The 113,255-nt window shown below is 56.3% G+C and carries 110 protein-coding genes, 2 tRNA genes, 1 other RNA gene and 1 pseudogene (1 of these 114 running past the window's edge); 53 read left to right on the forward strand and 61 right to left on the reverse strand.

The window, feature by feature from the left end:
• Window positions 1–461, forward strand: a 461-nt coding sequence (locus CKF42_RS03455) for a zinc-binding dehydrogenase (protein ID WP_146239914.1), incomplete at its 5' end; no start/stop codon positions are given.
• A gap of 214 nt (window positions 462–675) precedes the next feature.
• Complete coding sequence (locus tag CKF42_RS21205; RefSeq protein ID WP_009089769.1) at window positions 676–813, forward strand: hypothetical protein; 138 nt, start codon at window positions 676–678, stop codon at window positions 811–813.
• 79 nt (window positions 814–892) lie between these two features.
• Here CKF42_RS21205 and CKF42_RS03460 read toward each other — a convergent pair whose 3' ends face one another.
• The 8 genes from CKF42_RS03460 to betI form a co-directional block, all read right to left on the reverse strand.
• A complete protein-coding gene (locus tag CKF42_RS03460; protein WP_009089771.1) occupies window positions 893–1,078 on the reverse strand; it encodes a hypothetical protein in 186 nt (61 codons plus the stop codon).
• A 109-nt stretch (window positions 1,079–1,187) separates the two neighbouring features.
• Window positions 1,188–1,448: a hypothetical protein gene (locus tag CKF42_RS03465; protein WP_009089772.1), complete on the reverse strand. Its 261-nt coding sequence runs from the start codon at window positions 1,446–1,448 to the stop codon at window positions 1,188–1,190.
• 147 nt (window positions 1,449–1,595) lie between these two features.
• Window positions 1,596–2,738, reverse strand: coding sequence for an acyltransferase (locus CKF42_RS03470; RefSeq protein ID WP_111207552.1), 1,143 nt, complete (start codon window positions 2,736–2,738; stop codon window positions 1,596–1,598).
• Window positions 2,739–2,937: 199 nt separating this feature from the next.
• The gene (gene mdtI / locus CKF42_RS03475; protein ID WP_111207553.1) at window positions 2,938–3,267 is read right to left on the reverse strand and encodes a multidrug/spermidine efflux SMR transporter subunit MdtI; all 330 of its coding nucleotides are present in this window, start codon (window positions 3,265–3,267) and stop codon (window positions 2,938–2,940) included.
• The gene (gene mdtJ, locus CKF42_RS03480) at window positions 3,254–3,604 is read right to left on the reverse strand and encodes a multidrug/spermidine efflux SMR transporter subunit MdtJ (RefSeq protein WP_111207554.1); all 351 of its coding nucleotides are present in this window, start codon (window positions 3,602–3,604) and stop codon (window positions 3,254–3,256) included. Before mdtJ ends, mdtI begins: the two co-directional genes overlap by 14 nt.
• A 426-nt stretch (window positions 3,605–4,030) precedes the next feature.
• Window positions 4,031–5,713 carry a choline dehydrogenase gene (gene betA / locus CKF42_RS03485; RefSeq protein WP_111207555.1) on the reverse strand — a complete coding sequence of 561 codons (1,683 nt, stop codon included), beginning with the start codon at window positions 5,711–5,713 and terminating at the stop codon, window positions 4,031–4,033.
• A 26-nt stretch (window positions 5,714–5,739) separates the two neighbouring features.
• Complete coding sequence (gene betB / locus CKF42_RS03490) at window positions 5,740–7,212, reverse strand: betaine-aldehyde dehydrogenase (protein ID WP_009089781.1); 1,473 nt, start codon at window positions 7,210–7,212, stop codon at window positions 5,740–5,742.
• A gap of 14 nt (window positions 7,213–7,226) precedes the next feature.
• Entirely contained in the window at window positions 7,227–7,820 is a 594-nt protein-coding gene (gene betI, locus CKF42_RS03495; RefSeq protein WP_009089782.1) for a transcriptional regulator BetI, read from the reverse strand.
• 261 nt (window positions 7,821–8,081) lie between these two features.
• On the opposite strand from betI, the gene CKF42_RS03500 reads away from it, so the two are divergent.
• The 4 genes from CKF42_RS03500 to CKF42_RS03515 all read left to right on the forward strand — a co-directional run bounded on the left by CKF42_RS03500 (window position 8,082) and on the right by CKF42_RS03515 (window position 12,693).
• Complete coding sequence (locus tag CKF42_RS03500) at window positions 8,082–10,112, forward strand: choline transporter (protein WP_111207556.1); 2,031 nt, start codon at window positions 8,082–8,084, stop codon at window positions 10,110–10,112.
• Window positions 10,113–10,246: 134 nt separating this feature from the next.
• Entirely contained in the window at window positions 10,247–11,596 is a 1,350-nt protein-coding gene (locus CKF42_RS03505; protein ID WP_111207557.1) for an MFS transporter, read from the forward strand.
• A gap of 126 nt (window positions 11,597–11,722) precedes the next feature.
• Entirely contained in the window at window positions 11,723–11,935 is a 213-nt protein-coding gene (locus CKF42_RS03510) for a DUF1272 domain-containing protein (protein WP_111207558.1), read from the forward strand.
• A gap of 110 nt (window positions 11,936–12,045) precedes the next feature.
• Window positions 12,046–12,693 (forward strand): metallophosphoesterase, encoded by a 648-nt coding sequence (locus tag CKF42_RS03515; protein ID WP_111207559.1) that lies wholly within the window; start codon window positions 12,046–12,048, stop codon window positions 12,691–12,693.
• A gap of 2 nt (window positions 12,694–12,695) precedes the next feature.
• On the opposite strand, the gene rsmF is transcribed toward CKF42_RS03515, so the two are convergent.
• The 3 genes from rsmF to yebS form a co-directional block, all read right to left on the reverse strand.
• Window positions 12,696–14,129: a 16S rRNA (cytosine(1407)-C(5))-methyltransferase RsmF gene (rsmF, locus tag CKF42_RS03520; RefSeq protein WP_111207560.1), complete on the reverse strand. Its 1,434-nt coding sequence runs from the start codon at window positions 14,127–14,129 to the stop codon at window positions 12,696–12,698.
• A 303-nt stretch (window positions 14,130–14,432) separates the two neighbouring features.
• Entirely contained in the window at window positions 14,433–17,066 is a 2,634-nt protein-coding gene (locus CKF42_RS03525; protein ID WP_009089795.1) for a PqiB family protein, read from the reverse strand.
• Window positions 17,035–18,279 carry a membrane integrity lipid transport subunit YebS gene (gene yebS, locus CKF42_RS03530; RefSeq protein ID WP_009089797.1) on the reverse strand — a complete coding sequence of 415 codons (1,245 nt, stop codon included), beginning with the start codon at window positions 18,277–18,279 and terminating at the stop codon, window positions 17,035–17,037. The genes CKF42_RS03525 and yebS overlap by 32 nt, the downstream gene beginning before the upstream one ends.
• 214 nt (window positions 18,280–18,493) lie before the next feature.
• Between yebS and CKF42_RS03535 the strand changes: the two genes are divergently transcribed.
• From CKF42_RS03535 to htpX, 4 genes are all read left to right on the forward strand, one after another.
• Entirely contained in the window at window positions 18,494–18,994 is a 501-nt protein-coding gene (locus CKF42_RS03535) for a GAF domain-containing protein (protein WP_009089799.1), read from the forward strand.
• 96 nt (window positions 18,995–19,090) lie between these two features.
• Complete coding sequence (gene proQ / locus CKF42_RS03540; RefSeq protein WP_009089801.1) at window positions 19,091–19,792, forward strand: RNA chaperone ProQ; 702 nt, start codon at window positions 19,091–19,093, stop codon at window positions 19,790–19,792.
• Between the two features lie 19 nt (window positions 19,793–19,811).
• The gene (gene prc, locus CKF42_RS03545) at window positions 19,812–21,851 is read left to right on the forward strand and encodes a carboxy terminal-processing peptidase (protein ID WP_009089803.1); all 2,040 of its coding nucleotides are present in this window, start codon (window positions 19,812–19,814) and stop codon (window positions 21,849–21,851) included.
• Window positions 21,852–22,095: 244 nt separating this feature from the next.
• Window positions 22,096–22,980 carry a protease HtpX gene (gene htpX, locus CKF42_RS03550; protein WP_111207561.1) on the forward strand — a complete coding sequence of 295 codons (885 nt, stop codon included), beginning with the start codon at window positions 22,096–22,098 and terminating at the stop codon, window positions 22,978–22,980.
• A gap of 53 nt (window positions 22,981–23,033) precedes the next feature.
• Here the strand turns inward: htpX and CKF42_RS03555 are convergent, their stop codons facing one another.
• The gene (locus tag CKF42_RS03555; protein WP_058957305.1) at window positions 23,034–24,404 is read right to left on the reverse strand and encodes an MFS transporter; all 1,371 of its coding nucleotides are present in this window, start codon (window positions 24,402–24,404) and stop codon (window positions 23,034–23,036) included.
• Between the two features lie 183 nt (window positions 24,405–24,587).
• On the opposite strand from CKF42_RS03555, the gene kdgR reads away from it, so the two are divergent.
• A complete protein-coding gene (kdgR, locus tag CKF42_RS03560) occupies window positions 24,588–25,379 on the forward strand; it encodes a DNA-binding transcriptional regulator KdgR (protein WP_111207562.1) in 792 nt (263 codons plus the stop codon).
• 30 nt (window positions 25,380–25,409) lie between these two features.
• Here kdgR and CKF42_RS03565 read toward each other — a convergent pair whose 3' ends face one another.
• Window positions 25,410–25,646, reverse strand: a complete 237-nt coding sequence (locus CKF42_RS03565) for a YobH family protein (protein ID WP_009089809.1) — start codon at window positions 25,644–25,646, stop codon at window positions 25,410–25,412.
• A gap of 212 nt (window positions 25,647–25,858) precedes the next feature.
• Between CKF42_RS03565 and CKF42_RS03570 the strand changes: the two genes are divergently transcribed.
• From CKF42_RS03570 to rlmA, 4 genes are all read left to right on the forward strand, one after another.
• Entirely contained in the window at window positions 25,859–26,131 is a 273-nt protein-coding gene (locus tag CKF42_RS03570) for a YebO family protein (protein ID WP_111207563.1), read from the forward strand.
• A gap of 18 nt (window positions 26,132–26,149) precedes the next feature.
• Window positions 26,150–27,160 carry an MBL fold metallo-hydrolase gene (locus CKF42_RS03575; RefSeq protein ID WP_111207564.1) on the forward strand — a complete coding sequence of 337 codons (1,011 nt, stop codon included), beginning with the start codon at window positions 26,150–26,152 and terminating at the stop codon, window positions 27,158–27,160.
• A gap of 643 nt (window positions 27,161–27,803) precedes the next feature.
• Window positions 27,804–28,013, forward strand: a complete 210-nt coding sequence (gene cspE, locus CKF42_RS03585; protein WP_003852684.1) for a transcription antiterminator/RNA stability regulator CspE — start codon at window positions 27,804–27,806, stop codon at window positions 28,011–28,013.
• A gap of 137 nt (window positions 28,014–28,150) precedes the next feature.
• Window positions 28,151–28,960 carry a 23S rRNA (guanine(745)-N(1))-methyltransferase gene (rlmA, locus tag CKF42_RS03590; protein ID WP_111207565.1) on the forward strand — a complete coding sequence of 270 codons (810 nt, stop codon included), beginning with the start codon at window positions 28,151–28,153 and terminating at the stop codon, window positions 28,958–28,960.
• Here the strand turns inward: rlmA and CKF42_RS03595 are convergent.
• The 4 genes from CKF42_RS03595 to manX form a co-directional block, all read right to left on the reverse strand.
• A complete protein-coding gene (locus tag CKF42_RS03595; protein ID WP_009089817.1) occupies window positions 28,957–29,415 on the reverse strand; it encodes a DUF986 family protein in 459 nt (152 codons plus the stop codon). The genes rlmA and CKF42_RS03595 overlap by 4 nt on opposite strands.
• A 92-nt stretch (window positions 29,416–29,507) precedes the next feature.
• Complete coding sequence (locus CKF42_RS03600; RefSeq protein ID WP_009089819.1) at window positions 29,508–30,353, reverse strand: PTS mannose transporter subunit IID; 846 nt, start codon at window positions 30,351–30,353, stop codon at window positions 29,508–29,510.
• 15 nt (window positions 30,354–30,368) lie between these two features.
• Complete coding sequence (locus CKF42_RS03605) at window positions 30,369–31,169, reverse strand: PTS mannose/fructose/sorbose transporter subunit IIC (RefSeq protein WP_009089820.1); 801 nt, start codon at window positions 31,167–31,169, stop codon at window positions 30,369–30,371.
• Between the two features lie 66 nt (window positions 31,170–31,235).
• The gene (gene manX / locus CKF42_RS03610) at window positions 31,236–32,198 is read right to left on the reverse strand and encodes a PTS mannose transporter subunit IIAB (RefSeq protein WP_111207566.1); all 963 of its coding nucleotides are present in this window, start codon (window positions 32,196–32,198) and stop codon (window positions 31,236–31,238) included.
• A gap of 504 nt (window positions 32,199–32,702) precedes the next feature.
• On the opposite strand from manX, the gene CKF42_RS03615 reads away from it, so the two are divergent.
• Window positions 32,703–34,283, forward strand: coding sequence for a TerC family protein (locus CKF42_RS03615; RefSeq protein WP_046101951.1), 1,581 nt, complete (start codon window positions 32,703–32,705; stop codon window positions 34,281–34,283).
• Between the two features lie 130 nt (window positions 34,284–34,413).
• On the opposite strand, the gene CKF42_RS03620 is transcribed toward CKF42_RS03615, so the two are convergent.
• The 4 genes from CKF42_RS03620 to pabB all read right to left on the reverse strand — a co-directional run bounded on the left by CKF42_RS03620 (window position 34,414) and on the right by pabB (window position 39,685).
• Window positions 34,414–35,982, reverse strand: a complete 1,569-nt coding sequence (locus tag CKF42_RS03620; RefSeq protein ID WP_058957301.1) for an EAL domain-containing protein — start codon at window positions 35,980–35,982, stop codon at window positions 34,414–34,416.
• A gap of 224 nt (window positions 35,983–36,206) precedes the next feature.
• Window positions 36,207–37,571, reverse strand: a complete 1,365-nt coding sequence (locus CKF42_RS03625) for an L-serine ammonia-lyase (RefSeq protein ID WP_046101949.1) — start codon at window positions 37,569–37,571, stop codon at window positions 36,207–36,209.
• A 187-nt stretch (window positions 37,572–37,758) separates the two neighbouring features.
• A complete protein-coding gene (locus CKF42_RS03630; protein WP_058957300.1) occupies window positions 37,759–38,322 on the reverse strand; it encodes a CoA pyrophosphatase in 564 nt (187 codons plus the stop codon).
• Entirely contained in the window at window positions 38,306–39,685 is a 1,380-nt protein-coding gene (gene pabB, locus CKF42_RS03635; protein WP_046101947.1) for an aminodeoxychorismate synthase component 1, read from the reverse strand. Before pabB ends, CKF42_RS03630 begins: the two co-directional genes overlap by 17 nt.
• 110 nt (window positions 39,686–39,795) lie before the next feature.
• Here pabB and CKF42_RS03640 point away from each other — a divergent pair, with 110 nt between their 5' ends.
• Window positions 39,796–39,990 carry a YoaH family protein gene (locus CKF42_RS03640; protein WP_009089830.1) on the forward strand — a complete coding sequence of 65 codons (195 nt, stop codon included), beginning with the start codon at window positions 39,796–39,798 and terminating at the stop codon, window positions 39,988–39,990.
• A gap of 12 nt (window positions 39,991–40,002) precedes the next feature.
• Here CKF42_RS03640 and CKF42_RS03645 read toward each other — a convergent pair whose 3' ends face one another.
• A complete protein-coding gene (locus tag CKF42_RS03645; protein WP_009089831.1) occupies window positions 40,003–40,347 on the reverse strand; it encodes a RidA family protein in 345 nt (114 codons plus the stop codon).
• Between the two features lie 61 nt (window positions 40,348–40,408).
• The gene (locus CKF42_RS03650; RefSeq protein WP_009089833.1) at window positions 40,409–40,768 is read right to left on the reverse strand and encodes a hypothetical protein; all 360 of its coding nucleotides are present in this window, start codon (window positions 40,766–40,768) and stop codon (window positions 40,409–40,411) included.
• 317 nt (window positions 40,769–41,085) lie between these two features.
• Here CKF42_RS03650 and CKF42_RS21210 point away from each other — a divergent pair, with 317 nt between their 5' ends.
• From CKF42_RS21210 to rnd, 6 genes are all read left to right on the forward strand, one after another.
• Window positions 41,086–41,253: a hypothetical protein gene (locus CKF42_RS21210; RefSeq protein ID WP_009089835.1), complete on the forward strand. Its 168-nt coding sequence runs from the start codon at window positions 41,086–41,088 to the stop codon at window positions 41,251–41,253.
• A gap of 651 nt (window positions 41,254–41,904) precedes the next feature.
• Window positions 41,905–43,821: an ATP-dependent DNA helicase gene (locus CKF42_RS03655; protein WP_111207567.1), complete on the forward strand. Its 1,917-nt coding sequence runs from the start codon at window positions 41,905–41,907 to the stop codon at window positions 43,819–43,821.
• 44 nt (window positions 43,822–43,865) lie between these two features.
• The gene (gene tsaB / locus CKF42_RS03660; RefSeq protein WP_111207568.1) at window positions 43,866–44,564 is read left to right on the forward strand and encodes a tRNA (adenosine(37)-N6)-threonylcarbamoyltransferase complex dimerization subunit type 1 TsaB; all 699 of its coding nucleotides are present in this window, start codon (window positions 43,866–43,868) and stop codon (window positions 44,562–44,564) included.
• 60 nt (window positions 44,565–44,624) lie between these two features.
• Window positions 44,625–45,221, forward strand: a complete 597-nt coding sequence (locus tag CKF42_RS03665) for a Slp family lipoprotein (protein ID WP_033736224.1) — start codon at window positions 44,625–44,627, stop codon at window positions 45,219–45,221.
• A 205-nt stretch (window positions 45,222–45,426) separates the two neighbouring features.
• Window positions 45,427–47,103, forward strand: coding sequence for a long-chain-fatty-acid--CoA ligase FadD (fadD, locus tag CKF42_RS03670; protein WP_140028620.1), 1,677 nt, complete (start codon window positions 45,427–45,429; stop codon window positions 47,101–47,103).
• A 98-nt stretch (window positions 47,104–47,201) separates the two neighbouring features.
• Window positions 47,202–48,323: a ribonuclease D gene (gene rnd, locus CKF42_RS03675; protein WP_058957296.1), complete on the forward strand. Its 1,122-nt coding sequence runs from the start codon at window positions 47,202–47,204 to the stop codon at window positions 48,321–48,323.
• A 53-nt stretch (window positions 48,324–48,376) separates the two neighbouring features.
• Here the strand turns inward: rnd and minE are convergent, their stop codons facing one another.
• From minE to minC, 3 genes are read right to left on the reverse strand one after another with little or no spacing between them, the layout of a single operon-like run.
• Entirely contained in the window at window positions 48,377–48,646 is a 270-nt protein-coding gene (gene minE / locus CKF42_RS03680) for a cell division topological specificity factor MinE (protein WP_009089844.1), read from the reverse strand.
• A 3-nt stretch (window positions 48,647–48,649) separates the two neighbouring features.
• Window positions 48,650–49,462, reverse strand: a complete 813-nt coding sequence (gene minD, locus CKF42_RS03685) for a septum site-determining protein MinD (RefSeq protein ID WP_046101942.1) — start codon at window positions 49,460–49,462, stop codon at window positions 48,650–48,652.
• 33 nt (window positions 49,463–49,495) lie between these two features.
• The gene (gene minC, locus CKF42_RS03690; RefSeq protein ID WP_058957295.1) at window positions 49,496–50,203 is read right to left on the reverse strand and encodes a septum site-determining protein MinC; all 708 of its coding nucleotides are present in this window, start codon (window positions 50,201–50,203) and stop codon (window positions 49,496–49,498) included.
• Between the two features lie 155 nt (window positions 50,204–50,358).
• On the opposite strand from minC, the gene CKF42_RS03695 reads away from it, so the two are divergent.
• The 3 genes from CKF42_RS03695 to CKF42_RS03705 all read left to right on the forward strand — a co-directional run bounded on the left by CKF42_RS03695 (window position 50,359) and on the right by CKF42_RS03705 (window position 52,120).
• A complete protein-coding gene (locus tag CKF42_RS03695) occupies window positions 50,359–50,634 on the forward strand; it encodes a YcgL domain-containing protein (protein ID WP_009089851.1) in 276 nt (91 codons plus the stop codon).
• A gap of 315 nt (window positions 50,635–50,949) precedes the next feature.
• A complete protein-coding gene (locus CKF42_RS03700) occupies window positions 50,950–51,609 on the forward strand; it encodes a fumarylacetoacetate hydrolase family protein (protein WP_058957294.1) in 660 nt (219 codons plus the stop codon).
• Between the two features lie 64 nt (window positions 51,610–51,673).
• Window positions 51,674–52,120: a YcgN family cysteine cluster protein gene (locus CKF42_RS03705; RefSeq protein WP_111207569.1), complete on the forward strand. Its 447-nt coding sequence runs from the start codon at window positions 51,674–51,676 to the stop codon at window positions 52,118–52,120.
• Window positions 52,121–52,176: 56 nt separating this feature from the next.
• Here CKF42_RS03705 and dsbB read toward each other — a convergent pair whose 3' ends face one another.
• A complete protein-coding gene (gene dsbB / locus CKF42_RS03710) occupies window positions 52,177–52,707 on the reverse strand; it encodes a disulfide bond formation protein DsbB (RefSeq protein ID WP_009089859.1) in 531 nt (176 codons plus the stop codon).
• A 330-nt stretch (window positions 52,708–53,037) separates the two neighbouring features.
• On the opposite strand from dsbB, the gene fadR reads away from it, so the two are divergent.
• Window positions 53,038–53,757 carry a fatty acid metabolism transcriptional regulator FadR gene (fadR, locus tag CKF42_RS03715; protein ID WP_009089861.1) on the forward strand — a complete coding sequence of 240 codons (720 nt, stop codon included), beginning with the start codon at window positions 53,038–53,040 and terminating at the stop codon, window positions 53,755–53,757.
• Between the two features lie 34 nt (window positions 53,758–53,791).
• Here fadR and CKF42_RS03720 read toward each other — a convergent pair whose 3' ends face one another.
• On the reverse strand, window positions 53,792–55,327 hold the full coding sequence (locus CKF42_RS03720) for a SpoVR family protein (RefSeq protein ID WP_009089862.1): 1,536 nt from the start codon (window positions 55,325–55,327) through the stop codon (window positions 53,792–53,794).
• 504 nt (window positions 55,328–55,831) lie between these two features.
• Here CKF42_RS03720 and CKF42_RS03725 point away from each other — a divergent pair.
• Both CKF42_RS03725 and dadX read left to right on the forward strand, forming a co-directional pair.
• On the forward strand, window positions 55,832–57,133 hold the full coding sequence (locus CKF42_RS03725) for a D-amino acid dehydrogenase (protein WP_009089864.1): 1,302 nt from the start codon (window positions 55,832–55,834) through the stop codon (window positions 57,131–57,133).
• Window positions 57,134–57,152: 19 nt separating this feature from the next.
• Window positions 57,153–58,223 carry a catabolic alanine racemase DadX gene (dadX, locus tag CKF42_RS03730; RefSeq protein ID WP_111207570.1) on the forward strand — a complete coding sequence of 357 codons (1,071 nt, stop codon included), beginning with the start codon at window positions 57,153–57,155 and terminating at the stop codon, window positions 58,221–58,223.
• Here dadX and CKF42_RS03735 read toward each other — a convergent pair.
• From CKF42_RS03735 to yeaG, 6 genes are all read right to left on the reverse strand, one after another.
• Window positions 58,216–59,409: a multidrug effflux MFS transporter gene (locus tag CKF42_RS03735; RefSeq protein ID WP_111207571.1), complete on the reverse strand. Its 1,194-nt coding sequence runs from the start codon at window positions 59,407–59,409 to the stop codon at window positions 58,216–58,218. The two genes, dadX and CKF42_RS03735, sit on opposite strands and share 8 nt — an antisense overlap.
• Window positions 59,410–59,536: 127 nt before the next feature.
• Window positions 59,537–61,003: an undecaprenyl-phosphate galactose phosphotransferase WbaP gene (gene wbaP, locus CKF42_RS03740; RefSeq protein WP_033736229.1), complete on the reverse strand. Its 1,467-nt coding sequence runs from the start codon at window positions 61,001–61,003 to the stop codon at window positions 59,537–59,539.
• Window positions 61,004–61,379: 376 nt separating this feature from the next.
• The gene (locus tag CKF42_RS03745; RefSeq protein ID WP_009089872.1) at window positions 61,380–61,613 is read right to left on the reverse strand and encodes a DUF1480 family protein; all 234 of its coding nucleotides are present in this window, start codon (window positions 61,611–61,613) and stop codon (window positions 61,380–61,382) included.
• Between the two features lie 78 nt (window positions 61,614–61,691).
• Window positions 61,692–63,419 carry a potassium/proton antiporter gene (locus tag CKF42_RS03750; protein ID WP_009089874.1) on the reverse strand — a complete coding sequence of 576 codons (1,728 nt, stop codon included), beginning with the start codon at window positions 63,417–63,419 and terminating at the stop codon, window positions 61,692–61,694.
• Between the two features lie 278 nt (window positions 63,420–63,697).
• Window positions 63,698–64,975: a YeaH/YhbH family protein gene (locus tag CKF42_RS03755; protein WP_111207572.1), complete on the reverse strand. Its 1,278-nt coding sequence runs from the start codon at window positions 64,973–64,975 to the stop codon at window positions 63,698–63,700.
• A gap of 88 nt (window positions 64,976–65,063) precedes the next feature.
• Window positions 65,064–66,998 (reverse strand): protein kinase YeaG, encoded by a 1,935-nt coding sequence (gene yeaG, locus CKF42_RS03760; RefSeq protein ID WP_009089877.1) that lies wholly within the window; start codon window positions 66,996–66,998, stop codon window positions 65,064–65,066.
• 420 nt (window positions 66,999–67,418) lie between these two features.
• Here yeaG and CKF42_RS03765 point away from each other — a divergent pair, with 420 nt between their 5' ends.
• Entirely contained in the window at window positions 67,419–68,168 is a 750-nt protein-coding gene (locus tag CKF42_RS03765) for a MipA/OmpV family protein (RefSeq protein ID WP_009089879.1), read from the forward strand.
• 72 nt (window positions 68,169–68,240) lie between these two features.
• Window positions 68,241–69,092, forward strand: a complete 852-nt coding sequence (locus CKF42_RS03770; protein ID WP_111207573.1) for an aldo/keto reductase — start codon at window positions 68,241–68,243, stop codon at window positions 69,090–69,092.
• On the opposite strand, the gene CKF42_RS03775 is transcribed toward CKF42_RS03770, so the two are convergent.
• Window positions 69,089–69,988, reverse strand: coding sequence for a D-hexose-6-phosphate mutarotase (locus CKF42_RS03775; RefSeq protein ID WP_046101934.1), 900 nt, complete (start codon window positions 69,986–69,988; stop codon window positions 69,089–69,091). The two genes, CKF42_RS03770 and CKF42_RS03775, sit on opposite strands and share 4 nt — an antisense overlap.
• A gap of 74 nt (window positions 69,989–70,062) precedes the next feature.
• Window positions 70,063–71,061: a glyceraldehyde-3-phosphate dehydrogenase gene (gapA, locus tag CKF42_RS03780; RefSeq protein WP_046101933.1), complete on the reverse strand. Its 999-nt coding sequence runs from the start codon at window positions 71,059–71,061 to the stop codon at window positions 70,063–70,065.
• Window positions 71,062–71,402: 341 nt separating this feature from the next.
• Here gapA and msrB point away from each other — a divergent pair, with 341 nt between their 5' ends.
• Together msrB and CKF42_RS03790 are read left to right on the forward strand one after the other, a co-directional pair.
• Window positions 71,403–71,813: a peptide-methionine (R)-S-oxide reductase MsrB gene (gene msrB / locus CKF42_RS03785; RefSeq protein ID WP_046101932.1), complete on the forward strand. Its 411-nt coding sequence runs from the start codon at window positions 71,403–71,405 to the stop codon at window positions 71,811–71,813.
• A 5-nt stretch (window positions 71,814–71,818) separates the two neighbouring features.
• Entirely contained in the window at window positions 71,819–72,100 is a 282-nt protein-coding gene (locus tag CKF42_RS03790; protein ID WP_009089887.1) for a YeaC family protein, read from the forward strand.
• 28 nt (window positions 72,101–72,128) lie between these two features.
• Here the strand turns inward: CKF42_RS03790 and pncA are convergent, their stop codons facing one another.
• From pncA to sppA, 3 genes are all read right to left on the reverse strand, one after another.
• Window positions 72,129–72,737, reverse strand: coding sequence for a bifunctional nicotinamidase/pyrazinamidase (gene pncA / locus CKF42_RS03795; RefSeq protein WP_058957288.1), 609 nt, complete (start codon window positions 72,735–72,737; stop codon window positions 72,129–72,131).
• Between the two features lie 17 nt (window positions 72,738–72,754).
• Complete coding sequence (ansA, locus tag CKF42_RS03800) at window positions 72,755–73,768, reverse strand: asparaginase (protein ID WP_111207574.1); 1,014 nt, start codon at window positions 73,766–73,768, stop codon at window positions 72,755–72,757.
• A gap of 85 nt (window positions 73,769–73,853) precedes the next feature.
• Entirely contained in the window at window positions 73,854–75,716 is a 1,863-nt protein-coding gene (gene sppA, locus CKF42_RS03805) for a signal peptide peptidase SppA (RefSeq protein WP_058957287.1), read from the reverse strand.
• A 173-nt stretch (window positions 75,717–75,889) separates the two neighbouring features.
• Between sppA and CKF42_RS03810 the strand changes: the two genes are divergently transcribed.
• From CKF42_RS03810 to CKF42_RS03820, 3 genes are all read left to right on the forward strand, one after another.
• Window positions 75,890–76,441: an NAD(P)H nitroreductase gene (locus CKF42_RS03810; protein WP_058957286.1), complete on the forward strand. Its 552-nt coding sequence runs from the start codon at window positions 75,890–75,892 to the stop codon at window positions 76,439–76,441.
• A gap of 188 nt (window positions 76,442–76,629) precedes the next feature.
• Window positions 76,630–78,546: a DNA topoisomerase III gene (locus CKF42_RS03815; RefSeq protein WP_111207575.1), complete on the forward strand. Its 1,917-nt coding sequence runs from the start codon at window positions 76,630–76,632 to the stop codon at window positions 78,544–78,546.
• On the forward strand, window positions 78,543–78,851 hold the full coding sequence (locus tag CKF42_RS03820) for a YnjH family protein (RefSeq protein WP_009089895.1): 309 nt from the start codon (window positions 78,543–78,545) through the stop codon (window positions 78,849–78,851). The genes CKF42_RS03815 and CKF42_RS03820 overlap by 4 nt, the downstream gene beginning before the upstream one ends.
• A gap of 33 nt (window positions 78,852–78,884) precedes the next feature.
• Here the strand turns inward: CKF42_RS03820 and xthA are convergent, their stop codons facing one another.
• The 6 genes from xthA to CKF42_RS03850 all read right to left on the reverse strand — a co-directional run bounded on the left by xthA (window position 78,885) and on the right by CKF42_RS03850 (window position 81,760).
• The gene (gene xthA / locus CKF42_RS03825) at window positions 78,885–79,691 is read right to left on the reverse strand and encodes an exodeoxyribonuclease III (protein ID WP_058957284.1); all 807 of its coding nucleotides are present in this window, start codon (window positions 79,689–79,691) and stop codon (window positions 78,885–78,887) included.
• A 188-nt stretch (window positions 79,692–79,879) separates the two neighbouring features.
• Window positions 79,880–80,007, reverse strand: a non-coding RNA gene (locus CKF42_RS03830) — RtT sRNA.
• A 41-nt stretch (window positions 80,008–80,048) separates the two neighbouring features.
• Window positions 80,049–80,133 (reverse strand) — tRNA-Tyr (locus tag CKF42_RS03835).
• A 37-nt stretch (window positions 80,134–80,170) separates the two neighbouring features.
• Window positions 80,171–80,255 (reverse strand) — tRNA-Tyr (locus CKF42_RS03840).
• Between the two features lie 144 nt (window positions 80,256–80,399).
• On the reverse strand, window positions 80,400–81,248 hold the full coding sequence (gene purU / locus CKF42_RS03845) for a formyltetrahydrofolate deformylase (protein ID WP_009089897.1): 849 nt from the start codon (window positions 81,246–81,248) through the stop codon (window positions 80,400–80,402).
• Window positions 81,249–81,304: 56 nt separating this feature from the next.
• Window positions 81,305–81,760 (reverse strand): YchJ family protein, encoded by a 456-nt coding sequence (locus tag CKF42_RS03850; protein WP_072215524.1) that lies wholly within the window; start codon window positions 81,758–81,760, stop codon window positions 81,305–81,307.
• Between the two features lie 96 nt (window positions 81,761–81,856).
• On the opposite strand from CKF42_RS03850, the gene rssA reads away from it, so the two are divergent.
• The 5 genes from rssA to CKF42_RS03875 all read left to right on the forward strand — a co-directional run bounded on the left by rssA (window position 81,857) and on the right by CKF42_RS03875 (window position 87,364).
• A complete protein-coding gene (rssA, locus tag CKF42_RS03855; RefSeq protein WP_009089899.1) occupies window positions 81,857–82,762 on the forward strand; it encodes a patatin-like phospholipase RssA in 906 nt (301 codons plus the stop codon).
• Window positions 82,763–82,860: 98 nt separating this feature from the next.
• Window positions 82,861–83,877 (forward strand): two-component system response regulator RssB, encoded by a 1,017-nt coding sequence (gene rssB, locus CKF42_RS03860; RefSeq protein ID WP_009089900.1) that lies wholly within the window; start codon window positions 82,861–82,863, stop codon window positions 83,875–83,877.
• Window positions 83,878–84,070: 193 nt separating this feature from the next.
• Window positions 84,071–84,979, forward strand: coding sequence for a UTP--glucose-1-phosphate uridylyltransferase GalU (galU, locus tag CKF42_RS03865; RefSeq protein ID WP_009089901.1), 909 nt, complete (start codon window positions 84,071–84,073; stop codon window positions 84,977–84,979).
• A 22-nt stretch (window positions 84,980–85,001) separates the two neighbouring features.
• On the forward strand, window positions 85,002–86,342 hold the full coding sequence (locus CKF42_RS03870) for a UDP-glucose/GDP-mannose dehydrogenase family protein (protein ID WP_046101926.1): 1,341 nt from the start codon (window positions 85,002–85,004) through the stop codon (window positions 86,340–86,342).
• A 14-nt stretch (window positions 86,343–86,356) separates the two neighbouring features.
• Window positions 86,357–87,364: an NAD-dependent epimerase gene (locus CKF42_RS03875; RefSeq protein WP_009089903.1), complete on the forward strand. Its 1,008-nt coding sequence runs from the start codon at window positions 86,357–86,359 to the stop codon at window positions 87,362–87,364.
• A gap of 75 nt (window positions 87,365–87,439) precedes the next feature.
• Here CKF42_RS03875 and hns read toward each other — a convergent pair whose 3' ends face one another.
• Window positions 87,440–87,847 (reverse strand): histone-like nucleoid-structuring protein H-NS, encoded by a 408-nt coding sequence (gene hns / locus CKF42_RS03880; protein ID WP_058958169.1) that lies wholly within the window; start codon window positions 87,845–87,847, stop codon window positions 87,440–87,442.
• Window positions 87,848–88,256: 409 nt separating this feature from the next.
• Between hns and tdk the strand changes: the two genes are divergently transcribed.
• A complete protein-coding gene (gene tdk, locus CKF42_RS03885) occupies window positions 88,257–88,877 on the forward strand; it encodes a thymidine kinase (protein ID WP_111207576.1) in 621 nt (206 codons plus the stop codon).
• A gap of 66 nt (window positions 88,878–88,943) precedes the next feature.
• On the opposite strand, the gene adhE is transcribed toward tdk, so the two are convergent.
• On the reverse strand, window positions 88,944–91,631 hold the full coding sequence (adhE, locus tag CKF42_RS03890; protein WP_058958170.1) for a bifunctional acetaldehyde-CoA/alcohol dehydrogenase: 2,688 nt from the start codon (window positions 91,629–91,631) through the stop codon (window positions 88,944–88,946).
• Between the two features lie 461 nt (window positions 91,632–92,092).
• On the opposite strand from adhE, the gene CKF42_RS03895 reads away from it, so the two are divergent.
• The 7 genes from CKF42_RS03895 to oppF all read left to right on the forward strand — a co-directional run bounded on the left by CKF42_RS03895 (window position 92,093) and on the right by oppF (window position 100,697).
• Window positions 92,093–92,740 (forward strand): YchE family NAAT transporter, encoded by a 648-nt coding sequence (locus CKF42_RS03895; protein WP_009089907.1) that lies wholly within the window; start codon window positions 92,093–92,095, stop codon window positions 92,738–92,740.
• Window positions 92,741–93,322: 582 nt separating this feature from the next.
• A complete protein-coding gene (locus tag CKF42_RS03900) occupies window positions 93,323–94,945 on the forward strand; it encodes an ABC transporter substrate-binding protein (protein ID WP_058958171.1) in 1,623 nt (540 codons plus the stop codon).
• 151 nt (window positions 94,946–95,096) lie between these two features.
• Complete coding sequence (oppA, locus tag CKF42_RS03905; protein ID WP_111207577.1) at window positions 95,097–96,737, forward strand: oligopeptide ABC transporter substrate-binding protein OppA; 1,641 nt, start codon at window positions 95,097–95,099, stop codon at window positions 96,735–96,737.
• A 93-nt stretch (window positions 96,738–96,830) separates the two neighbouring features.
• Window positions 96,831–97,751, forward strand: coding sequence for an oligopeptide ABC transporter permease OppB (oppB, locus tag CKF42_RS03910; RefSeq protein WP_009089910.1), 921 nt, complete (start codon window positions 96,831–96,833; stop codon window positions 97,749–97,751).
• A 14-nt stretch (window positions 97,752–97,765) separates the two neighbouring features.
• The gene (gene oppC, locus CKF42_RS03915) at window positions 97,766–98,674 is read left to right on the forward strand and encodes an oligopeptide ABC transporter permease OppC (protein WP_046101922.1); all 909 of its coding nucleotides are present in this window, start codon (window positions 97,766–97,768) and stop codon (window positions 98,672–98,674) included.
• Window positions 98,675–98,685: 11 nt separating this feature from the next.
• Entirely contained in the window at window positions 98,686–99,699 is a 1,014-nt protein-coding gene (locus CKF42_RS03920) for an ABC transporter ATP-binding protein (RefSeq protein ID WP_009089912.1), read from the forward strand.
• Window positions 99,696–100,697, forward strand: coding sequence for a murein tripeptide/oligopeptide ABC transporter ATP binding protein OppF (oppF, locus tag CKF42_RS03925; RefSeq protein WP_009089913.1), 1,002 nt, complete (start codon window positions 99,696–99,698; stop codon window positions 100,695–100,697). The genes CKF42_RS03920 and oppF overlap by 4 nt, the downstream gene beginning before the upstream one ends.
• A gap of 84 nt (window positions 100,698–100,781) precedes the next feature.
• Here the strand turns inward: oppF and CKF42_RS03930 are convergent, their stop codons facing one another.
• Both CKF42_RS03930 and cls read right to left on the reverse strand, forming a co-directional pair.
• Window positions 100,782–101,105: an HI1450 family dsDNA-mimic protein gene (locus CKF42_RS03930; RefSeq protein ID WP_111207578.1), complete on the reverse strand. Its 324-nt coding sequence runs from the start codon at window positions 101,103–101,105 to the stop codon at window positions 100,782–100,784.
• A gap of 45 nt (window positions 101,106–101,150) precedes the next feature.
• Window positions 101,151–102,611, reverse strand: a complete 1,461-nt coding sequence (cls, locus tag CKF42_RS03935; RefSeq protein WP_009089916.1) for a cardiolipin synthase — start codon at window positions 102,609–102,611, stop codon at window positions 101,151–101,153.
• Window positions 102,612–102,769: 158 nt separating this feature from the next.
• Here cls and CKF42_RS21040 point away from each other — a divergent pair, with 158 nt between their 5' ends.
• Complete coding sequence (locus tag CKF42_RS21040; RefSeq protein ID WP_128084052.1) at window positions 102,770–102,943, forward strand: YciY family protein; 174 nt, start codon at window positions 102,770–102,772, stop codon at window positions 102,941–102,943.
• A 78-nt stretch (window positions 102,944–103,021) separates the two neighbouring features.
• Here CKF42_RS21040 and CKF42_RS03940 read toward each other — a convergent pair whose 3' ends face one another.
• The gene (locus CKF42_RS03940; RefSeq protein WP_009089920.1) at window positions 103,022–103,339 is read right to left on the reverse strand and encodes a hypothetical protein; all 318 of its coding nucleotides are present in this window, start codon (window positions 103,337–103,339) and stop codon (window positions 103,022–103,024) included.
• A 344-nt stretch (window positions 103,340–103,683) separates the two neighbouring features.
• On the opposite strand from CKF42_RS03940, the gene ycgZ reads away from it, so the two are divergent.
• A complete protein-coding gene (gene ycgZ / locus CKF42_RS03945; protein ID WP_111207579.1) occupies window positions 103,684–103,926 on the forward strand; it encodes a regulatory protein YcgZ in 243 nt (80 codons plus the stop codon).
• A gap of 85 nt (window positions 103,927–104,011) precedes the next feature.
• On the opposite strand, the gene CKF42_RS03950 is transcribed toward ycgZ, so the two are convergent.
• Together CKF42_RS03950 and CKF42_RS03955 are read right to left on the reverse strand one after the other, a co-directional pair.
• Complete coding sequence (locus CKF42_RS03950) at window positions 104,012–104,197, reverse strand: hypothetical protein (RefSeq protein WP_058958173.1); 186 nt, start codon at window positions 104,195–104,197, stop codon at window positions 104,012–104,014.
• 71 nt (window positions 104,198–104,268) lie between these two features.
• Complete coding sequence (locus CKF42_RS03955) at window positions 104,269–104,565, reverse strand: YciI family protein (protein WP_009089924.1); 297 nt, start codon at window positions 104,563–104,565, stop codon at window positions 104,269–104,271.
• Between the two features lie 195 nt (window positions 104,566–104,760).
• Here CKF42_RS03955 and tonB point away from each other — a divergent pair, with 195 nt between their 5' ends.
• Window positions 104,761–105,522, forward strand: a complete 762-nt coding sequence (gene tonB, locus CKF42_RS03960; protein ID WP_111207580.1) for a TonB system transport protein TonB — start codon at window positions 104,761–104,763, stop codon at window positions 105,520–105,522.
• Window positions 105,523–105,557: 35 nt separating this feature from the next.
• Here tonB and yciA read toward each other — a convergent pair whose 3' ends face one another.
• The 4 genes from yciA to CKF42_RS03980 are packed head-to-tail and all read right to left on the reverse strand — an operon-like array spanning window position 105,558 to window position 107,809.
• Window positions 105,558–105,980 (reverse strand): acyl-CoA thioester hydrolase YciA, encoded by a 423-nt coding sequence (gene yciA / locus CKF42_RS03965; RefSeq protein ID WP_111207581.1) that lies wholly within the window; start codon window positions 105,978–105,980, stop codon window positions 105,558–105,560.
• Between the two features lie 59 nt (window positions 105,981–106,039).
• Complete coding sequence (locus CKF42_RS03970) at window positions 106,040–106,579, reverse strand: septation protein A (RefSeq protein ID WP_046101919.1); 540 nt, start codon at window positions 106,577–106,579, stop codon at window positions 106,040–106,042.
• Window positions 106,580–106,630: 51 nt separating this feature from the next.
• Window positions 106,631–107,365: a YciC family protein gene (locus tag CKF42_RS03975; RefSeq protein WP_009089932.1), complete on the reverse strand. Its 735-nt coding sequence runs from the start codon at window positions 107,363–107,365 to the stop codon at window positions 106,631–106,633.
• 27 nt (window positions 107,366–107,392) lie between these two features.
• Window positions 107,393–107,809: a YkgJ family cysteine cluster protein gene (locus tag CKF42_RS03980; protein WP_009089933.1), complete on the reverse strand. Its 417-nt coding sequence runs from the start codon at window positions 107,807–107,809 to the stop codon at window positions 107,393–107,395.
• Window positions 107,810–108,063: 254 nt separating this feature from the next.
• On the opposite strand from CKF42_RS03980, the gene ompW reads away from it, so the two are divergent.
• Complete coding sequence (gene ompW, locus CKF42_RS03985; protein WP_009089935.1) at window positions 108,064–108,696, forward strand: outer membrane protein OmpW; 633 nt, start codon at window positions 108,064–108,066, stop codon at window positions 108,694–108,696.
• 48 nt (window positions 108,697–108,744) lie between these two features.
• On the opposite strand, the gene CKF42_RS03990 is transcribed toward ompW, so the two are convergent.
• From CKF42_RS03990 to trpD, 5 genes and pseudogenes are all read right to left on the reverse strand, one after another.
• Complete coding sequence (locus tag CKF42_RS03990; RefSeq protein WP_009089937.1) at window positions 108,745–109,059, reverse strand: BON domain-containing protein; 315 nt, start codon at window positions 109,057–109,059, stop codon at window positions 108,745–108,747.
• A gap of 149 nt (window positions 109,060–109,208) precedes the next feature.
• Window positions 109,209–110,012, reverse strand: a complete 804-nt coding sequence (trpA, locus tag CKF42_RS03995) for a tryptophan synthase subunit alpha (RefSeq protein ID WP_111207582.1) — start codon at window positions 110,010–110,012, stop codon at window positions 109,209–109,211.
• Window positions 110,012–111,202, reverse strand: coding sequence for a tryptophan synthase subunit beta (trpB, locus tag CKF42_RS04000; protein ID WP_046101917.1), 1,191 nt, complete (start codon window positions 111,200–111,202; stop codon window positions 110,012–110,014). The genes trpA and trpB overlap by 1 nt, the downstream gene beginning before the upstream one ends.
• Before the next feature lie 46 nt (window positions 111,203–111,248).
• Window positions 111,249–112,610, reverse strand: a complete 1,362-nt coding sequence (trpCF, locus tag CKF42_RS04005; protein WP_111207583.1) for a bifunctional indole-3-glycerol-phosphate synthase TrpC/phosphoribosylanthranilate isomerase TrpF — start codon at window positions 112,608–112,610, stop codon at window positions 111,249–111,251.
• 2 nt (window positions 112,611–112,612) lie between these two features.
• Window positions 112,613–113,255, reverse strand: a pseudogene (gene trpD, locus CKF42_RS21310) (bifunctional anthranilate synthase glutamate amidotransferase component TrpG/anthranilate phosphoribosyltransferase TrpD); it runs 952 nt beyond the window's last position.

The raw sequence follows: 113,255 nt of genomic DNA on the forward strand, positions 1-113,255 counted from the left end.
CCAAAGTGATCGCCATTGATGTGAGCGACGGCCAGCTGGCGCTGGCAAAAGAGATGGGTGCCGACCTGGTGGTGAACTCCGCCAGTGAAGACGCGACGCGCTTTATTCAGGAAAAAACCGGCGGGGCGCACGCGGCCGTCGTGACCGCCGTGGCCAAAGCCGCCTTTAACTCGGCGGTAGATGCGGTCAGAGCCGGGGGACGGGTGGTGGCAGTCGGACTTCCGCCGGAAGCGATGAGCCTGAATATCCCGCGTCTGGTACTCGATGGCATTCAGGTGGTGGGATCGCTGGTCGGCACCCGCAACGATCTGGCGGAAGCCTTCCAGTTTGCGGCGGAAGGAAAAGTGGTGCCTAAGGTCACCAAAAGGAAGATTGGCGAGGTGAATGACATCTTCGATGAGATGATTCACGGCAAAATTCGCGGCAGGATGGTGATCGACTTCACCGGTCACTCTGCCTGATCAGACGCACCTGACCTGATGCTGAAGCCCGCCCTGAGCGGGCTTTTTTGTGACTGAAGTGTTAAATGCCACGGGTTATGCAGTTACCGCCTGGGTTAAAACATTAATAAGCACTGCTTTATGTTTCATGATGTTTTTTTGGCTTGCACTTTACCGGTAACATTATAGTTTAAGAGGTGATGTCGGATTACACACAACTGAAGGAGGGTTATTTATGGCGAAACATCATCTGCTCAAATCCATTGAAATTGCAGCCATTGTGCTGTTTGTCCTGATACTGGCGTATCTGGCGATCACCGGGATTTTGTCCTCAACAGGTATGGACCACGCCTGGCCTTACCCCACTAAGTAACTGAATGCGGCACCAGGGAAAATCATCAATATTATAAACAGATAACCCCCAGCCCACACCTGTGAGGCGGAATACCGGGTTACACCAGACTGACCGAAAGCAGCGTGAGCTCTTCCGTGTCCAGTGACAGACTTTTTTTCGTTTCGAACATAAATTGTTCCAGCGCCTCTTCCACATCATCCCCTTCGATAAAGGCGTGGGTGGTGACGTGATGTTCACCTTCCGGCTTAATGACGTAAGACACAAACCACTTTTTCTTCTGCATGATGCTTCTCCTTCTGATGCTATAACGCGTTGAGAGCGGGCAATCGGTCGCGTGCCATCCGGCATGGCGAACAGCGTGCTGCCGCGCTTGTCAGGGCTGATGACAGGGTTTAATCCAGCGGTGCGGGATGGAGCAGGTCGATCACATCATCGATCTCGTTACTGGCCGCATGACGATCGAGGGCGACAGCGTAGTAGCGTCCTTTACAGTAGTGCCGGGTCACCGCAACGCGGTGGCCGGTATCGCTGTCCGCTTCGCCGCCGGTGGCGGTCTGCAGATGAGGCGGGATCACCAGCTCACTTTCAAGTTGATCGGCTTCAATGATTAACGCGCCACCGTCGCTGGACAACAGCAGATGCTGAATGCGCATAGATTTTCCTCTCCGTCGGATTGCTGACCGGGAAAGTGTAGTTCACTCCGGCAGGTGTGCAGGACGTAAGACGTGGTTCCCTGCTGGTCACGACATCGCAGGCCATAAAAAAGCCCCGCGAACGGGGCTTCTGAATCCATCTGTCACTCAGTTGGTCTGGTCAGCCAGCTTCGGGGCCAGAACGCGTTTACCCATGCGGATGCCGGGCTTCTCAACATATTTGTAGAGCAGCGACGCCAGCGCATAGGTCACCGGGATGGCGGACACGCAGACAATCAGAAAACGCGTCAGATCGCTTTTGAATTCGATATCCGTGTGATTCAGCAGCAGCGCGATCAATGGAATGACAATCAGCAGGTGCAGCAGGTAGACCGAGAACGAGACGTCGCCCAGCCAGGTGCTGAGACGGTTGTTCAGCAGCTTACGCGGCAGAGCAATCAGCTGCGCCATCCGGCTGCCCTGCGGATACTGCCAGAGAATGGCTGTCATACCGACAATCATCAGTGCTTCCATAATCACCTGCAGCTTGATGAAACCCAGACCCATTGCCACGCTGGCAACCGGTCCCAGCAGCGCAAAGGCGACGTAAAGCAGCGATTTGCGGCGGATGGCTTCTGCCAGCAGCATGCCTGACAGAAACATATTCAGCTTAATCAGGATCATCGAAGGCATCTCAAACGCCTCATAATAATCGGCCAGCAGATAGCGTCCGGCGCAGCAGAGCACCATGATAGCGATCAGGGAGGCGGCATAGCCAAACCGCATCGTCACCAGCATGATGAACGGGAACAGCAGATAGAACTGCATCTCCAGTCCGATGCTCCAGTCAGGCAGTACGGTGTTAAAGCCGTACTCGGGCAGCATGCCGAACAGGAAACTGAAGTGGGTCAGCACATTTGCCAGCGACTGGTCGGTGTAACGTGACGACTCGGTTGCCGTGCCGGAGTAGAAATGCGCGATGGTGTCACGCATCTCGCCAAACCACGGCCCGTAAATCAGGGCGATGATTAACAGCAGATAGTAGAGCGGCGCAATGCGGAAAAAGCGGCGGATCCAGAACTTTTTGATCGTTGCGGCGCTTTGCCATGGCTCTTTCTGCTGTCGCTCGACATAGTTTTTCGCCATCAGGTAGCCCGAAAGCAGAATAAACAGATCGACACCGATGCCAGGGGATGAAATCAGTGTGATATGGCAGTGAATCAGCAGGCTGATATGACCTACCAGTACCCAGAGAGAGGCGATGCCGCGTAATCCCTCAAGCTCAGTTGACCAACCTCGTGTTGCAGACATAACTCTTCCTCGTTTTTATCCGACCTTCGGCGCTCACTAAGCCTCAAGGCAACAGATATGTAAACGGCCCTTTACAAAAGTAAGAGGAATCTGAAGAAGAGAATGCTGAAAAAATCAACTTGAAAAGGGTAAAAACGCACAGAAAGTTAAGGGCGCGCAGCCGCACACCCTTAACCATTATTACAGCCCGGAACCTCTGTCAGGCCAGTTTTAACAGGAGCATACCGGTCAGCAGCAGGCTCAGGCCAGCCCAGCCTTTGCGGTTAAGCCGCTGACCAAACAGTACCCAGCCCGCCGCGACGGTGGCGATAATGCCAAAGCCACCCCAGACCGCATAGGCTATCGACAGGTCGATCCCTTTCACCGCCTGGGCAAGCGCGTTGAACGCGAGCAGCACACAGCAGAGTGAAAGCAGCCCGAATAGACGTTTTTTGAATCCATCAGAATATTTAAGGAATATATTGGCGGCAATCTCCAGCAGGATAGCGAGTGCCAGCCAGGCCGCATGGACAAAATCAGCGATGACCATGGTTAACCTCCGCTGATGATTCGGTGCCGGTTTTGATCAGGATGATCCCGACAATCAGTGTCATCAGACCGCCGATCTTCAGCGGTGACAGCGACTCGCCAAACAGCTGCACGCTGAACAGCGTAATCAGCAGGATGCCGATACCTTCCCACAGGGCATAAGCCACGCCCAGGGCGATATGTTTGATGGCGAAACTCAGCAGAATATAAGAACAGGCAATCATAGCCAGCATCATCAGGTAGCCATACTGGCTGCCGCTGAGGCTGGACCATTTCATAAACAGCGTACCGATTATTTCAGTCACGATAGCAAGTGATAATAAAACCCAGGCGTACATGGGGATCTCCAGCAACGAATTAATGACGACCTGCCACGCGTGATTGCGTGCAGACTCAGAACCATATCGAAGCGGAAGGGGACTACAGGGCGTTACGCCAGTGCTTATCAGCGACGTTCCGGGCGGAAAGGAAAGCAGGGGAAATCAGGGAATAAAACACAAAAAGTTTGCGCATAAAGTTTACAACGCATCCACATTGTTGCTTCTCATCAGTGGACGGAAAGTGCCTCCGGTTATCTACACGCAGGATTTATAGCATCCGGCATATCTTGAAATCAACAGCAGATGCTGCTTTGTTTGATTTTGATTAAGGTTTGATGATTTGCAGATGCAGGTTAACGGAAAACAATGTTTGGCATGGGATGGGGGCTTAAAAAAGCCGGGCAATAAGATGCCCGGCGAGATTTGAAGTGACGCTGTCACGATTTAGTCACTGCGCTGTGGGGTGGTGCGCACAGGCGCCTCTCCGGCCACGTAGTAGGCCGCGGTGCTGCGCGGCAGCGGCTCACGTCCACGGATCTTATCGGCAATCTTCTCACCGATCATAATGGTGGTGGCATTCAGGTTACCGGTTATGATCAGCGGCATGATGGATGCATCCACAACGCGTAATCCCTGCAGGCCATGCACCCGTCCTTCGCCATCGACGACCGCCATCGGGTCGTTGCCCATTTTACAGGTGCCGCACGGATGATAAGCGGTTTCGCCGTGATTACGCACGAACTCGTCCAGCTCCTCATCCGTCTGACATTCAATGCCCGGGCTGATTTCGCGGCCGCGATACTTATCCAGCGCGGGCTGGTTGATGATCTCGCGGGTGATGCGAATCGCATCGCGGAATTCGTGCCAGTCCTGCTCATGCGACATGTAGTTAAACAGAATCGCCGGATGGCGGCGCGGATCGCGTGATTTCAGGCGCACATGACCGCGGCTGGGCGAACGCATCGAACCGACGTGATACTGGAAGCCGTGGGCATCAACGGCGTTGGAACCGTTGTAGTTAATCGCCACCGGCAGGAAGTGATACTGAATGTTCGGCCAGCTGAACTCTTCACGGCTGCGGATAAAGCCACCGGCTTCAAACTGGTTACTGGCGCCGACACCGGTGCCATTGAACATCCATTCTGCGCCGATTTTAGGCTGATTCCACCACTTCAGCGCCGGATAGAGTGAAACCGGTTCTTTACACTCATACTGCAGATACATCTCAAGATGGTCCTGCAGGTTTTCACCCACGCCTGGCAGGTCGTGAACCAGCGGAATATCAAACTGCTTCAGCAGTTCGGGCGAACCGACGCCAGAGCGTTGCAGGATCTGCGGCGAGGCGATAGCCCCGGCACAGAGCAGCACTTCACGGCGTGCGGTCGCTTTGTTCAGGGTGTTGCTGTCGCCCTGCAGAAACTCCACGCCCACCGCACGCTTACCGTCAAACAGGATACGGTCGGTGGTGGCATGCGTAATGATCTTCAGGTTGGCGCGGCCTTTAGCCTGATCGAGATAGCCGCGCGCGGTGCTGGAGCGGCGTCCCTGCGGCGTCACGGTGCGGTCCATCGGGCCAAATCCTTCCTGCTGATAGCCATTGAGGTCATCCGTGCGCGGATAGCCCGCCTGCACGCCCGCCTCAATCATCGCTTCAAACAGCACGTTGTTGCCCGCTTTTGGCGTTGCGACGCAGACCGGGCCGTCACCGCCGTGGAAATCGTTCGGGCCGATATCGCGGGTCTCCGCCTTGCGGTAGTAGGGCAGGCAGTCCAGATAACTCCAGTCCTCTAACCCCGGCGCGCTGGCCCAGTTATCGAGGTCCATGGCGTTACCACGGATGTAACACATCCCGTTGATCAGCGACGAGCCGCCCAGGCCTTTACCACGGCCACACTCCATGCGGCGATTGTTCATGTAAGGCTCAGGTTCCGTTTCATAGGCCCAGTTGTAGCGTTTGCCCTGTAACGGATAGGCGAGGGCGGCAGGCATCTGGGTGCGGAAATCAAAACGATAATCCGGGCCGCCCGCTTCCAGCAGCAGGACGCTGACGTTGCTCTCTTCGGTCAGACGGGTAGCCAGAACGTTTCCTGCGGATCCAGCGCCGATAATAATGTAATCAAATTCCATTCATCGTTCCTCAGGTTAAAGGGTGATTAAAAGACTGACTGAAAACGCGTCAGCTCAACCTGCACTGACTTCACCTGGGTGTAACTCTGTAAGGTCATCAGGCCATTTTCACGGCCAATACCGGAGTGCTTGTAGCCTCCGACCGGCATCTCTGCGGCCGATTCACCCCAGGTATTGATCCAGCAGATGCCGGCTTCAATCTGGTGGATGACGCGGTGCGCACGGTTGAGATCCTGCGTCACCACTCCGGCAGCCAGGCCATATTCGGTGTCATTGGCGCGGCGGATCACTTCCTCTTCGCTGTCATAGCTCAGGATCGACATCACCGGTCCGAAGATCTCTTCACGCACAATCTTCATCTCATCACGGCAGTCGGTGAAGACGGTGGGAGCCACCCAGGCCCCCTGATCGAAGTCGCCGCCGGTCAGGCGTTTGCCGCCGCACAGCACGCGTGCGCCTTCAGCGATGCCCGATTCGATGTAACGCATCACGTTGTCGCGATGAGTGAAGCTGACCAGCGGACCAAAATTGGTGGCCGGGTCGCGCAGATCGCCAGCCCTGATGCGGGCAACGCGCTCGCTGATTTTTTCCTCGAAAGCCGCTTTCAGCGACGCGGGGACAAAGACGCGGGTGCCGTTGGTGCAGACCTGACCGGAGCTGTAGAAATTCGCCATCATGGCGATGTCGGCGGCCAGATCGAGGTCGGCATCATCAAAGACGATCAGCGGAGATTTACCGCCCAGCTCCATGGTGACCTCTTTCAGAGTTGATCCTGCGGCATTGGCCATCACCTTTTTGCCGCTGACGACGCCACCGGTAAAGGAGACTTTGTCGATACCCGGATGTTCGGTCAGCAGCTGGCCGGTGACCGCGCCGAGGCCTGGCAGCACGTTGAAGACCCCATCCGGCAGGCCCGCTTCGCTGTAGATTTCCGCCAGTTTCAGGGCGGTGAGCGGGGTCACTTCACTCGGTTTGAAAATCATCGCGTTACCCGCGGCCAGTGCAGGCGCGGATTTCCACAGGGCGATCTGAATCGGGTAGTTCCAGGCGCCAATCCCGGCCACCACGCCCAGTGGTTCGCGGCGGGTGTAGACAAAAGAGGTGTCGCGCAGGGGGATCTGCTGGCCTTCGATGGCGGGGATCAGCCCGGCGTAATATTCCAGTACGTCTGCACCGGTGACGATATCGACAGCGGAGGTTTCGCTGTAAGGTTTACCGGTGTCGAGCATCTCCAGCTCTGCCAGCTCATCGTTACGCTGACGCAGAATATCGACGGCGCGGCGCAGAATGCGCGAACGCTCCATCGCGGTCATCGCGGCCCAGACCTTCTGGCCTTTTCTGGCGGCAGCAACGGCGCGATCGACATCTTCCTGGCCGGCGGCATGAACCTCTGCCAGTACGTCGCCGTTGACCGGATTGATCGTCTGGAAGGTTTCGCCAGACGCTGCGGCCACATAAGCGCCATCAATGTAGAGTTTCTGCTCGTTGAATCGGGACATGTTTTCTCCTTCCGTTATTCGTGCTCGCCAGCCAGTTGCTGACGGATGAACTGGGTGGTCAGTGTGCGGGCGATGACCGGGTCAAAAGGCTTACCGCTCAGCGCTGCGCGCAGCCACAGACCATCTATCAGGGCGGCCAGGCCATGCGCGGCAAGACGCGCTTTTTCCAGCGGAAGCTGACGCCGGAACTCCACCGCCAGGGTGGAGTAGAGCCGCCGGCTGCTGACCCGCTCCAGGCGGTTGAGCTGGGGCTGATGCATGCTGCTTGACCAGAAGTCGAGCCAGGCTTTCATCGCGGCGCTGTGCACCTGGGTTTCATCAAAATTCCCGTCAACGATGGCACACAGTCGCTGTTCAGCCGGGGCATCGGCCAGCGGCCGTAACCGCGTCAGAACCGCTTCGCGCAGCTGCCGCGTCACATCACGCATCGTGGCTTCCAGCAGGCCGTTCTTATCTTTGAAGTAGTGACTGATGATGCCGGTCGAGACCCCCGCGCGCCGGGCGATCTGGGCGATGGTGGCATCATTGATTCCAACTTCGTTAATCGTACTCAGGGTCGCATCGATCAGTTGCCGACGTCGTATCGGCTGCATCCCTACTTTTGGCATAGCTCCGCTCCGGCTCCGCCCTCAAATTGAACCCCTATTTAAACTTTTTTTGATTGCACGTTCAATATAAAAAGAAACTTTGTTAGTGTAGTGTTCTTTAAATGTAGCGTAAGCGAAACGGCAATGAGTGCTAAGCTCACTGTCAGCCGTTACGCTTAAACAGGAAGTAACAGAACGATAGGAGGCCGCACGGCCTGAACACCCCGTGAGCGGCAAATGTTATCCATTGCGTATTTTCAGGATATTAACCAGAGGTAATCGATGAATAATCCACCTGCCGGTGAAAAAGACAGACTCAATCCCGTTGTATTTTATACCTCTGCCGGATTGATTCTGACGTTTTCACTTGTGACGATTCTCTACAGTGAACTGGCCGCGAGCTGGATCCTCAAGGCGGTTAACTGGGTCTCCGCCACCTTCGGCTGGTACTACATGCTGGCTGCCACGCTCTACATTGTCTTTGTGCTCTACATGGCCTGTTCGCGCTTTGGCTCGATCAAGCTGGGGCCGGAGCACGCCAAACCGGAATTCAGCATCCTCAGCTGGTCCGCCATGCTGTTTGCCGCCGGGATCGGGATCGACCTGATGTTCTTCTCGGTGGCTGAACCGGTGACGCAATATATGCAGCCGCCGGAAGGGGCGGGGCAGACGCTGGAGGCGGCCCGTCAGGCGATGGTCTGGACGCTGTTTCACTATGGCCTGACCGGCTGGTCAATGTATGCGCTGATGGGCATTGCGCTGGGCTACTTCAGCTATCGCTATAACCTGCCGCTGACCATCCGCTCCGCGCTCTATCCCATCTTCGGCAAACGCATCAATGGCCCGATTGGTCACACCGTCGATATCGCCGCAGTAGTGGGTACGATCTTCGGTATTGCGACCACGCTCGGCATCGGGGTGGTGCAGCTTAACTATGGCCTGAAGGTGCTGTTTGATATCCCGGAAGGACTGACCGCGCAGACCGCGCTGATCATCCTCTCGGTGGTGATCGCCACCATTTCGGTAACCTCCGGCGTGGACAAAGGTATCCGTATCCTCTCCGAGCTCAACGTGGTGATGGCGCTGGGGCTGATCCTCTTCGTGCTGTTCTTCGGCAACACCGAATTTCTGCTGAATGCGCTGGTGCTGAACGTAGGGGACTACATCAACCGCTTCATGGGCATGACGCTCAACACCTTTGCGTTTGATCGTCCGACGCAATGGATGAACAGCTGGACGCTCTTCTTCTGGGCATGGTGGGTGGCATGGTCGCCTTTTGTCGGCCTCTTCCTGGCGCGTATTTCACGCGGTCGTACCATCCGCGAGTTCGTGCTCGGCACCCTGATCATTCCCTTCACCTTTACGCTGCTGTGGCTGTCGGTGTTTGGTAACGCCGCGCTCTATCAGATTATTCATGGCAATGCGGGATTCGCTCAGGAGGTGATGAATCATGCGGAGCGCGGCTTCTACAGCCTGCTGGCGCAGTATCCGGCCTTTAAACTCAGCGCCTCTGTCGCGACGATCACCGGTATGCTCTTCTACGTCACCTCTGCGGACTCCGGATCGCTGGTGCTGGGGAACTTCACCTCACGTCTCAAAGACATCAACAGCGATGCGCCCAACTGGCTGCGTATCTTCTGGTCGGTAGCGATCGGGGTTCTGACACTGAGTATGCTGATGGCGAACGGCATCTCGGCCCTGCAGAACACCACGGTGATCATGGGTCTGCCGTTCAGCTTTGTGATCTTCTTTGTGATGGCGGGGCTCTATAAATCGCTGAAGATTGAAGATCACCGTCGCGCCAGCGCCACGCGTGACACCGCGCCCTACCTGGCTCACGCCACCGATCGCCGCACCTGGAAAAAGCGCCTGTCGCGGCTGATGAACTATCCGGGATCACGTTATACCCAGCAGATGATGGAGAAAACCATCTATCCGGCGATGGAAGAGGTCGCGAAAGAGCTGGAGCTGCGGGATGGCCGGGTGTCGCTGGAGAGCGTCGCGCCGGATGAGGCCAACCCGATCGGCTATCTGGATCTGCGTGTGCATCTGGGCGAAGAGCAGGACTTCATCTATCAGGTCTGGCCGCAGCAGTACTCGATTCCGGGCTTTACCTATCGCGCCCGCAGCGGTAAATCGACCTACTACCGGCTGGAAACCTTCCTGATGGAGGGCAGCCAGGGTAACGACCTGATGGACTACAGCAAGGAGCAGGTGATCATCGACATTCTGGATCAGTACGAGCGGCACCTGAACTTCATCCATCTCAACCGTGAGGCACCGGGCAGCAATATCAGTTTCCCGAGCGCCTGATGCCAGGCCCGTCCGCACACTGCGGGCGGGCTTTTTTTTGCCGTCAGCGGCAGGCAATGCCACGCCGGACGCGCATATCGACTATCTTTAGGGCTTAACTGGCCTGATGCCTGAAGGTGTAGACAGGGAGTCATATGGGAAAAATATTCAGTACGTTTCTGCCGCTCTACACCACCACGCTGCTGATGCTGCTGGGCTCCGGTCTGCTGACCACCTATGTTTCACTCCGGCTGGCGAGCGAGCAGGTGAACGGTGCACTTATCGGTGCCATCATCGCGGCAAACTATATTGGTCTGGTGATTGGAGGCAAAGTCGGGCACAACCTGATCGCCCGCGTCGGCCATATCCGCGCCTATGTCGCCTGTGCCGGGATCATTACCGCCTCGGTGATTGGCCACGGGCTGACCGACTTTATTCCGCTGTGGGTGTTTCTGCGTCTGATCATCGGGCTCTGCATGATGTGCCAGTACATGGTGCTGGAGAGCTGGCTCAACGACCAGGCGGAATCCTCTCAGCGCGGCATGATCTTCGGCTTGTATATGGTCGCGACCTATCTGGGGCTGAGCGGCGGTCAGGTGGTGCTGAGCCTGCAGAGTGGCTTTGGCGTGAGTACGCTGCTGATCGTGGCGCTATGCTTCGCACTCTGTCTGGTGCCGATTGCGCTGACCACCCGTACCCATGTCAGGCCTATGACCCCCGCGCCGATGGAGCTGGGCTACTTTATCCGCACCATTCCCAAACTGCTCGGCACCACGCTGGTAACCGGCATGGTGATCGGGGCGTTTTACGGGCTGGCGCCGGTTTACGGTAGCAGCAAAGGCTTCACCACCAGTCAGACCGGCTACTTTATGAGCCTGACGATTTTTGCCGGTCTGGTTTCACAGTTCCCGCTGAGCTGGCTTTCCGACCGCTACGACCGTCAGCGGCTGTTATTTATCATCGCGCTGCTGTTTGCCGTCTCCTGCGTGCCGCTGATTATGCTGCCGCATCTTACCTTTCACTGGATGATAGGCATCGCCTTTGTGGCCAGTATGATGCAGTTCGCGCTCTATCCGCTGCAGGTTGCGCTGGCGAACGATCAGGTTGCCCCCGAGCGACGGGTGTCGTTAACCGCCTGTCTGCTGATGGCGTTTGGGATTGGTGCCAGTATCGGGCCGCTGGTGGTAGGGGCGCTGATGCAGCCGCTGGGCAGCAATATGCTCTATCTCTTCTTTGCCGTCTGCGCGCTGGTAACGGGCGGGCTGAGCTATGTGCGAACGCCACGTCCGCTGCCGACAACCGAAGTGCCGCTGCCGCATGTGGTAATGCCTGATAGCCTGGCAACCTCACCGCTGGGTGCGGCCCTGAACCCGACGCTGGAAGAGGAGGTGATCCAGGCGTCAATGGGCGGTCAGGAGCCGGAAGAGGAGAGCGATGAATCTGAAGAGCAGCCAGAAGCCGGGAAAGAGCCGGACCATCGCGCCACGGATAAGACGCAGCCCTAGCGCCGGGCCACGGTCTGCACCCTTGAGGCAGAATGTCCCGATCTGACCCCACTTTGTCTCTCCGCTGACTCGACAGCCGGGCCGCCACGCGCGAAGCTGACGCATCATCCTGACAGGAGTGCCGCCATGCCTGAACTTCGCCCCCGCTGTGAACGCTGTGACTGTGACCTGCCGCCATCTTCCCTGGCGGCACGGATCTGCTCATTTGAATGCACCTTCTGCGCGGAATGTGCCGAACACCTGCAACATCGTTGCCCCAACTGCGGCGGAGAGATGGTGCGCCGCCCGGTGCGTCCGGCGGAGAAGCTGGAGGCGTATCCGGCGAAAACGCGCCCCTGATCTGCCGCGGGGCCTGCCCGCTTTCCCACTGCGCTGCCGTTGCTTGTGTCGGTGCAGAGGCGGATCTGGCTATACTGTGCAGAGGCTTTAGCGACGCAGGCGGAGGATCAATGTCTTACCAGTTTCTGGAGGGGTCAGCGTGGCGGCATATCTGGGTCGTGGGCGATCTGCACGGCTGCCGCGCTGAACTGGATGCGCGGTTACAGCAGCATCAGTTTGATCCGCAGCAGGACCTGTTGATTGCCGTGGGTGACCTCATCGATCGCGGGCCCGACAGCCTGGGGTGCCTGGCGCTGCTGAAGCAGCCCTGGTTTCGCAGCGTGAAGGGCAACCATGAGGAGATGGCCCTTTCAGCGTTACAGGGTCACGAAAAGCAGCGCTGGCAGATGAACGGCGGCGGCTGGTTCTGGCGGCTGCGCGGCAGTGCTATCATTTCGGCGCGTCACGCGCTGCTGCGCTGTCGCGATCTGCCGCTGATCGTGCATTTACAGCTGGGTGCGCGCACCGTGGTGATTGCCCATGCGGATTACCCCGCCGCGGAGTACGCCCTGGATAAACCGCTGGACTGGGAGCAGGTGGTCTGGAGCCGTCAGCGGCTGGAGGGGCTTCAGTCCGGCGCAGAAAGCGGCATCCGCGGGGCAGATGCCTTTTATTTTGGTCATACACCGCTGAAGGAGCCGCTGACGGTGGCCAACCTGCACTATATCGACACCGGTGCGGTGTTTGGCCATCATCTGACGATGGTTCAGCTGCAGTAATTTCAGCGGAACAGACGCCCGTCCCGCACCAGCTCGCGGGGGTAGCTGTTCTTGATACGGCTGCCGACTTTCTTTGCCAGCCCCAGCGGCTGCTGCTGATAAGTGACAATCATCTCATTACCGGCGGGTTCGCTTTCCGGATAGATATCCCGCCCGCGATACCACTCTTCTGCCTCGGCTGCCGTCAGTTCGAAGGCGTGCTTCGCATCCGGTTGCGCCAGCGCGATGACCGCCTCATGCTGCCAGCGATAGCCTTTCGCGAAGGTTTCAGCCAGCTTCAGGCCAATTCTTGAGAAACGCACTCTGCCCAGCAGCGGGGTGACGGCCTCCGGGAACAGCCAGATCTCTTTATCACGCTGCCACAGCACCAGCGAATCGTCCCAGCGGAGTGAGACGGCGGCGGCGGCCTGAATGATGTCGCTCTCCAGCTTGCGGCTGACGTGCGAGAAGGGCAGCTTGCCGACTTTATAGTCCGGTGCAGGCAGCGGGTCGACCGACGCAGTTTTGCGCAACCGGGCCACAAAAAAGCCTTCGCTGTCGAACATCTGCGGGAAAACGTGCAGATAGCCCTCTGGCGTAGCGGCCAGCTCCGCCCCCGCAAACAGTTCGTTGAGCGGCAGGATCTCCACGGCGTCGGGGTAACGCTGCAGCAGCCAGGCGATGACCTGCTGATTCTCAATCTGATTCAGGGTGCAGGTCGAGTAGACCAGCGTGCCGCCCGGTTTAAGGGCATGGAAGGCGCTGTCGAGCAGGTCGCGCTGGGTGGCGGCAATCTCTTCTGTACTGGCCAGCGACCAGTTTCTCAGGGCATCGGGATCTTTCCGCATCACCCCTTCGCCTGAGCAGGGGGCGTCAAGCAGGATGGCGTCAAACTGTTCCGGCAGCGCAGGACCGAAAACCCGGGCGTCGAAATGTGTCAGCGCACTGTTGGTGACGCCGCAGCGGGTAATATTGGCGTGCAGGACTTTCACCCGGCTGGAGGAGAACTCATTGGCCAGAATGATACCCTGATTGCCCATCCTGGCCGCAATCTGGGTGGTTTTTGAACCCGGTGCCGCCGCCATATCCATCACGGCGCTGACCGCGGTCTGAGCGTCGAACAGGGCGGTGACCGGCAGCATGGAGCTGGCTTCCTGAATATAGAACAGGCCGCTGAGGTGTTCCGCGACGCTGCCCAGTGGCAGGCTCTCATCTTCCCGGCTGATCCAGAATCCCTCTTCGCACCACGGCACCGGCGTAAGCTGCCACTCATAGTCAGCGGTGAGACGCAGGAAGTCAGCCACGCTGATCTTCAGGGTATTCACCCGCAGCGTGCGGCGCAGCGGCTGCTGACTGATGGCGAGGAACTGCGCGAAGCTGGCCTCATCGGGCAGGCTCTGGCGCATTAAAGAGAGAAAATCGGCGGGGAAAAGCGAAGCAGCATCTGACACGGGCACATTCCAGTTAAGGCAAAGGCGGCAGTGTACCATGCAGAAAGGAAACGGGCAGCCAGGTTGCCCGTCTCAGGAGGAATAAGTCTGGCGCGGTTTTGCGCAGATGAGATTGCTCAGGCATACAGCCCGCGGAAAGATGAAGCGATGGGAGCATACGCCCGGAGTAAAGCATAGCGGGCCAGGGATGGTCCGCGCTGAGCCCGCCAGGGATGGCGGTTTTTGCGTCTTTGCGGAGGGCGTTTGCTCCCTGAGCCTGCGGTACAAAGCAGCTATGCGGGCAGCATCAGACTGCCCGCCTGACCTGACTTAGCGCGGAGACGGAATTGCCGTTCCCCAGTTGCGCCAATCCTTCGGCGCTTCATCCTGCAGCAGGAAGTGTTTATCGGGCGTCGCCTGCGGAGCCAGCGGCACCGTTGGCGGGGTGGCAAACTGGATGCCGCCGCGAATAAACTGCTGGAAGGTGCCGGTTTTCACCACGCCGCCAATCAGACCGAAGTCGAGGTTGTAGCCGGACGCCAGCCAGAACACCGAGTTATTCCGCACCAGATGCTGATACTTCTTGCTGATACGCAGGGCAATCTGCACGCGATCCGCCATATTGCCCAGCGACGTGCCGGTCACGGTGCCCACTTCCACGCCGCGGAACAGCACCGGGGTGCCCAGCGACAGGGAACCGGCTTCGGTGGCATCAACGTAAATATTCAGGCCATTCAGGTAGCGCGAATCGGTAATGGTGCTCTCCTGCAGCTCAAAGGTGCGCACGGCACCGCCTTTGCCCGGGTCCACGTTTACGTAAGGCTGCAACAGCGTTTCCAGATGATTCACCCCCGTTGCGGAAATCTCTGGAGAGACCACCGAGAAACGGCTGCCGAGGCGGGCAAAATCATCCACATATTCGGGATAGAGCACCGCTTTGGCGACGACCTGATTGTTATCTTTACTGAGCGAAAGCGACTCCACCTGGCCGACATTGATGCCCAGGTAACGAATCGGCATCCCGGCTGAAAGCTTGCTGGCGTCATAGGTGTGCAGGGTAATCTGACTGCCCACCGCGCGGGCGGCGGTTTCAGACGGGTAGAGCACACGCTTGACCCCTTTGGCCGACTTCGCACCGGTCATGTTGTCGAAGCTGATTGCACCTTTCAGCGCCCGGTTAAGCGGCGATGCCTGAACTGTCAGGCCGCTGCCGTTAAGACTGACGCGGGCGCCGCCCTCGGCCCAGAAGACGCTTTCGCTGGTCAGCAGCTTGCGATACTCCGGCTGAATGTGCACCGCGATATCAAAGGCGTCAGCGCGCGGCGTGACTTTCACAATCTCACCGACCTGAAACTTGCGGTACAGCACCACCGAACCCGCCTGCACGTCAGGCAGACTGTTGGCGGTCAGCGTCAGGGTGGTGGAGGGGCCATCACCGGTAATGCCTTCTTCCGCTTTTTCCGCATCGGCAAACAGCGGATAGGCGGTTTTCGGCTCGCCTTTCCTGCCCGGCTCCAGCCGGATGCCGCCATCGACCCATTCACGGGCGCTGGCACCTAACACCTGCATTCCGTCGAGACCAAATTTCACATCGAGCCGGCTGTTGACGATAAATTTGCTGTCCCCGTGCACCAGGCTGCGATTCTCAGGATTCACCGCGACCACGAAATTGACGCCATTCTCATCCAGAGAGCGCGACATCACCTGACCAATCTGCATGCCGTGCAGCATCAGCGGCTGCCCCTGATCGATACCGTAGCTCTCCGGCGCACTCAGCCTGACCGTCAGCACGTTGGGTTTCTGCAGCAGCGTCTCATTTGACGCCAGCACGGTGTAGTGCTGCTGCGGCTCACCTTCGCCGGGAACCAGTTCCAGCGTGTTACCGGTCAGCAGCGCACTGAGGCTGGTATCGGTCAGGCTGATTTTCGGGCTGTGCATCTCAATGCGGGTGCCGCTGCGCATCAGACCGACCACCGACGGATCAATCGTCAGCTCGCCGGTCACCTTGCCGCCATCCTGCAGGTTGAGCTTAGTCAGCGTGCCGACCTCCAGTCCCTGATAGATCAGCGGCGTGCTGCCCGCTTTAAGGTTATTGCCGTTGGGCAGATCCAGGGTAATCAGCACGCCGCGCTGACTGTGCGCCAGGTCAGGGTAGAGCCGGTAGTTCTGCTCCGCTTTGGCCTCTCCGGCATTTTCCGGGGAGTCAAAGGCAATCGCGCCATTCACCAGCGCCGCCAGGCTCTCCAGCTGCACTTTGGCACCGCTCAGGCTGACGTCAGCATTGACGCCGGAGACGTTCCAGAAGCGACTGTTGGTTTTCACCAGATGGGTGAAGCGGCGGTCAATCAGCACATCAATCGCCACCCCGTCGGATTTGCTGTTGATGTTGTAGTCATAGACCCGGCCAACCGGAATCTTGCGGTAGTAGACCAGCGAACCGGTATTGAGCGAGCCGAGATCGGGGGCATGCAGATGGATCAGCAGTTCGCCGGTGTTCACCCGATATTTCGGCTGGGTATCGAGCGCGGTAAAGGCCTCGCTGGGTTTACCTTTGCCGGGCATCATCCCGATATAGTTACCGCCGACCAGCGCATCCAGTCCCGACACGCCAGCCAGTGAGGCTTTCGGCGTCACCAGCCAGAACTGGGTGTCTTCGCGCAGCGCGTCGCGCATATCGCTCTTGATACTGGCTTTGATCTGAATGCGGCGATAGTCGTCGCTGAGATTAATGCCCTGCACGGTGCCCACTTCCACACCCTGATAACGGATCGGGGTACGGCCCGGCACAATCCCATCCGCCGTCTGGAAATTGATGGTGATGGTGGTGCCGCGCTCCTGGTAGTTGGTCCAGAGCAGCCAGCAGGCGATCAGCATCGCAATAATCGGCAGCAGCCAGAAGGGCGAAACTTTACGCTTATTGCGCAGCGTGGCGTTAGTCGGTGTAGTCGGCGTTTCCTGTTGCATGTGCATCCCAGAGCAGGCGGCTGTCCAGCCACTCAACAGACATAATGGTCAGGATAACGGCGGCGCCAAAAAAGAGCGCCGCCGGTCCCATGGTAAAAGCCAGCAGCTGATCGCGATTGACCAGCGACATGGTTAACGAAATGACAAACAGATCCAGCATTGACCAGCGGCCAACCCAGGTGACAAACCGCAGTAACCGGATGCGGGTGCGCAGCCCCTGTTCACAGCGGAAATGGATGCTGAGCAGCAGGGTCAGCATCACCAGCACTTTGGTAAAGGGCACCAGAATACTGGCGATAAACACAATCGCGGCGACCGGCACATTGCCTTCACCCAGCGACAGAATGCCCGAGAAGATGGTGTCTTCACGCCGTGATCCATTGAGGTACACCACGGAAATAGGCAGCAGGTTCGCCGGGATCAGCAGCACAATCGAGGCAATCAGCGCCGCCCAGGATTTTTGCAGGCTGTGGCGGCGACGGAAGTCGAGCGGCGTGTGACAGCGCGGGCAGCGCCCCCGTTCGTCCGGCAGGCCGGTATGGTGACAGTTCAGGCAGACCTGCATCTCGTCACGCGCCATATTGCCGGGCTGCTGCGGGTAGAAATGCTCCCACAGCTGCTCCATATTGAGATGGATCAGCGTCAGCACGCTCAGCACCGTCAGGGCGATGTAAGCCGCCAGCCCATACCCAATCTCCAGCGAAGCATAGTCCTGCACCTTAATCGACGCCACGGCAATGCCGATCAGGTAGATATCGAGCATCACCCACTCTTTCAGCTTCTCCAGCATCAGCAGCACGGGCCGCAGGTTCATGCCCAGCCGGTGACCGATACCGAGATAGCAGATGCCGGCCACCAGGGTGATCGGCGCGCCCAGGGTGCAGAAGGCTACCATTGACGCCGTCAGGACATCCCCCTGCTGCGTCATCTGAATCACGCCCTCCAGCACGCTGGCATTGATGCGCATACCCAGCAGACGGATATCCACCAGCGGCAGGGAAAATGCAAACGGCATCAGCACCATCATGGTGGCGGCCATGGCCATTAGACGTGTCATCGACCAGTCGTGACCGCTGACTATCCGGGCGTTGCAGCGCGGACAGTAGGCCGCCTGATGCGATTTCACATCCGGTAAGGAAAAAAGGGTATCGCATTGCGGGCAACGCTGATAACGTGCGTGAGGCAATGTCTGGCTGATAGCGTGAATTTTCATAGGGTGGTGCAATTTTCGCTCGTCAGAAGTAACAGATATCGGTCATTAAGACATTGTCTGTGTGCCTGTCTCGGGCATCACGCTTCGATCCACAGAATGCTAAGGTTATAGTAACTAACGCTATGATTCACCTTGTCGCTCTGGATAATTAAAACTTATTTTTAACGAACGGTCTCAATAAACCCGTTCAGATGTCATTGGTAACGGTTGAATAATGAACAAAACTGCCTTTTACGCCGATCTAAATCGCGATATGCGAGCCCTGCTGGCGGGCGAAACGGCGTTTCTCGCCGCGATGGGAAACTTTAGCGCGCTGCTGTATGAACGTCTCGATGGCGTGAACTGGGCAGGTTTCTACCTGCTGACGGAAGCCGATACGCTGGTGCTGGGCCCGTTCCAGGGCAAAATCGCCTGTGTGCGCATTCCGGTCGGTAAAGGTGTGTGTGGCACGGCGCTGGCAGAAGAGAAAGTGCAACGCGTGGATGATGTGCATGCCTTCCCGGGCCACATCGCCTGCGACGCTGCCAGCAACGCTGAGATTGTGATTCCTCTGAAAGTGAATGGCACTGTGGTTGGGGTGCTGGACATCGACAGCGTGGATTACAATCGTTTTGACAGCGATGACGAATCAGGGCTGGTCACACTGACTGATGGGCTTTGTGAAGTGCTTGCGAACAGCGACTTAGAAAAATATCTGCAGCTGACGCGCAGCTAATCGACTGGATCACATGGCATTTAGCGATGTTGTCATTATAATGTCGCCTGTTCATGCCTGCGCTGGTCGGCAAACCCGTTGTAATCAGGAAATTTCATGGAAAATCAACCTAAGTTGAATAGCAGTAAAGAAGTCATCACTTTTCTGGCGGAGCGCTTTCCGCACTGCTTTAGCGCTGAAGGTGAAGCGCGTCCGCTCAAAATCGGTATCTTTCAGGATCTGGTCGAGCGTGTTCAGGGCGAAATGAGCCTGAGCAAAACACAGCTGCGTTCCGCGCTGCGTCTTTATACGTCGAGCTGGCGTTATCTCTACGGCATCAAAGCCGGTGCTATCCGTGTCGATCTCGACGGTAACGCCTGTGGCGTGCTGGATGAGCAGCATGTCGAGCATGCGCGTAAGCAGCTTGAAGAAGCGAAAGCGCGTGTTCAGGCACAGCGCGATCAGCAGCGTGCCGCCCGTCGTGAAGCGGGTGAAAGCGAAGAGGGTGCGGCACCGCGTCGCGCGCGCAAGCCTGCTGCACGTAAGCCTGCCGAGGGCGACGCCGCACGCAAACCGCGTCCGCAGACTGCTGCACCGCGTGCGACCGCCTCACAGCATCGCAAACCAGCCCCACGTCCGGAGCAGGAAGCCCGACCCATCACTGATACCTCAACTTTGCAACCCGGCCAGAGTATTAAAGTTAAAGCAGGCAAAAGTGCGATGGACGCTACCGTTCTTGAAGTATCGAAAGACGGCGTTCGGGTCCAGCTCGCTTCCGGCATGGCAATGATTGTGCGCGCAGAACACTTGCAGTTCTGAAACGGAGGCTAACCCCGGCATGAACACCCTTTTCAAAGTTGGACTTATTGCGGGCCTGCTGTTAGCAGGCCCAACGTTCGGCGCGGAGAATATCACCCGCGCCGATCAGATCCCCCAGCTTCACGAAGACCCGCAGGACCCGACGGTCAGTGAGCGTGTCACCTCACGCTTCACCCGTTCCCACTACCGCCAGTTCGACCTGGATCAGAACTTTTCAGCGAAGATTTTCGATCGCTATCTGAACATGCTCGACTACAGCCATAACGTGCTGCTGGCGTCGGATGTGGCGCAGTTTGCCAGCAAAAAAACCACCGTCGGCGATGAGCTGCGCAGTGGCAAGCTGGATCTCTTTTACGATCTCTATAATCTGGCGCAGAAACGCCGTTTTGAGCGCTATCAGTATGCGCTGACGGTGCTGGCGCGTCCGATGAACTTCAGCGGCAATGACACTATCGACATTGACCGCGGCAAGGCTCCCTGGCCGAAAGATGAAGCCGAGCTGAATGCTCTGTGGGATGCCAAGGTCAAATATGACCAGCTGAGCCTGAAGCTGGCGGGTAAAACCGACCAGGAGATTCGCGACGTTCTGACCAAGCGTTATAACTTCGCGATTCGCCGTCTCGCCCAGAGCAACGGTGAGGATGTTTTCCAGCTGGTGATGAACGCCTTTGCCCGCGAAATCGATCCGCACACCAGCTACCTGTCGCCACGTAACACCGAGCAGTTCAACACCGAGATGAGCCTGTCTCTGGAAGGGATCGGTGCCGTGCTGCAGATGGATGACGACTACACCGTCATCAACTCGATGGTTGCGGGTGGACCGGCAGCGAAAAGTAAATCCATCACGGTGGGCGATCGCATCGTCGGCGTCGGTCAGCCCGGCAAGCCGATGGAAGATGTGATTGGCTGGCGTCTGGATGACGTGGTGGCGAAAATCAAAGGACCGAAAGGCAGCAAAGTGCGCCTTGAGATCCTGCCAGCCGGTAAGGGCACCAAAACCCGCACCGTGACGCTGACGCGTGAGAAAATCCGTCTGGAAGATCGCGCCGTCAAAATGAGCATCAAGAATGTCGGTAAACAGAAAGTGGGCGTGCTCGACATTCCTGGTTTCTATGTCGGTCTCACCGATGACGTGAAGGTTCAGCTGCAGAAGCTGCAGAAGCAGAACGTTGACAGCGTCGTGATCGATCTGCGGACCAACGGCGGCGGAGCGCTGACCGAAGCGGTATCGCTCTCCGGTCTGTTTATTCCGAGTGGTCCGGTTGTTCAGGTGCGCGACAACAATGGTCGGGTGCGTGAAGACAGCGACAACGACGGCGTGGTCTACTACAAAGGACCGCTGGTGGTGCTGGTTGACCGCTTCAGCGCCTCCGCCTCTGAGATCTTCGCTGCGGCGATGCAGGATTACGGGCGTGCAGTGATCGTCGGCGAGCCGACCTTCGGGAAGGGCACCGTGCAGCAGTATCGCTCTCTGAACCGCATCTACGATCAGATGCTGCGTCCGGAGTGGCCGGCGTTAGGCTCCGTTTCCTATACCATTCAGAAGTTCTACCGGATTAACGGTGGCAGTACTCAGCGTAAAGGCGTCACGCCCGATCTGCTGATGCCAACCGGGGTGGAAGCGGCTGAAACCGGTGAGAAGTTCGAAGATAACGCACTGCCGTGGGACAGCATCAAAGCGGCGACCTACGTCAAAACCGGCGACGTCAAACCGCTGGTGGCGCAGCTGACGAAGCAGCACGCTGAACGTATTGCCCAGGATCGTGAGTTCCAGTACATCATGAAGGACATTGCGCGTTTCAATGCCCTGAAAGATAAACGCAACATTGTGTCGCTCAACCTCGCTCAGCGCGAGAAAGAGAATCACGAAGATGATGCGTTACGTCTGGAGCGTATCAACGCGCGTTATCAGGCCGAAGGCAAAAAACCGCTGAAAAACCTGGACGAGCTGCCGAAAGATTATAAAGAGCCCGATCCTTACCTCGATGAGACGGTGAAGATTGCGAACGATCTGGCGCAGCTGGAGAAATCCCAGCCGGAAGCGCCCGCGGCGAAATAACCCGCGGCTATGAGAAAAAGCACCGCCAGGCGGTGCTTTTTTTTGCCTGCGGGAGTGCCATTCCGCCGTAATCATTAGCCGCTGTAATCGTGCCAGCGTGACGGTCGGCGCAGCAGGCGTGACAAAATGTAAAGTTATGTCTTTTTAGGCACTTAAACGTTAAGGTCGCTTGAAAAGCGGCCCAATGCACATAGGATATCTATCCGCGTATAGGCGCGTGAACTACTGAGGAAGATTAACGATTATGATGCGTATTGCTCTTTTCCTGATGACCAACCTGGCTGTGATGTTGGTATTCGGGCTGATTCTCAGCCTGACAGGGATCCAGTCAAGCAGTGTCCAGGGCCTGATGATCATGGCAGGCCTGTTTGGCTTCGGCGGTGCGTTTGTTTCACTGCTGATGTCGAAGTGGATGGCACTGCGATCGGTGGGTGGTGAAGTGATTGAACAGCCGCGCAATGAAACGGAGCGCTGGCTGATAGAGACGATCGGCCGTCAGGCTCAACAGGCGGGCATTGCGATGCCACAGGTCGCGATCTATCACGCGCCTGACATCAACGCCTTTGCCACGGGTGCACGTCGTAACGCCTCGCTGGTAGCGGTTTCAACCGGTCTGCTGCAGAACATGAGCCGCGATGAGGCTGAAGCGGTCCTGGCGCACGAAGTGTCGCACATCGCGAACGGCGACATGATCACCATGACCCTGATTCAGGGTGTGGTGAACACCTTCGTGATTTTCGTGTCCCGTATTCTGGCGCAGATCGCGGCGGGTTTCATGTCCGGCAACCGTGATGATGGCGAAGAGAGCAGCAATGGCAACCCGCTGGTCTATTTTGCGGTGTCGATGGTGCTGGAGCTGGTGTTTGGTATTCTTGCCAGCATCATCACCATGTGGTTCTCCCGTCACCGCGAGTTCCACGCCGATGCCGGTTCAGCGAAGCTGGTCGGCCGTGAGAAGATGATTGCGGCGCTGCAGCGTCTGAAAACCAGCTACGAACCGCAGGAGCCGAGCAGCATGATGGCGTTCTGCATCAACGGCAAAGGCAAGTCGTTCAGCGAGCTGTTTATGTCGCATCCCCCGCTGGACAAGCGTATTGAAGCCCTGCGCAGCGGCCAGTATCTGAAATAGCCCTGAGCGGCATAAAAAAGGCGACCCCCGGGTCGCCTTTTCTTTTTCGGCCCTCAGGCGCGGTTCTGCGTCATCCGTGACACGCTGACCAGCGCCGCCACGGCGGCAAAACTGCCCGCCAGCAGTAGCGAGGCGTGCGTGCCTTGCTCATCAAACAGATTAAACATCAGCGCAACCAGCGCGGCTCCCGCACTCTGACCCAGCAGACGCGCGGTACCCAGCATGCCGCTGGCACCGCCGCTGCGATGGCGGGGCGCTGAGGTGACAATGGTATGGTTGTTGGGCGACTGAAACAGCCCGAAACCGGCACCGCACAGCATCATGCGCCAGATGATATCGCCGTCGCCGGGATTCGCCGGTAGCCAGGCAAGCAGAAACAGCCCCAGCGCGAACATCGCCAGACCGATGCCCCCCAGCAGCCCGGCGTGCACCCGCCCAATCAGCCGGCCGGCAATCGGCGCAAACACCATGGTGGCCAGCGGCCAGGGCGTCAGGAGTAAACCGGTGGCCACCTCATCACGCTGCAGGACGTTTTGCAGAAAGAAGGGCAGCGACACCATGGCGAGCATCTGCGCGCAGAACGAACAGACCGACGTCCCCATCGACAGGCTGAAAATCGGGATACGCAGCAGGTCAACCGGTAACAGCGGCACCGTCATCGCGAGCTGGCGACGGATGAAGAACCACCCGACAACCAGCAGTCCGATCACTTCTGACAGCACCAGCAGGTGACTCTGACCCTGCGCGAAACCGCTCAATGCGGAGATGATCAGCCCAAAGAACAGGGCGTTCATGATGGCGCTGGGCACATCAAATTTCTGCGTAGTGGCTTTCTGCGGATTATCGGGCAGCGTCCGCAGCGCCAGCCAGAGTGCCACGGCACCCAGCGGGACGTTAATCAGAAACAGCCATTTCCAGCTCGCCACCGACAGAATGGCGGCCGCCACCGTCGGGCCCGCCGCCGTCGAAACCGCCACCACCAGCGAGTTGATGGCCATACCGCGCCCCAGATAGCGCTGCGGATAGATAATGCGTATCAGGGCGGTATTGACGCTCATCAGCGCCGCGCCGCCCAGCCCCTGCAGAACGCGGGCGCAGGTCAGCATGGTGAGTGAGGTGGAGAAGGCGCAGAAGACCGACGTCACAATAAACAGCGCCAGACCTGTCTGGTACACGCGACGATAGCCCAGCATGTCACCGAGGAAGGAGAGCGACAGCAGCGAGACGATAATCGCAATCTGATAGGCGTTCACTATCCAGATGGACTGCGCCGGGCTGGCGTTCAGTTCACGTGAGATGGTGGGCAGCGCCACGTTGGCGATCGCGCCATCTAATACCGCCATCGTGAGTCCGAGCGCGATGGTGATAATCGCCATATAGCGCTGAGCGCCGGGTAAACCATCCTGAGGAGGGGAGAGTGTCATAGGTTAATTACTAAAGAGGGTGAATATCATCATGCTAATGAAGTTGACGCGAAATTGCAGCGTCCGGAGGTGAAAAAGATCGCGTGACCGGCGACACCGGGGTGAAACCATTGCCGCTTTCCGCTGCGGCACTCTATACTGGCGTTCTGTCTTATTTTTGTAACTGATTGAACAAGGTGCGCGATGTCCTCTGCTGAAAATGGCAAACAGCCCGATTCCGTCTCCTCCGTGCTGAAAGTGTTTGGCATTTTGCAGGCGCTGGGTGAAGAGCGTGACCACAGCATCACTGAGCTGGCGCAGCGCGTGATGATGTCAAAAAGCACGGTCTACCGTTTTCTGCAAACCATGAAAACGCTGGGCTATGTCACCCAGGAAGGTGAGAGCGAAAAGTACTCCCTGACGCTCAAACTGTTCGAGCTGGGGGCGAAGGCGCTGCAGAATGTCGATTTGATCCGCAGCGCGGATCTGCAGATGCGGGAGCTGTCGCGTCTGACCCGTGAGACCGTGCATCTGGGCGCGCTGGAAGAGGAGAGCATTGTCTATATCCATAAAATCGACTCGCTCTATAACCTGCGCATGTATTCGCGCATTGGTCGCCGCAATCCGCTCTATTCCACCGCGATTGGCAAGGTGCTGCTCGCCTGGCGCGACCGCGAGGAAACGGAAGAGATTCTGCGGCACGTAGAGTTCAGACGCAGCACGCCGAATACGCTGACGAGCGCGGACGCCCTGCTGGCGGCGCTGGACGAGGTGAAGGCGCAGGGTTATGGCGAAGATAATGAAGAGCAGGAGGAGGGGTTACGCTGCCTCGCGGTGCCGGTCTTTGATCGCTTCGGGGTGGTGATTGCCGGCCTCAGCCTCTCTTTCCCCACGATCCGTTTTTCAGAAGAGGCGCGTCAGGATTATGTGGAGATGCTGCAGCGGGCGGCGCGTACGATTTCCTCGGAAATGGGCTTTCACACCTATCCTTTCTGAACAGCGCGGGCCATGCGGCCCGCGCTTTCATCAGTTATCGATCACTTCTCCGCTTTTCTTCAGCAGCGGACAATCGGTTACGCCGACCACGCCGCTGTCCGTGTGCAGATACTGGGCGTTAATCACACCGCGTGCGGTAAGATAGCTGCACTGCAGGCCAAGTCCCGCTGCATTCTTAGTGCTGCCGGTTAACACGCCATAACCGGTAAAGAGCATCGCCAGCCAGATCACCGCCAGCAAGCCTACCATGCGAATAAACAGTTTCATTGTATCTCCTTGTGAAAGGTAACTCAGCGCTCCACCTGGTGCTGCCGGTCAGAATGATAGCAGCATGCCTGGCTTTTCGGCGGGAATCGATCAGAGATAACTGAAACGGCAAATTCTGCTTTGCCGTTAACCCCATTATCTTTTGTGATGGCGACAGGTAGAATACGCGGTTGTCATGTTCTGGCGTTTTCACTTTGTTTTATGAGGCAGTTATGAATGAGTTAGCCGCAAATCCGGGCCCCTTGGTCAGCTATGGCCTGCTGGTCATCATTTTGATTGTGGCGTTTATCGCCTGGTTCTTTGTTAATCGTGCCAGCGTACGAGCCGGTGAGCAGATCCATTTGCTGGAATCGCTGCTGGAAGAGCAGAAAAAACAGAATCAGCTGCTGCGTCGTCTGATTGAGCTGCAGCCCGGCGCGGAGAGTAAAAAACCCGAGGATGAGCGGGAGAAGCGCGACTTTATCCGGTTAATCCCGGAACGTTAATCAGAACAGAGAGGCGGGATGAGCGGGAAGAATCCGTGGTATGACAGCAGCAAAGCGCACCATACGCCAGAGGGCTTCCGTAATCCAGAGCCGGAAGAGCGTCAGCCTGGCGATCTCCGGCGCTGGCGTCGGGAGCGAAAAGCGCAGGGCCTTCCGATGCCACCGCAACAGGGCTATGACGCTTTTGTTGAAGAGTGGTGGCAACCCGCCGATCTCAGCGGCAGTGACGATCGCCTCTGGTGGCTGGGCCATGCCGCCGTGCTGTTGCGGCTCAATCAGCGTTACATTCTGATCGATCCCGCCCTCTCATCCCGCGCCTCGCCGTTCTCTTTTGCCGGACCGCAGCGCAAAACCCCCGCGCCGCTCAGCATTGCCGACCTGCCGCATCTGGATGTCGTGCTGATTTCTCACAATCATTACGACCATCTGGATCGGCCGACGGTCAAAGCGATCGTCCGGCGTTTCCCGCAGGCCACCTTTGTTGTACCGCTGGGCCTGGCGGCGTGGTGCCGCGCCCGGGGAGTGCAGCAGGTACATCAGGCTGACTGGTGGCAGCAGGTCAGGGTGGGCGATCTCTGTTTTGATGCGGTTCCGGCGCGTCACTGGAGTATGCGGTCGCCCCGCGATCGCAACCGTTCGCTCTGGTGCGGCTGGGTCGTACGATCATCCTCCGTGCGCTTCTGGTTCTCCGGTGACAGTGGCTACAGCGACAGCCTGCTGGCGATCCCCGCCCGCCTTGGCCCCTTCAGCGTGACAGCCTTACCGATTGGCGCCTATGCACCGAAATGGTTCATGGCAGGCCAGCATATGGACCCCGATCAGGCCGTGGCACTCTGGCAGGCGGCAGGCAGACCGCTGACGCTGCCTATCCACTGGGGCGTATTTGAACTGGCTGATGAGGCACTGGATGCGCCTCCGCAGGAACTGGCTGCGGCACTGCGGCGGGCAGAGGAGGAGCAGGGCAGCTTCGCGCCATGGCGAATAGGGGAAAGCCGCAGCCTGAATAATCCACCCCAGGAATTATCCTAAAGCCGGAGGAGCCCGTTAAACCGGCTTTTTTTAACAGAAATCATTTTTTATCACATTAATGGTTAAATTTTTAATAAGCCGGATTCGCGCGGCTGCTTTTATTTGGAGCAGAGCTCAGGGCCGTTTCCTGTTTTTGGTGCAGGAGAGAAGATACCTGTACCAAATAAAAAGTGTCGTACAGGATTAACGTCAGGTTATTGCTGCTTCGCTTTCCTGTCGCTTCGCTTATCAATTCGCTTACTGCCATATTTGTGAAATATTAATTTCTTATGGTATCCATTGAGTTAGCCCGGACGAGAAGGCATCCGGAGGAAATGAACCTGCGGGTTCATTATATTTATGCCGGGTTTTAGCGCCGCGACAGAACAGGCTGTGTGAGCCTTCTGGCAATTGTGCGTGCTGCCTGTCTGAGACTTTAAAAATGGCTTGCCATTGTTTTTAGGATATGTGATAACAATTCGTGGGTTAAACGAGGTACAGTTCTGTTTATGCATGGCATCTTCAGTGAAGAAGTACGAGTAAAGACGTTGACGTTGAATACCGCTTCCTTGCCGAACCTTAATTAGTGCCTCATGCAGTAACGTCTCTGGTTTTTCTGTAAGACAGCCTTCGGGCTAAATAAACATCTAAAGGAATTTGCAAAATGGCAAAGATTAAAGGTCAGGTTAAGTGGTTCAACGAGTCTAAAGGTTTTGGTTTTATCACCCCTGCAGACGGCAGCAAAGATGTGTTCGTACACTTCTCTGCCATCCAGGGCAATGGTTTCAAAACCCTGGCTGAAGGCCAGAGCGTTGAGTTCGAAATTCAGGATGGCCAGAAAGGCCCGGCAGCTGTTAACGTCACTGCTATCTGATTCGACTCCGCCTCGGTGCATCGCACCCTGATATGGATTCTCAAAGCCCTGGCCGGTCGGCCGGGGCTTTCTTTATGCTTCCGATGCGTAAACGATAAGGTTACACTGCGCCGCGTTATCTGATGCCGGAGTCCCCTATGTCGTTGATTTGCCCGCTTTGCCACTCTCCTCTGACTTTCCATGCCCGCAGCTGGTCCTGCGAGAATCGCCATCAGTTTGATCAGGCGAAAGAGGGGTATGTCAATCTGCTGCCCGTTCAGCATAAACGGTCGCGCGAGCCAGGTGACAGTGCAGAGATGATGCAGGCTCGACGGGAATTCCTGCAGGCGGGCTACTATCAGCCGCTGCGTGAGCAGGTCGTCGCGCTGCTGCAACCGGTGCTGAACCTGCCGGAGAGCCAGATTCTGGATATCGGCTGTGGCGAAGGCTACTACACCGCTGCGCTGGCAGAGGCGGCAGGGGAAGGCGGACAGGTGTATGGCCTGGATGTGGCCAGAATGGCTATCCGCCTCGCCGCTAAGCGTTATCCCGCGGTGCGGTTCTGCGTAGCCTCCAGCCAGCGTCTGCCTTTTGCCGATGGCTCGCTGGATGCCGTGGTGCGGATTTACGCGCCCTGCAATGAAGCGGAACTGGCCCGCGTCCTGAAGCCCGGCGGCACGGTACTGACGGTAACGCCGGGACCGCATCATCTGCAGCAGTTCAAAGCCCTGATCTATCGTGACGTGCAGCTGCATGCGCCAGAGCAGAAAACCTACCCGGGCTTCCGTCAGGTGGCGCAGCATACGCTGCGTTATCCGATGGCGCTGACGGGCGGGGCCGCAACGACCCTGCTGCAGATGACGCCTTTTGCGTGGCGGGCGCGGGAGGCGGTCTGGGAGACGCTGCAGCAGAGCGAGTCGTTCAGTTGTGATGCCGACTTTACCCTGACGCAGTGGCAGCGCGACTAGCGCGCCTCAACCAGCGTGTTATAGATGCGCTCCAGATCGTCGAGCTGCTGCACCGCAATCAGCAGCCGGCGCTGCTCCAGCTGAATGACCAGAATGCCATCCTCAGAGAGATTCATGCCCTGAATCCGCCGGTAATCAATCCAGACACCGGCATAAAATAACCCTTCGGCCTTCATCAGTAGCGTGGGCCTGCGCAGCCAGAAAAGCCAGAACGCCAGAAAGCTCAGCACCATCAGCAGGGTGGTGGTGAGCTGCGGGCCGTGATGGCTGATGTTGTTTCCCAGCAGAATCAGCAGCAGCCCGATGAAAATCAGGCTGTCGATTTTGTGCCGTCGCTGCAGGGCGACCCGCAAGCGGACAGGCCCGCGTCGACGCGGCAGAATCACCTCGTCATAAAGGGCAAACAGCAGCAGGGCGGCAATGCAGAGCGCGATCAGCGCATCAGTTAATGACATAACATCTGGCCTCAAACGGGGTGAGCTCAGCCGGTTGTGGCTCAGCTCACTACGCTTAAAAGCCGGGCGCCAGCGCGCCCGGCCGGGTGAGATTACAGACCGAGCAGGCCGATCCAGTAACCAAAAATACCGATGGCAAAGAAGCCGACGATAATCCACAGCGCGTTGACCTTACGGCGCAACAGCCACATACAGCCGAAGGTCAGCAGCAGCGGCACGATGCCTGGCATCAGCTGATCGAGGATCGACTGCACCGTGGTGACGGTGGTCTTACCGGTGGAGTCGGTGATACGCGACACCACCAGCGGGATGTTGACGTGCGTCCACTTGTTTACCAGCGCGCCCATCACAAACAGGCCCAGAATTGAGGCGCCCTCCGTGAGTTTCTGCAGGAATCCGCCGCCCATATCGCTGACGATATCGATCCCTTTGCGATAGCCATACGCCACGCCGTAGTAGCGGGTCAGCAGGCGCGCCAGGTTAAACAGCACAAAGAACAGCAAGGGGCCCAGCAGGCTGCCGCTCATCGCGATGCCGGCACCCAGCGCGGCAAACACCGGACGCACGGTGCCCCAGAAGATCGGGTCGCCGACACCGGCCAGCGGGCCCATCAGACCGACTTTCAGGCCGTTGATGGCACCGTCGTCGATAGGCGCGCCGTTGGCACGCTGCTCCTCCATCGCCATGGTAACGCCGAGCACCGGCGCGGCCACATAAGGGTGGGTATTGAAGAACTCCAGATGGCGCTTGATTGCCTGCCTGCGCTCATCATTATTCTCCGGATAGAGACGGCGGATCACCGGCACCATTGAGAAGCAGAAGCCCAGCGCCTGCATACGTTCAAAGTTCCACGATCCCTGAAACAGGTTCGAGCGCATAAAGACAGCGCGGACGTCACCGGGTGTCAGTTTCTTTTCGACTTTCGTAATATCAACCATGTGATCACCTGTTCCTTAATCGAGTTCGTTATCAAGATCGTTCGCGGTCGCCGGGCCGGAAGGGGCCCCCGCTACACGGTTGTATTTCGGGCTGAGCTGAATGTAGAGCACCGCCATCACCACGCCAATGACCCCCAGCGCCACCAGGTTAAAGTTGGTAAAGGCCGCGGTGACAAAGCCGAGATAGAAGAAGGGCATCAGGTAGCCCGCGCGCATCATGTTGATGACCATCGCGTAACCGACCACCACAATCATGCCGCCCGCGATATTCAGACCATTGGTGACCACTTCAGGGATTGAACTGAGCAGGGCGTGAACCGCACTGGTGCCGACGGAGATCGCCACAATCAGCGCCGGAATAGCGATACGCATCGCCTGCAGCAGCAGGGCAGAGACATGGATCCAGGAGATAGCGGTGAGGTTGCCTTTCTCTGCGGCTTTGTCCGCGGCATGCTGGAAGGCGACGGTCAGGGTTCGCACGATGATGGTCAGCACCTGTCCGGCTGCGGCCAGCGGGATGGCCAGCGCGATACCGGCTCCCACACTCTGACCGCCTGCGATAACCAGAATGGTGGAGATGATGGAGGCGAGAGCAGCATCGGGGGCCACGGCGGCACCGATGTTCATCCAGCCCAGCGCAATCATCTCCAGCGTCCCGCCGATGATAATGCCGGTTTTCATATCTCCCAGCACGATACCAATCAGGGTACAGGCCACCAGCGGACGGTGAAACTGGAACTCATCCAGAATCGACCCCATGCCGGCAATACAGGCAACAATAAAAATCAGAATAATTTGTAGCGAGGTTATTTCCATCATACTTCTTGTCCTCAGCAGGATAGCGAAAATGGGCCCGGAAACGCAGGCGCAGCAGCTCTTCTGTTACGCGTTTACTTTCGCAATCAGATCCATCATTTTCAGTTTCTGATCGCTGGAAACCTTACGCACTTCCAGTTCAATATTGCGTTCATTCAGTTTGCGGAAGGCGGCGATATCTTTTTCATCCACCGAAACCGCATTGTTGACCTGGGTTTTTCCCTGACGGAACGCCATCCCGCCGATGTTGACGGTCCTGATATCGACACCCTGTTCCACCACGCGCAGAACGTCGGTGGGGTTGGTAAACAGCAGCATCACCCGATCCTGACCATACTTTGGGTTATTCCACACCCGAACCATCTTATCGACATCGACCACATGCGCCGTCACGCCGGGCGGCGCGACCTGCGTCAGCAGGGTTTTGCGGACGTGATCCTTTGCCACCTCATCGCTGACCACAATAATGCGCTGAACGTTTGTCTCTTTGGTCCAGCGCGTCGCGACCTGGCCGTGGATCAGGCGATCATCGATACGTGCCAGCCCGATCTTCATATGGTCGCCGGGAGCCATCGGCTTAGCCGGTTGCGCGGGCGCAGCCGGTTTCACGGCGGCGGGCGCGGGTGCCTCCTCTTTGGCTTTCAGCGCTTTAACGCCTTCACGGCCGGTCTCAACCGCCACCGCCACCAGCTCGTCGAGCGTCGGGTTGTCATCGCGCGCCATCAGCGTTTCGACCAGCATCGGGATATTGACACCGGCGATGACCTCATACTGCGGTTTATCCACCACGATACGGCTGGCCGCATTAAACGGACTGCCACCCCAGGTATCGACTAAAAAGAGTACCCCCTGCGTCGTATCCAGTTTTGCCAGCTGCGTTTCATATTTTTCGATCAGTGTTTCTGCATTTTCACCCGGCACAAAGTCTATCCAGCCGACGTTCTCCTGCTCACCTAACAGCATTTCTGCCGTTTTAAGCAGTTGTTCCGCTGCCCAGCCGTGAGTACCAATTACAATCGCAATGGTCACGTGCTACCTCCGTTCACTAAAGAAGCTCATCTGAGTAAATGGCCCTGTCAGAATCGTTTCGGTTATTTTTAACAGGGTGCTGGCGATGACTGGCTGAGCGCCAGAAATCATCGGTTCACACCGTTAAGGCGGTTAGGTCGCGATTTATTTTAGTGATCGAAAAAATAAATTTTGTGACATTGGTCAGTTATTTACCCCACGGCAGAACGAGTGAATCGTTTTATGCATACGATCAACCTCATTGCAGATTGTAAAAATAAGAAAATTTTTTGACGCCATTTACCGACCTGATACATTAGCCTTCTGTTTATTACTCAGGAGTGTCGGGCTTCAGCCCACCTTTATGGATCGTCACCGACGTCGCTTAATCTGTTCTTTGCGCCTGCTGGCGCGTCACCTTTCGCCTGACGGCGTTTTCTCTGTTTTCCCGACGACCCGGATGTCACGCCTCGCTGCGCCGACAGACACCGGCTTACTCTTTTCCCTGTTCAGGAGTCATAAATAATGGAATTTTTATTCGACCCCTCAATCTGGGCGGGTTTACTGACGCTTGTCGTACTGGAAATCGTCCTGGGCATCGACAACCTGGTGTTTATTGCCATTCTGGCCGACAAACTGCCGCCGAAGCAGCGTGATAAAGCGCGCCTGATCGGCCTGTCGCTGGCGCTGGTGATGCGTCTGGGTCTGCTCTCGCTGATCTCCTGGATGGTTACGCTCACCACGCCGCTCTTCAGCGTCGGCGGTTTCAGCTTTGCCGGTCGTGATTTAATCCTGCTGGCCGGGGGCCTGTTCCTGCTGTTCAAAGCGACCATGGAGCTGCACGAAAGGCTGGAGAACCGTCAGCTCGAGGGCGGCGGGAACCGCGGTTATGCCAGTTTCTGGGCCGTGGTGACACAGATTGTGGTACTGGACGCGGTCTTCTCACTGGATGCCGTTATCACCGCCGTGGGTATGGTGAACCACCTGCCGGTAATGATGACCGCCGTGGTGATTGCGATGGGTGTGATGCTGCTGGCGTCCAAGCCATTAACCAACTTCGTTAACGCGCATCCGACGGTGGTGGTGCTCTGCCTGAGCTTCCTGCTGATGATCGGTCTGTCGCTGGTGGCAGAAGGCTTTGGTTTCCATATTCCGAAAGGCTACCTCTATGCGGCGATTGGCTTCTCAATCCTGATTGAGCTGTTCAACCAGATTGCGCGCCGGAACTTTATCCGCCATCAGTCAAACCGGCCGATGCGTGAGCGCACCGCAGAGGCGATTCTGCGCCTGATGGGCGGTCGCAACCGCGCGCAGACGGCGAGCAGCAGCAATGCAGGCAGCAGCGAAGAGTCTGCGCTGGCCGAGGCGATGCCGCAGGAAGCCTTTAAAGATGAAGAGCGCTTCATGATTAATGGCGTACTGACGCTGGCGTCCCGCTCCATCCGCAGCATCATGACGCCGCGCGGCGAGATCTCCTGGGTCGATGCGAACCGTCCGCTGGATGAGATTCGCGATCAGCTGCTGGATACGCCTCACAGCCTCTTCCCGGTCTGCCGGGGCGAGCTGGATGAAATTATCGGTGTGGTGCGGGCGAAAGAGCTGCTGGTGGCGCTGGAGCATGGCGTGGATGTGGCGACGTTTGCAGCGAATACGCCTACCATCGTGGTGCCTGAAACGCTGGACCCGATTAACCTGCTTGGCGTGCTGCGTCGTGCACGTGGCAGCTTCGTCATCGTCACCAATGAGTTTGGCGTCGTGCAGGGGCTGATTACGCCGCTGGACGTGCTGGAAGCGATTGCGGGTGAATTCCCGGATGAAGATGAAACGCCGGAGATCGTGGCTGATGGGGATGGCTGGTTAGTGAAGGGCGGCACCGATCTGCACTCGCTGCAGCAGCTGCTCGACTTCCATGAACTGGTCGATCCGACCGAAGATCACGCCTCGCTGGCGGGTCTGCTGATTGCGCAGAAAGGGCAGTTGCCGCTTCCGGGCGACGTGATCGATATCAGCCCGCTGCACTTTCAGATTATCGAAGCGACCGACTACCGTATCGATCTGGTGCGCGTTACCAAAGATAAGCCACACGATGAGGATGAAGAGGCGTAACGCTTTTCGATGCGCGGTCCGTTACTGAGGCCGCGCTGACTCTCTCCGACAGCCGCTGCCTGACCGCCGCGGCTGTTTTTTTTATCGGTGGCGGCAAAGCGCCAGGGCACATCGCTTCCGACGCGTCCGGTTATGAGGGCTGCCGCACCTCCAGCCGGTGCTGCGTCAGCCAGGCCGGAAAGTCCTCCAGCGGCATCGGGCGGGCGAAATAGTAGCCCTGCAGATGATCCACCCCGCGTTCGCACAGGTAGGCGGCCTGCTCAGCCGTTTCTACTCCCTCGGCCACCAGGCTGATGTTCAGGCGCTGCGCCAGGGAAATCACCATATCCGTCACCGTCGCGTTGATCGCGTCCGTGCCGATGGCCGCCGTAAATATCTTGTCGATCTTCAGCACGTCAGGCTGCAAATCCTTCAGATAGGAGAGTGAGCTGTGACCGGTGCCGAAGTCGTCAATCGCCAGCCGCACGCCGATCTCGTGCAGTTGCGCAATCACCGACTGATCGACCACCGGCAGGGCATCCCGCTCGGTCAGCTCGACCACCAGTTTCGGCACCGGATTAGCGGGCCACCAGAGGTTCTGCAGATCCTGCAGGATGGCACGGTCCCGGAAATGGCTGGCAGCGACATTGATAGCGATATGGAAGTCGCGGTCATCCGGTAGCTGGGGTAACTGCCTGACCACCTCATTCAGCACAAAGCGGGTCAGCGGCTTAATCAGGTTCTGACGTTCGGCCAGCGGGATGAACACATCCGGTGCAATCCAGCCCTGGCGGGGGTTATGCCAGCGCAGCAGCAGCTCAATGCCGTCGCACTCGCCGCTGCTGCTGTTGATTAGCGGCTGACAGTAGACCATAAACTCATTAGCCGTGATGCCATAACTGATTTGCCAGCTCAGGCTCATCCGGTTTGCGGTCGCCAGCCAGACAATGTAGCCCATCAGCAGACTGAGCAGCAGCGCCAGCGGCAGTTGTGAGGGCAGGGTTGCCAGCGCCAGTCGGGTCGGTGAGGGACCATAGAGCGTCAGAGTAAAGGGGTAACGCAGCGAGCCCTGCTCATAGCTCACCTCATCTTCCGAGGGTACGGTCGGCTCAATAAGGGGATTACCATACTCCAGACTCTGGCCGTTAACGTTGAACACGGCACGTTCCACCCAGGGCAGCTGCGGTTCGAGCACATAGTTGCTCATCATCTCGATGTTAATCACCTGCAGAATCCCGGCGCGGTTATCGAGGCTTCTGGGGGTCCACAGCAGCAGAACCGGCGAGCCTTTCAGCAGGTATTGGTCGGTGGACAGGGTCATGCGCTGGTTGTTAAAAGCTAAATCGGGGTAGGTCTGGCTGAAGGGGATGGCGCGAGGCCCGTAAATACTGGAGCAGTAGATGCTGTCGTTATCCACCAGCAGAATCGCCCGGACGGTCTGCAGGGAAGAGATTTTTTCAATCAGCGGAAAGCGAACGTCCTGACAGGGGACGCCGACCAGACCCAGCGTGTTATTGGCGGATACCTCCAGCGGCGAGAACATCCGGTCAAAGCGCATAATCGCTTTGTCGGCAAAATCCATTGCCTGCTGCTCAATACGTGACTTCTCTTCGATATAGCGAAAGGCCAGCGTGAGTATCAGCACTACGGTGGCGATTGACAGTGCAATAAGCAAACGCTTTCGTCTGAATTGTCCAACAAATTGCTGGGCCATATACATCAGTATCCACCTTCCCTAAAGCCAGAAAAAAGCAAAAAATATCGGGGTTAATATCGGCACGGCCCCATTAATATTGAGGCCGGAATGCAGAAAAGCGGGTCTGGATAGCTGCTCAGGCCGGACGGCTGCGCGGAAAATACTCTACCGTGTAAACCTGCGCTGAGATAGCGCAGGATGCGGATTTGATTACGTTTGCACGTTATTTGAACGTTTATACGTTTCGCTTAATCACACTGTACTTTAATGGCCAGACCGCCGCGGGAGGTTTCACGATACTTGGCATTCATGTCCTTGCCGGTTTCATACATCGTCTCGATAACCTTATCCAGAGAGACGCGCGGCTCACTGGTGCGGCGCAGGGCCATACGCGCGGCGTTAATCGCTTTGACAGAGGCGATAGCATTACGCTCAATGCAGGGCACCTGCACCTGTCCGGCGACCGGGTCACAGGTCAGACCCAGGTTATGCTCCATGCCGATCTCAGCCGCTACGCAGACCTGCTCCGGGCTGCCGCCCAGTAGCTCTGCCAGCCCGGCCGCCGCCATGGAGCAGGCAACGCCGACTTCACCCTGGCAGCCCACTTCTGCGCCCGAGATGGACGCGTTCATCTTATAGAGCACGCCAATCGCCCCCGAGGCGAGAAAATATCGCAGGAAGATATCGGGCGTTACGGGTTCGATAAAGTGATCATAGTAGGCGAGCACCGCAGGCACGATACCGCAGGCACCGTTCGTCGGGGCGGTCACCACCCGGCCGCCCGCCGCGTTCTCTTCATTGACGGCCAGCGCAAACATATTGATCCAGTCGATCACAATCATCGGGTCGCTGGAGTGTTTGGTTGAGGAGGTGAGCAGGCGACGCAGCGACGCGGCGCGGCGTGGCACACGCAGAGGACCGGGCAGGACGCCCTCGGTATTCAGACCGCGATCGATACAGGCCTGCATCGTCTGCCAGATCGTAGCGAAGTAGGCATGGATCTCGTCGCGGCTGTGCAGCGCCAGCTCATTTTTCATCACCAGACCGGAGAGTGACAGGCCGGTTTCACGGCAGTGCGCCAGCAGATCTTTGGCAGAGTGGAATGGCCACGGAACCGAGACCTCATCCAGCGCCGACTGGCCGAAATGCTCTTCATCAACAATGAACCCGCCACCCACGGAATAGTAGGTTTTTGACAGGATCAGCAGGTCGCCGGCAAAGGCCAGCAGGCGCAGGCCATTTTCATGCAGCGAGAGATTCTCACTGCGAAATACCATGCCGCCTTCGCGCGGGAAGTCGACTTCGTGTGCCCCTTTCGCCACCAGCAGTCGCTCACGCTGCTCAACGTCTTTGATAAAGGCGGGGATCGCATCAATATCGACGGTGTCCGGCGATTCGCCCGCCAGACCCATAATGATGGCGATGTCGGTGTGGTGACCCTTGCCGGTCAGCGACAGGGAACCGTAGACATCCACAGCGATCCGGGTGACCTCCTGCAGCTTTCCCTGTTCGCACAGCAAGTCCACAAACTGTTTACCCGCTTTCATCGGGCCGACAGTATGCGAACTCGAGGGGCCGATGCCCACTTTGAACATGTCGAAAACACTAATCACAGGTGACACTCCTCACAATTATTCTCACTCTGCCGGGGCAGTTTATGGCGCTAATAGTAATGGTCATGCACCGGAAAAGAGCAGCTTTTCGCATGAAATAAACTTATCAAAACCGATAGAAAATATTATAGCGGGGCCCGGCAGGGAGTTGACGGGCTTCCGGGAGAATGGTGCGGGAAAAAGGGGGTCAGAAAGCGATCTGCGTGCTCAGTGCGCGGATAATTCCGGCGGTCATCCCCCACACCAGATAATCCTGATAGCGTGACAGCCAGACCGGGTGCCGGACACCGGCCCGGTGAACCTCCAGCGAACTGTAGCGGCTGAGCTGTAACGCCTCAGCCAGCGGCATCTCAAAGGCGCTGTGCACCTCATCCGGGTTGAGGGTTAAACGCAGATTGGCCGGAATAATCCCCAGCACCGGCGTCACCTGAAAACCGGTACTGCTGGTCACCGCAGGCAGCGAACCGAGTATCTCGACCTGCTGCGGTTCGATGCCCACTTCTTCATGGGCCTCGCGGAGTGCTGTGGCGATCAGCGAAGCGTCGTCGTCATCCTGCATTCCGCCGGGAAAGGCGACCTGTCCGGCATGTTTGCGCAGGGCGTGCGAGCGCTGCGTCAGCAACAGGCCCGGCTCAGGCCGCGCCACGATGGGCACGAGGACTGCCGCGTGCCGGCCAGAGAGGCGCTGCGTCGTGCGCGCCGGCTGCTGCAACAGAAAACGGCAGCGAAAAGTCTCAAGCGTCAGAGCCAACTGAACCTCCCGATTGTTCCAGTGCCGGTAAGATCCGGCTCACTTTGTCCAGCGTCTCCTGATATTCCGCGTGCGGATCGCTGTCTGCCACCAGGCCGCCACCGGCTGCACAGTAGAGCTGCTGGCCCTCAGCAATCAGGGTGCGAATGGTGATGCTGCTATCCATCCGTCCACAGAGGCTGAGATAGCCAATGCTGCCGCACCAGGCGTTGCGCCGCTGGGGCTCCAGCTCATCGATGATCTCCATGGCCCGGATCTTGGGCGCGCCGGTAATCGAGCCTCCCGGAAAACAGGCCCGCAGCAGGTCGGTGGCCTGCAGAGGGTCGGGCAGCCGCGCACGAACCGTACTCACCAGATGATGCACGGCGGGGAAGGGTTCCACCTCAAACAGTGCCGGCACGGTAACGGAGCCGGGCTGCGCCACGCGGCCAATGTCATTGCGCAGTAAGTCGACGATCATCAGGTTCTCGGCCCGATCTTTCTCCGCATGGCGCAGCGCCTCCGCCTGCTGCGCATCCGCTATCGGGTCCGCGCAGCGTGGCCGGGTTCCCTTAATCGGGCGGGTTTCGATCTGCCGGTTATTCAGCGAGAGGAAACGCTCCGGCGACAGGCTGAGGATGGCACTCTCCGGCAGGCGAAGAAAAGCGCTGAACGGCGCACGGTTAGCGTCATTCAGCTGACAGAACGCCTGCCACTCATCTCCCTGATAAGCCGCCTGGAAACGCTGTGCCAGATTAACCTGGTAGCAGTCTCCGGCCTGGATATAGTCCTGAACCGCCGCGAAGCGGGCGGCATAGTCGGCGTAGCTCAGATTAGAACGCCAGCCGCTGGTCAGTGAAAAGGGCAGCGCCTCACGCGCGGGCCACTGTGTCAGCCAGGCGAGCCGCGCCTGCGCCGCCTCCAGCGCCACCAGGGTCAGGGTCTGCTGATGGTGATCGGCAATCAGCGCCCAGTCATAGATCCCTACGGCCATATCGGGCGTGATGAGGTCCGCCTCGGCCCTGGCGGGCAGCGTTTCAAACCGGCGGCCCAGGTCGTAGCCAAACAGACCCAGCGCGCCGCCCTGAAACGGCAGCGTCTCACTGGCGGCAGGCGTCACGCCCAGCGCATCGCACTGCTGCTGCACCAGCAGCAGAGGGTCGGCGGCCGATTCACGGGTGCCGCTGCGATCGCTGATTGAGGTGATCGCCCCGCGGGTCACCAGGGTGGCGCGGGGATTAGCCGTCAGAATATCAAAGCGGTTATCGCTGTGGCTGGCCTGGGCGGAGGAGAGCAGCATCGCCCAGGGCAGATGAGCAATGGGGGCAAAACGCCGGGTCAGCGCATCCGGGGTATAATCAAGCGTGAGGGTTTCAACAATCATCGGGCAGAAAAATCAGCAAGCAAAGAGGCGGTCAGACTGACATATTTTTTCCTGACTGGCACCTGTTAGTTCCGCGTGGGATACTGTCTGACCCAATACAGGAGTAAAACATGTTTACAGGATTACCGGCGCTCTCTCATGAGCAGCAGCAGCAGGCCGTCGAGCGTATTCAGGAGTTGATGGCAGGGGGTTTATCGAGTGGTCAGGCTATCGCCCAGGTGGCGCAGGAGATCCGGCAGACTCACTCGGGCGAACAGATCCGGGCGCTATTCGACGACGAAGATGACGAAAACGAAGAAGAATAACGCCCGCTCTGCTTAACGTGCAGCGATAATTTTTATCTCAATTTTGTACTTTGGATTTAACAGCCCGGCCTGAACCGTACAGCGCACCGGTGCATTACCGGGAGAGACCCAGGCGTCCCAGGCGCGGTTCATGGCAGGGAAATCAGCCTTATCCACCAGAAACAGCGTGGCATCAAGAATTTTGCTCTTGTCACTGCCGAGACGCGTCAGCATCGCATCAATCACCGCCAGCGCATTGGCCGTCTGCGCTTCGGCGTCGGCGTCCAGGTTTTCCGGTACGCTGGTGTAGTAGATCGTGTCATTGTGGATCACGGCTTCGGACATGCGGTGTTCCGGGTCAATACGGGTAATACTCATCGGCTTCTCCCTGAATAAAGTGGCAGGTAGCCTGCCATATTCCCCGCATCGCTGTCACCCCTCACAGGCAGCGCTTAACAATCGCCTGCCTGTCTGCCATCACCTGAGGTGCCATCCGGAAGGTGGTAAAATATTTGACCTCTGCCCCTCGCCCGTGAGGCGAGACATCCGCAAAGATAGAATCCTCCCAGGTAAAGACGCTGATCGCACTGCCGCCGGGCCGGGTATGGGTCGTGTCATCGCGGGCAACCACGCTGGTCGTGGACCAGCCGCGATAAATGCAGTCGCTGAGTTGAGGAACGGTGCGGGTGCTCTGGCCCTGAAAGAGGGGTTCCTGCAGACGCGCCTGATCGGGGGTGGGGGCCTGACAGCTGCAGAGCAGCAGCACGCCAGTCAGAGAGCCGATGCGGAAAGTATTCATAGCAATCCTCCGCCTGAGTCAGGCAGTCGGGTTAAGGCCATCTGCTTAACGCAGCCGGAAGACATCGTTAAGCCAGTCTCAGCACGTCAGCTTACGGTTGCCACATCCCAACGGTAAGCCGATTTAATCATTATAATCCGGGCGGTTATTTCCTGCTGTTATCCTCTGTATTTGCTGACTGCGTCACAGGCTTTAGCGGACAGGCGGGGACGGAATGCGGCAGCGGCCGGCTGGCGAGGCGCGGGAATGCAGGACAGGCCAGGCGTAAAAATGGTATAAATCAGCGAAATATCGCGCCACAGGATGAGGATGAGCACATGGCGAATACGCAGTATCTGTTTTGGGTGATGGCGGGCGCACTGACGCTGCTGTTTATTGTAATTTCGGCCTTTGTCGGTCTCTCTAAAGGCAGTAAGCAGGGTTTTATCACCTTTGCTCTGCTGTTTATTGCCATGCTGGCGGGCGCGTTTTATATCCGGCACTAGCACAGCGCGGCGTCACCTCGCGATCGTTTTCAATCTGTTACAACGATCTTACGCCTGGCTCACAGTTCACAAGGAAACTCAGCGGCCTCCGGCGCCGGTTAACTATGCTCAGATCAAATAGCAGTGCTGCTATTTATCACCGGAGGTAATTATGTCTGAACGTCCAGATTACGATGAGCCATTGCCAGATGATGCTGAGATCTACCCGGAAGATGAAGAAGAAGATGAGGAAGACGATCCGACCGTAAGAGATGTCTGACACCGGTCGCCCCTCTGCTAACACCGCAAAACCGCCTGTGCGCCGTTTTGCGGTTCTTTATTTCCGCAGCAGATTCATATGCGATGAAAATAGCGTTCAATCCCTGCTTAAATAATCCTGCGCACGCACAACGTTAATGAAACCCGCCTCTTTTCCGTCGCACTGGGTTATTTCCTCTCCGTTTCTTCCCCGCATTCACGGACACCGCGAATTAAACGTTCAGTGGATGTGACTTTATGCCGCAGGGGAAGCGCTAACAGCACGTTCAGGAGAACACGCACGCTGTCGGAGAACTGACCATTCCTGTATAACTTATTGATAAGCCTCCGTTTTGCTTTGTCTGTGCAATACTGACATAATTACAGTGTTTTTGCCGTTCTTAGTGAGGGTATGTGGCAGACGATTTTGCAGTGGATGGCGCGCTGGCGCTGGGTATCCCGGGTTTTAAGCCGCGGGAAGCACAACGCGAGATGGCGCAGGCGGTCTCTGAAGCCGTAAAAGGGCAGGGTGAACTGGTCGTCGAAGCCGGTACCGGTACCGGTAAAACTTACGCTTATCTGGCACCCGCCCTACGAGCCAATAAAAAAGTGATTGTCTCGACCGGATCCAAAGCGCTGCAGGATCAGCTCTATGGGCGCGATCTGCCCACCATGGTCAGGGCGCTGAAGTTTAAAGGCAAAACCGCGCTGCTGAAAGGCCGCTCTAACTACCTCTGTCTGGAACGCATGGAACAGCAGTCGATGGCGGGTGGCGATCTCACCGCGCAGGCGCTCACCGATCTGGTGACGCTGCGCAGCTGGTCATCGCAGACCGAAGATGGCGACATCAGCAGCTGCGCGGGCGTGACCGAAGACAGCCCGGTCTGGCCACTGGTCACCAGCACCAACGATAACTGCCTGGGCACCGACTGCCCGCGTTACAAAGAGTGCTTTGTGGTGAAGGCGCGAAAGCGCGCCATGGACGCGGATGTGGTGGTGGTGAACCACCATCTTTTTCTCGCCGACCTGGTGGTTAAAGAGGGCGGTTTTGGGGAACTGATCCCTGAAGCGGATGTGATGATCTTTGACGAAGCCCATCAGTTGCCCGACATCGCCAGCCAGTACTTTGGCCAGCAGCTCTCCAGCCGTCAGTTGCTCGACCTCGCCAAAGATATCATCATCGCCTACCGCACCGAGGTGCGCGATGCCCAGCAGCTGCAGAAATCCGCTGACCGTCTGGCGCAGTGCGCGCAGGACTTTCGCCTGTCACTGGGCGATCCCGGCTATCGCGGGAATCTGCGTGAGCTGCTGAGTGACAACGCCATTCTGCGGATGTTTACGCTGCTGGATGATGCACTCGAACTCTGTTACGACGTCATCAAGCTCTCTCTGGGACGTTCAGCCCTGCTGGATGCCGCTTTTGAGCGCGCCGCGCTCTATCGTACCCGGCTGAAACGGCTGCGGGCCATCAACGAGCCGGGCTACAGCTACTGGTATGAATGTACCTCACGTCACTTTATCCTGGCGCTGACGCCGCTCTCCGTCGCGGAGCGTTTTCGTGAAGTGATGGATAACCGTAAAGCCGCGTGGATCTTTACCTCAGCCACCCTGGCAGTGGATGAGAAGATGGCGCACTTCTCGGAACGGCTGGGTGTCAATGCGGCAAAAAGCCTGATCCTCAACAGCCCGTTCGACTTTGCGAAGCAGGCGCTGCTCTGCGTGCCGCGCAATCTGCCGGAGCCTAACCGTCCGGGGGGCGCCCGCCAGCTGGCCGCGATGATGAAGCCGCTGATTGATGCCAACAAAGGTCGCTGCTTCTTCCTCTGTACCTCACACCTGATGATGCGTGAGCTGGCGGCCGAATTTCGCGCCTCCATGACGCTGCCGGTGCTGGTGCAGGGTGAAACCAGCAAAGGCCAGTTGCTGCAGCAGTTTATTGAGAAGGGGAATGCGCTGCTGGTCGCGACCAGCAGTTTCTGGGAAGGGGTGGATGTGCGCGGGGATGCCCTGTCGCTGGTGATCATCGACAAACTGCCTTTCACCTCACCGGAAGATCCGCTGCTGAAAGCCCGGATGGAAGATTGCCGGATTCGCGGCGGCGATCCCTTTGCGGATGTGCAGTTGCCGGACGCGGTGATCACCCTGAAGCAGGGCGTGGGACGGTTAATCCGTGACACCGACGATCGCGGCGTGCTGGTGATTTGCGATCAACGGCTGGTGTCACGCCCTTACGGCGCGCTGTTCCTGAACAGTCTGCCGCCGACGCCGCGCACCCGGGACATCCGTCGCGCCATCGCCTTTATCCGCCAGCAACCCGAAGCAGACGCATAATTCTGTGCTAAGATGCGCGCCGTTTTCTTTCTTCTGAGGTAGTCATGTCAGCCCGAATTTTAGCGCTGGATACGGCGACAGAAGCCTGTTCAGCCGCCTTGCTGAATCAGCAACAGATCGATGCCCGATTCGAAATCGCCCCGCGCGATCACACCCAGCGTATTTTGCCGCTGGTCGAAGAGCTCCTGCTCGCCGGTCAGCTGGAACTGACCGATCTGGATGCGCTGGCCTTTGGGCGCGGCCCCGGCAGCTTTACCGGCGTCCGTATCGGTATTGGTATTGCGCAGGGCCTGGCACTGGGCGCAGCCCTGCCGATGATCGCGGTCTCGACGCTGGCGACGATGGCGGAAGGGGCGTGGCGTCTGCACGGCGCCCGTCGCGTACTGACCGCTATTGATGCGCGAATGGGTGAAGTCTACTGGGCAGAGTATCAGCGGGATGAGCAGGGGCGCTGGCAGGGTGAAGCCAGCGAAAGCGTGCTGACGCCCGAGGCGGCGGTGGCAAGAATGCAGGCGCTTACCGGTGAGTGGATGACCGCCGGCACCGGCTGGGAAGCCTTCCCGGCATTGCAGCAGGGGCACGCACTGACGCTGACCGCCAGTGAGGTGACCCTGCCTGCCGCACAGGATATGCTGCCGCTGGCGATGCTGGCGCTGGCGGACGGAGATACCCTACTGCCGGAAACGGCGGAGCCGACCTACCTGCGCAATGAAGTTGCCTGGAAAAAGTTACCTGGCCGCTAAGTCGCACGCAACTTATTGTTATGCGTCCAGTCTAAGACTTTACCTAACGGGAGAGCGTCTATGTCGTCAATGTGTGGTAAAGGGCTTTCAGGTCTGCTGCTGACCTGTGTGCTGGTGTTAACGGGTTGTGTCTCTATTCCTGACACGCTGCAGGGCAGTTCCCCTCAGCCTCAGCAGGATCTGCTGCGGGTGATGAATGACCCTGCTATCTATGTCGGCCAGGAGTCGCGTTTTGGCGGTAAGGTGGTGAACGTCACCAACCTGAACGGCAAAACCCGTCTGGAGATTGCGGCACAGCCGCTGGATGAGAGCGCCAGACCGCGTCTGGGCGCGGCGTCAGTCGGCCGGATCTATGCTGACATCCACGGTTTTGTTGACCCGGTGGATGTCAGAAATCAGTACGTCACGGTGCTGGGCACGCTGAAAGGCACGGAGCAGGGCAAAATCGGCGAGGCAGATTACAAATTTGCCGTCATCGATGTGCGTGGTTATCAGCGCTGGCGTCTCGCCCAGCAGGTGACCGCCCCGCCACAGCCGATGGACCCCTGGATCTGGTACGGTCCGACCCGCCATCGCGGGGGATACTGGGGACCCAATCCCTACTGGGGCATGGTTAACAGTGGCCCGACCGAGGTGCAGACCATACTGACCGAGTAACATTAAGACCTGCTATTAAGCCCGGTCGCGGTGCTCGCTGCCGGGCTTTTTATTTGTCTGTTTTCACAGCACGAAATTTAGTGATGGACTTCGCAACCTCAACATGCCGAAACAGGCAAACTGGTACAATCAGTTAAAATATTGTTAACAAACCAGATTGGCTGAGGCGGCGATGGAAATACAACATAATTATCGGGGTGGATCCTTGAATAAGGTTTGGCTGAAACGCTACCCGGCAGATGTGCCTGCCGAAATAAGTGCAGATCGTTATACCTCGCTGGTCGATCTGTTTGAGCAGGCCGCAAAACGCTACGCCGATCAACCCGCGTTCCTGAACATGGGTCAGAAAATGAGTTATCGCCAGCTGGAGGAGAAGAGCCGCGCCTTTGCCGCTTATCTCCAGCATGAACTGGGCCTGAAAGCGGGTGACCGGGTGGCGTTAATGATGCCTAACCTGCTCCAGTATCCGGTGGCCCTGTTTGGCGTGCTGCGCGCGGGAATGGTGGTGGTCAATGTCAATCCGCTCTACACGCCGCGAGAGCTGAAACATCAGCTTAACGACAGCGGCGCCAGCGCCATCGTTATCGTCTCCAACTTCGCGCACACGCTGGAAAAGGTGGTGGGGGAAACCGCGGTCCGTCACGTCATCCTGACCCGGATGGGCGACCAGCTCGCCCCCATTAAGGCGACGCTGGTGAATTTCGTCGTCAAGTATGTCAAAAAGCTGGTGCCGAAATACCATCTGCCGGGCGCTATCTCATTCCGTCAGGTTCTGGACGTGGGGGCGACGCTCAATTATCGCCGTCCGACCGTGTCGAATGACGATCTCGCCTTCCTGCAATATACCGGCGGCACCACCGGGGTGGCCAAAGGGGCGATGCTGACGCATCGCAACATGCAGGCGAATCTCGAGCAGACGAAAGCGACCTACGGCAAACTGCTGCGTGACGGCAAAGAGTGCGTCGTCACCGCGCTGCCGCTCTATCACATCTTTGCATTAACGGTGAACGGGCTGCTTTTCCTTGAGCTGGGCGGCCAGAACCTGCTGATCACCAATCCGCGCGATATTCCTGGCTTCGTTAAAGAGCTGAGCAGGTTTCCGTTTACCGCCATCACCGGGGTCAACACGCTGTTTAATGCGCTGCTGAACGATGAGCAGTTTACGAAACTCGATTTCTCCACGCTGCGGCTTTCCGCGGGCGGGGGGATGGCGGTGCAGAAAGTCGTGGCTGAACGCTGGGAAAAGCTGACCGGGCACTATCTGCTGGAAGGCTACGGCCTGACGGAGTGTTCGCCGCTGGTTTCGGTCAATCCCTACGACATCAGCTGTCATACCGGCAGCATCGGCCTGCCGGTGCCCTCGACCGATGTGCTGATCCTGGATGAAGCGGGAAATGAAGTGGCACCAGGCGAGCCGGGTGAGCTCTGCATCAGCGGCCCGCAGGTGATGCTGGGTTACTGGCAGCATCCGGAAGCGACGGCGGAAGTCCTGAAAAATGGCTGGCTCCATAGCGGTGATATTGTTACCGTTGATCAGGAAGGCTTTATTCGCATCGTCGACCGTAAAAAAGATATGATTCTGGTGTCAGGCTTTAATGTCTATCCGAATGAAATCGAAGATGTGCTGATGCAGCACCCGAAAGTGCGCGAAGCCGCGGCCATCGGGGTTCCCAGCGATCTTTCCGGTGAGGCGGTCAAAGTCTGCATCGTGAAAAAAGAGGCGTCGCTGACGAAGGAGGAGGTGCTCGATCACTGTCGCCGTCAGCTGACCGGCTACAAGGTACCCAAAATCATTGAGTTTCGTGATGAGCTTCCCAAGACCAACGTTGGCAAGATCCTGCGGCGCGAGCTGCGTGATGAGGTGAAATCCGGCACCCGCTGAATCCGGATAAGAATTGAGGTTGAACGCCGGCATGTCCGGCGTTTTTATTGTTTTTAACATGGAGCGCCGCGCGGAGTCTGCTGCGGTGGAAATCAGACGTGAACTATTCCCTTATCGACCAGGATGATCAACTGGCAGACGTGTGCCAGAAAGCGCGCCAGCACGCGGCGGTGGCACTGGATACCGAGTTTGTGCGTACCCGCACTTATTACCCTCAGCTTGGCCTGATCCAGCTGTATGACGACGAACAACTGGTGCTGATAGACCCGCTCAACATCCGCGACTGGTCACCCTTTGTGGCGCTGCTGACCGACACCGCCGTAACCAAATTCCTGCATGCGGGCGGCGAAGATCTGGAGGTGTTCCTGCACCGTTTTGGCGTGCTGCCGACTCCGATGATCGACACCCAGATTCTGGCGGCCTTCTCCGGCCAGCCACTCTCCTGGGGCTTCGCCGCGATGGTGGCGCACTTCACCCAGGTTGAACTCGATAAAAGCGAATCACGCACCGACTGGTTAGCCCGCCCGCTGACGGAGCGCCAGTGTGTCTATGCGGCAGCCGACGTTCACTACCTGCTGCCGATTGCCCGTCAGCTGATGGTCAATACGGAAGAGGCGGGCAACATGGCCGCCGCACTCAGCGAGTGCGATAACCTCTGTCAGCGCCGTCTGGACAGTCTGGCCCCGGAAGAGGCCTGGCGCGATATCACCAACGCCTGGCAACTGCGTCCGCGTCAGCTGGCGGCGCTGCAGCGCCTGGCGGCCTGGCGTCTGACGCTGGCGCGTGAAAAGGATATGGCGGTTAACTTTGTGGTGCGCGAAGAAAACCTGTGGAAGGTGGCGCGCTTTATGCCGGGCTCGCTGGGTGAACTCGATCATCTGGGGCTGTCAGGACACGAAATTCGTTTTCACGGCAAAACGCTGGTCGCGCTGGTGGCGGAAGCGGCGGCACTGGAGGAGAGTGAATTACCGGCTCCGCTGGGAAATCTGATCGACCATCCGAATTACAAATCGGTCTTCAAAGCGATGAAGGCGCTGGTGCAGCAGGTCAGTGAGCAGAGTGGCTTCAGTCAGGAGTTGCTGGCGTCACGCCGTCAGATTAATCAGGTGCTGAGTCAGCACTGGGGCATTAAGCCGCAGGGGCGTCCACCGGAGTTACTGACCGGATGGCGGGGCGAACTGCTGAAACCCGGCATCGATGAGATCCTGGCGGGTTGCTGACCGGATAAATTTCCCCTGCCACTGCGCAGGGGAAATTCAGGCGGCGGTCAGAATCATTTAGTCGCGTCTTCCGTCTCCGGAAGCGTCACGTTCAGCTCCAGAATCGAGATATCATCACCTTTCTGATCGAGCTGTACCGTGACCATCTCTGGATCGATCTTCACATATTTGCAAATCACTTCCAGAATGTCGCGCTTAAGTTGCGGAAGATAGTGGGGCTCACTGTCGCCCCTTCTCCGTTCTGCCACGATAATCTGCAGCCTTTCCTTGGCTATGTTGGCAGTGTTCTTCTTCCGGGATAAAAAGAAATCAAGTAATGCCATGGTTTATCCCCCGAACAGGCGTTTCAGGAAACCCTTCTTCTCTTCTTCAATAAAGCGGAAGGGGCGTACTTCACCGAGCAACCGTTCAACGGTATCGGCATAGGCTTTGCCAGCATCAGATTCACCGTCCAGAATCACCGGTTCGCCCTGGTTGGAGGCACGTAATACCGACTGATCTTCCGGGATGACGCCGACCAGAGGAATGCGCAGGATTTCCAGCACATCTTCCATGCTCAGCATATCGCCACGGCTGACGCGACCCGGGTTGTAGCGGGTCAGCAGCAGGTGCTCTTTTACCGGCTCCTGACTGTTTTCTGCGCGACGGGATTTAGAGGAGATGATGCCGAGGATACGGTCGGAGTCACGGACTGAAGAGACTTCCGGGTTGGTGGTGATGATGGCTTCATCGGCAAAATAGAGCGCCATCAGGGCGCCGGTTTCAATCCCTGCCGGTGAGTCGCAGACGATGAAATCGAACTCCATCGCGGCCAGATCGTTCAGGACTTTTTCAACGCCTTCACGGGTCAGCGCATCTTTGTCGCGAGTCTGTGACGCAGGCAGAATGTAGAGCTGCTCGGTGCGTTTGTCGCGGATCAGCGCCTGGTTCAGGGTGGCATCGCCCTGGATGACGTTGACGAAATCGTAGACCACACGGCGCTCACAGCCCATGATCAAATCCAGATTACGCAGACCGATATCGAAGTCGATCACGACCGTTTTCTTGCCTTTCTGCGCTAAACCGGTGGCGATGGCCGCGCTTGACGTGGTCTTACCAACGCCCCCTTTACCGGATGTAACTACAATAATGCGTGCCATAAATGTTGATTTCCTTAACAAAAGAAAAGGGGCCTAATTAAGTGTCTGGATAGTCAGCGCGCCATCCTGCAGGCACAGGCGCGCAGCTTTACCAAAAAATTCTTGCGGGATCTGATCCATGATCCAGTACTCCCCGGCAATCGAAACCAGCTCAGCGGCCAGGTTAGTACAGAATATCTGGCAGTTGCGGTCACCGCTGGCACCCGCCAGGGCGCGACCGCGCATCATGCCGTAAATGTGAATATTGCCATCAGCAACCAGTTCGGCACCGGCGCTGACGCTGCTGGTGATGATCAAATCGGCATCACGTGCATAAATCTGCTGGCCTGAGCGCACCGGGGTGTTCACGATGCGCGTTTTCGCGGCCATTGCTTCCGCGGCCACCGGCTGCGGTTCAGGCACAGCGGCAGGGGCTTGCGCCTGCGGCCTGGCCTCTTTACCCTCTGCCAGCACCGGCAAACCGGCACGGGCGATCATGCGTTTCAGCGCCTCATCCTTGCAGCCGCTTACGCCAACAATGCGTAAGCCGGTGGCAAGAATCGCCTGCTGCAACTGCTTCCAGTTAACATCGGCACTCAGGGTGGCAACGTTAAGCACCACCGGGGCGTTTTTCAGGAAGTCCGGAGCCTGGTCAATCTTGTCCTGAAGTGCCTTGCGAATCACCGCCGGGTCATGGTGATGCAAATGGACGACAGACAGGGTGAAACTGCTACCTTTGAATTCGATTGGCGTTTGCGACATCTGTCCCGACTCAGTCCTGTTTTCACTACCGTCAGCCAGGCGATGATAAAATCGTCACTGAAGCGCTAACGGTGAATATTCGAAGTTCTGCAAGCATGTTATAGTTACAGCTATATTCAGACAAGCCTCAACCCCGGTTAATTCGAGTAAAAAATATGTTTTGTGTGATCTACAGAAGCCCGTTACGTGACCAGACTTATCTCTATGTTGAAAAAAAGGACGATTTCTCCCGCGTGCCGGAGGAATTGCTGAAAGGGTTTGGCAAGCCGCAGCTGGCGATGGTGCTAAAGCTGGCGGGGCGCGACAGGCTGGCAAATGCGGATATCAATAAAGTTAAGCAGGGATTGAGCGAGCAGGGCTATTATTTGCAGATTCCACCGCCGATCGAAAGTCTGCTGAAAATTCATTTAGAGGCCGATAAAAAAGTTTAACTCGGATTCTTCTGTAAATATAAATCCTGCCGTCGCGATTTTGTCAGGATAATATTGCTCTGAGGCTGCGCAGAATTAACGGCGCAGCTTATCTGTTTTCACTCTCATTAAATTTCCTGCCCGGTTTTTTGTCCTTATTTGTACGATTATTCAGCACTTCGGCGGTGCTGTTTACGCTTTTTGACAAATTCCGCACCCCGGACCGTTAAAAGGATCTTATTATCTCGCCATGAGGCTGGCAGATCGACCAGCGCAAAAGCAAACATCAACCCGCCAGCAGTGCTGGCATCACACTAACCTGAACAGGGGATGAGCATGTATCAGCATCGTAACTGGCAAGGCGCTCTGTTAGATTTTCCGGTCAGCAAAGTGGTTTGCGTCGGCAGTAATTACGCAAAACACATCAAAGAGATGGGGAGCGCCACCCCGACAGAACCGGTGATCTTCATCAAGCCGGAAACGGCGCTCTGTGATCTGCGTCAGCCGCTCTCTATCCCGGATGCGTTTGGTGAAGTGCATCATGAAGTTGAACTGGCCGTGCTGATTGGCGCAACCCTGAAACAGGCAACCGAAGAGCATGTGGCGAAGGCCATCGCAGGCTATGGTGTGGCGCTGGATTTGACGCTGCGTGACCTGCAGGCCGGGCTGAAAAAAGCGGGCCAGCCGTGGGAAAAATCGAAAGGCTTCGACAATGCCTGCCCCATCTCCGGTTTTATCCCGGTCGCGGAGTTCAGTGACGATCCGCAGAATGTGGAGCTTAAGCTGCTGGTGAATGGTGAAGTGCGTCAGCAGGGCAGCACGGCCGATATGATTCATAAAATTCTGCCGCTGATTGCCCACATGAGTCGCTACTTCACGCTGCGCGCCGGCGATGTGATTCTGACCGGTACGCCGGAAGGGGTGGGTCCGATGCGCGCAGGCGATCAGCTCGAAGTCTCTCTGGCGGGGCATGGGATCAGCACGCGCGTGCTCTAAAGACTTGCATCACCACCGCATAGGCTTTATAAGGTGCGGTTTAGGCACACTGCGGACAATCATCATGACTGACATCCCTTTCTGGCAACATAAACGCCTGGCACAAATGAGCGATGAGGAATGGGAATCCTTATGTGATGGATGCGGCCAGTGCTGCCTGAACAAGTTGCAGGACGCCGACACGGATGAGATCTATTTCACTAACGTCGCCTGCAACCAGCTCAATATCAAAACCTGCCAGTGCCGCAACTATGAGCGGCGCTTCGAGTTAGAAGAGGATTGCATCAAGCTGACGCGTGAAAACCTGACCACCTTCAACTGGCTGCCGCGCACCTGCGCCTACCGGTTGCTGGGCGAGGGCAAGGGCTTACCGGCCTGGCATCCGCTGCGCGCCGGTTCGAAAGCGCAGATGCACGCACAGCGTATTTCGGTGCGCTACATTGCGGTTCGCGAGAGTGAAGTGCGGGACTGGGAAGATCACATCATTGATCGGCCCGATCGCAACGGCTGAGTGCCGCCGTCGCGGACAGATGTAAAAAAGGCTGCCACGGGCAGCCTTTTTTCTGTTCAGCGACCAAACAGGTCGCGCCGTTTTGCTTTGAAAGGCTGGGCAATCAGCACCAGCACCGCCACCAGCAGATAAGCGGCAAATACTCCAATCATCCATTGCGGCATACTGAGCGTCAGAAAGGTCCAGCTGCGCTCGGCGCAGTCACCGCTGGCGAGAAACACCGACGGCAGCCACTTATCCAGCGGCAGACCGCTGGGGAAGCGGGCGGCAAAGTCACAGGTGGTAAAGGGGTTAGGGTGCAGCTGAATCATGGTGTGTTCCCAGGAGAGACGCAGACCTTCCCAGGCACTGTAGATCCATAACGCCAGCGCCGCCAGACGCAACGGCGATTTTGGCGCAATCGCGCCGACCAGACCCGCGCCCATCACACCAAACAGCGCGTTGCGCTCGTAGATACACATGACGCAGGGCTTCAGGCCCATCACATGCTGAAACCATAATGCCGTGAGCTCCAGCGCCAGCGCAGTCAGTGCCAGTAATAACCAGGCTCCGCGGCCCCGGGAACAGTGATTCAGATATCGCAACATATTGCATTCCCTGTAAACGTTAATGCCACGCAGTGTAAACCAAAAGCGGGGGCAAACCAGCCCGGGCCAGCGAAAAATCGTATCCGGACATGACCTCAGACTGATCCAGAACAGGTTATGTGAAAATAAGCCGCGTGTTTTGCGATTATGGGGCGTCTGGCATTTTGCTGCGCAATCAGCTTTACTCCGTTAGCCCCCAGGAGCACCGGAGAGGCAACCTGAAATATGCGCTGCGCCCGGTTTTAATGGTTGCGCAGGCTATATCCGCTATAGGGCGTCTGGTATGATGAGTGCCCATCACGATTAGAAAAGCAACGAGAACACATTGCTATGGTTATAAAGGCGCAGAGTCCAGCGGGATTTGCTGAAGAGTACATTATTGAAAGCATCTGGAACAGCCGCTTTCCCCCGGGGTCGATTCTTCCTGCTGAGCGTGAGCTTTCTGAATTGATCGGGGTGACACGTACGACCCTGCGTGAAGTGCTGCAGCGCCTGGCGCGTGATGGCTGGCTGACGATTCAGCACGGTAAACCGACCCGGGTGAACGATTTCTGGGAGACCTCTGGCCTGAATATCCTCGAAACCCTGGCGCGTCTCGACCACGACAGCGTGCCGGTGCTGATCGACAACCTGCTGTCAGTGCGCAGCAATATCTCTTCCATCTTTATCAGCCGTGCACTGCGTCATCATCCTGACAAGGCGCGTGAGGTGCTGGAGACGGTCGATGCGACGGCCGACCAGGCGGATGCCTATACCGAACTCGACTATCGCGTCTTCCGCGGTCTGGCATTTGCTTCAGGCAACCCGATTTATGGTCTGATCCTCAACGGCCTGAAAGGGCTCTACACCCGCGTGGGACGTCACTACTTCTCAAATCCCGAAGCCCGTCAGGTGGCGCGTGATTTTTATCTGACGCTGCTGGCGCTGTGTGACACATCGCCGGGACAGGATGAGATTGTGGAGGTGGTGCGCAACTACGGTCGCCGCAGCGGTGAAATCTGGCACAGCATGCAGAAGAATCTGCCTGACGATCTCGGCAATAAACGATAAAAAAACCGGACATCGCGTCCGGTTTTTTATGCGGTCAGAGTGAGGTATTTCGCGGCGGGTTGCGGTCCAGCAGCTCAACGCTGCCATCCTCATTCTGTTGCTCCAGAATCACATCAAATCCCCACAGCCGATGCACGTGCTTCAGCACTTCTCGGCGGCTCTTGTCCAGCGGCGTGCGGCTCTGCGGTACATAGCGCAGGGTCAGCGAACGGTCACCGCGCAGATCGACATTATAAACCTGAATATTGGGTTCGAGATTGCTCAGATTGTACTGGGCGGAGAGCTGCTGGCGAATCGCCCGATAGCCGGCCTCATCGTGAATGGCGGCGATTTCGAGATAGTTGTTGCGGTCATCATCCAGCACGGTAAACAGCCGGAAGTCGCGCATCACCTTCGGCGACAGGAACTGGCTGATGAAGCTCTCATCCTTAAACTCACGCATCGCAAAATGGAGCGTATCCAGCCAGTCAGAACCCGCAATATCCGGGAACCAGTAGCGATCCTCTTCGGTAGGGGACTGACAGATACGCTTGATATCCTGCATCATCGCGAAGCCCAGAGCATAGGGGTTAATGCCGTTATACCACTGGCTGTTGTAGGGCGGCTGATAGACCACATTGGTATGGCTGTGCAGAAACTCCATCATGAAGCGTTCCGACACTTTACCTTCGTCATAGAGGTGATTAAGGATGGTGTAGTGCCAGAAGGTTGCCCAGCCCTCATTCATCACCTGAGTCTGCTTCTGCGGATAGAAATACTGGCTCACCTTGCGCACAATGCGCAGGATCTCACGCTGCCACGGCTCCAGCAGCGGCGCATTCTTCTCCATGAAATAGAGCAGGTTCTCCTGCGGCTCAGAAGGGTAGCGTGCGGCTTCGAACGTGACTGCCTCTTTTTCACGCCGCGGCAGCGTGCGCCAGAGCGTGTTCACCTGACTCTGCAGATACTCCTCCCGGCTTTTCTGGCGGGCTTTCTCCTCCTGCAGGGAGATCTTCTGCGGGCGTTTATAGCGATCCACGCCATAATTCATTAAGGCGTGGCAGGAGTCGAGCAGCCGCTCCACCTCTTCAACGCCATAGCGCTCTTCGCAGTCACTGATATAGTTTTTGGCAAACAGCAGGTAATCGACAATCGATCCGGCATCCGTCCAGCTACGGAACAGGTAGTTATTTTTGAAGAAAGAGTTATGACCATAGCAGGCATGTGCCATCACCAGCGCCTGCATGGTCATGGTGTTCTCTTCCATCAGGTAGGCGATGCAGGGATTGGAGTTGATGACAATCTCATAGGCCAGGCCCTGCTGACCGTGCTTATAGCGCTGCTCGGTTTCGATAAACTTTTTGCCGAATGACCAGTGTGAATAGTTGATTGGCATGCCGACGCTGGAATAGGCATCCATCATCTGTTCAGAGGTAATCACTTCGATTTGGTGCGGGTAGGTATCCAGACGGTAGAGCTTCGCGACGCGGTCGATCTCCGCTAAGTAGACATCAAGCAGTTCGAATGTCCAGTCTGGTCCGTCATTGAGTCGTTTGCTGTCTCTGATGGCTTCGTCAAAGATTGTCGTCATAGCGCACCTCTTTGTGGCAAACCGGCTGACCCGAAAGACAACCCGTTCTGGTTATTTAAGGCTTCATCCTGAAAAAGGGAACCCGAAAAAAACTGAGCGAACACAACAATGATAGCCCACTGTCGCCTATCCGAAATGCGAACTCAAATGAAATCTTTGGCACAAAATCATTAAGTGTGAGGCAACAGGGAATTTAACCGTTTTTAATTCGAACCATTAGCCAGATGGCAGGATAAAGTCCTGTTTATAAGTGGAATGTATGAGGTTGAATGATTCTCCTGCCATGCGCAGATTTAACTGCCTTTGTTGTCATTTATTTCTGCTTTTAAGGAATAAGGCGCATAAAGCGCTGAAATTCATCGTGCAGCAAGATTTTAGTTACCTGAAAAGTGAAAAAGATGTGAAATGGATGCTGTGATTTCGGGGTGGTGTCCGCTGCGGTGATCCGCTGACTATCATCTTCTGAACAGTGAATTATGCTTTTAGACGTTGGATGGGGAAACTATGCACGTAGTGATTCTTGGAAGTGGGGTTGTCGGCGTAGCCAGTGCCTGGTATCTGGCGCGAGCCGGACATCAGGTCACCGTCATCGATCGTCAGCCTGCCGCGGCGATGGAAACCAGCGCGGGCAATGCCGGTCAGATCTCGCCAGGTTATGCCGCCCCCTGGGCCGCGCCAGGCGTGCCGCTGAAAGCGGTAAAGTGGATGTTCCAGCGCCACGCGCCGCTGGCTATCCGGCTGGATGGCAGCAGCTTTCAGCTGGAGTGGATGTGGCACATGCTGCGCAACTGCGACATCAACCACTATCAGCAGAATAAAAGCCGCATGGTGCGGATTGCCGAATACAGCCGGGACTGCCTGAAAGCGCTGCGGAGTGAAACCGGCATCGCCTATGAAGGTCGTCAGGGCGGAACGCTGCAGCTGTTCCGCACCCAGCAACAGTTTGACAGCGCCAGCAAGGATATTGCGGTGCTGCGTGACGCGGGGGTGCCTTATGAACTGCTGCAGGCCGATGAGCTGTCACGCGTGGAACCTGCACTGGCGGCAACCCGGCATAAACTCACCGGTGGATTACGTCTCCCCAACGATGAAACCGGCGACTGTCAGCTCTTTACCCAGCGGCTGGCAAAGATGGCCGAAGAGGCGGGCGTGGTATTCCGCTTCAACACCCCGGTCGATCATCTGCTGCGCGATGGAAATCGCATTTATGGCGTGAAGTGCGGTGATGAGATCATCAAAGCAGACAGCTATGTGGTGGCCTTTGGCTCTTACTCCACGGCGCTGCTGAAGAACGTTCTGAGCATCCCGGTTTATCCGCTCAAGGGTTATTCACTCACCATTCCGATTAAGAATCCCGACGCCGCACCGGTTTCCACCATCCTCGATGAAACCTACAAGGTGGCGGTGACCCGGTTTGACGATCGTATCCGCGTTGGCGGGATGGCAGAGATTGTTGGTTTTAACACCAAACTGACCGAAGCGCGGCGGGAAACGCTGGAGATGGTGGTCAGTGATCTCTATCCTGAAGGCGGTCATCTTGCACAGGCGAGTTTCTGGACCGGTTTACGTCCGATGACGCCAGACGGTACGCCAATTGTCGGCGCCACCCCCATCTCTAATCTCTGGCTCAACACCGGTCACGGAACGCTGGGGTGGACGATGGCGTGTGGTTCAGGACAGTTACTGGCCGATCTGATCTCCGGTAAAACGCCGGCGATTGCGGCGGATGACTTAGCGGTATTCCGCTACTTACCTGGTTTCGCGGCGACCTCATCGCCGCTGCGTAACGCCAGCGCAACTCGTTAAGTATTCAGGGAGAGAGAGGATGTCACGTCCGATTGTCGCGACCATCAACCCGGAGGCGTTACGTCATAACCTGACTATCGTGCGCCAGGCCGCCCCCGCATCCCGCGTCTGGTCAGTGGTTAAAGCCAATGCTTACGGCCACGGTATTGATCGGGTACGCGAGCCGCTGTCTGACACCGATGGCTTCGCGCTGCTCAATATGGAAGAGGCGATCCTGCTGCGCGAGCGCGGCTGGAACAAACCGATTCTGCTGCTGGAAGGCTTTTTCAGGCCGGAAGATTTGCAGCTGATCGACCGCTATCGCCTGACCACCAGCGTTCACAGTAACTGGCAGATCAAAGCGCTGGCGAACGCCAGACTCTCAGCGCCGGTGGATATCTATCTAAAGGTCAACAGCGGGATGAACCGGCTTGGTTTTCGGCCGGAACAGGTCAGCGGGGCCTGGCAGAGCCTGCGTGCGCTGAGCAACACGGGCGAGATGACGCTGATGGCGCATTTTGCCGATGCCGAAAACCCCGAGGGACTGATTGCGCCCATGCAGCGCATTGAGCAGGCGGCAGAAGGACTCAACTGTCCGCGGTCGCTCTCCAACTCCGCCTGTACGCTGTGGCATCCCGAAGCGCATTTCGACTGGGTTCGCCCGGGTATCGTGCTCTATGGTGCGTCACCCAGCGGCGACTGGCAGGATATCGCGGGCAGCGGCCTGAAACCGGTGATGACGTTAAGCAGTGAGATTATCGCCGTGCAGCAGCTGCAGGCAGGCGACGGGGTCGGCTACGGCTACCGCTATCATGCCAGCGCCGCGCAGCGGATTGGCGTGGTCGCCTGTGGTTATGCCGACGGCTATCCACGGCATGCCCCGACCGGCACCCCCGTCTGCGTTGACGGCGTGATGACTCAGGTCGTCGGCGCGGTGTCGATGGATATGATTACGGTGGATCTGACCCCCTGTCCCCAAGCGGGAATCGGCTCAGCGGTGGAGCTGTGGGGCGAGCAGGTGAAAATCGATCAGGTGGCGAAAGCAGCCGGAACGGTAGGGTACGAGCTGATGTGCGCGCTGGCACCCCGTGTTCCGGTCACTCTCAGCTAAGCGCGGTCAGACTGCCGCGCATTTTTCTGCTGCAGCGCCAGGCGATAAAGGCCAGCGCTGCACCCAGCAGCATCATCAGACTCAGTGACAGCTTCTCCGCCACCGGCAGTGTGACAACAATCAGGCTGCCTGCGGCACCGCCCGCCATCTGAATAAATCCCTGTAACGCCGACGCCACACCCGCCTGCTGCTGGTAAGGCTCCAGCGCATAGCTGGTGGCCGGGCCGACGGTGAAGGCCAGACCGGCAACAGAAACCGCCACCGGGAACATGTAGAGCGCCCAGTGCGTCTGCATCGCCGCCGGGAAGATCTGCATCCCGGCAACCAGCAGCACCGCGCCCAGCAGCATGGTGAAGAATCCCATCGCCAGGCAGAAAGGCCGGCCCGCCTTGCGAATCGCTTTATTGACGAACATGCTGACAAACATGATCCAGAAACCATTTGCGCCAAAAGCAAAGGAGAACTGGATCGGCGTCAGCCCGCCTTCGGTCATCAGCACCTGAGGTGCCAGCGATACGTAGGTCAGCACCATGCCCAGTGCACCGGCATTGGCGAACGCAAACGCCAGAAAGCGTGGCTGACGCAGGATGGCGGCGTACTGCTTCACCGGTAAGCCTTTTACCCGCAGGGTATCTGCCGGACGCGTCTCGGGCAGGCCGATCAGCACCAGCAGCGTAATCACCACACCATAGGCGCAGAGGAACCAGAAGGGCGCGCGCCAGCCGAAGGCGCTGGCCAGCAGGCCGCCCAGCAGCGGGGCCAGCGCCGGGACAATGTTCAGTGCGCCATTCAGAAAGCCGTAAGCGCGGGCAGCGGCATCGCCACTGAGGCGGTCACGCACGCCGCTGAAGGCGACGACCGCGCTGCAGCAGACGCCGCAGCCCTGCACCAGACGGGCAATCACGAACAGCGGGAAGGAGGTGGCGGTGGCGGCAATCACGCTGCCGGCGATGTAGAGCGCCAGCCCCAGCAGAGCGATGGGCTTACGGCCATAATTGTCCACCAGCGGCCCGGTCACCAGCTGTCCCAGCCCCATCACCAGCAGAAAGAGAGGAATGGTGGTCTGCACCAGACTGACCGGGGTATTCAGCCCTTCAGCAATCTGCGGCAGCGTGGGCAAATAGAGGTCAATGCCTAAGGGTGCCAGCAGCACCAGGCTCAATAACAATAAAGTAAATTTTTGCATAACAACCAGAGGGTAAACGTTCTGTTAAAAAACGAGCCGAAGAGGGTAATGATTCAGAGGGGAAAAAGAAAGCGTAAGCTGTGCGGAAAGTGCGATGCCTGCTTTTTACAGGCATCGCGGCTTTAACTCAGTAAGCGCCGTCGCGACGTAACACGACGCCTGCGGTTTTGAACAGAATGGCAATATCGGTCCAGAGTGCCCAGTTTTTCACATACCAGGAGTCAAAGTAGACGCGGGTATCGTAGTCGATATCGTTGCGTCCGCTGACCTGCCACAGGCCGGTCATGCCGGGCTTGGCCATCAGGTAGTAATCCACATCGCCGGCGTAACGCTCCAGCTCCGCCTCAATCACCGGGCGCGGGCCGACCAGGCTCATCTCACCGCGGATCACGTTCCACAGCTGCGGTAACTCGTCGAGGCTGGTTTTACGCAGGAAGCCACCGATACGGGTAATGCGCGGGTCATTCTTCAGTTTGAAATCTTTGTCCCACTCCATTCGGGCTTCTTCACTGGTCGCCAGCAGCTTCTCCAGCACCTCTTTAGAGTTGGTCACCATGGAACGGAATTTCAGACATTTGAATTTTTTGCCATCCTGACCCACACGCTCATGCCCATAAATCGCATTGCCGCCATCGCGCTTCACCATAAAGCAGAGCAGGGCAAAGATCGGGCCGAGGAACAGCAGCAGCATGGAGGCGACGACAATATCAAAGGTCCGCTTCAGGAAGCGCGAAGAGTGCTTCGCCAGGTTGTTGCTGACACGCAGGATCATCACTTCATGACTGAAGATAAAGGACATGTCGGTGCCATAGAGCGGCACGCCGCGCAGCGTCGGGATCACGGAAACCGATCGGCAGTTCATCTTCGACAGGAATTTCAGCCAGCGGTCACGCATCGGCTGCTGCTCATACTCCATGGCCACAATAAACTGCACGTTGTCGCGGTCAATGGTCTGCCAGTTAATGTCTTTCCAGGTGATCACTGGCACGCCATTGACGCTCTGCTGAGAGGGCTCATCGTCGACAGAGATAAAGGCCTGCACGTTGTAGCCCAGGATCTCCTCACTCTGCAGGGCAGCATAAGCTTCGGTAGCGTTGCGGCCGGAGCCGATGATGATGGTCTCTTTCTGCCACTGGCCCGCCCGGTTAATGGCGCGTTTGACCAGCGTTCGCATCAGCGGCAGCAGCAGCAGGGCATATGTCCAGCTGAAAACCCACACCATGCGGGAGAAGTCCCATTTCGAAAACGCGATCAGCGCGAGGTCGAGCAGTGAGAAAACAAACAGCGTTTTTACAATCTCCTTCAGCTCGAACCAGAAGGGTTTGCGATAGGTGTAGTGACGCAGACGAACCCAGAACCAGCCGGTACACATCACGGACATAATAAACTGCGCCACAAAACGGTATTCGATCTGATGCGGGGGAATAAACGTATCCAGCTCGCCCCAAATACCCTGAATGGTTGCGGCGGATAAAAATAATGCGAGGTTGAGTGCAATCAGATCGGAAAAGCTCAGGGCGAATTTCACGATGATATTTTTACGCGTGCCGCTCCATGAGCGGCTCGGGCTATTCATTATCAATGTACTTGCCATAAAACCTGCTCTCTTTCTTAAGTAAAAGATGGCCTGACCAGAATCAGGGACGCGCTCAGGAGTGAGCCACCGAAAAATTAAAAAATAATTTTCAGTCTGTTGCAGTCAGTAAAGCCAGTACAGCTGCAAAAAAGATGAAGATTAAAGCGTGATGGTACTCACGAAATGTTGCAGCATTGAGAATGAGTATGCAGGAGATATTTGACGGCGTTAATACGGAAAAAATCTGAAAACAACAAAAGTGATTAAAGTTTTAAACGGGTAACGCCATGTAATATAAGGATAAAATAAGCAGGGGTGCAGTTATAACTAAACTGTTTAAGACGCTTTTTAGGAATTACCGCCAAATCTCGCGACTGGCGGTAGTGATAAGGCATCAGGCGGGTCTTTTTAAAATCCAGCGGTCCTGCTCTTTATCATAATGACCAATCTGCAGATCCACCGGTTTTCCATCAATCCACGCCGGTACGCTGGTATCGCGATCCCAGCCGTCGAGTTGAGTAATTAAGCCGGGATTGGTGTGACAGGGAATGCTGACGGTGTCAGGGTGCTCACCGTCAAGATCGGCATCAACAATCTCATAACGACCAATTTTAACCACGTGTCCCATTCATTTCTCCCGTTTTTTCTGGCACAGAGCTGTAAGCTTAGCGTATCAACAGAAAATAACGTGGCTGAATGATTAGGATTATTCCTTCTCTTCTGCCGGCCGGACACCAATTTTCACGATACGATTATCCTCTTTTTCCGCCACGGTCCAGGTCAGCTCATTCCACTCAACCTGATCCCCGACCACGGGCGCGCCCCCCAGCATGCCCAGCATCAGCTGTCCCAGCGACTGCTGATCGTTGGTGCTCTCATCCAGTTCCAGCCCGTAGATCTGCGCGACGTCGCGCAGGCGTGCTTCTGCATCCAGAATAAAGTCACCAAAGAACCGCTGGTCGAGCGAAACTGGCGGCGACTGACTGAACATTTTGCCCAGGGCTGGCAGGTCGCGCTCACGGCCAATCACGCAGATCACATCGTTCTCTCTGAGGCGTGTCCCGCCGTTGGGATGCATCAGCACATTGTCACGAAACAGGGCGGCGATGCGGGTCTCGCGCGGCATCTTCAGATCGCGCAGCGCAGCTCCGATACACCACTTGTCGGCGCTGAGCTGATAAACAAACTGCTCCCACGGATTCTCCGGATGGATATCCAGACCGATACGGCTGATGGGGGAGGCCGTCGGCGGCACCACCACCTTCGCTTTTTTTGCCGCAAAACCCAGCGAGGTACCCTGCAACATCAGCGAGACCAGCACCACAAAGAAGGCGATGTTGAAATAGAGTGAGGCGTTTTCTAATCCGGCCATCATCGGGAACACCGCCAGGATAATCGGCACCGCACCGCGTAACCCGACCCAGCTGATAAAGAAGCGTTCACGGGTGGTAAAACTGCGGAACGGCAGCAGGCCAACAAACACCGACAGGGGGCGCGCCACCAGAATCAGCCACAGTGAGAGGATCATCGCCGGCACGGCGATATGCCACAAGTCGGAAGGGGTGACCAGCAGCCCCAGCACAATGAACATGCCAATCTGGCTCAGCCACGCCATACCATCAAAGGTCTGCAGAATACCGTGGCGGTTGCGGATCGGGCTGTTGCCGAGTAAAAAGCCGCAGAGATAGACCGCCAGGATGCCGCTGCCCTCCAGTACGGTGGTCAGCGCAAACACCAGAATGCCGCCACTCAGCGCCAGCAGTGGATAGAGGCCACCCGCCAGGCTGATGCGGTTAATCAGCTGCTGCAGCGCCCAGCCGCCGCCCAGGCCCAGCACGATCCCCAGGCCGAACTGCTGCACCAGGTGCACCAGAAACATCCAGTCAAGCCCGCTGCGACCCTGTTCGATCATCTCAATCAGGGTGATGGTCAGAAACACCGCCATCGGGTCGTTGCTGCCGGACTCGATTTCCAGTGTCGAGCTGACGCGCTCGTTCAGGCCCTTATCACCCAGCAGGGAGAAGACCGCGGCGGCATCCGTGGAGCCGATAATCGCGCCAATCAGGAATCCCTGCATCATATCCAGCTTAAACAACCAGGCGGCAACCACACCGGTTAAGCCGGCGGTTATCATGACGCCGATGGTGGCCAGCGACAGCGCGGGCCCCAGCGCGACCTTAAACGAGCTGGCTTTGGTGCGCATACCACCATCCAGCAGGATGATTGCCAGCGCCAGGTTGGAAATCAGATAGGCCGCCGGATAGTTATCAAAGGCGATGCCTCCGATACCATCGACCCCGGTCAGCATACCCAGCGCAAGGAAGATGACCAGAATAGGAATGCCCAGCCTGGATGAGAAAGAGCTGAGCAGAATGCTCGATGCGACCAGCACGGAACCGATGATAAACAGACTGTAGACGATAGTGTGGTTCAAACCCGGTCTCCTGAGATATGACGGTGAGATGCCCAAGCGGTGATAAATATCCATGCTATCTCTGAAAGATAATGGTTTATCAAGGAGTTGTCATTGTGAAAATGCACATTATACGAATTGCTTAAACGTATACGGAATCAGATTAATGTGAAGAATGAGGGGGTTGGCAGGCAAGGGGAGGAAAACAGGTTGTTTTAACAGGTTATTCAGCTGATGAAAAAAGCCGGTGGTTAACCGGCTTCGTGTAAAAAAGAGCGTCACTCTGCAATGTCTGCGAATCAGGCTTCCGTGGCCTGTTTGTGAAACAGTGAACGAAACACCGGGTAGATATCTTCCGGTTCACGGATGTGCTCAATCGCAAAGTTGTCGAACATCGCCTGCAGATGCTCATATTCGCGCCACAGCGTCTGATGGGCACGGCGGGTGATTTCGATATAACTGTAATAGCGCACCACCGGCAGAATGTGCTTCGCCAGAATCTCATGACAGAGGGGCGAATCGTCGGCCCAGTTATCGCCATCGGACGCCTGCGCCGCATAGATGTTCCACTGCGCCGGGTCATAGCGATCCTTCACCACCTCATCCATCAGTTTCAGCGCACTGGAGACGATGGTTCCGCCCGTCTCCTGCGAGTAGAAGAACTCCTGCTCATCCACCTCTTTCGCCTGGGTGTGGTGACGGATGTAGACCACATCGACGTTCTTGTAGGTGCGGCTCAGGAACAGGTAGAGCAGGATATAGAAGCGTTTCGCCATATCCTTGGTCGCCTGATCCATGGAGCCGGAGACATCCATCAGACAGAACATCACCGCCTGGCTGGAGGGCTCCGGGCGTTTCTCAAAGTTTTTGTAGCGCAGGTCGAAGGTGTCGATAAAGGGCACCCGCTCAATACGGGCCCGCAATTCGGCAATCTCTTTGCGCAGCCGCTCCTCCTCCAGCAGCTGTGCCGGTTCGGTGTTCTCCACCTGCAGAAGCGTCTCTTCCAGTTCGTGCAGCATCCGGCGTTTGCCCGCCGTCATCGCCGTACGCCGCGCCAGCGAGTTCTGCAGCGAGCGCACCACGCTGATATTGGCGGGTACGCCGTTAGAGGTGAAGCCCGCCCGGTGGGTCTTGTATTCGTTCAGCTGACGATGCTGGTTGCGGCGCAGGTTAGGCAGGGCGAGATCTTCAAACAGCAGGTCAAGATACTCATCTTTCGAGATCTGAAAGACAAACTCATCCTGACCTTCACCATCCTGACTGGCATTGCCCTGACCACTGCCGCCACCGCCTCCACCACCCTGAGGCCGTTCGATGCGGTCATTCTGCACAAAATGGTCGTTACCCGGATGGACCCGATGGCGATTTCCGCCCCGTCCCTGATGGAAGATCGGCTCATTGATGTCGTCAATCGGGATTGAGACAGACTCACCGCTGCTGACGTCGGTCACCGAGCGTTTATTGATGGCCTCGGAGATCGACTGCTTGATTTGTGACTTGTAACGGCGCAAGAAGCGCTGGCGGTTGACCGCGCTCTTGTTTTTGCCGTTCAGCCGGCGATCGATGAAATAGGCCATGGTATTCCCCCAAACTGCATTGTAAGCAGGCCGGGCGAACCCGACCTGTGGTGCCGGTCTGACAACCCGGCATGCTTACAGACTCTTATCAGGACGACTTGCGCACTCGCAGATACCACTCACAGAGCAGGCGAACCTGTTTGCGGGTATAGCCTTTTTCCATCATGCGATCGACAAAATCATCATGCTTTTTCTGCTCATCGGTAGAGGTCTTGGTGTTGAACGAGATGACCGGCAGTAACTCTTCCGTGTTCGAGAACATCTTTTTCTCGATGACGGTGCGTAATTTCTCGTAACTGGTCCAGTTCGGATTACGACCGTTATTGTGTGCCCTGGCACGCAGCACGAAGTTCACGATCTCGTTACGGAAATCTTTCGGGTTACTGATCCCGGCGGGCTTCTCAATCTTCTCCAGCTCCGCGTTGAGCGATTCACGATCGAACAGCTGTCCGGTATCGGGATCGCGGTACTCCTGATCCTGAATCCAGAAGTCGGCGTAAGTAACGTAGCGGTCAAAGATGTTCTGACCATATTCAGAGTAGGATTCCAGATAGGCGGTCTGAATCTCCTTGCCGATGAACTCAGCATACTTAGGAATCAGGTAGCCTTTGAGGTGCTCAAGATACTTCTCAGCCTGCTCCTGCGGGAACTGCTCACGTTCAATCTGCTGCTCCAGCACATAGAAGAGATGGACCGGGTTAGCCGCCACTTCTGTGTGGTCAAAGTTAAACACCCGCGACAGAATCTTAAAGGCAAAGCGGGTCGACAGGCCGTTCATTCCCTCATCCACACCGGCATAGTCGTGATACTCCTGCCACGACTTCGCTTTCGGGTCGGTATCTTTCAGGCTTTCACCATCGTAGACCCGCATTTTGGAGTAGATGCTGGAGTTCTCCGGATCTTTCAGACGCGACAGGATGGAGAAGCGGGCCAGCGTTTCCAGCGTTCCGGGCGCACAGGGCGAGGTGGCCAGCTCACTGTGGTTCAGCAGCTTGTCATAAATCTTGATCTCTTCAGAGACGCGCAGGCAGTAAGGCACCTTAACGATGTAGACACGGTCAAGGAACGCCTCGTTGTTTTTGTTGTTGCGGAAGGTGACCCATTCGGATTCGTTGGAGTGCGCCAGGATGATGCCGTTGAAGGGCAGCGCCGAAATTCCTTCGGTGCCATTGTAGTTCCCCTCCTGGGTGGCGGTCAGTAACGGATGCAGCACCTTGATCGGCGCTTTAAACATCTCCACGAACTCCATAATCCCCTGGTTGGCGCGGCAGAGGGCACCGGAGTAACCATAAGCATCCGGATCGTTCTGCGCGTGGTTCTCCAGTTTACGGATGTCCACTTTACCCACCAGCGCGGAGATATCCTGGTTGTTCTCATCACCCGGCTCGGTTTTCGCGATGGCCAGCTGTTCCAGGATGGATGGCCAGACTTTTACCACCTTAAAGCGGGAGATATCGCCACCGAAATCGTGCAGCCGTTTAGCGGCCCACGGCGACATGATGGTGCCCAGGTAACGACGCGGTACGCCATACTCTTTCTCAAGAATGTGCGCATCTTCCTGCGGGTTAAACAGGCAGAGGGGGTGATCGTTCACCGGACTGCGCTCGCCGTCGGCGCTCAGCACATAGATGGGCACCCGCTGCATCAGCGACTTGAGCCGTTCCGCCAGTGACGATTTACCACCACCGACCGGGCCGAGCAGATAGAGAATCTGTTTCTTCTCTTCCAGTCCCTGGGCGGCATGTTTCAGGTAGGAGACAATCTGTTCAATCGCCTCCTCCATACCGTAGAACTCCTCAAACGCCGGATAGCGTCCCATCACACGATTGGAGAATATTCTGGAAAGGCGTGGCTCCTGAGCAGTGTCGACCATTACCGGCTCTCCGATAGCCATTAACAGTCGTTCTGCAGCGTTGGCGTATGCACTGCGATCCTGCTTACAGATGGCAAGAAATTCCTGCAGTGTGAACTCTTCGTCCTTGGCAGCTTCATAACGCTGACGATAGTGATCGAATATATTCATAGCGATGCCCGTCCTTTCGTTTTTAGCACAGGTAAGGAGCGTAATTAGAGGCTTGTAGCAGCTCCCGGAAGATATTCTCTGTTGAGTACAGCAACCCTTATGCCAACCTGATCTTTTTTATCGGGATACACAACGTTTGTGGTTACTCTGCTCGTCCAAACTCTTTGCTGTTACTTCTAACTGTAGATGGCTTCTAAGAAATTTCCTCCGTGGGTTTGCGTGAATGAGGGGAAGATCAACGGCAATTTTGATTTGTTGTGAGATGGGTTCAACTGACTGAAGCATTAACTTAACGTACTTTTAACCTTTAATGCCACCTGCATCGGTAACTGACTTAAAGGATTTTGATATAAGTTAATCCAGCGGTAAAAAACCGTTAGACTTAGGGTTTGATTGTTATATTTATGGAATGAATAAATTGTGAACCAATTCAAATTTAAGACGCTTGTTGCCCTTCTGCCCTGTTATTTACTCACCGGGCAGGCGAGTGCCGATCCGCTTTCTCTGGGGGCATCGGTCATCTACGCAGAGTCACCGTATCGCGGCGGACAGGACCGGTATCTTCCGGTTCCGGTGATCAACTACGAGGGTGAAAACTTCTGGTTCCGCAGCCTGCAGGGCGGTTACTACCTGTGGAAAGATCCACAGAATCAGCTGTCGCTGACCCTGCTGGGGTCACCGCAAGAGTACAAACCCAGCGACAACGATCTGGGCGATATGAAAGGACTGGATAAGCGCCGCATGACGCTGATGGGCGGTGCCACTTACCGTCACACGGCAGACTGGGGGATTGTCCGCACCGCGTTGCTGGGTGATGTGCTGAACAACAGCAACGGCGTCATCTGGGACCTGACCTATCTCTATCGCTTCCAGATGGGCGACTTCAGCCTGACGCCAGGCATCGGTGCCATGTGGAACAGTGCCAATCAGAACCGTTATTACTACGGTGTCTCCGGTCATGAGAGCGCCCGGACCGGCATCAGTCGTTATAATCCGGATGACAGCTGGTCACCTTATGTTGAGCTGAGCGCCAGCTATCAGATTGACACGCAGTGGAACGTCGGAGTAGTAGGGCGTTACACCCGCTTTGACAGCGAAATCAAAGACAGCCCGATGATTGATAAAAGCGGGCAGGCGACGGTCTGGACCGGCGTCAGCTACAGCTTCTGAGTATGCACTAAAAGAGGGCGTTTACCGCCCTCTGTTCTTTTACAGGGCCCCGTAATGGGGTAAGGGAAGAGAATGCGCAACAGAATGACGTTTGCCGGCCATGCCTCGCTGCCGGTTATCGGTCAGGGTAGCTGGTTTATGGGTGAAAATCCGTCGCAGCGTGCCCGTGAAGTCGCTGCCCTGCAGGCCGGACTCGACTGCGGGTTACGGCTGATTGATACGGCCGAAATGTATGCGGATGGCGGCGCAGAAGAGGTCGTCGGTGAGGCGCTGCGCGGCCGCCGCGATCAGGCCCTGCTGGTCTCCAAAGTCTATCCCTGGAATGCAGGTCACTCGGATGCGATTGAAGCCTGCGAGCGCAGTCTGCGCCGGTTACAGACGGATTACCTCGACCTCTACCTGCTGCACTGGCGCGGAAATATTCCACTGGAAGAGACACTGCGCGCGATGGAAACGCTGCAGCAGCAGGGCAAGATTCGTTTCTGGGGGGTGTCAAACTTCGATACAGATGACATGGCCGAACTGTGGGATGAACCCAATGGGGAACACTGTGCGACCAATCAGGTTCTCTACCATCTGGCGTCACGCGGTATTGAGTTTGATCTGTTGCCAGCCTGTCAGCAGCGTGGCGTGCCGGTGATGGCCTACTGTCCCCTGGCGCAGGCGGGTCGGCTGCGGGATACGCTCTTTACCGATCCTCTGCTGACTCAGATTGCACAGCAGAAGGGCATCAGCGTGGCGCAGCTTCTGCTGGCGTGGGTGATTCGTCAGCCTGGCGTGATCGCTATCCCTAAAGCCAGCTCTGTGGCCCACGTGCAGGAGAATGCTGCGGCGCTGGAGGTGGTGCTGACCGACGAAGAGCTTCAGCTTATCGATCGCGCCTGGCCTGCACCGCAGCATAAATTACCGCTGGATATCGTTTAGCCGATAGCCTTGTCGCTGGCGGCGGCTTTCTTTTTCAGACGGAACGTCGTGGCCAGCCGTGCCGGTTTCTCGCCCGCACTGCGTAGCGGTTTACTGATGCGCGCGGTTTCCACGCAGACCATCGTTTTATAACCCTCATTCGCCATATCGGCCATGCTACAGGAGAGTTCTACGCCGGGGTTCCAGGTGACAACGTCACTATGATGGTGATGATAAACCTCGACCTGACGCTGACCCGCTGTGTCATGAATCACCGAGCAATCTTCCGGCGCGGTGAAGATGCGGTCGATGCGGCCTGGATAACGCTGTCTGCCGTCGCTGCTGCCGGTCTCGCCGTTGTTCACTTTATCGATATAGCTGTTGCCGAGACCGGAGACCTCTACACCGCTGATATCGCTCACGCTGAAGTAGCTGTGCAGCGCCGCCGTGGCCTCATAATCACCATAGGCTTCCAGCTCAATCTCGCAATGCTCACCCAGACGGAAGCGGGCAATCAGGGTGAACTCATGTGGCCAGAGTTTCAGCGTCTGGGGATTGCTCTCCAGCACCAGCGTCAGCATCACCCCCTCGTCATTTTCGTCATGCGCGGTCAGCTTCCACGGCTGAACCCGGGCAAAACCGTGTGCCGGTTCACCAGCGGGGCCAAACCAGGGCCAGCAGATCGGCACGCCGCCGCGAATGGCTTTACCCGGTGAGAAGAGGCTCTTATCACTCAGCCAGAGCACCGGCTTTTCACCGCTGGGTTGCCAGGCGATCAGATGTGCGCCCTGCAGCGTAATTGCCGCCCGGACTTTAGGATGGCTGACGACAATGGTCGGCAATTCACCCACCTGGCGCTGCGAGAGGTAAGGGGAGATCTGCGTGACTACCGGCAGAGAAAACAGTTTGTCTTGCATGTTCGATTCCTTCCTGTGCGGATCAAAAAAAGGGCGACCGAAGTCGCCCTTATTCTCAATGATGTCTGGCTGCCTTATTTAGCAGAAACCAGTGCAATCAGGTCGAGAACTTTGTTTGAGTAGCCAGTTTCGTTGTCATACCAGGAAACCAGTTTCACAAAGTTGTCGTTCAGCGCGATACCCGCTTTAGCGTCAAACACGGAAGTCAGGACTTCGCCGTTGAAGTCGGTAGAAACCACGTCATCTTCAACGTAGCCCAGAACGTCTTTCATCTCGCCTTCTGCAGCAGCTTTAATTGCAGCACAGATTTCTTTGTAAGATGCCGCTTTTTCCAGACGCACGGTCAGGTCAACAACGGAAACGTTAGGGGTTGGAACGCGGAACGCCATACCGGTCAGTTTGCCGTTCAGCTCTGGCAGAACTTTACCAACGGCTTTCGCTGCGCCGGTTGATGAAGGGATGATGTTCTGCGATGCGCCGCGGCCGCCGCGCCAGTCTTTGTGAGACGGGCCATCAACGGTTTTCTGCGTAGCAGTGGTCGCGTGAACGGTGGTCATCAGGCCTTCAACGATACCAAACTTGTCGTTGATAACTTTTGCCAGCGGAGCCAGGCAGTTAGTGGTGCAGGATGCGTTAGAAACGATATCCTGGCCTTCATATTTGTCGAAGTTTGCACCACGAACAAACATTGGGGTGTCATCTTTAGATGGACCGGTCAGAACGACTTTCTTAGCACCTGCGGTGATGTGTTTGCGTGCGGTTTCGTCGGTCAGGAAGATACCGGTTGCTTCTGCAACAACGTCAACGCCTGCTTCATCCCACTTCAGGTTAGCCGGGTCACGCTCAGCAGTAACACGGATTTTTTTACCGTTTACGATCAGTGCGCCATCCTGAACCTCTACGGTGCCGTCGAAACGACCGTGAGTAGAGTCATACTTCAGCATGTACGCCATGTAATCCGCGTCCAGCAGGTCGTTGATAGCAACGATTTCGATGTCAGAACGCTTCTGTGCAGCACGGAAAACGATGCGACCGATACGGCCGAAACCGTTGATACCTACTTTGATAGTCATATATTCCACCAGCTATTTGTTAGTGAATAAAAGGTTGCCTGTAAAATTACAAAAACCTTACCAGGCGTCAAGCGGAATCGTGTCAATTGTTGCGACAAATCAATTCGCCTGAGAGGAATTATTCGGTGCGCAACCGCTTGCGCGCCGCCAATGATATCGCGCTTCATTGAATCAATCGCCGAATATATAGGGATGCTCCGGATAAAAGGTGATCGAAGTCACAAATCCGCTTTGCGAAGGGCAGAGTGAAAGGGTGAGCACAAAAAAAGACCCGGGTTATGTTGATCATTTGTTAGAATAATAGACGAAATTTTCAGAATGGCACTGCCCGGAATCCTAAAATGGCTAAAGAGACCGCACCCGAAGCAAAAATTGCGCAGCTGACTGAAATGCAGCGCTACGTTACTCAGCATCGCGGAACGGAACCGCCTTACAGCGGCGCCCTGTTGCACAACAAGCAGGAGGGCATCTATCACTGTCTGGTGTGTGAAGCGCCCCTTTTTCTGTCAGAAACCAAATATGACTCAGGCTGTGGCTGGCCTAGCTTCTATCAGCCGGTCAGTGATGAGGCGATTCGCTATATCGAAGACAACTCTCACGGTATGCAGCGTGTGGAGATCCGCTGCGGCAGCTGTGACGCGCACCTCGGGCATGTTTTCCCGGATGGTCCGCAGCCTACCGGCGAACGCTACTGTGTAAACTCCGCCTCGCTGAATTTCACCGATGAGCAGGGCGAACAGACCAGAGGGTAAGGGCGATGAAGGAACAACTGGAAGCCATGCTGGCGTCAATGACGCCGGAAGTCTATCAGCGTCTGGCAACGGCGGTGGAGATCGGTAAGTGGCCGGACGGCGTGGCCCTGACCCAGGAGCAGCGTGACAACTGCCTGCAGCTGGTCATGATGTGGCAGGCGAGACACAACGATGCGCCGCAGCACATGACCATCGGCAAAGGGGGGGAGATGGTGATGAAGTCAAAAAAAGAGCTGAAGGAAGAGTTCGGTATTGAATCGGACGTGACCCGTATTCATCTGCACTAAAAAAAGCTGGCGTCCTGCCAGCTCTGTTTTAAATCAGAACCGCGCCCTGCGCGGTCATCTGCGCAAAGGCGATCTCGCTGTCTTCAGGATTCAGATTCACGCCGCGGCAGCCCTCTTTGACCACCTCAACGTGATAACCCAGCTCCAGTGCATCCAGCACGCTGTATTTAACGCAGTAGTCGGTCGCCAGCCCGAGCATCACCAGATGAGTGATGCCACGCTCGCGCAGCCAGCTGTCCAGCTCGGTTTTACGGCGATGACCATTGTCAAAAAAGGCGCTGTAACTGTCGACATCCTGGTCCTGACCCTTGTGGAAGGTTGCATCGAACAGCGAACGATCCAGGCCGGGGTGAAAGTCTGCACCGGCCGAGCCCTGTATGCCGTGATCCGGCCACCAGATCTGTGCCAGACCGTTCAGCTCACCCAGCGTATAGACCGGCTCACCGGAGACCGAGGCGAAACTGCCATGGTCGGCCGGATGCCAGTCCTGCAGGGCCAGCACGCATTCCCCGTTCTCGCGAAAGGCTCGCGCATAGCGATTTGCCACGTCGACCGTCTGGTCTCCCTCATGGACTGCCATCGGGCCGCCGGGGCAAAAATCGTTCTGTATATCAATAATGATGAGTGCCCGCTTCATTCTGATTCGCTCCGTAGTCAGTCTTCGGTCAGTTCGCCGCGCAGATTCTGCTGCATCCGGGCGCGGATTTGATCGGCAGAGAGATCCTGGCTGAGTAAAAAGTGTAGTTTGGTCAGTGCCGCTTCCACGGTCAGATCCGATCCGCTGATCACGCCCGCGTGTTCCAGCGCATTGCCGGTGGCGTAGCCGCCCATATTGACCTTGCCTGAAATACACTGGGTGAGGTTCACCACGACGATGCCACGTTCGCTGGCCTGTTGCAGTTCAGCCAGAAACTCTTTGTTCTGTGGCGCATTACCTACGCCATAGGAGCGGAGGATCAGCGCTTTCACCGGCTGACGCAGGAAGTTACGCACCACATCCGCAGAGATACCCGGATAGATAGTGACCACGCCAATCGGCTGCGGGATAATGGTGTGAACTTTCAGCTCACCCTGACCGGCAGGGGCCGGCGGCGTGTTGAGGCGGCGGATATGAATACCCGCTTCCAGCAACGCCGGAAGGTTAGGCGAGGCAAAGGCGTTAAAGCCATCGGCATGCGCCTTGGTGGTCCGGTTACCGCGATAGAGCGTGTTGTTGAAAAACAGCGACACTTCGCTAATCGGATAGTTGGCCGCCACATAAAGGGAGTTCAGCAGATTCTGCTGACCGTCCGAGCGTAATTCCGCTAGCGGAATCTGCGAGCCGGTGACGATAACCGGCTTGGCCAGATTCTCCAGCATAAATGAGAGCGCGGAGGCGGTGAAGGCCATGGTGTCTGTACCATGCAGGATCACAAAGCCGTCATAGCGATCGTAGTTCTGGCGGATATCTTCAGCGATAGACTGCCAGTCCTCCGGCGTCATGTCAGAGGAGTCGATCAGCGGCTGATATTCGTGAATCGTGAAATCAGGCATTTCAGGGCGGTGGAACTCCGGCATGTCTGCCAGCTGTTGTTGCAGGTGGCCGGAAACCGGAATATAGCCCTGCGCCGAACGCTGCATACCGATTGTCCCGCCCGTGTAGGCTACATAGATATTTTTCTTTTGCATGAAAACACTCAGACTTGCCGTAAAACGCGCAGTATAAGGGGAATAGCGGGGAAAAGCAGCCCGACCAGCGGCCGGGCTGCGAGGTTTATCGCACTTCGCCGCAGTTGAGGCAGAATGCGTAACGGTTTTGCGGATCGTTGAGATGGTCCAGCAGACCCGGCTGGGCTTTCATCGCACTCATCACATCCAGCATGGGGGCGGGCAGCCAGGCCTTAAGCGTGGCAGGCAGCACGGCCTGCACTGAGGCATTCATCTGACCCAGGATCAGATCCAGGAAGCCGGGCTCATCCTGATACCAGCTTAGCTGCGGCTTGCTGACTTTGGCCAGCTCACCCGCTTTCTTCACCGCATCGTCAAAGTCACCCAGCGCATCCACCAGACCATTGGCTTTCGCATCGCTGCCGGTCCAGACGTGGCCCTGAGCAATCGCATCGATCTGTTCCGGCGTTTTATGGCGGGACTTCGCCACCAGGCCAACGAAGTTGCGGTAGCCATTTTCGATGGTCAGCTGCATCAGCTGCTGCACTTCAGCAGGCAGCGCCTTGGTGGTGGAAATATCCGCCAGCGGCGAGGTTGCGACACCATCGGTGTGAACCCCGATGCTGTCCAGGCTGTTTTCCAGGGTATTGATGACCCCGAAGATGCCAATCGAGCCGGTGAGCGTGCTGGGGTTCGCCACGATATAACTGGCAGGCGTTGAGATCCAGTAGCCGCCGGATGCGGCCATACCGCCCATCGAAACCACAATCGGTTTGCCCGCTGCCTGCGCCGCCGCCAGCTCTTCGCGAATCGCTTCAGAGGCGGTGACGCTGCCACCCGGGCTGTTCACCCGCAGAATAATCGCTTTGATTTTGGGATCGAGACGCGCATCGCGGATCTGCGCCGCCGTGGTGTCGCCACCGACGTTGCCCGGTGTCTCTTCACCATCCATGATGGCACCGCTGGCCAGCACCACGGCGATGTTGCCATCCTGCTGTGCTGAGGCGGACTTCACGCTGTAGTCATAGATGCTGACGCTGCGGTAATCGTTCGTCTGCTTATCCAGACCAAAGGTTTTTACCAGCTCCTGATCGGCCGCCGCGCGCGAGTCCAGAACATCGACCAGCTTGTTATCCAGCGCATATTGCGCGGTGTCACCTTTGACTGCATTCAACCCGGCAATAATCGCCGCCGCACCCGGGAACAGCTGTTCCGGCGTAATCTGACGATTCGCCGACACGGTGTTCAGGTAGTTCTGCCACAGCTGACCAATCCAGCGGCTGTCTGCGTCACGGGCGGCAGGGGACATATCATCACGCAGGAAAGGTTCGACCGCCGATTTGTAGGTGCCGACGCGGAAAACGTGCGAGGTCACTTTCAGCTTCTCCAGCAGGGTTTTGTAATAAAGCCCGTTGGTGGCTAAACCGTGCAGATCCACGGTGCCCTGCGGTGAGAGATAGATTCTGGTGGCGTAGCTGGCAAGGTAGTACTGCGCCTGGCTGTAGCTGTCGCCCAGAGCATAAATCGGCTTGCCGCTGTCACGAAATTCCCGCAGCGCTTTACCCACATATTGCAGTGACGGCTGATCGCCGCCCGCAAACTCACGTAAATCGAGCACCATCCCTTTGATGTTGCTGTCATCTTTCGCCTGGCGAATGGCATCGACCACATCAAACAGTGAGTTTTCCTGCAAACGGTCGCTGCTGGCGCCCAGTAACTGACGGCCAATTTTGCTGAGGCGGTTGCTCACTGAGGGTTTATCGACCAGCACACCGCTGAGATCGACTTTCAGTGCACCCTGCTGAATGGGGGCTGAACTGCTGCCTGAGCCACTGACCTGCAGCCAGATCCCTACACCCACCACAATCAACAAAATCAGGAAAATATTCAGAATGAATTCCCTGATAAAATTTAATACCCGCCAGCTCCAGCGGAACAGACCTGCGATTATTCGCCACAATGTGCGCATCAGACTCTCCATAAATATGTAGCAGGAAGTGGCCGCCGCGCGGCCCCGGCTTCCCCGACGAGCTCATCCTAAAGAGCGCCGTGTTAAAAGTCAGCAGGAAATCACCGCGCACTGTTACAAAAAATCTGGCTGTGCCAGGATGAAGGCAACAATACAGAGATCGGGAGAGAAACATGGACGCCCTTGAATTACTGGTAAATCGTCGTTCGGCCTCACGCCTGAGTGAACCTGCCCCGGCGGGTGAGATCCTTGAAAATATCCTGCGGGCGGGCATGCGCGCCCCGGATCATGGCACCCTGCAACCCTGGCGGTTCGTCATTGTGGAAAAAGAGGGGCGCGACCGGATGAGCCAGCTGCTGGAGCGGGCGGCACGGGAAAAACAGCTGGATGAAAAGGCGATTAACAAAGCAAGTCAGTCGCCGTTTCGCGCTCCGATGATCATCACGGTGGTGGCCCACTGCGAGGAGCATCATAAAGTGCCGCGCTGGGAGCAGATTGCCTCAGCCAGCTGTGCGGTCATGGCAATGCAGATGGCCGCCGTCGCGCAGGGTTACAACGGCATCTGGCGCAGCGGTCCCTGGACCGATGACGAGCAGGTGCGGCAGGCATTTGGCTGCCGGGAGCAGGATGCCATTGTCGGCTTCCTCTATCTGGGCACGCCACAACTGAAATCGGGCACCACGGTTCTCCCGCCTGACACCACGCCTTTCGTGCGTTATTTCTGATCCTCTTTATCCGCTGGCAGCAGGGCGTTCTGAGCCCTGCTTTTTGCACGGTTCCTGTGCGAACGATCGCTAACACTGCGCGTCATGCTTACGCCAGCAGGCCTGCCAGGCTAACATAGCCCTGAATTTACACCGACAGCCGAGCCGGTTACTCTCCGTTTCCCTGATGTTAAGGAATAGCTGATTCAATGCGTTTGTTTATTGCGGAAAAACCGAGCCTGGGACGTGCGATTGCCGATGTACTGCCGAAACCGCATCGACGGGGTGATGGATTTATTGCCTGCGGCAACGATCAGATTGTTACCTGGTGCGTAGGGCACCTGCTGGAGCAGGCGCAGCCTGACACATATGACAGCCGCTATGCACGCTGGTCGCTGGCGGACCTGCCGATTATTCCCGAAAAATGGCAGCTGCAACCGCGCCCGTCGGTCGCGAAACAGCTGAAGGTGGTCGAGGGACTACTGGCGCAGGCGACAGAAGTGGTGCATGCCGGTGACCCGGATCGCGAAGGTCAGCTGCTGGTCGATGAAGTGCTCGACTATCTGAAACTGCCCGCGGAAAAACGCAGCAAAGTGCAGCGCTGCCTGATCAACGATCTTAACCCGCAGGCGGTGGATCGGGCGGTCAACCGTCTGCGTGAGAATCGCGAATTTATTCCGCTGTGTGTTTCGGCGCTGGCTCGCGCCCGGGCAGACTGGCTCTATGGCATTAACATGACCCGCGCCTGGACACTGCTGGGGCGAAATGCAGGCTATGATGGCGTGCTGTCGGTTGGCCGGGTGCAGACCCCGGTGCTCGGGCTGGTGGTGCGGCGCGATGAAGAGATTGAAAACTTCCTGCCGAAAGAGTATTTCGAAGTTAAAGCCCACATCGTCACGCCTGATGGCACCCGGTTTGTGGCCAGCTGGATCCCCAGCGAAGCCTGTGAGCCGTGGCAGGATGAAGAGGGCCGTCTGCTCAGACGCGCCCTGGCAGATCATGTGGTGGCCCGGATTACCGGTCAGCCAGCGACGGTCACGGCCTACAGCGATAAACGGGAAAATGAGGGGGCACCACTGCCATTCTCCCTCTCCAGCCTGCAGATTGAGGCGGCAAAACGTTACGGGCTGAGTGCGCAGACGGTACTGGATACCTGTCAGCGGCTGTATGAAACCCACAAGCTGATTACCTATCCCCGTTCGGACAGCCGCTACCTGCCCGAAGAGCATTTTGCCGGGCGTCATGCAGTACTTAAGGCGATTCAGGCGCATCAGTCACTGTTGACCCCGCCCGCTGATTTCGATGCGGATCGGCGCAACCGCTGCTGGGATGATAAAAAGGTGGACGCCCACCACGCCATTATTCCGACGGCCCGCGCCGGCACGGTAAAGCTTACGGAAAACGAGCAGCATATTTATGAGCTGGTGGCGCGCCAGTATCTGATGCAGTTCTGCCCGGATGCGGTGTTCCGTAAGTGCGTCATCGACCTCGAAATTGCCGGGGGAAAATTTGTTGCGAAAGCGCGTTTCCTGGCGGAGGCGGGCTGGCGTTCACTGCTGGGCAGCAAAGAGCGTGACGAGGAGAATGACGGCATGCCGCTGCCGGTGGTGGCGAAAGGGGATTCGCTGTTGTGCGAGCGCGGCGAGGTGCTGGCGAAGCAAACCCAGCCGCCGCGTCCGTTCACCGATGCCACGCTTCTCTCTGCGATGACCGGCATTGCCCGGTTCGTTCAGGATAAAGAATTAAAGAAAGTGCTGCGTGCGACCGATGGTTTAGGAACGGAAGCGACGCGGGCTGGCATTATTGAACTGCTGTTTCGTCGTGGTTTCCTGGTGAAGAAAGGGCGATACATCAACGCGACCGAGGCCGGACGCGCCCTGATTCACTCGTTGCCCGATCTGGCTGCCCGCCCGGATATGACGGCGCAGTGGGAGTCGACACTGACCCGTATCAGCGAAAAGGCCTGTCGTTATGAGGAATTTATGCAACCGCTGGTCCAGACCTTAACCGGTCTGATCCACCAGGCGCGACAGCAGCCTGCGGCGCATGCCTTTCGGGGATTACCCTCCACCGGACAGAAGCGTCCGGTGCGCAAAACCAGACGTAAAGTGAAGGAGACGGAATGAGGCGTTACTCAGTATTGATGGTGCTGGCCCTGTCGCTGGCAACCAGCGCAGTTCAGGCCAACGGTCGCTATCAGTCGATGCCACCCGGCAATAACGGTGTGAACACCGATGTGGTAGTGGATATGCCGCCGGAAGCCTGGACGCAGGCAGAGCGACGTCAGCCAGACTGCCTGCGCTGCTGTATTTTTGAAAACCGTAACTACAGTGAAGGCGCGGTGGTGAAGTCGGAAGGGGTGCTGCTGCAGTGCGCCCGGGATGAACACTCCATCGGCACCAACAACCTGATCTGGAAGATCGTGAAATAAGTGTCGCGTGGCGCTCTGCCACGCGACCATCAGTTAAAAGCGAAACAGCGACCAGATGGGAGCGTGATCAGAGGGCTTCTCCATGCCACGGATCTCATAATCAATGCCGGTCTCAACGCAGTGTGCTGCCAGATTTTTGCTTGCCAGCACCAGATCGATGCGCAGGCCGCGATTATCATCGAAACCTTTTGAACGGTAATCAAACCAGGAGAAGCGATCGGCGACCTCCGGGTTATGTTCACGCCAGGTATCAACCAGGCCCCAGCCCAGCAGCCGATCCATCCACTCGCGCTCTTCCGGCAGGAAGGAGCATTTACCGGTTCTCAGCCAGCGCTTGCGGCTATCCTCGCCAATTCCAATATCCCGATCGGTGCTGCTGATGTTCATGTCACCCATGATCAGAACCGGTTTATCGGCAGGCAGATCTTCGGTCAGCAGACGCTGCAGGTCGCGATAGAACTTCTCTTTTGCCGGAAACTTGGTGGGATGGTCGCGGCTTTCACCCTGCGGGAAATAGCCGTTAATGACCGTGATGTCGCCGATCGGGCTGGGAATTTCCGCCATGATCAACCGGCGCTGTGCCTCTTCATCCTCTCCCGGAAAGCCCCGGCTCACTGAAACCGGCTGCATTCTGGTGAGCAGTGCCACGCCGTAGTGGCCTTTCTGACCGTGATAGAAAACGTGATAACCCAGCTTTGCGACCTCTTCCAGCGGGAACATTTCGTCATGGACTTTGGTTTCCTGTAAGCCAATGACATCGGGCTGATGCTGTTCAACCAGCGCCTGAAGCTGATGAGGGCGGGCGCGCAACCCATTGATGTTGAATGAAACAAATTTCATGAGGTCAACCATGGTTCAGAAAATGAGAGGCGGTGATGGTAGCGATTTTTACTGAAAAAGTCATGGCAGAAGAGGGGGCAGAACGTTTGAAAACGTGTAGGTGCTCTGTTAGCAGGGAGTTCTCATCCCTCTCCCCGCAGAACAGGAAGCTGATGTATCGATTTGGGGAAAGTGTGCTGAATGCAGGATGGTGGTGGGAGAAGGATGATTCGGCGCGTTGCGCCTCACCCTGCGGGCCGCGCTGAAGCGCGTTGTCTCGCGATGCTCGACCCGAACCTTAGTCGAAGGTTCTCATCCCTCTCCCCGCAGAACAGGAAGCTGATGCATCGATTTGGGGGAAATGTGCTGAATGCAGGATGGTGGTGGGAGAAGGATTCGAACCTTCGAAGTCTGTGACGGCAGATTTACAGTCTGCTCCCTTTGGCCGCTCGGGAATCCCACCGGGGATAATGCTGGCTTGAGGCGTATTCAGATTCAGATGGTGGTGGGAGAAGGATTCGAACCTTCGAAGTCTGTGACGGCAGATTTACAGTCTGCTCCCTTTGGCCGCTCGGGAATCCCACCATGGCCTGAATCTTTCACTCTCAAAGCGGGGCGCATCATACCAAATGCGATAAGGGTGTAAAGCGCCCACTGGCAAAACAGGAACTGTTTGCCCACTTTTTACGCGTAGCGCTGAATCCACAGTCAATTCAGCGCGCTGGCTGATTAAAGAATAATCGTACGGTTGCCGTAAACGAAGACGCGCTGCCCCAGCACTTTATAGAGGGCGTTGCTCAGCACGTTTTTTTCGACGTCACGACCTGCACGCATCATCTCGTCAGCGGTATAGCTGTGATCGACATTAATCACATCCTGCATGATGATCGGGCCTTCATCGAGATTGTCATTCACGTAGTGCGCGGTGGCACCAATGATTTTCACGCCACGCTCGTAGGCCTGATGATAAGGCCGGGCACCGATAAAGGCAGGCAGGAAAGAGTGGTGAATGTTAATAATCTGGTTCGGGAAGCGCTGCACAAAGGCAGGGGTCAGGACGCGCATATATTTCGCCAGCACCACATAATCGGGCTGATAGCGGTCAATCTCTTCCACCATGCGGTTATCGTGCTCTTCCCGCGTCAGTCCCTCGTGACTCACCAGAACGAAGGGAATATCAAACCGCTCAACCAGCGAACGCAGCGTGTCATGGTTACCAATGACCGCGGCAATCTCCATATCCAGACCGCCAAACGCGCTCTTCATTAACAGGTCGCCCAGGCAGTGCGCCTCTTTGGTGACCAGAATCACCACGCGACGGCGGCCGGCGCTGTGCAGTTCACGCACTGACCCCTGGGGCAGGGCGCTGTCGAGATCGGCCAGCAGGGTGTTGTCGTTGAAGATGCCTTCCAGCTCGGTACGCATGAAAAAACGCCCGGTGCGATGATCAACAAACTCATTGTTCTGCACGATATTGAGTTCGTGCTTGTAACAAATATTGGTGATTTTGGCGATCAGACCTTTTGCATCGGGACAAATGGTTCGTAAAACTTTTCTTTGCATGGTTTGCGCTTGCATCTCAATCAGAGTCCTGTCAAAGCATTAGGGGTTAAACTGCGGGCTCAGCCTTCAGCTCAACCACAACATTTTTTGTATTTCTTATCACTGCCGCACGGGCAACGATCGTTGCGCCCAACGGGCGGCACGGAACCGTCAACATAGTACCAGCGTTGATCCTCGCGAAGAAAGCGGGAACACTCATGAATGGCATGAATGTTCGTTTTCTCGCGGTATCGCGCAAAAAAAGTCACGAACGCTTCATTATCATGGCTTCCATGATTACAACGGGTTACATTCAGACTAAGCCACTCGGTACCGGAAAAACTTTCAGATAAAAGCCCTGACATCTCCGGATGACGTTTGTCAGGATGCCAGGTCGCGACCAGATATTCGGCATTGTGCTTAACATAGGCACAATAGCGGGAGCGCATAAGTTGTTCAGCCGTAACAGGAATCTGGTTACCCTGCAGAAAGGGCTCGCAACATACGCTATACTGCTGTCCGCTACAACATGGGCAGGTTTCTGACACATTAGCTCCCGAAAATGATGAGTCGGTTTCATAAGCGCGCTATGTTAGCTGACCCCACGCTGTGACGCTACGTATTGACGGCAGGACCAGATACAAATGAGAAAGGTAAAAATAGGATTGGCGCTGGGGGCCGGCGCAGCGAAAGGATGGGCGCACATTGGCGTGATCAACGCACTGGAGCGTGCGGGTATCGGGATCGACGTCGTGGCGGGTTGCTCTGTCGGCGCGCTAGTCGGGTCAGCCTATGTGAATAACCGGCTGCCGCTGATGGAAAAGTGGGTCAGTGCGTTTCGCTACTGGGATGTGATCCGGCTGATGGATGTCTCCTGGCAACGGGGCGGACTGCTGCGCGGTGAGCGGGTCTTTAACCATGTGCGTCAGCTGATCCCCAATGATGCGATAGAGCAGTGCAGTAAACCTTTCGGCGTGGTGGCCACCAATCTCAGCACGGGGCGGGAGCTCTGGCTGACGGAGGGTGATCTGCATCAGGCGGTTCGCGCTTCCTGCAGTATGCCAGGTTTATTACCGCCGGTGGGCTACAATGGGTATTGGCTGGTGGATGGTGCCGTCGTCAATCCGGTGCCGATCTCACTGACCCGCGCGCTGGGTGCAGACATTGTGATTGCGGTTGACCTGCAGCATGACGCGCATTTAATGCAGCAGGATCTGTTTTCCGTTACGCCTAAAAATAGTGAAGAAGAAGCCGCTGCAGCGGCATTGAGTTGGGGTGGAAAGCTGCGTCAGCGACTGGTGAGTTTCACCCAGCGCCGTGCGTCTCAGTCACCGGGTGCGATGGAGATTATGTCAACCTCTATCCAGGTGCTGGAAAATCGCCTGAAGCGCAACCGTATGGCAGGCGATCCACCCGATGTTTTAATACAGCCGGTCTGTCCGCAGATTTCAACGCTGGACTTTCATCGGGCTGAAGAGGCCATTGAGGCAGGCAGGGCCGCCGTGGAAAAGAAAATGGATGAACTGTTACCACTGGTCCGTGGCAGATAATCAGGTTGTTCATTCAAAACGGTGACTTTACGCAATTCTGAAGGCGCAACTGCGTTTTATGAACCACTATTGAATTATCTGGCAGGCAGGGGGAAAGAATGGAAAAACCACTACTCGGCAAAAAGATACTCATTGTCGAAGATGAGGCTGTTTTCCGTTCGTTGCTGGACCAATTTTTGTTATCGATGGGTGCTGTAACGTTAAAAGCGGAAGATGGACTGGAAGCAATTGCACAACTACAACAGCATACTGTCGACCTGATCATCAGCGATCTCGAAATGCCCCGTATGAGCGGCATTCAGTTTGTTGAGCACATTCGTACCCGCGGTAACGTTGTGCCGATTTTGATTATCTCAGCGACAGAAAATATGTCTGACATCGCACATGTGCTGCGCCTTGGCGTGCAGGATGTGCTGCTTAAGCCACTGAAAAATCTGGAACGATTCCGCGAAGCGGTCTATGAATGTCTCTATCCCTCCATGTTCACCTCAAAGGTGGAAGAGGATGAGCAGCTGTTTCAGGACTGGGATGCCCTGGTCCGCGACCCGAAAGCGGCTGCCAAACTGCTCAAACAACTCCAGCCGCCGGTGCAACAGACCGTCGCCAACTGCCGGGTCAACTATCGTCAGCTGACGATGGCCGAACAGCCGGGCCTGGTGCTCGACATTGCGGCGCTCTCTGAAAAGGACCTGGCCTTCTACTGTCTGGACGTCACCCGTGCGGGTGATAATGGCGTGCTGGCCGCTCTGCTGCTGCGTGCGCTGTTTAACGGCCTGCTTCAGGAGCAGCTCTCCGGGCAAAAACAGCGTCTGCCGGAACTTAACGGGCTGCTCAGACAGGTCAATCTGCTGCTGCGCCAGGCGAACCTCAGCGGCCAGTTCCCTCTGCTGGTGGGCTACTATCATCGGGGTCTGAAAAATTTGATCCTGGTCTCGGCCGGATTAAATGCCACGCTTCACGTTGATACCCATCAGATTCAGCTTAGTAATGGTGTTCCCCTTGGCACTATGGGTAGCACCCACCTCAATCAAATCAGTCAACGCGCAGACAACTGGCAGTGCCACGTCTGGGGCGCGGGTGGTCGCATTCGGCTGATGCTGTCAGCAGAAGAATAAACGGCAAAAATGGAAAGATTCTGGCGCTGAGGACAGGGCCAGAACTTAGCTTTACAGTTGGGTAATAGTCTTAATTTCGACGGATTGATGCCTTCCAGGATAAATCCGTTCGATACTAACTGATATACTCATTTTCGATTTTAAACCGACATATCAAGTATTAACTTGAACGGCCTATGAGAGAGGTAACTTAATGTCTGCCAATAATACCAAAGTAAAAAAAGCGGTAATCCCGGTCGCGGGTTTGGGTACGCGTATGCTCCCGGCCACCAAAGCGATTCCAAAAGAGATGTTACCGCTGGTTGATAAGCCGTTAATCCAGTATGTCGTTAACGAGTGTATCGCTGCAGGCATCAACGAGATTGTGCTGGTTACGCATTCATCTAAAAATGCCATCGAAAACCATTTTGATACCAGCTTCGAACTGGAATCTATGCTGGAAAAACGTGTTAAGCGTCAGCTGCTGGATGAAATCCAGTCAATCTGCCCGCCACACGTGACCATCATGCAGGTTCGTCAGGGTATCGCGAAAGGCCTGGGCCACGCAGTGATGTGTGCACACCCACTGATCGGTAACGAGCCGTTTGCCGTTATCCTGCCAGACGTCATCATCGACGAATATGAATCTAACCCAACCAAAGATAACCTGGCCGAGATGCTGACCCGTTATGAAGAGTCAGGCCGCAGCCAGATTATGGTTGAGCCGGTTGCCGATGTAACCGCTTACGGTGTTGTCGATTGCCAGGGCGCAGAACTGAACCCAGGCGACAGCGCACCAATGGTGGGTGTGGTTGAGAAACCAAAAGCGACCGAAGCGCCATCTAACCTGGCGGTCGTAGGTCGTTATGTTCTGTCTGCAGACATCTGGCCTCTGCTGGCGAAGACGCCTCCGGGTGCGGGCGGCGAAGTTCAGCTGACCGACTCTATCGCCATGCTGATGGAAAAAGAGACCGTTGAAGCTTATCACCTGAAAGGCGTAAGCCATGACTGTGGTAACAAACTGGGCTACATGCAGGCTTTCGTTGAGTACGGTGTTCGTCATCCGGTATTGGGCAAAGATTTCTCTGAATGGCTCGATAGCGCAGTTGGCAACAAAAAGTAATTTATAAACACAGGATAACTCGATGAAAGTCACTGTATTTGGTATCGGCTATGTCGGTCTGGTTCAGGCTGCGGTGTTAGCCGAAGTCGGACATGACGTTCTCTGCATTGATGTCGACGCAAACAAAGTCGAAAATCTGAAAAAAGGCATCATTCCTATTTTCGAACCAGGTTTAACCCCGCTGGTAATGTCCAATTACGAAGCGGGTCGTCTGAAGTTCAGCACTGATGCTGCACAGGGCGTAAACCATGGTGTTATGCAGTTTATTGCAGTAGGTACACCACCGGATGAAGACGGCTCTGCCGATCTGAAATATGTGACCGCCGTAGCGCGCACCATTGCGCAGCATATGAACGATCACAAAGTGGTTATCGACAAATCAACCGTACCGGTTGGCACAGCAGACAAAGTTCGTGCGGTGATGGCGGAAACGCTGAAATCGCGTGACGCCAACATCACCTTTGATGTGGTGTCGAACCCGGAATTCCTGAAAGAAGGTGCGGCAGTGAATGACTGCATGCGTCCTGAGCGCATCGTTGTCGGTACCGACAACGATGACGTGGTCGAGCTGTTACGCGAGCTTTATGAGCCGTTTAACCGCAACCACGATCGCATGATCATGATGGATATCCGCAGCGCAGAGCTGACCAAGTATGCAGCAAACTGCATGCTGGCGACCAAAATCAGCTTCATGAATGAGATGTCCAACCTGGCTGAACGTTTAGGCGCGGATATTGAAAAAGTACGCCAGGGCATCGGTTCCGATCCCCGTATCGGCTACCACTTCATCTATCCTGGCTGTGGCTACGGTGGCTCCTGCTTCCCGAAAGATGTGCAGGCGTTAATCCGTACAGCGGAGTCTATTGGCTATCAGCCACGTCTGTTGCAGGCTGTGGAAGATGTCAATGACAACCAGAAAAACAAGCTGCCAACCTTCATCAAACGCCATTTTGGCGACGATCTGAAGGGTAAGACGTTTGCTCTCTGGGGCCTGTCATTTAAGCCGAACACTGACGACATGCGTGAAGCCTCCAGCCGTGTGCTGATGGAAACGCTGTGGGAAGCAGGCGCGTCTGTTCAGGCGTTTGACCCGGAAGCAATGGATGAAGCGCAGCGTATCTATGGTCACCGTAGCGATCTTAAGCTGATGGGAACCAAAGAAGCGGCACTGCAGGGCGCAGACGGTCTGGTCATCTGTACGGAGTGGCAGAACTTCCGTGCACCAGACTTCGACGTTATCAAAAATGCGCTGAAAGAAGCCGTGATTTTTGATGGTCGTAACCTGTATGATCCAGAGCGTATCAGCAAACGCGGTTTCGTTTATTATGCAATCGGCCGCGGAGCGTCTATTCAAACTGCATAATTAACGAGGGATTTATGAACTTTCTGGTCACCGGCGCCGCAGGCTTTATTGGTTTTCATGTCAGTCAGCGTCTGCTGGCCGCCGGTCACCAGGTTGTCGGTATCGACAACCTGAATGATTATTACGACGTAAATCTCAAGCGTGCCCGTCTCGATTTAATTAATGCTGAACCTGGCTTTACTTTTATCGAGCGGGATCTGGCCGACCGTGACGCGATAGCGTCACTGTTCGGGCAGTATAATTTTCAGCGCGTTATTCATCTTGGCGCGCAGGCTGGCGTCCGCTACTCCATCGAAAATCCCCATGCTTATGCAGACTCCAATCTGACAGGTCACCTCAATATTCTTGAAGGCTGCCGTCATCATAAAATTGAACATCTGCTCTACGCGTCGTCGAGTTCCGTTTATGGCCTGAATCGTAAGATGCCGTTCTCAACGGACGACAGTGTGGATCATCCTGTCTCTTTATATGCAGCGACGAAGAAAGCGAATGAGTTAATGTCTCATACTTACTCGCACCTTTATCAGCTGCCGACCACTGGATTACGCTTCTTCACCGTCTATGGCCCGTGGGGCCGTCCGGATATGGCCCTCTTTAAATTCACCCGCGCAATGATTGCCGGTGAGGCGATTGATGTCTATAACCAGGGCCAGATGAAGCGCGACTTTACCTATATTGATGACATTGCTGAAGCGATTGTGCGTCTGCAGGATGTCATTCCGCAGCAGGACGATCACTGGACGGTTGAATCGGGATCGCCAGCAACCAGTTCAGCACCGTATCGTGTTTATAATATCGGTAACAGTCAGCCGGTAACGCTGATGAGCTATATTGAGGCGATTGAGAAAGCACTGGGGATGACCGCGAAGAAAAATCTGATGCCGATGCAGCCCGGTGATGTGCTGGAAACCAGTGCCGACACCGAAGCCCTGTTTAAGGCGATTGGTTTTAAACCTCAGACCAGTGTGGAGGAGGGCGTAAAGCGCTTCGTTGACTGGTATCGTGATTTCTATCGCGTCTGAATAAAAAAGGAAGCGTACGCTTCCTTTTTTTTATTCCACCTCAGGCTGCCCGTCGGGCAGCAAAATAACGCGCCGTTACAGTAAAAAATCGTCCAGCTTTTTACCCTCTTCTTCCAGCGCTTTTTTAATTATGGCTGGCGTGCGGCCCTGACCGGTCCAGGTCTTTGACTCACCTTTTTCATCGGTATAACCATATTTAGCCGGACGCACCGAACGTTTGCTTTTTGCTGTCGCGCGGGTATCAGTCAGCATGCTGACCAGCTCAGAAGGGTCAATACCATCAGCCAGCAGCATTTCACGATACTGATTCAGCTTGCGCGCGCGCTCTTCATTTTCAGCCTGGAAATGCGACTCTTCTTCGCGACGTTCTTTTACCACTACGTCCAGTTTTTCCAGCATCTCTTCCAGTGTTTCAATGGAATACTCTCTGGCCTGGGCGCGCAGCGTACGAATATTATTAAGAACTTTTAGTGCTTCGCTCATTGTCCTGGTCTCTGAATAAGGGAGAAGTTGTGTTGCCCGCTAATAGTAGTGGTGACATTAAATAACTTCAATCACAAACGTATTTCTTCAGCGAATAAAATGAAAATTAAAAAATAATGTTCATCATAAAAAATCAAAGCGATGCCCGGAAGAAATAATCTCCCCTCTGTCGTTATGAAATAAATTTAATGTATTTAAGTTGCTGCGAATAATGTCATCTCTTTTATTGCGGTTAAAATAAGAAAAACCTATTTCACTCTGCGACAGAGCTCATCGGCACTGGAAACGGTTCCTGATGAAAATTCCGGCTATCTGTCAGTCATTCTCCCTCTCTCAGCAGCAATGCATGGGCTGTGCTTTGTGATAATATGCGCACCATTCTGTTCAGTCCTGATGAAGATACGCTCCTATGGCCCAACTCTATTTCTATTACTCTGCAATGAACGCAGGGAAATCGACCGCACTGTTACAATCCTCCTATAACTATCAGGAGCGGGGCATGCGCTCGCTGGTCTTCACTGCCGAAATCGACAACCGTTTTGGTGCCGGTCAGGTAAGCTCACGTATCGGACTCTCGTCACCAGCCTTGCTCTATAATGCCGATACCGCGCTGTTCAGCGACATTGCGGCGGAACATGCCGCACAGCCTATTCACTGCGTGCTGGTCGATGAGAGCCAGTTTCTCACCCGTGAGCAGGTCAAAGCGCTCTCTGATGTGGTCGACGATCTTGATATTCCGGTGCTCTGCTATGGCCTGCGTACCGATTTTCGCGGCGAACTCTTTGTTGGCAGTCAGTATCTGCTGGCGTGGGCCGATAAGCTGGTCGAACTCAAAACCATCTGTCACTGTGGCCGCAAGGCCAGCATGGTGCTGCGACTGGACAGCGAAGGGAAGCCTTTCAGTGAAGGTGAGCAGGTAGTCATCGGGGGGAATGAACGCTACATCTCGGTCTGCCGTAAGCACTATAAACAGGCCATAGAGCAGGGCTCGCTGCAGGCGATTCACGGCGCACATACGCCCGTCATCTGACACGTTTTTCAGCCAGTAAAAACCCGCCGCGGCGGGTTTTTTTATCAGGTTATCAGAACGGTACTATCAGACTTTCTTCGCTTTCTTCTCCGCTTTAACTTCTTTTACCGGCTGTTCAGCGACCGCTTCGGCAACGCTTGAGAAAGGTTCGACAAACTCACGGCCGTAGTAGGTGTCGAGCATAATCTGTTTCAGCTCGGCAATCAGCGGATAGCGTGGGTTTGCGCCGGTACACTGGTCATCAAACGCATCATCGGCCAGCTTATCGACTTTGGCCAGGAAGTCCGCTTCCTGCACGCCAGCTTCGCGGATAGAGGTCGGAATGCCAAGCTCGGTTTTGATCTCATCCAGCCAGGCCAGCAGCTTCTCAATTTTCTGCGCGGTGCGGTCGCCAGGGGCGCTCAGGCCCAGGTGGTCAGCAACTTCCGCGTAGCGACGGCGCGCCTGTGGGCGGTCATACTGGCTGAACGCGGTCTGCTTGGTCGGGTTGTCATTTGCGTTGTAGCGGATGACGTTCGAGATTAACAGGGCGTTAGCCAGACCGTGCGGAATATGAAACTCTGAACCCAGCTTATGCGCCATGGAGTGACAGACCCCAAGGAAGGCGTTAGCAAAGGCGATACCGGCGATAGTGGCCGCATTGTGAACACGTTCGCGCGCCACCGGATTTCTGGCACCTTCCGCGTAGCTGGCGGGCAGGTTCTCTTTCAGCAGTTTCAGTGCCTGCAGTGCCTGGCCGTCTGAGTATTCATTCGCCAGCACAGACACATAGGCTTCCAGCGCATGGGTAACCGCATCCAGGCCGCCGAAGGCGCAGAGTGAGCGGGGCATTTCCATCACCAGGTTAGCATCGACAATCGCCATATCCGGGGTCAGCGCATAGTCAGCGAGAGGATATTTCTGGCCTGTCGCATCATCGGTGACGACGGCAAACGGTGTCACTTCTGAACCGGTGCCGGATGTGGTGGTGATGGCCACCATGCGCGCCTTGACGCCCATTTTCGGGAACTTGTAGATACGTTTACGGATATCCATGAAGCGCAGTGCCAGCTCTTCAAAGTGGGTTTCCGGATGTTCATACATCACCCACATGATTTTCGCTGCGTCCATCGGGGAGCCGCCACCCAGCGCGATGATCACGTCCGGTTTAAAGCTGTTCATCTGCTCGGCACCTTTACGCACAATGCTCAGCGTCGGATCGGCTTCCACTTCAAAGAAGACTTCCGTTTCAATACCGTGTGATTTCAGAACGCGGGTGACCTGATCGGCATAACCGTTATTGAACAGGAAGCGGTCAGTCACGATAAAGGCCCGTTTCGCGCCGTCCGTTGCCACCTCTTCCAGCGCAATGGGCAGGGAACCGCGACGGAAGTAGATAGATTTAGGAAGTTTATGCCACAACATATTCTCAGCTCGCTTGGCGACAGTTTTGGTGTTGATAAGGTGTTTCGGACCGACGTTCTCTGAAATCGAGTTGCCGCCCCAGGAACCACAACCCAGCGTCAGAGAGGGGGCCAGTTTGAAGTTGTAGAGGTCCCCGATACCGCCCTGAGAAGCGGGCGTATTGATCAGAATACGCGCGGTTTTCATCCTGTCGCCAAAGTAGTGCACACGTTCGGTCTGGTTATCCTGGTCGGTATAGAGGCACGAGGTGTGGCCGATACCGCCCATGGCGACCAGTTTTTCTGCTTTATCTACCGCGTCGTTGAAATCTTTCGCCCGGTACATTGCGAGGGTTGGCGAAAGTTTTTCATGGGCAAAGGGTTCAGATTCGTCCACCAGCTTCACTTCGCCAATCAGGATTTTGGTGCTGGGTGGCACGCTGATGCCTGCCATCTCCGCAATTTTGAACGCGGGCTGGCCGACGATGGCGGCATTCAGACCGCCGTTTTTCAGAATGATATTCTGTACCGCGCTCAGCTCCGCGCCCTGCAGCAGGTAACCGCCGTGGCTGGCAAAACGCTCACGCACTGCGTTGTAGACCGCATCAACCACGATGACCGACTGTTCCGACGCGCAGATCACCCCGTTATCAAAGGTCTTGGACATCAGAATCGAGGCGACGGCCCGTTTCAGGTCGGCGGTTTCATCAATCACCACTGGCGTATTACCGGCACCGACGCCGATGGCGGGTTTACCGGAGCTGTAGGCCGCTTTCACCATGCCCGGACCGCCAGTGGCGAGGATCAGGTTAATGTCAGGGTGGTGCATCAGCTGGTTTGACAGTTCAACGGAGGGGGCATCGATCCAGCCGATAATATCTTTTGGCGCACCGGCTGCAATGGCAGCCTGCAGCACGATGTCCGCCGCTTTGTTGGTAGCATCTTTGGCACGGGGGTGTGGCGAGAAGATAATACCGTTGCGGGTTTTCAGGCTGATTAACGCTTTAAAGATGGCGGTAGAGGTGGGGTTAGTCGTCGGCACAATACCGCAAATCAGACCAATAGGTTCGGCGATAGTGATGGTGCCGAAGGTGTCATCGGTGGCTAACACACCGCAGGTCTTTTCATCTTTATAGGCGTTGTAGATATATTCTGACGCAAAATGATTTTTAATGACTTTGTCTTCGACAATGCCCATGCCGGATTCGGCAACGGCCATTCTGGCGAGAGGAATACGAGCGTCTGCGGCGGCGAGGGCGGCGGCACGGAAAATGGCGTCGACCTGCTGTTGAGAAAAATTGGCATATTCACGCTGGGCTTTTTTTACACGTTCAACCAGTGCATTGAGTTCAGCGACATTCGTAACGGCCATGGTGTTCTCCTGAGGAAGTTAAACTTTTTTAGTAAACAATCCTGCGCCCTGAGTATAGTCACGCTGTCATAACGCGTCCGATCGGCCCGGAATGCATGGATTTTCAACTGTTTACTAAAAGAGTCTTGTCAGGCAGTCCGTCAGATTTTCATTGAGACTGCTAATACTTCCGTTACGAAAAGATTACCTGGTTTGGGGTAGGGTAATTTTGATGCAAATCAATTTAACCCCAAGCTGACACCTTTCAGCCGGGCTTTTTGCGCCACCTTGTTTCGAATCTGTTTGCACCATGTAAGCCGGCTTGCCATAGCGACAAAATCCAGTCTCATTCGGAACGCTGGGGGATTCCGCTATGGGTTCCGCCTTAAGTGGCATAAATAGCGGCGTATGCATCTGGCGTCTGTGCCGCTTTTCACTTACATTAGGCGCGATTTCCCCCCCCTGCGTTACGGAGCCATGTCGTGAACCCTGCACTGTTAGATCTTTCAGGCTATATAAAATTCTTTGTCGGGCTGTTCGCGCTGGTTAATCCGGTCGGCATTATTCCGGTTTTCATCAGTATGACCCGCTATCAGGCGGCAGCTGAACGCAATAAAACGAATTTAACCGCCAACCTGGCGGTGGCTATTATCCTCTGGACCTCGCTGTTCCTCGGCGATGCGATTCTGCGGGTGTTTGGCATCTCGATTGACTCGTTCCGCATTGCGGGCGGGATTCTGGTCGTGACCATTGCGATGTCGATGATCAGTGGCAAGCTGGGCGAGGATAAGCAGAACAAACAGGAGAAGTCAGAAACGGCCATTCGTGAAAGCGTTGGCGTGGTGCCCCTGGCGCTGCCCCTGATGGCTGGTCCGGGTGCCATCAGTTCGACGATTGTCTGGAGCACCCGCTATCACAGCTGGCTTAACCTGCTGGGCTTTACGCTGGCGATTGCCATTTTTGCCTTATGTTGCTGGCTGCTGTTTCGGGCCGCGCCTTTAATGGTGCGGATACTGGGACAGACCGGCATTAACGTGATTACCCGTATCATGGGACTGTTACTGATGGCCCTGGGTATTGAGTTTGTGGTCACCGGCCTGAAGTCTATATTTCCCGGACTGCTCAATTAACGCCTCACTTATTTCAGGCAGCGAAGTGGAAAACTGATCCGTAATGGTGCAATCGACGGTTTTATTGCACCATCACAATGCAATTATTCGTCACGCTTAAAAGATTCAGCCGATTATAAATTTCATTACTGCTGGCCGGTTCACAGACTTTTGTCAGCGAAATAATGTCACGATTTTCACACCATATTCTTCTGTCTTGATTCTTCCCTCCCTCATAAACACCCACCTGAGAGCAATAAGGCTGGATTTTTCTCACATCAGATGCCGACTTTGGAAGATAAGTGCCAAAAACCTTGCGTATTCATGATGCAAAGCATGTCTGCACAGGGTTTCCGACTAAAACGCCTATTTTTCATATCGATATGATATTTTCAGGTCGAAAATTAACACTTTCGCTGCGTGACAACTCGTGATAAAAGAGAATTAGTTAACATTTTAGCTATTTTACTTTGGCGCCCTCTGATGGCTTCTGATAATTTCTGGCCCAGCGTGAATTTTTTTCTCCGAAAGTGCAAAGTGAGAACGCTTTTTGCTTAAGCCTGTCGGGATACTTAAAAAAGGTTGGCGTTTCGGATGACTGGGATGATGAATGTGCAGCAACAGCGGCTGACTCTCGCCGCACTGTTAATAGCGTTTACGCCGGCTTATGCCGCCACGGTTCCGCCCGGAACGACGCTGGCCGCGCAGCAACAGATTGTGATTAACAATGGCAGTGAAGTCTCTTCGCTGGATCCCCATAAAACCGAAGGTGTGCCGGAATCCAATATTATTCACAACCTGCTGGACGGTCTGGTTAACACCGATAATTTCGGTAAGGTCGTCCCCGGCGTTGCCCTGAGCTGGGAGAATCCGCAGCCCACCGTCTGGATCTTCCATCTGCGGGATGATGCTAAGTGGAGTAATGGTGAGCCGGTGACCGCCGCAGATTTTGTCTACAGCTGGCGTCGGCTGGTGGACCCTGCCACCGCGTCGCCTTACTCCAGCTATCTGCAGGCCGCCCATGTTGCCGGGATCGATGCGATTCTGGCTGGTAAAGCGTCACCCGATCAGCTGGGCGTGAAAGCGCTGGATGACCACCGGCTGCAGATTACGCTCACTGAACCGGTGCCTTATCTGGTAGCCATGCTGGCGCACACGGCGCTGAAGCCGGTTTATGGACCCGCTATCAAAGAGTGGGGCGATGCCTGGACCCGGCCGGGTCACTATATCGGTAACGGTGCTTATACCTTAAGCGACTGGGTAGTGAATGAAAAAATTGTTCTGAAGCGCAATCCTCACTACTGGGACAATGCCCATACGGTGATTGAGCAGGGGACCTTCCTGCCCATCGCCTCTGAAAACAGCGATATCAACCGCTACCGCAGTGGCGGAACGGACATCACCAACAGCGCCCTGCCGCCGGAGATGTTTGGCAAGCTGCGCAGGGATCTCGGCGATGAGGTGAAGATCAGTCCGCTGCTCTGCACGTTTTATTATGAAATCAATAACAAAAAGGCGCCGTTCACCGATCCACGGGTGCGCGCCGCCCTAAAAATGACCCTCGACCGTGAGGTGATTGCCAGAAAAATTATGGGGCAGGGACAGATTCCGGCTTACAGCCTGACGCCGCCCTTTACCGCCGGTATTAAGCTGACACCGCCAGCCTGGTTTACCTGGACGCAGGCGCAACGCAATGAGGCGGCGAAAAAGCTGCTGGCAGAGGCGGGATTCAACGCCGCCAATCCGCTGACCTTCACGCTGCTCTATAACACTTCCGATCAGAATAAACGGCAGGCGATTGCGGCCGCTTCAATGTGGCAGAAAAATCTCGGCGCAAAAGTCACCCTGCAGAATCAGGAGTGGAAGACGATGCTGGAGACCCGTCATCAGGCCCAGTATGACGTGGTGCGAGCCACCTGGTGCGCCGATTACAATGAGCCTTCAACCTTTCTCAACATGCTGATCAGCAACGCCTCGATCAATACCGCCTTTTACAGCAGTGCGGCCTTTGACGAGCTGATGGCGAAGAGTCTGACGGCGGGCAGTGAGGCGCAGCGCGCGGAGCTCTATCAGCAGGCTGAAACACAACTCGACAAAGACTCACCCATTGTGCCAGTTTACTACCGCGTCAGTGTGCGCCTGGTGAAGCCCTGGGTTGGCGGTTTCACGGGCAAAGACCCGCAGGATATGACAGACCTGAAGTACTATTTTATTAAAAAACACTGATCTGCTCGCCGTCCTGGCGAGACAGACGGGAAGCGCATCAGCAAACAGACCAATTTTTTGGGGTCACTCTCCCGGGTTAAGGGAGCCCGGAAACGGGGGACGCCGCGGCAGAACAGCGCTGCGGTGACGATAATAAAACTGGAGTGTAATAATGAACAACATCACGAAAAAAAGCCTGATAGCAGCGGGCGTCTTCGCCGCAATAAGTGCCCTGGCAGGGAATGCGGCTTTCGCGGCGACCGTGCCTGCAGGCGTTGAGCTGGCAGCCAAACAGGAACTCGTTCGCGGCAATGGCGATGAAGTGCAGTCGCTCGACCCGCACAAAATCGAGGGCGTGCCGGAAGATAACGTGGCGCGCGATCTCTATGAAGGTCTGCTGGTCAATGACAGCAACGGCAAACCGATCCCGGGCGTTGCGGAAAGCTATGAAAATAAAGATTTCAAAGTGTGGACTTTCCACCTGCGTAAAAATGCCAAATGGTCTAACGGCGAGCCGGTAACCGCGCAGGACTTCGTCTACAGCTGGGAGCGTCTGGTTGACCCGAAAACGGCTTCACCCTACGCCAGCTATCCTCAGTATGGTCATATCCTGAACGTTGATGACATCATCGCAGGTAAAAAGCCCATTACCGATCTGGGCGTGAAAGCGATTGATGACCACACGCTGGAAGTGACCCTGAGTGAGCCGGTTCCCTATTTTGATAAGCTGCTGATCAACTCCGTGATGTCACCGGTTTATAAACCGGCGATTGAGAAATTCGGCGAACAGTGGACTCAGCCGCAAAACTGGGTCGGCAACGGTGCCTTTAAGCTCGACGCACACGTCATTAACGAACGCATCACGCTGGTGCGTAACCCGAACTACTGGGACAACGAGCACACCGTGCTGAACAAGGTTACCTACCTGCCAATCAGTTCTGAAGTCAGTGACGTCAACCGTTACTTCTCCGAGAACGGCAGCGACATGACCTATAACAATCTGCCGATCGAGCTGTTCAAAAAGCTGCAGCGCGAAAACGGTAAAGAGCTGCACGTCGATCCTTATCTCTGCACCTACTACTACGAAATCAATAACCAGAAAGCGCCATTTACCGATCCGCGCGTTCGTGCCGCCCTGAAGCTGGGTCTGGACCGTGACATCATGGTGAATAAAGTGCTGGCGCAGGGTCAGAAGCCGGCCTACAGCTTCACACCGCCAGCCACCGACGGTATGGAAATCCTGCCGCCAGACTGGTTCAAGTGGTCACAGGATAAACGTAACGCCGAAGCGAAAAAACTGCTGGCTGAAGCGGGCTACACCGCGGATAAACCGCTGACCTTCAACCTGCTCTACAACACCTCCGATCTGCACAAGAAGCTGGCGATTGCCGCCTCGTCGATCTGGAAGAAAAACATCGGTGTGAATATCAAGCTGGAAAACCAGGAGTGGAAAACCTTCCTGGACACCCGTCATCAGGGTAACTTCGATGTGGCTCGTGCGGCCTGGTGTGCGGACTACAACGAACCGACTTCCTTCCTGAACATCATGCTCTCTAACAGCAGCAGTAACACCTCGCAATATAAGAGCGATGCGTTTGACAAAGTGGTGCGTGACGCGATCAAAGCGCCGGATGCCAAAGGCCGTGCAGCGGACTATCAGCAGGCCGAGCAGATCCTGGATAAAGACAGCACCATCGTACCGGTTTACTACTACGTGAATACGCGTCTGGTGAAACCTTACGTTGGTGGTTACACCGGTAAAGATCCGCTGGATAAAACGCTGTCTAAAGACTTCTACATCATTAAACACTAATAGCGTTCAGGCTATCAGCAGTGGCGGCGCTTCTCGTGCCGCCTTTTTACTATTTTTTATATGTTGTGAAGCAACAGCCTGGTAGGTACGGCAATGTTAAAATTCATCCTGCGTCGCTTGCTTGAAGCGATTCCGACGCTGTTCGTCCTGATTACCATCTCCTTCTTTATGATGCGACTGGCACCCGGCAGCCCCTTTACCGGCGAGCGCACCCTGGCACCGGAAGTGATGGCCAACATTGAGGCGAAATATCACCTCAACGATCCTATCGGTAAGCAGTATGTCGATTACCTGGTCCAGCTGGCCCACGGCGATTTCGGCCCATCCTTTAAATACAAAGATTATTCGGTTAACTATCTGGTCGCGCACGCGTTCCCGGTCTCGGCAAAACTGGGTCTGGCCGCGTTCCTGCTGGCGATCGTGCTCGGCGTCACGGCTGGGGTCATCGCCGCGCTGAAACAGAACACATTGTGGGACTTCGCGGTAATGGGGGTGGCAATGACTGGCGTGGTAATACCCAGCTTTGTGGTCGCGCCGCTGCTGGTCCTGCTGTTCGCGATCAGCCTGAAATGGCTGCCGGGCGGGGGCTGGAATGGCGGGCAGTGGAACTACATGCTGCTGCCGATGGTGGCACTCTCACTGGCTTACATTGCCAGCATTGCCCGTATCACCCGTGGATCGATGATTGAAGTGATGCACTCCAACTTTATCCGCACGGCTCGCGCCAAAGGCTTACCGCTGCGCCGCATTGTGCTGCGTCATGCGCTGAAACCGGCTCTGCTGCCGGTCATCTCCTATATGGGACCCGCCTTTGTCGGCATCATCACCGGTTCGATGGTGATCGAATCGATCTACGGTCTGCCGGGAATCGGTCAGCTGTTTGTTAACGGCGCACTGAACCGCGACTACTCGCTGGTGATGAGCCTGACGATTCTGGTCGGTCTGCTGACCATCCTGTTTAACGCGATTGTCGACGTGCTCTATGCCGTCATCGATCCCAAAATTCGTTACTGATTGCGGAGTTCGCCATGATGTTAAGTAAGAAAAACAGCGAAGCTCTTGATGCGTTCAGTGAGAAGCTGGAAGTAGAAGGGCGCAGTCTCTGGCAGGACGCGCGTCGTCGTTTTATCCATAACCGGGCAGCCCTGATCAGCCTGCTGGTGCTGCTGGTCATTACGCTGTTTGTGATTATCGCGCCGATGGTGGCGCAGTTCACCTACGACGATACCGACTGGGCGATGATGTCTTCACCGCCGGATACCACCTCCGGTCACTGGTTCGGCACCGACTCGTCGGGGCGTGACCTGCTGGTACGTGTGGCCATTGGCGGCCGTATCTCCCTGATGGTCGGCGTCGCCTCCGCCCTGATCGCCGTGGTGGTTGGTACCCTGTATGGATCCATTGCCGGTTACCTGGGCGGCAAAACCGATTCGGCGATGATGCGTGTTCTGGAAATCCTCAACTCCTTCCCGTTCATGTTCTTCGTGATCCTGCTGGTGACCTTCTTTGGTCGTAACATCCTGCTGATCTTTGCCGCCATCGGCATGGTTTCGTGGCTGGATATGGCGCGTATTGTGCGCGGCCAGACGCTGAGCCTGAAGCGCAAAGAGTTTATCGAAGCCGCTCATGTAGGTGGGGTATCGACCTGGAAAATTGTGGTGCGCCATATTGTGCCCAACGTGCTGGGGGTGGTGGTGGTTTACGCCTCACTGCTGGTGCCCAGTATGATCCTGTTTGAATCCTTCCTGAGTTTCCTGGGTCTGGGCACGCAGGAACCTCTGAGCAGCTGGGGCGCACTCCTGAGCGACGGAGCCAACTCTATGGAAGTGTCGCCGTGGCTGTTGCTGTTCCCGGCGGGCTTCCTGGTGGTCACGCTGTTCTGTTTCAACTTTATCGGCGATGGCCTGCGTGATGCCCTCGACCCGAAAGATCGTTAAGGAGTTTCCCGATGACTATTCATGAATTTCAGCCAGCGATGGCGGCCCGCGCGGGAAGCGAACAGCTACTTACGGTCAAAGATTTACGCGTCACCTTTGGCACGCACGATGGTGATGTCACCGCGGTGAACAATCTGAACTTCTCGCTGCGCGCAGGGGAGACGCTGGGCATTGTCGGTGAGTCCGGTTCGGGCAAATCACAGACCGCCTTTGCCCTGATGGGGCTGCTGGCGAAAAACGGGCGCATTGGCGGTTCTGCGCTGTTCAACGGCAAAGAGATCCTGAATCTGCCGGAAAGCCAGCTTAACCGGCTGCGCGCTGAGCAGATCGCGATGATTTTCCAGGACCCGATGACCTCGCTCAATCCCTATATGCGGGTCGGCGAGCAGCTGATGGAAGTGCTGAAACTGCACAAGGGGATGAGCAGCGCACAGGCTTTCGAAGAGTCGGTGAGAATGCTGGATGCGGTGAAGATGCCGGAAGCGCGCAAGCGAATGAAAATGTATCCGCATGAGTTCTCCGGTGGGATGCGCCAGCGCGTGATGATCGCCATGGCGCTGCTCTGTCGTCCAAAGCTGCTGATTGCCGATGAACCGACCACGGCGCTGGATGTGACGGTGCAGGCGCAGATCATGACGCTGCTCAATGATCTGAAGCGCGAGTTCAACACCGCCATCATCATGATCACCCACGATCTCGGCGTGGTGGCGGGGATCTGCGACAAAGTGCTGGTGATGTACGCCGGACGCACCATGGAGTATGGCCGCGCCCGCGATGTCTTTTACCAGCCCGCCCATCCTTATTCGATCGGCCTGCTCAATGCCGTACCACGCCTGGATGCCGAGGGCGAGAGCCTCACGACCATTCCGGGGAATCCACCCAATCTGCTGCGTCTGCCGCAGGGCTGTCCGTTCCAGCCGCGCTGCCCGCACGCGATGGATATCTGCACCCAGTCGCCGCCGCTGGAGCCGTTTGGCGATGGCCGTCTGCGTGCCTGCTTTAAGCCGGTGGAGGAGTTAGTATGAGCACCGTAGCTGAAAAGAAAGTGTTACTGGAAATCGCCGACCTGAAGGTGCATTTCGACATCAAGGATGGCAAGCAGTGGTTCTGGCAGCCCTCAAAGACCCTGAAAGCGGTGGACGGGGTCAGCCTGCGTCTTTATGAAGGGGAAACCCTGGGCGTGGTGGGCGAGTCCGGCTGCGGCAAATCGACGCTGGCACGCGCCATTATCGGGCTGGTCAAAGCCACAGAAGGGCGTGTCGCCTGGTTAGGCCGCGATCTGCTCGGTCAGAGCGAAGAGGAGTGGCGCAAGGCGCGTAGCGACATTCAGATGATCTTCCAGGACCCGCTGGCCTCTCTGAATCCGCGTATGACTATCGGCGATATCATCGCCGAGCCGCTGCGCACCTATCATCCGAAGATGGCGCGTCAGGAAGTGAAAGATCGCGTCAAAAATATGATGATGAAGGTGGGCCTGCTGCCGAACCTGATTAACCGCTATCCGCATGAGTTTTCGGGCGGCCAGTGTCAGCGTATCGGCATCGCCCGTGCGCTGATTCTGGAGCCAAAGCTCATTATCTGTGATGAGCCGGTTTCGGCGCTCGACGTGTCGATTCAGGCGCAGGTGGTGAATCTGCTGCAGCAGTTGCAGCGTGAAATGGGACTGTCACTGATCTTCATCGCGCACGATCTGGCCGTGGTGAAACATATCTCTGATCGCGTGCTGGTAATGTATCTGGGACATGCGGTGGAGCTGGGCACCTACAGCGAGGTCTATGGCAATCCGCAGCACCCTTATACCCGGGCGCTGATGTCTGCCGTGCCGATTCCCGATCCCGATCTGGAGAAGAACAAGCAGATTCAGCTACTGGAAGGGGAGCTGCCGTCGCCGATCAATCCGCCGTCAGGCTGTGTGTTCCGCACCCGCTGTCCGATTGCCGGACCGGAGTGTGCGAAAACCCGTCCGCTGCTGGAAGGCAGCTTCCACCATGCGGTCTCCTGTCTCAAGGTCGACCCGCTCTGAAGCAAAACGCCGGGCAATTGCCCGGCGTTTTCTGTTGTGGGATGCTGCGCCACGACGTCATTCACGTCACCGCGCATCTACGGTCTATTCACGCCACAGGATATGACACAGCTTGTGATCTTTTTCACGGCACAGCAGCACACGCGCAAAGACGTCGGTGATCGGCTCACCGTCCGCGTCACCCAGCCCAATCACCACCTCGGCGAAAAAGTCAGGGTTCAGATCGAAATCAACATGATCTTTCCAGTCTTCAGACGGGTCGAACAGCTCTGCGCCACCGCGCTCCTCAAACTGCAGATTGAAGAGAATGATGTCTGCCGGATCGAGATTGTCACCTGCCAGTTCGAGAAAAATATCGTAGGCCTGTTCCAGCGTTTCATCTTCGGTAAGGCGATTATTTAAATCCATAGTCTGTCCTGTCTGCCTGCGGCCATTTACACAATCTGGCTCGTTTTACAGTAAAGGGCTGAAGAAGTAAAACAGTCGTTCAACAATGCGCTGCCACCAGGCACGTTTTGCCCAGCGCTTACCCTCCAGCAGGCGCGACCGCGCGATATAGTCATCCTGTACGCAGGCCAGGTCACTGCCGAAGCCCGCATCATCCACCACCAGCGTCACCTCGAAATTAAGCCATAAACTGCGCATATCGAGATTCACGGTGCCGACCAGGCTCAGCTGTCCGTCCACCAGCACGCTCTTGGTATGCAGCAGGCCATCTTCAAACTGGTAAATCTTCACGCCCGCCTCCAGCAATTCACTGAAGAAGGCGCGGCTGGCCCAGCCGACCAGCAATGAGTCATTGTGACGCGGCAGGATCAGGCTGACGCTGACGCCACGCTGCGCCGCCGTGCAGATCGCATGCAGCAGGTCGTCGCTGGGCACAAAGTAGGGGGTCGTCATGATTAGCTGCTCACGCGCCGAATAGACGGCGGTCAGCAGGGCCTGATGGATCATATCTTCCGGAAAACCGGGACCGGAGGCGATCACCTGCACGGTGTGGCCGCTCTCCTGTTCAAACGGCATGATGTTGCGATCGGGCGGGGGAGGCAGAATGCGCTTACCGGTCTCTATTTCCCAGTCGCAGCTGAAAACGATCCCCATCGCGGTCGCGACCGGGCCTTCCATACGCGCCATCAGATCAATCCACTGACCCACACCGGCACTCTGTTTAAAGAAGCGGGGGTCGACCAGATTCATACTGCCGGTGTAGGCGATGTAGTTATCAATCAGCACGATTTTACGATGCTGGCGCAGATCCATCCGCCGCAGGAAGACGCGCAGCAGGCTCACCTGTAACGCTTCCACCACGTCAATGCCGGCGTTGCGCATCATGCCCGCCCAAGGGCTGCGGAAAAAGTTTACGCTGCCCGCTGAGTCCAGCAGCAGACGGCAGTGGACGCCACGGCGCGACGCCGCCATCAGCGATTCGGCAACTTCATCTGCCAGACCACCGGGGTGCCAGATGTAAAACACCATCTCGATATTATGGCGGGCCAGCTGGATGTCACGAATCAGTGCCTGCATCACATCATCGGCGCTGGTTAACAGTTGCAGCTGATTTCCCTTTACCCCGGCAATGCCCTGCCGATGGTAGCAAAGCTCAAATAACGAGCGCGCGACGTCGCTGTGTTCCGTCGCGAAAATCTCGCGGCACTGCTTCAGATCGTTCAGCCAGCGGGCCGTTGACGGCCACATGGTGCGGGCGCGCTCCGCGCGACGTTTACCCAGGTGCAGTTCGCCAAAGGAGAGATAAGCGATAATGCCGACCAGCGGCAGAATATAGATAACCAGCAGCCAGGCCATCGCCGACGTGACAGCCCGGCGCTTTATCAGGATGCGCAGTGTGACACCGGCAATCAGCAGCCAGTAACCAAACAGCAGCAACCAGCTGATCAGCGTATAAAAAGTGGTCATAAAGTGGACATCCCGTTCGCGCTTCCGTCTGGCAAGTTTACGTGCAGATGACGGCTAACGAAACCTTTATCCCTGACGAGAATAATGAGAGAACAGATTGGGTATTGTCGCAGAGATCTCTATAATGCGGCGGCGTAGACGATGGCAGAGAGGAAGTGATGAAACGAAGCAGAAATGAAGTGGCACGCTGGAGAATGTTACGACAGGTTCACCGTCGCCGTTCACGCTGGCTGGAAGGGCAGTCACGCCGTTATAAACGCATCCATTGTATCCGCCACCAGCTGGCGCAGCAGCAGCGCCGATCGATTCTGTTCATCACGCAGATGGTTTAATCCTGCACCTCTTCAGCCCGCCCTGTAAGCCGATACCCTGTGAGGCAGCAGGCGGGCTGCGCATTATCCGGGGCACCCTTACGCTTCAAAAAAGCCCTGCTCGGCCAGTAACCGGCGCGCCTGAGCCTGCTCCTGAGGCGATGCACCCCGATCGTTAACCTCGAGCATCAGACAGGGCATTGCGCTGCCCAGCGCCGCTGGCCGGCGATAGCCTTCCCGATCGTACCATTCGTAACTCCACCGGCCTGATTTGCGCTGATAGTAGATCGTCAGCCAGGCAGAGCAGTTCGCCGGATAACCGCTTAATACTTCAATCTTGGGATCGGCCAGCGCGGCAAGCCGGGATAAAAGCGTGTCAGCCAGAGTGAGAACCGGAACAGGATAGGTTTTATTCATAGTGAGCTCGCGACAGTGCGGTGCATCCATTCAGAGGTGTAAATCACGAATAGTAAATGTAGACAGAGGTAACAGATAAATCCTCTCGCCGGTCAAAAAAAGCCGTAAGTTAAAAGGATCAGGCGAAAAAGGGGCGGGTCTGAGGAGGCTGACAGGGGATGTGTACAAAGCGAGAAAAAACTTGTACAACTTTACATTGTTTTAAGTCTATGTATTAAATGAATTTAATGAAAAATGTCACGCTTTGGGTGATTTTTCGCGCTAAATACCTGTACAGGAGGGGCGTTTTTGTATAACTTTACCGCATCGCTTAGTAACTTTAACGACGCCTTTAAGGGACAATCATGCAGACTAACGTACATATTCCCGCTTCAGTTTCAGACATTACCGCCTATCTGCACAGTGCTGCACAGCCTTCACAGCAGGCGATCCTGGGGTCGGTTGTCACGGAAATTATTCGTTCCGGTCGCAGCCTGAACCGCAAAGCGATCTGCTCAAAACTGATTAGCCGCCTGCAGCATGTTACCAGCCCGGAAGAAGAACAGCACTATCACGCGCTGATTAGTCTGATTCTGGATCGCGGCTGATATAAAGATAACAGAGTATGAAGAACAGGACAGTCATTCAGCTGTCCTGTTCTTTAATGCCCTTAACCCTGTCGGCCGTTTATGGTCAGCCGGGATGAAGCGGCTTCGTCATCATCAGCGTGACATTTACCAGCTGCAACGCTGCTGCCAGCACAATCAGCATCACGATCGTCTGTTTCTTCCTGCGCCAGCCCTGCGTCCGCCAGAGATAAATCGCCCTGCCAAGCAGTAAAGCGATGACCAGCAGCAGCGCCAGAATAACAATCTGCATATTCCCTCTCTTTGCGAAAAAAAATGGCTTCTGCGCCAGGCACAGAAGCCATTTTTCATACTCAGATGCGATCAGAAGACGCGTTTGAACGGCTTAACCGCGACCTGACTATAGACGCCCGCCGCAATATAGGGGTCATCCTGCGCCCAGGATTGCGCCGCTTCCAGCGACGGGAACTCCGCAATGACGGTGGAACCGGTAAAGCCCGCCACGCCGGGATCGTTACTGTCCACGGCAGGCATCGGGCCAGCGATAATCAGGCGTCCCTCTTCGTGAAGCAGTTTGAGCCGTGCCAGATGGGCAGGGCGCACGGCGTTACGCTTTTCCAGTGAATCTGCAGTATCTTCTGCATAAATGACGTAAAGCACTCAGGAACTCCCATTAACCAGAATTTTGCACACGTTAAGGGATTGCCCTTCAGAGTGCAAACGAAAACTCCGGCGGCTGGAAGGCGCAGCATAAAGGGCTAAATGCGCTTTTCTGATGGCGTGAGGGCGGGAGTTATTGAAACTGATTGCTATTTGCATTTAAAATCGCTGCTTCATTCAATCACTGCGACTGTTATGACCACGCTGACTATGCCCTTACCCAAACGCACGCCACTCTCCATGTTGCTGTCTGTTGTTCTGCATGGGGCCGTCATTGCCGGAATTCTGTATGCGTCATTCCAGCAGGTGACGGAAGTGCCAAAGGCCTCTCAGCCGATCAGTGTCACCATGGTTGCCCCGGAAGTTCAGCCTGAGCCTGCTCCGGCTGTTGTGCAGCCGCCTGCACCAGAGCCTGAGCCGCAGCCACAACCTCAGCCAGAACCGGAACCTCAGCCGGCACCGGAACCGCCGAAAGCGGAACCGGTGCCGATACCAAAACCTGAGCCGAAGCCCAAACCAAAACCCAAACCTAAAACCGAGCACAAGCGGGAGAAACCTGTACGCGACGTGAAGCCGCGTCAGGAGAGTAAACCGCAGGATAATCCGTTCCGGCAGGAGGCGCCGGCGACCCAGACCCGCCCAGCCACTGCACCAAAAGCGACTCCGTCACCGACAGCATCGGTATCAACCGGCCCGAAAGCGCTGAGCGTCAGTAAGCCAGGCTATCCTCAGCGCGCTTATGCGCTGCGGGTTGAAGGGCGCGTGCGGGTGAAGTTTGACGTGGACAGTGACGGTCGGGTAGAGAACATTCAGATCCTCTCTGCGGAACCGCGCAATATGTTTGAGCGCGACGTCAGGCAGGCGATGAAAAAGTGGCGTTATCAGAGCGGTCGCCCGGGTCAGGGACTCACAATGAATATCGTCTTTAAGCTTAAAGGCGGGGCCAGCATAGAGTAAGAGGCCGGGTCAGGCGGAGATGCCTGACCCGTTTTTTATTCGCCGGGCTGCTGATTGGCGCGGCCGGCTGGCAGCGGACGGGAATTGCCTGCATTGTCCACGGCCACATAGATAAAGACCGCTTCGGTGGCACAATAAGTCTGTCCAATCGGCTCAGACGACACTTTCTTGATCCACACCTCGACGTTAATGGTCATCGAACTGTTGCCGGTCCGGATACAGCGCGCATGACAGCTCACGACATCCCCTACCGCCACCGGCTTCAGAAATGACATGCCGTCGACACGTACCGTCACCACGCGGCCTTCCGCGATCTCTTTAGCCAGAATCGCGCCGCCCATATCCATCTGTGACATCAGCCAGCCACCAAAGATATCGCCGTTAGCGTTGGTGTCTGCTGGCATGGCGAGCGTACGCAGCACCATTTCACCTTGCGGTAATTTATGTTTTTCGCCCATTGCTTCCCGTTCTTATGCAGATGAATGCTGAAAAAAAGCCCGGCGAACCGGGCGGATGATTATTTTTGTTCCTGCTGCGGCATCTGTCGCCAGATATAGAGCCCGCTAAGCAGGGTAAACAGTAAGGTCAGACCGGTGAGACCAAACACTTTAAAGTTAACCCAAAACGCCTGGGATAACCAAAAGGCGACGTAGATGTTCACCAGGCCGCAAATCAGAAAGAAGAGTGCCCAGGCAACGTTCAGACGACGCCAGACCGCGTCCGGCAGCTGCAGCTCTTTACCCAGCATGCTCTGGATCAGCGGCTGCTTCATAAACCACTGGCTGTAGAGCAGGGCGAGCGCGAACAGGCTGTAGATGACTGTCACTTTCCACTTAATAAACTCATCGTTGTGGAACACCAGCGTCAGGGTGCCAAAGACCGCGACCAGTACAAAGGTGAAAATGGTCATCTTTTCCAGTCTGCGATAGAGCACCCAGCTGACGACCAGCGCCAGACCGGTCGCGACAATCAGTGCGCCCGAGGCGACAAAGATGTCATAGAGCTTATAGAAGATGAAAAAGACTACCAGGGGGAGAAAGTCGAGTAACTGCTTCATAGTGATTCCCGTCAGGGTTGCATGCCAGTGCGCCCGCAGGCGCACCGTCCGTCAACGTAACAGCATATAGAGCCGATAGAGATAGATGATCAACAGGGCTGAAACCAGATTGCCGGCCGCGGTAAAAATGACCGACGAAACATTCAGCGGCAGCACGGTCAGCGAAGCGAAAAAGAGCATCACGACCACTTTCGCCAGCAGCCAGAGCAGGATGGCGGGGGCGATCAGCTTCACGTTCTTCCAGGCCATGCGCATGCTGGCGCGCATGGCGGCAAACACGCCCATCTTCTCACTGGCAAGCATCACCGGCGCCAGTGACAGCAGGATCGTCAGCAGAATACCGGGGACCACCAGCACCATAAAGCCAAGCTGGGCCACCAGCGTCATCAGAAAGGTCAGCAGCAGCAGTCTGGGCAGCAGCGGCGCAGAAGTCCCGATAGCCCGCAAAGCGCTGACCCGCTGACCGGAAGAGACCATCGGAATCAGGCAGAGCATGCCGCCCAGCAGCAGCGTGTTACCCAACAGCGCAGCGAAGGTGCTGGCAGCCGAAGCCCGCAGCAGAACCTGCTGCTGTTCCGGCGACATGCTCTGCACTATCTCAAACAACGATCTGGCACTGTCGTCACCCTGCTGCAGAATGGCCATCTCATCGACACCAGGCGTCAGCACATGCACCAGCATGACAGTGATAAAAGCGGTCAGCAGCGACAGCAGCAGCAGGGTAGCCAGCTGATGTCGCGCAAAATTTCCAGTGTCACGGTATAACGAGCTTGCCGTGATAGACATGTACACTCCTTGGAGGAACCGGGTTAATTAACCCGGCGATTGTACATGTTCTGGCAGCTCACGGGCACCCGCTGTGGCATAACTTTCTGTCACGACAGGTAAAGATGGCGAAAAAAGCGGGGGAAGGCCATAGCGGGCGCGGGCCCGATCGCAGGCTTCGTTGTGAATGCCGCCTTCTCCTGACAGCGAGAACTCCCGACAGGGGGTGGGACGCTGTTCATAGATTCCGCATGAAACGCATCCGCCGATCTCTCCCTGCAGGGCGACACAGCGCGGGGTGCGATCGTTGGTGCCCCGCATGTTACGCATGAGCAGGCTGAGCGGCTCGGTCAGGTCGGTCGGCACCAGACCGCCCGCATCGTCGGCTTCCGCCCAGTAAAATGAGACGCGAAAATGGGCGCAGCAGGCGCCACAGCTGATACAAGGATTTAATGTGTCACTCATTTGATCACCCGCCCCTCCCGAGGCATCGAACCAAAATCAACCAGGAAGAGAAGCAAAATAGGGCCGCCGGAATTTTTCAGCAAGGGGAATTTGCGGGCGCCGAAGCGTGCCGAAATTGATCTAAATCAATTCATTGTTTTTTAAGCAATTTATCTGAAGCGTTCAGAGTGCAATTTCCTGTAAATCGCGTTAAATAACTGCCAGCAAAAAAATGATAATCCCCCGCGACATCAACATTAAGCAAAGGAGTGATAATGAAACTGGCAAAATGCGCGATGCTGCTGGCGCTGGCTTTACCCCAGCTGGCGATGGCCCACGAAGCAGGCGACTTCTTTATGCGTGCCGGCAGTGCAACCGTACGCCCCACCGAAGGCTCCGATAATGTGTTAGGCATGGGGGAGTTCAGCGCCTCCAACGACACGCAGCTCGGCCTGACCTTTACCTATATGGCGACGGACAACATCGGGGTGGAACTTCTCGCCGCCACGCCGTTCCGTCACAAAGTGGGTCTTGGCCCGACCGGCACGCTGGCTACCGTGCGTCAGTTACCGCCGACGCTGATGGCGCAGTACTACTTCTTCGACAGCAAAAGCAAAGCCCGTCCCTACGTGGGCGTGGGCGTCAACTACACCACCTTCTATGATGCCGATTTCAACCAGACCGGTCGCGATGCAGGCCTGACCGATCTCAGCGTCAAGGATTCGTGGGGCGTGGCGGGTCAGGTCGGCCTGGATTATCAAATCAATCGCGACTGGATGCTGAATGCGTCGGTGTGGTACATGGATATCGACACGGAAGTGAAGTTTAAAGCGGGAGGCGAGCAGCAGAACATCAATATGCGCATCGATCCGTGGGTCTTCTTCTTCGGGGCAGGTTACCGCTTCTGATGAGAAAAAGGCCGCTGATTCAGCGGCCTTTTTTGTGTCTGTGTAACGTTATTTAATCTGCATATTGTTCACGACAGATTTCACGCCCGGTACGCTGCGCGTTACCTGAACAGCACGATTAGCCATTTGTGGCGATGACACAAAACCGCTCAGCTGAACTTTACCCTTAAAGGTTTCTACGTTGATTTCAGTCGATTTCAGCGAGTCATCCTTCAGCAGTTCACCTTTCACTTTCGTGGTCACAACGGTGTCATCGATGTAGCCACCGGTTCCCTCTTTGGTTGCGGTTGGCGCACAGGCGCTCAGTGTCAGCGCAACCACACCCGCCAGTACAGCACCTGTCAGCAGTTTAACGAATTTCATTGCTTTCTCTCCCTGTCACAAAATGGATGCGACGTTACCGTAACGGCGCTTTGTCATTGTGGTGCAGATTCTGAAAAAAGGGCAAATGGCGGAATGAAAAAAAAGGAAACAAATCATGCCTTATCGCGTGATAAGGCATGCTGACAGGATTATCGACTGGCGGCTTTCAGGCGACTGACAAAGTTCTTCAGTTCGCTCAGCATCACGTCCGGTTCGGCGTGGTGCTTCTCAATGATTCTGACAATGGCGGAACCGGAGATGGCTCCGGCGGCACCGGCGGCAATCGCTTCCTTCACCTGCTCAGGTTCTGAGATACCAAAGCCCTGCAGTGGCGGAGCGGCATGGTATTCTCGCAGCTTGTCGATGAGGTGCTGTAGCGGCAGGCTGGCACGGTTTTCAGCCCCGGTCACCCCGGCACGCGACAGCAGGTAGGTGTAGCCCCGGCCGTGCGACGCGATCTCACGCAGCAGCGTATCGCTGGCATTGGGTGGACAGATAAAGATAGGGGCCACGCCGTGACGCAGCGCCGCCTGGCGGAACGGCGCCGACTCTTCAACCGGCACATCGGCGACCAGAACCGAATCGACACCGGCTTCGGCACAGCGTGCATAGAACGCATCCACGCCGTTGGTGAAGACCAGGTTGGCATACATCAGCAGGCCAATCGGCAGGTCAGGATATTTACGGCGGATTGTCGCCAGCATTTCAAAGCACTGGCTGGTGGTGGTGCCTGCGGCGAATGCACGTAAGGTCGCATTCTGAATGGTCGGGCCATCCGCCAGCGGGTCGGAGAAAGGAATGCCCAACTCCAGCGCGTCCGCACCGCCCTCAACCAGCGCGTCAATCACGCGCAGGGAGAGCTCAGGTGAAGGATCGCCCAGCGTGACAAAGGGGACGAAAGCGCCTTCGTTGCTGGCTGACAGGCGCGAAAACAGTTGATTATAACGTTCCATCAGATTTCTCCCTGCGCGGTCAGAATGTCGTGAACGGTGAAAATATCTTTATCGCCGCGGCCGGAAAGGTTAACCACAAGCAGCTGCTCTTTCTCCGGTTCGTCCTGAATCATCTTCAGGGCGTGCGCCAGGGCGTGAGAGGATTCCAGCGCCGGAATAATCCCTTCCGCCCGGCAGAGCTGTTTGAAGGCAGCCAGCGCTTCGTTATCGGTAACCGAGACGTAATCCGCCCGACCCGTGCTGTTCAGGTGCGCATGCTGAGGCCCGACCGACGGGAAGTCCAGACCGGCAGAGATGGAGTAGGACTCTTCAATCTGGCCATCTTCAGTCTGCATCATCGGCGCTTTCATGCCGAAGTAGATACCGACGCGACCATGCTTCAGCGGTGCGCCATGCTCACCGGTTTCGATGCCGTGACCCGCAGGCTCAACGCCGATCAGCTTCACGCTGGTTTCATCGATAAAGTCAGCAAACATGCCGATAGCGTTGGAGCCCCCGCCCACGCAGGCGAGAATAGCGTCGGGCAGGCGACCCTCTCTTTCCAGAATCTGTTTTTTCGTCTCTTCGCCGATCATGCGCTGGAACTCACGCACGATGGTCGGGAAGGGGTGCGGGCCTGCGGCGGTGCCGAGCATGTAGTGCGCCGTTTCATAGCTGCCAGACCAGTCGCGAAGCGCCTCGTTACAGGCATCTTTCAGCGTGGCAGAGCCGCTGTGAACCGGGATCACCTCCGCGCCCATCAGTCGCATACGGAAGACGTTAGGCGACTGACGCTCCACATCTTTCGCGCCCATGTAGATACGGCATTTCATGCCCAGCAGCGCACAGGCCAGTGCAGAGGCCACACCATGCTGACCGGCGCCGGTCTCGGCGATAATTTCGTTTTTACCCATGCGCTTAGCCAGCAGTGCCTGACCCAGCACCTGGTTAGTTTTGTGCGCACCGCCGTGCAGCAGATCTTCACGCTTAAGGTAGAGGCGCGTTTTGGTGCCTTTGGTCAGGTTTTTGCACAGCGTCAGCGCGGTCGGACGACCCGCATAGTTCTTCAGCAGTTCGGTAAACTCTTCCTGGAAGGCAGGATCTTTCTGCGCGTCGACAAACGCCTCTTCGAGCTGGCGCAGGGCAGGCATCAGGATCTGCGGAACATACATTCCGCCAAATTCGCCAAAGTAGGGATTCAGTAACGTCATCTTTTCTCTTCCTTTCTCAGGCCCGCCGTCGGGCAGGCCAGGCAAATCAGTACGCGCGCAGTGTCTGGAACACGGCGGCAATTTTACGGGCATCTTTGATGCCGGGCGCGCTTTCCACGCCAGAGTTGAAGTCAAGTCCGGCACAGCCCAGCTGCGCGGCTTCAACACAGTTGTCCGCACCGAGGCCACCGGCCAGCAGCACATTATTCAGCGTCTGACCCTGCAGCAGGGACCAGTCGAAACGCTGACCGGTACCACCGTTACCATTGTCAAACACATAACGGTCAACGTGTGGCCAGTCGCGCGCCGGGAGATGGCCTTTGATGCGCAGTGCCTTCCAGATCTGCACGGTGGCAGGCAGGGCGGCGCGCAGATCAGCGACAAACGCCGGCGTTTCATCGCCATGCAGCTGAACCGCAGAGAGAGAAAGGGCGCTGACCTGCGTGACAATGTCACTCACGCTGGCGTTGCGGAACACGCCAACGTAACGCAGCGGGGCCGCGGCCATCACGCTCTGCGCCGTGGCGGTATCAATCTGACGCGGCGATCCTTCAGCAAAGATCAGACCACCAAAGAGTGCACCCGCTTCATAGGCGGCACGCGCATCTTCGGCACGTGTCAGCCCGCACACTTTGTTGCTGCCCAGGGTAACCCGACGCACCGCGGCTGTCAGATCGGTCTCTTCCATCAGGGAGGAGCCGATCAGGAAACCATTGGCGAAGTGGCTCAGCTCGCGAATGTCCGCATAGCTGTTGATACCCGATTCGCTGATCACCGTCACGCCATGCGACAGGCGAGGCGCCAGCTGGCGGGTGCGGTTAAGGTCGATAGAGAGGTCGCGCAGATCGCGGTTGTTGATGCCCACCACTTTCGCCTGCAGGGCGATAGCACGCTCCAGCTCCTCTTCATTACTGACCTCAGTCAGAATGCCCATTTTCAGGCTGTGTGCCACCGCGGCCAGCTGACGATACTGCTCATCATCCAGAACCGACAGCATCAGCAGAATCGCATCCGCCTGATAGTAACGCGCCAGATAGATCTGGTAAGGATCAATAATAAAATCTTTGCACAGCACCGGCTGCGTGATGGCTGCGCTGACAATCGGCAGGAAAGCGAAGTCACCCTGAAAATATTTTTCATCGGTCAGCACAGAGACCGCTGACGCGTAGTGGCGATAAACCCCGGCAATTGCGGCCGGATCGAAGTCCTCGCGAATCACGCCTTTCGACGGAGAGGCCTTTTTACACTCCAGGATAAACGCGGTTCTGGCCCCCTGCAGCGCGTCGTAAAAATGACGGCTGGAAGGCTCAATGCTGTTCTGAAAGGTGGAAAGAGGCTGCTGCTGCTGACGGGCTTCAACCCAGATCGCTTTGTCCTGAACAATTTTTTCTAACACGGTGCCTTTCATGATTACCCTCTTGCTGCCAGTGCGACAACGCGCTCATAAGCCTGTCCGCTGCGGATGGCGTTAAGCGCCTGCTGTGCGTTTTCACGCAGGTCTTCCTGACCAAATACTTTAAGCAACATCGCCACGTTAACGGCGACAGCTTCCTCATGAGCCTGCTGGCCATTACCCTGGAGTAAAGCTGTCAGAATGTCACGGTTTTCTTCCGGGGTGCCGCCCGCCAGCGCCTCTTTCGGGTGGAAGCCAAAGCCAAAGTCTTCAGGAGAGAGCTGATAACGGGTGATTTCCCCCTCGCGCAGCTCGGCGACGTGCGTCACATCGTGCAGAGCCACCTCATCCATGCCGCCGCCGTGGACCACGGCTGCACGCTGGTAGCCCAGCACTTTCAGGGTCTGAGCAATCGGCATCACCAGTTCCGGGCTGTAAACACCAATCACCGCCAGCGGGGGACGCGCCGGGTTGATCAGCGGACCCAGCACATTGAACAGCGTGCGGGTCTTCAGCTGCTGACGTACCGGCATCGCGTGGCGGAATCCGGTGTGATACTGCGGCGCAAACAGAAAGCAGACGTTAAGATCGTCCAGCGCCTTGCGCGCCCGGTCAGCAGGCATATCCAGATTGATGCCAAAGGCCGCCAGCAGGTCGGAG

The sequence above is a fragment of the Pantoea sp. ARC270 genome (assembly GCF_003236725.1).
In the GTDB taxonomy this organism is placed as follows: domain Bacteria; phylum Pseudomonadota; class Gammaproteobacteria; order Enterobacterales; family Enterobacteriaceae; genus Pantoea; species Pantoea anthophila.

Bases quoted from the DNA above. Each gene is read 5' to 3' on its own strand.
- CKF42_RS03620 (WP_058957301.1), bottom strand. From the start codon at position 35,982: ATGTATATGGCCCAGCAATTTGTTGGACAATTCAGACGAAAGCGTTTG.
- trpA (WP_111207582.1), bottom strand. From the start codon at position 110,012: ATGGAACGTTATAATCAACTGTTTTCGCGCCTGTCAGCCAGCAACGAA.
- CKF42_RS03875 (WP_009089903.1), top strand. From the start codon at position 86,357: ATGAACTTTCTGGTCACCGGCGCCGCAGGCTTTATTGGTTTTCATGTC.
- mdtI (WP_111207553.1), bottom strand. From the start codon at position 3,267: ATGGTCATCGCTGATTTTGTCCATGCGGCCTGGCTGGCACTCGCTATC.
- CKF42_RS03980 (WP_009089933.1), bottom strand. From the start codon at position 107,809: ATGAGTGACACATTAAATCCTTGTATCAGCTGTGGCGCCTGCTGCGCC.
- CKF42_RS03575 (WP_111207564.1), top strand. From the start codon at position 26,150: ATGAGCGGGAAGAATCCGTGGTATGACAGCAGCAAAGCGCACCATACG.
- CKF42_RS03640 (WP_009089830.1), top strand. From the start codon at position 39,796: ATGTTTACAGGATTACCGGCGCTCTCTCATGAGCAGCAGCAGCAGGCC.
- cls (WP_009089916.1), bottom strand. From the start codon at position 102,611: ATGACCACTTTTTATACGCTGATCAGCTGGTTGCTGCTGTTTGGTTAC.
- CKF42_RS03735 (WP_111207571.1), bottom strand. From the start codon at position 59,409: ATGCAAAAATTTACTTTATTGTTATTGAGCCTGGTGCTGCTGGCACCC.
- pncA (WP_058957288.1), bottom strand. From the start codon at position 72,737: ATGAAGCGGGCACTCATCATTATTGATATACAGAACGATTTTTGCCCC.
- CKF42_RS03600 (WP_009089819.1), bottom strand. From the start codon at position 30,353: ATGGTTGATATTACGAAAGTCGAAAAGAAACTGACACCCGGTGACGTC.
- CKF42_RS03500 (WP_111207556.1), top strand. From the start codon at position 8,082: ATGAATAATCCACCTGCCGGTGAAAAAGACAGACTCAATCCCGTTGTA.
- CKF42_RS03665 (WP_033736224.1), top strand. From the start codon at position 44,625: ATGTCGTCAATGTGTGGTAAAGGGCTTTCAGGTCTGCTGCTGACCTGT.
- betI (WP_009089782.1), bottom strand. From the start codon at position 7,820: ATGCCAAAAGTAGGGATGCAGCCGATACGACGTCGGCAACTGATCGAT.
- CKF42_RS03820 (WP_009089895.1), top strand. From the start codon at position 78,543: ATGAGGCGTTACTCAGTATTGATGGTGCTGGCCCTGTCGCTGGCAACC.
- ansA (WP_111207574.1), bottom strand. From the start codon at position 73,768: ATGCAAAAGAAAAATATCTATGTAGCCTACACGGGCGGGACAATCGGT.
- kdgR (WP_111207562.1), top strand. From the start codon at position 24,588: ATGTCCTCTGCTGAAAATGGCAAACAGCCCGATTCCGTCTCCTCCGTG.
- oppC (WP_046101922.1), top strand. From the start codon at position 97,766: ATGATGTTAAGTAAGAAAAACAGCGAAGCTCTTGATGCGTTCAGTGAG.
- proQ (WP_009089801.1), top strand. From the start codon at position 19,091: ATGGAAAATCAACCTAAGTTGAATAGCAGTAAAGAAGTCATCACTTTT.
- CKF42_RS03720 (WP_009089862.1), bottom strand. From the start codon at position 55,327: ATGACGACAATCTTTGACGAAGCCATCAGAGACAGCAAACGACTCAAT.
- sppA (WP_058957287.1), bottom strand. From the start codon at position 75,716: ATGCGCACATTGTGGCGAATAATCGCAGGTCTGTTCCGCTGGAGCTGG.
- htpX (WP_111207561.1), top strand. From the start codon at position 22,096: ATGATGCGTATTGCTCTTTTCCTGATGACCAACCTGGCTGTGATGTTG.
- CKF42_RS03900 (WP_058958171.1), top strand. From the start codon at position 93,323: ATGATGAATGTGCAGCAACAGCGGCTGACTCTCGCCGCACTGTTAATA.
- CKF42_RS03790 (WP_009089887.1), top strand. From the start codon at position 71,819: ATGAAGGAACAACTGGAAGCCATGCTGGCGTCAATGACGCCGGAAGTC.
- minD (WP_046101942.1), bottom strand. From the start codon at position 49,462: ATGGCACGCATTATTGTAGTTACATCCGGTAAAGGGGGCGTTGGTAAG.
- yeaG (WP_009089877.1), bottom strand. From the start codon at position 66,998: ATGAATATATTCGATCACTATCGTCAGCGTTATGAAGCTGCCAAGGAC.
- wbaP (WP_033736229.1), bottom strand. From the start codon at position 61,003: ATGGCAAGTACATTGATAATGAATAGCCCGAGCCGCTCATGGAGCGGC.
- mdtJ (WP_111207554.1), bottom strand. From the start codon at position 3,604: ATGTACGCCTGGGTTTTATTATCACTTGCTATCGTGACTGAAATAATC.
- galU (WP_009089901.1), top strand. From the start codon at position 84,071: ATGTCTGCCAATAATACCAAAGTAAAAAAAGCGGTAATCCCGGTCGCG.
- gapA (WP_046101933.1), bottom strand. From the start codon at position 71,061: ATGACTATCAAAGTAGGTATCAACGGTTTCGGCCGTATCGGTCGCATC.
- CKF42_RS03940 (WP_009089920.1), bottom strand. From the start codon at position 103,339: ATGAATAAAACCTATCCTGTTCCGGTTCTCACTCTGGCTGACACGCTT.
- dsbB (WP_009089859.1), bottom strand. From the start codon at position 52,707: ATGTTGCGATATCTGAATCACTGTTCCCGGGGCCGCGGAGCCTGGTTA.
- rssA (WP_009089899.1), top strand. From the start codon at position 81,857: ATGAGAAAGGTAAAAATAGGATTGGCGCTGGGGGCCGGCGCAGCGAAA.
- CKF42_RS03695 (WP_009089851.1), top strand. From the start codon at position 50,359: ATGTTTTGTGTGATCTACAGAAGCCCGTTACGTGACCAGACTTATCTC.
- purU (WP_009089897.1), bottom strand. From the start codon at position 81,248: ATGCAAGCGCAAACCATGCAAAGAAAAGTTTTACGAACCATTTGTCCC.
- CKF42_RS03510 (WP_111207558.1), top strand. From the start codon at position 11,723: ATGCCTGAACTTCGCCCCCGCTGTGAACGCTGTGACTGTGACCTGCCG.
- CKF42_RS03605 (WP_009089820.1), bottom strand. From the start codon at position 31,169: ATGGAAATAACCTCGCTACAAATTATTCTGATTTTTATTGTTGCCTGT.
- cspE (WP_003852684.1), top strand. From the start codon at position 27,804: ATGGCAAAGATTAAAGGTCAGGTTAAGTGGTTCAACGAGTCTAAAGGT.
- yciA (WP_111207581.1), bottom strand. From the start codon at position 105,980: ATGGGCGAAAAACATAAATTACCGCAAGGTGAAATGGTGCTGCGTACG.
- CKF42_RS03815 (WP_111207575.1), top strand. From the start codon at position 76,630: ATGCGTTTGTTTATTGCGGAAAAACCGAGCCTGGGACGTGCGATTGCC.
- oppA (WP_111207577.1), top strand. From the start codon at position 95,097: ATGAACAACATCACGAAAAAAAGCCTGATAGCAGCGGGCGTCTTCGCC.
- xthA (WP_058957284.1), bottom strand. From the start codon at position 79,691: ATGAAATTTGTTTCATTCAACATCAATGGGTTGCGCGCCCGCCCTCAT.
- CKF42_RS03755 (WP_111207572.1), bottom strand. From the start codon at position 64,975: ATGGCCTATTTCATCGATCGCCGGCTGAACGGCAAAAACAAGAGCGCG.
- CKF42_RS21205 (WP_009089769.1), top strand. From the start codon at position 676: ATGGCGAAACATCATCTGCTCAAATCCATTGAAATTGCAGCCATTGTG.
- ompW (WP_009089935.1), top strand. From the start codon at position 108,064: ATGAAACTGGCAAAATGCGCGATGCTGCTGGCGCTGGCTTTACCCCAG.
- pabB (WP_046101947.1), bottom strand. From the start codon at position 39,685: ATGATTGTTGAAACCCTCACGCTTGATTATACCCCGGATGCGCTGACC.
- CKF42_RS03990 (WP_009089937.1), bottom strand. From the start codon at position 109,059: ATGAAATTCGTTAAACTGCTGACAGGTGCTGTACTGGCGGGTGTGGTT.
- CKF42_RS03725 (WP_009089864.1), top strand. From the start codon at position 55,832: ATGCACGTAGTGATTCTTGGAAGTGGGGTTGTCGGCGTAGCCAGTGCC.
- CKF42_RS03460 (WP_009089771.1), bottom strand. From the start codon at position 1,078: ATGCAGAAGAAAAAGTGGTTTGTGTCTTACGTCATTAAGCCGGAAGGT.
- tonB (WP_111207580.1), top strand. From the start codon at position 104,761: ATGACCACGCTGACTATGCCCTTACCCAAACGCACGCCACTCTCCATG.
- CKF42_RS03505 (WP_111207557.1), top strand. From the start codon at position 10,247: ATGGGAAAAATATTCAGTACGTTTCTGCCGCTCTACACCACCACGCTG.
- CKF42_RS03700 (WP_058957294.1), top strand. From the start codon at position 50,950: ATGTATCAGCATCGTAACTGGCAAGGCGCTCTGTTAGATTTTCCGGTC.
- ycgZ (WP_111207579.1), top strand. From the start codon at position 103,684: ATGCAGACTAACGTACATATTCCCGCTTCAGTTTCAGACATTACCGCC.
- tsaB (WP_111207568.1), top strand. From the start codon at position 43,866: ATGTCAGCCCGAATTTTAGCGCTGGATACGGCGACAGAAGCCTGTTCA.
- CKF42_RS03535 (WP_009089799.1), top strand. From the start codon at position 18,494: ATGAACAAAACTGCCTTTTACGCCGATCTAAATCGCGATATGCGAGCC.
- hns (WP_058958169.1), bottom strand. From the start codon at position 87,847: ATGAGCGAAGCACTAAAAGTTCTTAATAATATTCGTACGCTGCGCGCC.
- CKF42_RS03745 (WP_009089872.1), bottom strand. From the start codon at position 61,613: ATGGGACACGTGGTTAAAATTGGTCGTTATGAGATTGTTGATGCCGAT.
- CKF42_RS03705 (WP_111207569.1), top strand. From the start codon at position 51,674: ATGACTGACATCCCTTTCTGGCAACATAAACGCCTGGCACAAATGAGC.
- CKF42_RS03975 (WP_009089932.1), bottom strand. From the start codon at position 107,365: ATGTCTATCACGGCAAGCTCGTTATACCGTGACACTGGAAATTTTGCG.
- CKF42_RS03525 (WP_009089795.1), bottom strand. From the start codon at position 17,066: ATGCAACAGGAAACGCCGACTACACCGACTAACGCCACGCTGCGCAAT.
- oppF (WP_009089913.1), top strand. From the start codon at position 99,696: ATGAGCACCGTAGCTGAAAAGAAAGTGTTACTGGAAATCGCCGACCTG.
- CKF42_RS03595 (WP_009089817.1), bottom strand. From the start codon at position 29,415: ATGTCATTAACTGATGCGCTGATCGCGCTCTGCATTGCCGCCCTGCTG.
- CKF42_RS03930 (WP_111207578.1), bottom strand. From the start codon at position 101,105: ATGGATTTAAATAATCGCCTTACCGAAGATGAAACGCTGGAACAGGCC.
- CKF42_RS03810 (WP_058957286.1), top strand. From the start codon at position 75,890: ATGGACGCCCTTGAATTACTGGTAAATCGTCGTTCGGCCTCACGCCTG.
- CKF42_RS21210 (WP_009089835.1), top strand. From the start codon at position 41,086: ATGGCGAATACGCAGTATCTGTTTTGGGTGATGGCGGGCGCACTGACG.
- CKF42_RS03570 (WP_111207563.1), top strand. From the start codon at position 25,859: ATGAATGAGTTAGCCGCAAATCCGGGCCCCTTGGTCAGCTATGGCCTG.
- tdk (WP_111207576.1), top strand. From the start codon at position 88,257: ATGGCCCAACTCTATTTCTATTACTCTGCAATGAACGCAGGGAAATCG.
- adhE (WP_058958170.1), bottom strand. From the start codon at position 91,631: ATGGCCGTTACGAATGTCGCTGAACTCAATGCACTGGTTGAACGTGTA.
- rssB (WP_009089900.1), top strand. From the start codon at position 82,861: ATGGAAAAACCACTACTCGGCAAAAAGATACTCATTGTCGAAGATGAG.
- CKF42_RS03920 (WP_009089912.1), top strand. From the start codon at position 98,686: ATGACTATTCATGAATTTCAGCCAGCGATGGCGGCCCGCGCGGGAAGC.
- CKF42_RS03950 (WP_058958173.1), bottom strand. From the start codon at position 104,197: ATGCAGATTGTTATTCTGGCGCTGCTGCTGGTCATCGCTTTACTGCTT.
- dadX (WP_111207570.1), top strand. From the start codon at position 57,153: ATGTCACGTCCGATTGTCGCGACCATCAACCCGGAGGCGTTACGTCAT.
- betA (WP_111207555.1), bottom strand. From the start codon at position 5,713: ATGGAATTTGATTACATTATTATCGGCGCTGGATCCGCAGGAAACGTT.
- yebS (WP_009089797.1), bottom strand. From the start codon at position 18,279: ATGAAAATTCACGCTATCAGCCAGACATTGCCTCACGCACGTTATCAG.
- CKF42_RS21040 (WP_128084052.1), top strand. From the start codon at position 102,770: ATGAAACGAAGCAGAAATGAAGTGGCACGCTGGAGAATGTTACGACAG.
- CKF42_RS03870 (WP_046101926.1), top strand. From the start codon at position 85,002: ATGAAAGTCACTGTATTTGGTATCGGCTATGTCGGTCTGGTTCAGGCT.
- CKF42_RS03470 (WP_111207552.1), bottom strand. From the start codon at position 2,738: ATGTCTGCAACACGAGGTTGGTCAACTGAGCTTGAGGGATTACGCGGC.
- CKF42_RS03775 (WP_046101934.1), bottom strand. From the start codon at position 69,988: ATGCAAGACAAACTGTTTTCTCTGCCGGTAGTCACGCAGATCTCCCCT.
- oppB (WP_009089910.1), top strand. From the start codon at position 96,831: ATGTTAAAATTCATCCTGCGTCGCTTGCTTGAAGCGATTCCGACGCTG.
- CKF42_RS03770 (WP_111207573.1), top strand. From the start codon at position 68,241: ATGCGCAACAGAATGACGTTTGCCGGCCATGCCTCGCTGCCGGTTATC.
- CKF42_RS03970 (WP_046101919.1), bottom strand. From the start codon at position 106,579: ATGAAGCAGTTACTCGACTTTCTCCCCCTGGTAGTCTTTTTCATCTTC.
- trpCF (WP_111207583.1), bottom strand. From the start codon at position 112,610: ATGAAAGGCACCGTGTTAGAAAAAATTGTTCAGGACAAAGCGATCTGG.
- fadR (WP_009089861.1), top strand. From the start codon at position 53,038: ATGGTTATAAAGGCGCAGAGTCCAGCGGGATTTGCTGAAGAGTACATT.
- CKF42_RS03515 (WP_111207559.1), top strand. From the start codon at position 12,046: ATGTCTTACCAGTTTCTGGAGGGGTCAGCGTGGCGGCATATCTGGGTC.
- CKF42_RS03650 (WP_009089833.1), bottom strand. From the start codon at position 40,768: ATGAATACTTTCCGCATCGGCTCTCTGACTGGCGTGCTGCTGCTCTGC.
- rlmA (WP_111207565.1), top strand. From the start codon at position 28,151: ATGTCGTTGATTTGCCCGCTTTGCCACTCTCCTCTGACTTTCCATGCC.
- CKF42_RS03555 (WP_058957305.1), bottom strand. From the start codon at position 24,404: ATGACACTCTCCCCTCCTCAGGATGGTTTACCCGGCGCTCAGCGCTAT.
- CKF42_RS03615 (WP_046101951.1), top strand. From the start codon at position 32,703: ATGGAATTTTTATTCGACCCCTCAATCTGGGCGGGTTTACTGACGCTT.
- betB (WP_009089781.1), bottom strand. From the start codon at position 7,212: ATGTCCCGATTCAACGAGCAGAAACTCTACATTGATGGCGCTTATGTG.
- CKF42_RS03565 (WP_009089809.1), bottom strand. From the start codon at position 25,646: ATGAAACTGTTTATTCGCATGGTAGGCTTGCTGGCGGTGATCTGGCTG.
- prc (WP_009089803.1), top strand. From the start codon at position 19,812: ATGAACACCCTTTTCAAAGTTGGACTTATTGCGGGCCTGCTGTTAGCA.
- msrB (WP_046101932.1), top strand. From the start codon at position 71,403: ATGGCTAAAGAGACCGCACCCGAAGCAAAAATTGCGCAGCTGACTGAA.
- trpB (WP_046101917.1), bottom strand. From the start codon at position 111,202: ATGACGTTACTGAATCCCTACTTTGGCGAATTTGGCGGAATGTATGTT.
- minC (WP_058957295.1), bottom strand. From the start codon at position 50,203: ATGTCGCAAACGCCAATCGAATTCAAAGGTAGCAGTTTCACCCTGTCT.
- minE (WP_009089844.1), bottom strand. From the start codon at position 48,646: ATGGCATTACTTGATTTCTTTTTATCCCGGAAGAAGAACACTGCCAAC.
- CKF42_RS03465 (WP_009089772.1), bottom strand. From the start codon at position 1,448: ATGCGCATTCAGCATCTGCTGTTGTCCAGCGACGGTGGCGCGTTAATC.
- CKF42_RS03645 (WP_009089831.1), bottom strand. From the start codon at position 40,347: ATGAGTATTACCCGTATTGACCCGGAACACCGCATGTCCGAAGCCGTG.